We start from the raw sequence: 115,343 nt of genomic DNA on the forward strand, positions 1-115,343 counted from the left end.
TCGTCGTCGTGCGTGTTGCTGCTGTCGGTCATGGTCTGCTCCAGTGCAGTGGTCGAACCGAGGGCGACGCCCCCGGCAGGTGCTGACCTCGGACGCTACGTGCCGCTGCTCGGAATCAGGTGACACGGCGCCGCGCGCTCGGTAGATTGTTCAACAACCCGCGACGACAGGGAGTCCCCGTGACGACGATCGACCTGAACAGCGACCTCGGCGAGGGCTTCGGCGCCTGGACCATGGGCGACGACGCCGCGATGCTCGACGTCGTGTCGAGCGCCAACATCGCTTGCGGATTCCACGCCGGCGACCCGACGATCATGCTCGCCACCGCCCGCGCCGCCGCCGAGCGCGGGGTCGCCATCGGGGCGCACGTCGCCTACCGCGACCTCGCCGGCTTCGGTCGCCGACCGGTGCACGTCACCGCGGACGAACTCCACGCCGACGTCGTGCACCAGCTCGGCGCGATGGCCGCCACAGCACGGGTCGCCGGAACCGCCGTCACCTACGTCAAGCCCCACGGCGCCCTGTACAACACCGCGTGCGCCGACCCGGTCCAGGCCGAGGCCGTGGTCCGGGCGATCGCCGACGTCGACGGCTCGCTGGCGGTGCTCGCGCTGCCGGGTTCCGAACTCCTGCTCGCCGCCGAACGCCACGGGCTCCGCGCGGTGGCGGAGTCGTTCGCCGACCGCGCGTACGAACCCGACGGCTCCCTGGTGTCCCGCAGCAAGCCCGGCTCCGTGCTCCACGACCCGGACGAGGTCGCCGCCCGGGTCCTCCGCATGGTCACCGAGGGCGTCGCGACCGCCGTCGACGGCTCCGAGCTGCAGGTCCGTGCCGACTCCGTCTGCGTTCACGGCGACTCCCCCGGTGCCGTCGCGATGGCCCGCGCGATCCGAGCGACTCTGACCGAGCACGGCGTCACGATCGCGCCGTTCGCACCCGCCGCACCGTGACCGGCGTGGACTTCCGGCCCGCCGGCCGCGCCGCCCTGCTCGCCACCTTCGACTCCCTGCCGCAGGTCGTCGCGTTCCGCACGGGGCTGGCCGAGGCGCGGCTGCGCGGCCTGACCGAGGTCGTGTCCGGCGCACGGACGCTGCTGCTCCGCTTCGACCCGGCGACGACCGACGCCACACGGCTCCGCAGCGCACTCGAACGGGTCGCACCCGCCGCCGACGCCGATGCGGCGAGCGCCGCGGATCCCCTCGTCATCCCGGTGGTCTACGACGGCGAGGACCTCGACCAGGTGACCGCCCTGACGGGCATGGACCGCGACCGGTTGATCGCGTGGCACACCGGCCAGCTCTGGACGAGCGCGTTCTGCGGCTTCGCCCCGGGCTTCAGCTACCTCACCGGCACCGAACCGTCGCTCGACCTGCCACGCCGGAGCGCGTCGCGCACCGCCGTGCCGAGCGGTGCCGTGGCCCTCGCGGGCGAGTTCAGCGCCGTCTACCCACGCGTCTCCCCCGGCGGCTGGCAGCTCATCGGCCGCACCGACGTGCCGATGTGGTCGCTCGACCACGAACCGCCGGCACGGGCGCCGGCCGGCACACGGGTTCGGTTCGTCGACGCGGGTGCGGCATGAGTGCGCTGACCGTCCTGCAGGTCGGCTTCGGCGTGGCCACGCAGGACCTGGGACGGCCGGGCTTCAGCGACATGGGACTCGGTGCGGCGGGTGCCGCCGACCGCGGGTCCGCAGCGCTGGCCAACCGACTGGTCGGCAACCGTCCGGATGCGGCCGTCCTGGAGGCCCTGCTCGGCTCCGTCACGCTGCGCGCCGACGCGTACGTGGTCGCCGCCACCGCCGGGGCCGCCTGCCCGGTCGAGATCGAGCGGGCAGACGGCCGGGTCCGCGGAGCGGCCTCGCACGAGGTCCTGATGCTCGCCCCGGGCGACACCCTCCGGATCGGCATCGCCACCACCGGGCTACGCTCGTACGTCGCGGTGCTCGGCGGGTTCGCGGTCGAGCCCGTGCTCGGCAGCCGCTCGTGGGACGCACTCGCACGCCTCGGGCCGCCCCCGTTGTCGTCGGGCGACGTCCTGCCGATCGGCGATGCCCGCGCCTCGTGGCCGATCGTCGACGCCGTGCCGCAACCCGACGAGCGCTGGCCGGACGACCCCGTGGTGCTCGAAGCGACCGCCGGACCCCGCGACGACTGGTTCACGCCGGGGTGGCGCGACACGCTGACCGGCCAGGACTTCACCGTCGGGTCGGACAGCGACCGCGTGGGTGTCCGCACCACGGCTCCGCAGCCGCTCGTCCGCGCCGTGACGGTCGAGTTGCCGAGCGAAGGGGTCGAGACCGGATCCCTGCAGGTCCCGCCGGAGGGCTTCCCGGTGCTGTTCCTCGCCGACCACCCGGTGACGGGCGGCTACCCCGTCGTGGCGGTCCTCACGCCGGAGTCGGTCGACCGTGCGGCGCAGCTCCGTCCGGGCGACACCATCCGCTTCCGGCTCGTCGGCTGACGGCGGGCCTGCACACCGATCCGGAACAGGTCGGCACCGCCGCGGGTTGAGTCGGACACTGCCGACCAGTTGCGTCGGACTGCCGACGAAAGGTGCACCACATGTCGATCACCGTCCTGCTCGATGTCCAGTTCCGGAGCGACGTCCCCAACGACACCGTCGAGGCGGCGATCCGCGAGACGCTCGCGCAGACCCGCGCCTTCGACGGCTGCGAGTCCCTCGAGGTCCTGGTCGACGACGCCGACCCGACGCGCGTGGTCGTCGTGGAGTCCTGGACGAGCGGGGCCGCCCACGACGCCTACGAGGCGTGGCGGGCGACCCCGGACGGTGCCGCAGCGATCGGGCCGATCGTCGCCGCTCCGCCCGTCGCGCGGACGTTCGAGCGGACGATCGCGCTCGGCTGACCTGCTGTCGGTCAGCGCGCGGCGTGCTCCCGCGCTTCCATCGCGTCCCAGGCGAAGCTCGCGAGCCAGTGCGTGGAGTAGTACTCCTCGCCGACACTGGCGGCCAGACCCGAGGCCAGCAGCCGGTCGGCCGCCTCGTCGAGCAGGCTCGCGAGCCCGTCGTCGTCGAGCTCACCTGCGCGCAGGGCGTCCGCGATGCGCCGGGCCGATCCCGCTCGCGACAGGTCGAGCCCGAACAGGTGCACCTGCTGCGGGTCGGCCTCGTCGCGGACCACGGTCGACTGCAGGATCGCATCGCCCGCCCGCACCTGGGCGAAGAAGCCGTCCGACCACGTCGCGAACTCGGCCGGGGTCAGCACTGCCCGCATCAGGTCGGCCTCGGCCAGCCCGGCCGACAGGAAGTCGTGTCCGCTGCGCTCCCAGGCGAACGGCCAGCCAGCGTCCTCGCCGAACCACTCGCGCGCGGCACGCTCCACCGTCGCGGCGAGCTCGTCGCGCCCGAGCGACCGTGCGGCCTCGAGCACGAGCAGCAGCCCGAAGGCCGAGTTCGAGTGCACGCCGTGCCGGACGGGGTGGGCGGCACCGTCGACCCAGCGGGTGACGAGGTCCTCGAGCACGTCGACGACGGGCACGAACCCCGGGGCGAGCTCCCGGATCGCCGGGACGTCCGACGCGGAGACCTCGGCGGCGAGCTTCGCGAGCCAGGCCCACCCGTAGGGGCGCTCGTAGTGCGGCGTCGTGTGGAAGTAGGCGGCTTCCGTCGCCAGGTGATCAGCGCTCAGGTGGGCCCGCAGGATCGTGGTGAGTCGGGCCTCCAGGTCGGCCGACAGGCCGTGCGCGACCAGACGCGCTGCGAGCCAGTGCATGTGCACGGACGAGTGCCAGTCGTAGGACGTCGCGAAGGCGGGGTGCAGCTCGACCGGCAGCGCCCGGTCGTCCGGACCGGACGTCGTGTGGTGCGCCGCGTACGGGTACTCGCGCGTGGTGTTCTCGGCAGCGACGGCCGCGAAGCGGTCGGCCCACGCGGCCCGGGCCAGGTCGAGCGGGGCAGCATCAGAAAGCGACAAGGTACATGACTCCCATGTTGACGACGAGCAGGATGGCGGCGGTCGGGATCTGCGCCTTGATCGGGCCGTACTTGTCCCGCATCTCGAGCAGGGCAGCCGGAACCAGGTTGAAGTTCGCGGCCATCGGCGTGACCAGCGTGCCGCAGAAGCCGGCGAGCATGCCGATGGCGAAGATCGCGGCGGGGTTGCCGTCGAAGCCCTGCACCAGGACGGGCCATCCGATCGCGGCCGTCATGATCGGGAAGGCGGCGAACGCGTTGCCCATGATGATCGTGAAGAGCGCCATGCCGAGGCAGTAGACGACCACCGCGGCGATCAGCGAGCCGCCGGGCAGGATCGACTTGATGATGGTGCCGACGGCATCGCCGACCCCGGCCTGGGTGAAGACGATGCCGAGGGTGGAGAGCATCTGCGGCAGGAGCGCTGCCCACCCGATGGCCTGCAGCAGTCGACCGCCCTCACGGATGGGCGTCGCGATCCTCGGCGGACGCAGGACGAACACCGCGACGACGACGGCGAGCACCGAACCGATGCCCAGGCCGGTCAGCGTCGCACTGCCCTCGGCGAGCAGGGGCGCACCGCCGATCGAGACGAGCGGCCCGAGCGTCGCGACGAGGACGGCGACCACGGGCACGACCAGGGCCGGGATGAAGAGCTTGTTGCCGAACCGGGTGGCGAACGCCGCGCGTTCGTCGGGGCTGGTGGTGGCGAGGACGCTCGTGCTGGCGGACGGCTTCGTGGCGGCAGCGGTGGGTTCGGCCGGGCCGGTCTCCGCCCCCGTGCCGGCACCGGGGATGCTGGCGACCCGTGTGCGGCTGGTCGTCCCGGTGAACCCGAGTCCGGCGAGCGCGACCATCACCAGGACGGCGATGCCGAGCACCCACGACGGCGCGGTCTTCGCGGCCACGAACGTGCCGTAGAAGAACGAGACCCCGAGGATCCCCCAGAACGCCGCGTTGCCGAGCCGCTTGGCGTGCGACGTGTCCGTGACGATGAGGACGGCCACCGCGATGAAGAACGCGCCGATGAGCCAGTAGAGCCATTCGCTGGTGATCACGCTGCAGCTCCCTGCGTCGGGGCGTCGACGCGGGCGTCGGCGGCCATCTTGTCGAGCGTGCGGTCGAACAGCAGCAGTCGCGTGCCGTGGACCAGGAGCGCGGCGATGCCCGTCGGGATCGCCCACAGCGCCAGGTCGATGGGCTCGAGCGACAGACCGTAGGTGGCGTCGACGAAGGTGGTGATGAGCAGGATCGAGCCGACGGCGACGAACACGTCCTCGCCGAAGAAGACCCCGACGGTGTCGGACGACGCCGAGTAGCCCTTGATCTTCTCGCGCATCCGCTCGTCGATCCGGCCGTACTTCTTGATCGCCGCACCTTCGGCCATCGGGTGCACGAGGGGCCGCACGGTCTGCGCCGGCCCGCCGATGCTGGTCAGGCCGACCGCGGCCGTGACCTGCCGGATAGCCAGGTACCCCGCCAGCAGACGACCCGTCGTGAGCTTGTCGAGCTTCGCGATCAGGCGCTTGGCCTGGTCCTGCAGCCCGTAGCGCTCGATCAGGCCGATGACGGGCAGGACGAGCGCGAAGGTCGTGACGGACCGGCTCGACGCGAAACCGTCGCCGAACGCAGTGAGGATGCCGACGGGACCGATCCCGCCGATGGCCGCGGTGACGATGCCCGCGACGGTCACGACGAGCAGCGCGTTGATGCGCAACGCGAACCCGATGATGACGACGGCGACGCCGATGAGGACGAACATGCGGGACAGTCTGGCCCGCATTGTTCAACAATCGCAAGAGGCTGTTCTGCTCTGTAACACGACGGTCACACGGTGCGAGGTTCGCACCTGCGACGCCCGAGGCCGTGTCAGGATCGGGACATGACCCGAACCGTCAGTGGTGCCGACTCGACGGCCGATCGGCTGCGCACCAGGATCGCGTCGGGCGAGTTCTCCCCCGGGGCGCAGCTGTCCGAGGAGCGGCTGAGCGACCAGCTCGGGGTGTCGCGGAACACGCTGCGTGAGGCCTTCCGGCTGCTCGCGCGCGACCGGCTCGTCGAGCACGTCTTCAACCGCGGGGTCTTCGTGCGACGACTCTCCGCCGAGGACGTCACCGACCTCTACGCCGCCCGGCGGGTACTGGAGGAAGCCGCGGTGCGGGCGTGCACACCGACGTCACCGGCGCTCGACGCGGCGGCTGCCGCCGTCACGACTGCGCGGGACGCCGCCGCCGCGGGCGACTGGGGCACCGTCGGCACGGCGGACGTCCGGTTCCATGCCGAGCTCGTCCGAGCGGTTCCGAGCACACGGATCCACGGGCTGATGGACGGGCTGCTCGCCGAGATGCGGCTGGCCTTCCTGACGGCCGACGACCCGGCGTCGTTCCACGCCGAGTTCGTGGAGCGGAACGAGGCGATCGTCGTGGCGCTGCGCGCCGGTGACCAGACTGGGGCCTCAGCACTGCTGGCTGACTACCTCGCCGATGCGGAGCGGACGCTGCGGGTCGCCGCGGGCGCGGCAGGCTGACGGGAGGCCCGGTGCGGGTCGTTCCTGCGGGCTCGCGCCGCCGCGACTAGCGCTGGTACCGGCCGAGGCCGCGCTTCTTGTCGCGGAGCGCGACGGCGAGCATGCTGCCGCCGAGCACGAGCCACAGGACAGCCATGAACACGCGGAAGCCACTCGGTTCGATGACCGCCATGACACTCCACAGCACCCCGACCGCGATCCACACCGCGCCGACCCAGACCAACGGCCGACCGAAGGCTGCACGGAGTACGCGATTGTCGCTGCTCATGGGCCGGACCCTACGCCCGGTCGTGGGACACGTCAGCCCCCGACGAGCGACTTCACGGCGTCGACCACGATCTGCCGGCGCCGCGCAGGTGCGACCGCCGCGACCAACGAGCCGTACTCGGGAGAGGTCGAGCTCCAGAACGCGGCGAGGTGCAGCACCAGGCCCAGCAGCACCGCCGGCCGGTAGCTGCGCGGCAGGACCCCGGCGCGCTGGGCGTGCTCGACCGCGGCGACGGCCTCGGCGTTGCTGGCGATGACGGCTTCGAGCGCACCGTCACTCGTCCGCTCCAGGCGGTGCCACGTCGCGAGCCGCTCAGCCCACGGGCGTCGGACGTACGAATCGTGCAACCGTGCGGCCCACTCGGCGAGGTCGTCGGTGTCGACGGGGACCTCGTCGAACGTGTCAGCGACGGTCTGTGCGACGAGGGCGTCGAACAGCCCCTCCTTGCTGCCGAAGTAGTGGAAGATCTGCGCCTTGTTGCTCGACGCCGCCGCGGCGATCCGTTCGATCTTGGCGCCGACGAGCCCAGCCGCGGCGAACTCGTCGCGTGCTGCGAGCAGGAGTCGTGCGCGCATCGCGTCGGCGGCCGGGGGCGTGAAGCGTGCCATGCACACAACCGTATCGACCGAGTCGGCGCCGCGGGGCCCCGCCAGAGCGACGAAACGTTGCGCGCTGCCCTGGAGCACAGCAGCGAACACGACGCGCCGGTGACGTTGTACATTTCACCGGTTACCGGCAGGTTGGTGTCCATTCGGCGAGAGACGCCGATCAGGAGGGAAGACCCATGACGTCAACTACCGTCTCAGCGAGCAAGCTCGCAGTCGTTGGACTACTAGCCGCCGGACTGTGCGCACCGATGCTGGCCACCCCGCCAGCTCAGGCAGCGACAGGAGCTCCATCGTCATCGGTCGCCTCGATCGTCGAGGATCTCGACATTCAGGCCGTCGATGTCGAACGGGGACTAGCGCTCATCGAGAGTATTCCGGAAGCTGTACTGCTGAACGGCCAGACTGCGTACGAGAAATGGGTAGCTGGTAACCCGACGATGCAGCGAGCAGCTCGGGCGAGCATCCTCGAGTGCACGGGCGCGATCGCCGTCTTGATCGCATCGACGGCATTCCCAGTCGCCAAGATCTTGAAGATCAAACGTTTGATCAACTCACTCGGCGGTGTCACAAAGGCAGTCCGAATCATGTGGGGCGCTTCGTTCAGCTGGGAGAAGATCCGAGCCCTCGGCGGGGCCGCGGCCGCACTTGGTGCGGAGCTCCTCGGGGTCGCGGCCGTGAAGCGAGGGTGCTTCCGATGAGTCGCTGGACGCCAGCACTGATCGTCCTCGGTGGAATCGCGTTGACCGCCTGCGCATGGTTCACGCTCGACCTGCTCTACTCGTGCATGGCCGCGCTCGCGACGATCACGTACGCCACCTTCGCACCGGGCATCGTGGGAAACACGCCGATCCCGCGAGGGTCAGCGCCTGACCCCAGCCAGGTGAAGAGATGGCGCGAAACGCACCCGGGCTCGACCGTGAGCGAAGCAATCGCAGCCGTCACGAAGCGCTAAGGAGTCGGCTCGGAGGCCTGTCGGGACAGCGCCTCCGAGCCCCTCCCGGTGCCGCTGACTCCGCGCACCACGGCTACCGGCGCGCGACCAGTGATGCATTCGTGCGCGAGAGAGTCGGTTTGCCGCGCGGAGAACGGCGCCGCGCACGATTTCCCCACAAATGGGCAAGAATGCGTCTCCCGATCCTCCCTAGGCTCATGACAAGCGCACCACCACGCCGCAGATCCGCGGCCGGCCCAATGACGGGAGGTTCGACATGTCACAGTTCGTCCAGGAGTTCACGCAGGGCGCCATCGTCGGAGAACCCGAGGTCGTCGAGGACCGCACGTCGGTGCGCGAGGTCGCCGAGCACCCCGCGTGGACGCGGCTGAAAGCCGCTGTCGTGTCGTTCCGTGCGTTGCAGACGGCCGACGGCTCGATACCCGACCACGCGGACCACGCGACCGCTTCCGAGCACCTGGCCACGATCCTCCCGGCCGTTGCCGAACTGGCCCCCTTCTTCCCGCACGATGCGGCGTACCTCGCTGCACTGCAGCGCGACTTCGCACGCTGGGAACGCGACGGTTTCGGCGTTCCCGACTTCCTCGACGCACTGAACGAATTCCAGCCGCAACAGCACCGCGTCGACGGGCTCGGCCATCTCGTCGTCTTCCCGATGGTGACGCAGAACGGCAGTTCTTCGCGGCTCGTCGAAGCCGTCCTGGTCGAGGTCATCTGGCCGGAGTTCATCGCGGAACTCGAAGCGGGCGACTACAGCAACAAACTCTTCGTCGCACTGCGGTTCGTCGACTTCACGCCCGGGTACGACACGAACTCGGCGGTGCTGTTCCCCGAGACGGTCGCGATGCGCGAGATCCCGACGTTCACGTGGGGTGCGATCTTCCAGGACCGCGAAGCCGCTCGCTACCGCAGAGTCGTCCGTGCCGCTGCGGAGATCACCAAACTGGAACTGCCTGACGACGCTGCAGCGATGCTCGACGACCAGGAGCTGACGGAACAGGTGTTCGTGATGTGGGACCTCATCCACGACCGCTCGCACATGCGCGGGGACCTGCCGTTCGATCCGTTCATGATCAAGCAGCGGATGCCGTTCTTCCTCTACTCGCTGGAAGAACTGCGTTGCGACCTGACGGCGTTCCGGGAGTCCGTGCGACTCGAACGTGCACTTTCTGCATTGCCGGAAGCAGATCTCGATGATGCCCAACGCGCAATCCGCGACCACGCCCGCCTGGTGCAGTACGCCGTCGTCTTCGACCGCATCTTCCGGTTCGCGATCACCGGCAGCCGTGTCCGGAACTACGACGGACTCGGCGGGCAGTTGTTGTTCGCGTGGATGCACCAGCACGATGTCCTGCACTGGACGGACACGCAGCTCACCATCGACTGGGATGCGGTGCCGGACGTGATCATCGCGCTCAGCGATCAGATCAACGAGTTGTACCGGCGGTCGATCGACCGGCCGAAGTCGGCGCACTGGCTCGCTGCGTACGAGATGCTCACCCGGACGCTCACGCCGCACCCGGCGTCGAGATGGGCGCGGGGACTGCCGGAGGAAACGCTCGCCGGAATGCCGAAGGGCTACACCGACGCAGTGATGGACGATGAATTCCCGCTGTCGATGTTCTACGAAGCGCTGAACAAGAAGATGGCAGCGGTCATCGCCTCGACCGCCGGCATCACCGGTTCGTCGTCGGATGCTCCGTCCGCTGTTCCGTCCGTTCCGGACGTCGCCGCGTGAGCGCTCGGTCCTTGTCCGGTCGCACGGTGCTGATCGCAGGTGCGACCAGTGCCAGCGGCGCGGCGGTCGCGCGCGCACTCACCTCCGCCGGGGCGGCCGTCGTCGCGGTCGGCACCAGACCTGACGCACTGGAGGCCCTGCACGCCTCCGTCCCGGGCGTCACGACCCACACGTGCGACCTCGCAGACCTCGGTGCGGTCACCGCGCTCGCGGCTGCGGTCCGCAAGACGTCGGGACCGGTCGACGGGCTGGTCCACCTGGTCGGTGGATGGCGTGGGGGCGGCGGCATCGCCGGCCAGTCCGACGACGACTGGGACTTCTTCGACCGAGCGTTCCGCACCCTCAGGAACACCACGCGGGTGTTCTACGACGACCTGGTGGCGTCCCCGGCCGGACGGCTCGCGTTCGTCTCCTCCACCGCGGTCGACTCCCCCACCGCGGGCGCCGCCAACTACGCAGCTGCCAAGGCCGCTTCCGATGCTTGGGTCCGTGCCGTCGCCCAGGGCTTCCGGAAGGACGCACCGGAGTCGGCGGCAGCCACCGTGTTCGTCGTCGGCGCTCTGGCCGGTCTCGAAGCGCGGCTCGGCGACGAGGTCGTGCGGCTCTGGACGGCACCGCCCGCCGACGTGAACGGCGCCCGTCTCCCGCTCTCCCTTTCCTTAGGATGAACCAGTGACCCTTCGACTCCACGACCTGGACCTGCGGGGCTTCGCCTCGGACAACTACGCCGGCGTCCACCCCGAGGTCCTCGACGCGATCGCCGCGGCCAACGACGGCCACCAGATCGCGTACGGCGAGGACGTCTACACGGCCCGCCTCAACGAGGTGATCGCCGACCACTTCGGCTCGCAGGCGCAGGCGTTCCCGGTGTTCAACGGGACCGGCGCGAACGTCGTCGGGCTGCAGTCGATGCTGCCGCGGTGGGGTGCCGTCGTGTGCACCACGACCGCGCACATCCACACCGACGAAGCGGGTGCTCCCGAGCGCATCGGTGGGATCAAGCTGCTGCCGGTCGAGACCCCCGACGGCAAGCTCACCCCCGAGCTCATCGACAAGGAGGCCTGGGGCTGGGGTGACGAGCACCGCGCCCAGCCGCTCGTGGTGTCCATCACGCAGACCACCGAGCTCGGCACCGCCTACACGGTCGACGAGATCCGGGCGATCGCGGACCACGTCCACCCGCTCGGCATGACGCTGCACATGGACGGTGCTCGGATCTCCAACGCCGCCGCGACCCTCGGGCTCCCCCTGCGTGACTTCACGACCGACGCCGGTGTGGACGTGCTGAGCTTCGGCGGCACGAAGAACGGCATGCTCTACGGCGAAGCGATCGTGGTGCTCAACCCCGACGCGTCAGAGGGACTGCACTACCTGCGCAAGATGAACATGCAGCTGTCGTCGAAGATGCGGTTCGTCTCGGCGCAGCTCATCGCGCTGCTGTCCGACGACCTGTACCTGCGCTCCGCCGGGCACGCCAACGCCATGGCCGCTCGACTCCGCGGTGCGCTGGAGGCCCGGATCGCCGACGGCAGCATCCAGGGCGTCGGGTTCAGCCAGGAGACCCAGGCGAACGGGGTGTTCGCGACGCTGCCCGCCGGGGTGGCCGAGCGGCTCCGCAAGCACTTCCGGTTCTACGACTGGGACGCCAGCCGCAACGAGGTGCGGTGGATGTGCGCGTACGACACGTCGGAGCAGGACATCGACGACTTCGTGGCGGCGTTGACGCGGGAGCTCGACGCGGCCTGATCCAACGTAGAATCCCGTGTGATCTCCGAGCACCCCGAACCCAGCGGCATCCTCCCCGAGGACCTCGACGCCACGCTCCGGGTGCTCGAGCAGATGACCGAGATCGACGAGACGCACCCCGACTTCGTGCGGGTGCGTCAGGCCACGGCGAAGATGTTCAAGGCCGTGAAGCGGGCGCACCGGCTCGAGAAGCGCGCGGTCATCGCCGAGGCCGACCGCCTCGTGATCGCCGCCACCGCGACCGGAGCAGCCGACCGGATCGACGACGAGACCCGCGGCGTCCCGATCAGCACCTCGACCACGGCGCCCACCGCCGGCACCCTGCTGAAGTCACGCCCCTGCTACATGTGCAAGCAGCAGTACACGGTCGTCGACGCGTTCTACCACCAGCTGTGCCCCACGTGCGCGGCGATGAGCCACGCGAAGCGCGACGCCCGGACCGACCTGACGGGCAAGCGGGCCCTGCTGACCGGTGGCCGCGCGAAGATCGGCATGTACATCGCGCTCCGCCTGCTGCGTGACGGGGCCCACACCACCATCACGACGCGGTTCCCCCGCGACGCCGTCCGTCGGTTCACAAGCCTGCCCGACTCGGCCGACTGGATCTCGCGCCTCAAGGTCGTCGGCATCGATCTCCGCGACCCTGCCCAGGTCATCGGGCTCGCCGAGGACGTCGCCGCGGCCGGCCCCCTCGACATCCTGATCAACAACGCCACCCAGACCGTGCGCCGGTCGACCGGTGCGTACCAGCCCCTCGTCGACGCCGAACTCGCGCCGCTGCCGGACGGCCCGCTGCCCGAGCTCGTGACCTTCGGACACACGAACGACCAGCACCCGCAGGCGCTCGCCCGGTCGGTGACGGCGCACCCGATCCTCGCGGCCGCTGCAGCCCGGGCCGACGAACTGACCGAGCAGGCCATGGCTCCGGGATCGAGCTCGCTCGAGCGCCTGGCCATGGGCACCGCCATCGATGCCGGCGGCCTCGTGCCCGACCTGCACGACGTGAACTCGTGGACGCAAGCCGTCGACGAGGTCGACCCGCTCGAGATGCTCGAGGTCCAGCTCGCGAACACGACGGCTCCCTTCATCCTGATCTCGAAGCTCCGGTCCGCGATGGCGGCGAGCGATGCGCACCGCACCTACGTGGTGAACGTCAGCGCGATGGAGGGTGTGTTCGGCCGCGCCTACAAGGGGCCGGGGCACCCGCACACGAACATGGCGAAGGCCGCCGTGAACATGCTGACCCGCACGAGCGCACAGGAGATGTTCGAGACCGATCGCATCCTGATGACGAGCGTCGACACCGGGTGGATCACCGACGAACGGCCGCACCCGACGAAGGTCCGGCTGGCGGAGGAAGGCTTCCACGCGCCGCTCGACCTCGTCGACGGGGCTGCCCGCGTGTACGACCCCATCGTGCGGGGCGAGGCGGGCGAGGACGTGTTCGGTGTGTTCCTGAAGGACTACAAGCCGAGTTCCTGGTGACCTCCGTAGGGCAGTGACGCTGCGCAGCCCAGAGGAATGACCTGGTACGAAGAGACCGTGATCGATCAGATGCTGGGGCAACCGTGACGACGCGAAGACCGACGTCCAGTCGGTGAGCAAGCACTGGCAGGGCCTCGGCATCCAGGTCGAGGAGTACCAGAGCGGAGGCGCGAATCCAGTACCCGGCGTCCGCGGTCGAGGCGGTCCGGTGACCTCGGCAAGCTTCAACGCCTACCCCGGCAATTACCGGATCTCCGCTACCTCCGCATGCTCCGACGGTGTGCCCGACAAGCTCCGGTCGCCGCCAATCGCACGACGAGGGCATCGAGGCGTTCTCGGAGACGGACCAGACCGAGGACCTGCGCGCGATCACCGGGCCCGTCCGCGTCCTGCAGGGCGACGACGACCGGGTCGTGCCCGACGCGGATGCCGTTGCCCACCGTGCGCCGGTCAGGTCCAGGGGCCGTCCGCAGTGCCGAGGCGCTCGTGCCCGAGCGGCGTGATCGGCACGACGCCCAGACTGGTGAGACCGACCTGCAGGAGCGCGGCGCGGGACGTCCCGACGCGGCCGATCGCACCCATCCCCTCGATGACGGCGCAGAAGTAAGTACCGAGCGCCTCCGCGTCGGCGTCGGCCTCGATCTCGCCGGCCTCCTGCGCGTCGACGATGCACGCGGTGTAGTCGGCACGGATGGCGTCGAAGGCCTCGGTGACGGTCGCCGCGACCTCCGGATCACGAGCGGAGAGCTCGACCGCCGCGCGGAGCAGCAGTGATGGTGGACCTTGGGCTTCACCATGCTCGACCGCCGAGGACACGAGCTGCGTCCGGATCCGGGCGATCGGGTGCTCGGCCCCCTGCAGGACGGTCTTCACCGCGTCGACGGCCTCCGCGGTGTCGCTGAGGAAGGCCCGCATGAAGAGTTCCTTCTTGCCACCGAACGCGTTGTACAGGCTCTGACGCCCGAGTCCGGTCGCCTCGAGCAGGTCGTCGAGCGACGTCCCCTCGAACCCGCTCTCGGCGAAGGTGCGTCGGGCGCGTTCGATCACGTCGGCCTCGTCGAACTTGCGTGGTCGCGGCATCGGAACTCCTGCAGGTCGATTGTTGACTGATCCGTCCATTATGACGTACCGTTCTGGATCATTCAGTCAAGAACAAGGAGGACACCATGACCGGTGCACTGCAGGGCAAGACCGCGCTCGTCTCGGGCGGCACGTCGGGGATCGGCCTCGCCGTCGTCCACCGCTTCGTCGACGAAGGAGCGCACGTCTTCGTCACCGGACGACGCCAGGAAGCACTCGACACCATCCGCGAGGAACTGGGCGACGCCGTCACGCCGATCCGCGCGGACAGCACCGATCCGGACGGCATCGCGACCGTCTTCCGCGCCGTCGCCGAGCGAGGGTCCGGCCTCGACGCAGTACACGTCAACGCCGGGATCGGCGAGTTCAAGCCCCTCGCTGACGTCACCGCGGAGGACTTCGAGGCGACCTTCGGCACGAACGTCCGCGGCACCACCCTCACCGTGCAGGGCGCACTGCCGTTCCTGCGCGAAGGATCCGCGATCGTCGTCACCGGGTCGACGGCAGCCTCCGGCACGGAACCGTCGTTCGGGCTCTACGGCGCGTCGAAGGCCGCGATCGCGACCCTGACCCGCACCTGGGCCGCGGAGCTCGCACCGCGACGCATCCGGATCAACACGGTCGTCCCCGGGCCCACCGAGACGCCCGGGCTGAAGGGCCTCGCTCCGGACAACGGCGACGCACTGCTGGAACAGATGGCCGACGGGATGCCCCTCGGTCGGCTCCTGCGTCCGGAGGAGGTCGCCGCCGCAGTCCTCTTCCTCGTGTCCGACCAGAGCTCCGGCATGACCGGAAGCGAGCTCCTGGTCGACGGTGGCAGCACCATCGCCTGAACCGGGCCACACGGCGGACGGGAGGCGCGGTGCCAGCTGGCGCCGCGCCTCCCGTCCGCCCCGCCAAGCGAAGTCCAAGCCGCTTTCCAGACCGTTTTGAGGATCTCGCCTCGGCCCGGATCTACGATGATCGCGTCTCCGGTGAACAGCCGGATCGACGACAACTCGACACCAGGAAGGGGACTCTTCAAGATGGCTGTGACGTTTGATCCTTTCTCCGAGATGGACCGCCTCGCGGGCGCCCTGCTCGGCTCGCGACAGGGACCGAAGCCGATGCCGGTCGACCTGCACCGCGACGGGGACCGCTACGTGCTGAACGCCGATCTGCCCGGCATCGACCCGGGTTCCGTCGACATCGACGTGGACGGGCAGCTGCTCACCATCCGGGCCGAGCGCTCCGCCGCCCAGTCCGTCGGCTCGTGGATCATCCAGGAGCGCCCGCACGGGTCGTACCTACGCCAGTTCAGTCTCGGCGAGGGCATCGACTCGGCGAACATCTCCGCCCACTACGACAACGGCGTGCTCTCCCTCGTGATCCCGGTCAGCGAGCGCGCGAAGCCGCGCAAGATCGAGGTCGTGAGCGGCACCCCCGCCGGTCAGCAGACCGCGATCGCGAGCTGAACCCGGAGGCGGCGATGCAGCTGGTCGAGGAACTCGCCCTCTCGGACACCGACGCCGACGCGCTGGTCCGCGAAGCCGAGACGATCGTGCACGACGCGTTCGTCCGCGTCCGGGTCGGCACCAGGGTCGAGGTCTCGACCGCGGTCGGGCCGCACCACCGTCGACCGGGAGGAGCCGGGAACATCGAGGCTGCCAGACCGATGGCCGGGCGTGAGCGGTCGTCGGTCACCCCGTGGGCCCGATCGCCTCCGACGCGGCCGAGCCGAACACGCTGAACTGCAGGACGAGAGCCCCGCTGCCGATGGGCAGCGGGGCTCTCTGCACGCGTCAGGCGGTCACCGGACGGCGACCACCCGGACGTCCCACGGCCCGAGCTCGAGCACGGCACCGGCCGCCAGCGGGGTTCCGTCGAGCACGTCCTCCGCAGCCACCGGTACCGTGAACGTGCTCGGCATCCACGACCAGTTGTGGACGACGTGCACCGTCTCACCGCGGCCGTTGACCGAGCTCGCGACCGACTGTGTGTCGACCTGCGGCTGCCAGCTCGTCGACCCGCTGCCCTGCGCGACCGCCCACTCGGCGATGGCTGCGGCGAGCGCCGGGTCCGGAACCGTCCCGACGTAGGTGACACGACCGGCACCGTGCGACCGTGTGGTCACGGCGGAGAACCGTCCGTGGTGCGGGTGGTCGTACCCGACCAGCACGTCGGCGTCGTCGACGAGCAGTCCGTCCGCCCACCGCGTGGCCGTCGCTCCGGCCGGCACGTCGAACCCGTGCGCTGCGGCATCGGCTCCGGCGGACACCGGGATGCGCCGGCCGAGGTTGCTGAACTCGTCGTAGTGCACGCCCGCGGCGACGTCGAGGAAGGCGGGCTTCCGCTCGAGCCGAGCTCGGGCTTCCTCGTCCTCGTACCCGGTGCGGATGCCGACGACCAGGTGCCCGCCGGTCTCGGCGTAGGCGGCGAGCCACTGCAGTTGGGCGTCCGTCGCGATGGTGAACGCAGCGGCGACGAGCACGGAGCGCTCCGCGGCGAAGGACGCCGGGTCACGGTCGAAGACCTGCGACGGGTGCACCGTGTTCGCCTGCAGTCCGGCGTCGAACACCCCACGGGCGAAGGCGTCGTGGACGGTCTGCCACGAGCGCCGGTCGGGCTCCATGCCGTCGCCGAGCGCCGGGTGCTCGTTGAGCGCCCACTTCGACTCGTTCGAGAACAGCAGGGCGACGTCGGCGTGCGGGCGGAGTCCGGCGACCCGGTCCCCCGCGTGCGCGAACTCCGCGCCGATCCGGGCGATCTCCTCGTAGGTGCGACCGGGCTGCTGCGAGTGCGGCAGCACGCCACCCCAGTACGTCTCGACGCCGTAGTGCAGCGTGTGCCAGTGCCAGTACTCGATCATCGAGGCACCGCGGGACACGAGGGCCCAGGCGGCTTGGCGCCACTGCCCCTCGTAGGCCGGTTCGTTCATCCACGAGAAGCCGATGGCCTGCGCGTTCGTCTCGGTGACCAGGAACGGTGCTTGCTTCGACCCGTACATGCGATCGCCCGAGGCGACGATCGACCAGGCGCCGGACGAGGTCCAGAACTGTGCGGGCTCCTCGGTGCTGGGCAGCTCGAGGGCGTCCTGCATCCGGTAGTACGGGTTGCCGGCGGTGACGTCGAGGGTGCGGGTGAGCACCTCGTCCTCGACGGTCGGCCGCTCGTACGCGATGCACGTGGTCACGAACTGGTCCGGACGCGAGTACTCCCGCACGACCGACGCTTGCCAGGCGATGAAGTCCGTCGTGATCGAAGCCTGGAACCGCCGCCACGCCAGGTCGTACTGCGGCTGCGCGTTGCCGTCCGGCGTCCACAGGTCGGCCCAGGTGGAAAGTCGGTGGGACCAGTACGTCAGTCCCCACTCCTCGTTGAGCCGCTCGACGCTGCCGTAGGTGTGGCGCAGGTGGTCGACGAAGCGCTGGAACACCTCGGGGTTCGCGATGAGCTCGTTGCCCGGTTCGTTGTCGACCTGGTACCCGATCACGGCGGGGTGCTCGGCGTACCGGGCGACGATCTTCCGGATGACCCGCTCGGCGTGGAACAGGAACGCCGGGTGGGCGTAGTCGATCTCCTGCCGAGCACCCCAGCCCATCGCCTCGCCGTCGGTGCGGCGGCGGACGTTGATCTCCGGCACGATGCGGGCGAGCCACATGGGCACGGCGTACGTGGGCGTGCCGAGGATCACCCGGATGCCGTGTTCGTGGGCGGCGTCGAGCACGGGCGCGAGCCACTCGAGGTCGAAGCGGCCGTTCTCCGGTTCCCAGGTGCTCCACACGGATTCGCCGACGCGGATGACCGAGAACCCGGCCTCCTGCATCAGGCGCATGTCCTCGTCGAGCCGAGGGGTCGGCTGGTACTCGTGGTAGTAGGCGGCGCCGAAGAGGACGCGGTCGTGCTGCATGGTGCTGGGTGCTCCGTTCGAGAGGGTGTGGTGGTGGGCGGGCGCGCCGTTCATCCCTTGACCGCCCCCGCGGTCAGGCCGTCGAGCAGCTGCTTGCGGAGGAGCAGGAACACGAGGATCGTCGGCACGCTCGCCAGCACGGCGCCGGCGAGCACCAGGTCGTACGACCGGTTCTCCGACGCGAAGATCGCGTTGAGGCCGAGGGGCAGCGTGTACTGGCTCGAGTCGGACAGCAGGACCAGCGGCCACTGGAACGAGTTGTAGCTCTGCAGGAAGCTCCACACAGCGAGGGCGCCGAGCGAGGGCCGCAGCAGCGGGAGCACGACCCGGCGGAACGTGCCGAACTCGGAGTTGCCGTCGATGCGGGCCGCCTCGATGAGTTCGTCGGGGATCGCCTGCACGATGAACTGCTGCATCATGAAGATGCCGAACGCCGGCGCCACCCAGGGCACGACGAGTGAGAACCACGGGTTCGTGAGTCCCGACTTCACCACCAGGATGAAGAGCGGCACGAGGATCACCGCGAACGGCACCGAGAGCGACGAGAACATCACCGCGAACAGGATCCGCTTGCCCCGGAACCGGAACTTCGCGAACCCGTACCCGGCCATCGCGCAGACGAACACGGACACGACGGTCGCGATCAGGGCGGTGCCGACGCTGATGCCGAACCAGGCCCAGAACGGCTGCGTCGCGAGCAGGTTCGTGTAGTTCTCCCCCGTCGCCGGACTCGGGATGAGCGTGGGCGGCGTCGCGAAGATGTCGCCACGCTGCTTGAACGAGCCGGACAGCGCCCAGAGCAGCGGGAACACGAACACCAGCAGCAGGGCCACGAGTGTGGCGTAGAGGAGGCCACGGCGAGCGACCCACCCCTTGGTGCGTGGCGGGCCGGATCGCGGTGCCCGGCTGCCGGCGGTCGTGACGGCCCGGGTGTCCGGGCGGTCGGTGGTGGCGGTCATGCGTCCCTCCCGATGGCGAGTGCGCGGTTGAGGATCTGGCTGACGCCGAACACGATGACGAACAGCACGACACCGGCGGCTGCCGCGTACCCGAACTGCTGCCGTTCGAAGGCGGCGCGGTAGATGAACATGGCGACGGAGAGGGTGGCCTCGCCCGGTCCGCCCTTGGTGAGCAGGTAGGGCTCGTCGAACAGCTGCGCGGCACTGATGAAGCTCGTGACCACGACGAACGCCGTGACCGGACGGATCGCGGGGAGCGTCACGTTGGTGAACTTCCGGAACGTGCCGGCCCCGTCGAGCGACGCGGCCTCGTACTGCTCGGGCGACACGTTCTGCAGTGCCGCCAGGAAGAAGATCGTCAGGTACCCGACCGTCCGCCACAGGAGCACGAAGCCGATGGCGACCTTCGCAAGCGTCGGGTCACCGAGCCAGTCGGTGTTCGGCACCCCGAACAGCGCCTTGAGCGTGGCGTTGAGCAGGCCGTAGTTCGTGTCGAACACCAGGCTGTAGATGAGCGCGATGACGATCGGTGACAGCACCATCGGGATGAAGAACGTCACCCGGAACAGGTCGCGGGCGCGAAGCCCCTTGGCGTTGAGTGCCTGCGCGACCAGCAGCGAGCACGGCACGATGACGAACACGGCGATGAGCGTGTAGATCAGCGAGTTGACCAGAGCGGTACCGAAGCTGGTGTCCCGGAACAGGTTCGCGTAGTTGGACAGGCCGATCCAGTTCGGTGTGCCGAGGCCGACCCACTCGGTGAGTGACAGGTACACGGCGGCGAGCACCGGCACGATCATGAACAGCCCGTATAGCACGTAGAACGGTGCGATGAACAGGTAGGGCGCACTGCCCCCGTTCGTGTTCAGGCGTCGGCGCCGAACTGGCGGATCGGCCGTGGTGGTGGCGGACACCGGGATGCCGGTGGCGGTTGACGTGGACATCGAGGGTCCTCCTCAGGCGCGGGTCTGGCCGCGGAAGTCGGCCGCAGCGGCGTCGAGCGCCTGCTTCGGGGAGATCTGGCCCTTGTAGGCCTTGATGAGGTAGCCACTCAGGACCGTCTGCAGGATCGAGGCATCGGCGCTCTGGTGCTGCGAGGGCACGTCGTCGACAACCGACTTGTAGACGCCGAACAGCTGCTGGCCGCCGAAGTACGGGTCGCTCAGCGCCGCGAGCCGCGGGTCGTCGTAGACCGATCGCAGCGTCGGCAGGTAACCGAGGTCCTGGTAGCGCTTCACCTGCTGGTCCGGGTCGAGGTACGCGGCGAGCACCAGGTCGATGCCGGCCTTCGTGAGCGGCTTGTCACGGAGCACCGAGAACCCGGTGCCACCACCGACGCTCGTGGTGCTGCCACCGCCGGCGAACCGGGGCAGGTTCCGCACCTTCCACTTGCCCTGCTGCTCGGGCACGTTCGGCTTGATGCCGTAGCTGGCGTACCAGGACGGCATGTCGACGGCCAGGATGGTGCCGCCCTTCAGCCCGGACTGCAGGCTCGGTCCGTACATGTCGGCGACCGTCGCGATCGCACCGGACTGCACGCCGTCGACCAGGAACTGCAGGGTGCGCTCGGCCTCCGGCGTCTGGATGTCGATGCCGCCGTCCTCGTCGTAGAGGTCGCCGCCGCGCTGGAGCAGCAGGATCTGGTAGCTCTGCAGCGTCCCGCCCGGGTCGGTGACCGCCACGGCGTGCAGCGAGACGCCCTTGCGCTTGTTGAGCTTCGCGCCGACGTCCATGTACTCCTCCCACGTCGTCAGGTCGTCGGGGATGCCGAGGGCCGCGAACTGGTCGGCGCGGTGGTAGTAGACGCACAAGGGTGTGTCCGAGTCGAGCGCGTACAGGTGCCCGTCCTTCGAGAACGGCGTGAGTCGCGCGGCGATCAGGTCGTCCTTGCGCGACGCCACCGACGGCGACAGGTCACTCAGCAGCTCGGATGCGATGTCACCGCGGAGCATCCGGCAGAACGCCCCGATCTCGAGCCCGGCGACGTCCGGCGTGCCCGTGCCGGCGACGGCCTGCGCGATGAGCTTGGTCGGGATGTCGGCCGCGGCGATGGTGGTGATGTCGAGCGCGAAGTCGAAGTCCGACTTCCGGTCGGCGACCGGCAGCGCCTCGGTGAAGAACTTCTCGTAGCCGGGGTCGTGCGTCCAGAAGGACAGGTCGGCGCGTCCGGAACGCACGGCTGCGGTGGACTGTGGAGAGCAGCCCGCGAGCAGCGCGCCGAGGGCGATGCTGCCGCCCGCGGCGGCGCCCCACCGGAGCAGGTCGCGTCGGCTCGGTCCGCGGTCTCTGCCGGGAGGTACGGGTGGCGCAGGTACGGAGAATCGCCTGGGTACTGGGGTCACGTTCAGGTCTCCTGACGTCGTCGTCGAGGTGATCGGGGAATTGGCGGCGAGCGCATGTGAGCGCTCACTCACGGGACGGACGCAAGCCGCGCCTCCCGTCCGGGGGTTCAGTCGGCGGGGCGGAGGTGACGCCGCGCAGGCGACGGCGGCGCGCTGGTGGCGCGCGTGATCAGCTGGCCGGGCAGCATCCGGTGGCGCTCGGCGGGCGGGTGGCCGTCGAGTGTGCGGAAGAGGCGGTGCATCGCGAGGCGGGTGGCCTCGTCGAAGTCCTGGCGGATGGTCGTGAGTGGTGTCGGCAGGTAGGCGGAGATCGGCATGTCGTCGAAGCCGACGATGCTGACGTCAGCCGGCACGGACAACCCGTGCTGCTGGATGGCGGACATCGCGCCGATCGCCATCTGGTCGTTCGCGACGAAGACCGCCGTCAGGTCCGGGCGGCCGAGCAGTGAGCGCATGGCCTCGTAGCCGCTCTGCGGCGACCAGTCCCCCTCGACCGGCGCGTGCTCGGCGACGCCAGCGTCCTGCAGTGCAGCGCGCCAGCCCGCCAGACGGCGTGAGCTCGAGGTCCAGTCCGCGGGACCCGCTATGTGCCACACGGTCTCGTGCCCGAGGGCGAGCAGGTGATCAGTGGCCGCGAAGGCGGCACCGCTCTCGTCGAGGCCGACCGCCAGGGTGTTCTCGCGGTCGGCGACGTCCGGCGGCCCGAGCGTCAACACCGTCACGCCCTGCGGCAGGCGGAGCTGGTCCATCTGGTTCTCGACCGGCTCGGAGAAGACGATCGCCTCGACGTCCTGGCCGACGAGCGAGTCGACCGCCGGCTGGAGCTCGGACGCCGTCGCGGCCACGGTGCGGACGATCGCCAGGCTGTAGCCGTTCGTGCGACAGGCCTGCTCGACGCCGGTGAGCATGGCAGTCGGGCCGTACAGGTTCGTGCCGATCGTGATGAGGCCGACGCGGCGGGAGCGCTGGGACTTGAGGGAGCGGGCGGCGGCGTTCGGACGGAAGCCCAGCTCCGCGATCGCCGCTTCGACCTTGGCACGGACGGCCGCAGTGACGTGCGGTTCGTCGTTGACGACGCGGGAGACGGTCTTCTGGGACACCCCGGCGAGGGCCGCGACGTCGGTCATGGAGGCCGGACGGAGGCGGTGAACCGAGGCGTTGCCGCTCATCGTCAGCTCCTTCGCTGCTCCGTGGGACCGGCCGGGGCCGGGTGTGGGAGCAAGACAACCACGGGATTGTCTACGTAGTCAAGGCCGATTCCGCGGTGATCATCGCAGCTGCAAGGTTGTGGCGAGTATTGATGGGCGGTTCGCGACGGCCGGAGTCTTGCGCGTGCGGTGTGGGCGAGCGCGGAGGTTCGTTGATGAGTCCCTCTGCACGTCGCTGAACGGTGTGCGTTCGACGCGGTGCGGATACGATCGTTCGCGCATCCTGATCCAGCGAGGGCAACGGGGTGTTCGAGGGGGAGAACGTCGTGGTGCGTCAGCAGAGGAGCCCGGTCCCCGGACCGCTGGCCAGACGCACGCTTGCAGTTGGTCTGGCGATCGCCGTGTCGGCCGCAGCTCTGGTCGGCATCCGTGCAACGGCAGGATCAGCGGACACCGCAGCCTCGGCGGTGACGGTCACCAAGGTCACTGCAGCCACCGCCGGCGCCTCGACCGGCAGCGCCGTGCGCACCACCCTGAAGCTCAAGAACGCCGCCTCCGTGCGGAAGCCGGCTTCCTCCGCTTGGCTCTACCTGTCCGCCGGCACCAAGAAGTACACGCTCGGCCGGGTCGCGGTGAAGGCACTCGGCCCGGGATCGAGCACGACGGTCACCGCAGTCCGCGCGACGCCTTCCCGTGCCGCGGCCGGGAAGTACTCCGTCCTCGCCTGCGCGGGTGGGTACTCCGCGAAGCAGTGCCGCACGGCAGCCGCGACCGTCAGCACGAAGCCCACGAAGCGCGCGCGTCCTGAGACGGGCGTGATGCTCGACGTCGCTCGCGCCTACTACCCCGTGGCGCTGATCAAGCGGTACATCGACCTGCTCGACGACAACGGCGGGCGCTTCCTGCACCTGCACCTCACCGACGACCAGAACGTCGGGATCGAGAGTGCAGTCCTCGGCCAGACCCTGGCGAACGCGGATCTCGACCACGGTGTCTACACAAGCCGGGTGACCCATCGCCCGTTCCTGAGCGCCGCGCAGGCACGCACGATCACCGCCTATGCGTCGAAGCGGGGCATCGCGGTCGTGCCCGAGATCGACACCCCCGGGCACATGGCTGCTGCCTTCGCCCTGCTCGAGGCGCAGCACGGCACGAAGTGGGTCGATCGCATCCGCTCGGGTGAGAGCGAGCTCGACCCGTCGGCGCCCGGCAGCCTCGCGCTGGCGACCAAGCTCTACGCGGAGGTGCAGTCGACGTTCCCGTTCAGCCGCGCCGTGCACATCGGCGCCGACGAATGGGGCGACGACGTCACCGCCGCCCAACGCGTCGCGTGGATGAACGCGATGGCGGCCGCGCTCGGCGACCGCGAGGTGTGGGCCTGGAACGACGGGATCGATCGAGTTGCGGTCGGGCGACTCGATCCTCGCATCCACGTCACGTACTGGAGCTTCGACGGCGACACCGAGGACGCAGCGGAGCGCCGCGAACGACGAGCGCGGCGGGCGAGTGCGGTCGACCTGCAGCAGGCCGGGATCGACCTGCTCAACTACAACTCGTACTACCTGTACGAGGTGCCGACCGACCTCGACCCGGCCGACAGCGAGTACACGGTCGCCGACCTCCGCGAGAACTGGTCGCTCCGGACGTGGGACGGCGACTCCGGTTCGCTGCTCGCAGCTCCGATGTCGGGCGCCGCCGTCGCGATCTGGGGCGAGGACCTCGACAGTCCACCTGCTGACGCCCTCCTGCGGTGGAGCGCGCCGCACGTGACGGCGATGCTCGAGACCGCAGCCTCCTGACGGACGCGTGTCGCGCCTCCAGGCCGATCGCTGGAACCGCCTGAACCGCCGGATCCGCCGGATCCCCGCCTGTCTACCCGAGCGGCTCGACGCCGTAACCAGCGACCACCGCTCGCAACTCGTCCAGGTAGGCCTGCGCCTGCACGGTGAGGGGAACCGAGGCGTGCGCGATCCAGCCGATCTCGATGCGTTCGTCGACATCGAGGGGGATGGCGACGATCTCGGGGTCGAGGTCGTCGCTGATGAGCCCGGTGGAGATCGTGTACCCACCCAGGCCGATCATGAGGTTGAAGATCGTCGCGCGGTCCGAGACGCGGATCTCCCGCTTGCTCGACATCGTCGACAGGATCTCCTCCGCCAGGTAGAAGGAGTTGTTGGCGCCCTGGTCGAACGTGAGCCGCGGCAGGTCGGCGAGCTCCTCGAGAGTCGCGCGCTCCCGTGATGCGATCGGGTTCCGCCGGGCCACGAAGATGTGCGGCTCGGCGACGAACAGCGGAGTGAAGACTACGCCGGCGTCCCGCAGCAGTTTGCCGAGCACCTGCGTGTTGAAGTCGTTGCGGTAGAGGATGCCCACCTCGCTGCGCAGGGTGCGGACGTCCTCGATGATGTCCCACGTGCGCGTCTCTCGGAGCGAGAACTCGTACTCGTCCGCAGCGGCCGCCTCGACCATCCGGACGAAGGCCTCGACGGCGAACGAGTAGTGCTGGGCGGACACCCCGAGCAGTCGACGGGACCGCTGGCCGCCGACGTACCGCTGCTCGAGCAGGGAGACCTGCTCGACGACCTGTCGGGCGTACCCGAGGAACTCGACGCCGTCGACGGTGAGTACGACTCCCCGGGCCGATCGGGTGAAGAGCGGGCGTCCGATCCGCGTCTCGAGGTCCTTCATCGCGGCGGACATCGTCGGCTGCGACACGTAGAGCAGGTCGGCCGCGGCGCTGATCGAGCCCTCCGTCGCGACCTCGATGAAGTACCGGAGCTGCTGCAGGGTGATGTCGTTCGACACACGGGCCATAGGCCGAGGCTATACCGGTGCATAGCGTCTCGGTATTACCTGATGGCTCGTGGTTCCCGCCATCATCGAGGTACCCCTTCCCCAGTGCCCTCGGGCGCTCGACGAACAGATTGCCGACCATGGCGAACGACCTCACCTTCAGCATCACCCGGACCCGGTTCGACGAGGACTACTCCCCCGCCGACAGCTCCCGGCTGACCACGAACTTCGCCAACCTGGCGCGGGGCGAGCACCGTCAGCAGAACCTCCGTGCTGCGCTGGCGATGATCGACGGACGCGCGAACGACCTCTTGGCTGCCGGTGATCGCTACCGCTTGCAGCTCGACATCGTTTCGGCCTCGCTGCAGTTCTTCGACGATGGAGCGGACGCCGAGTTCCCGCTGCTCGAGATGCTCGACGTCACGATCGTCGACCAGCTCACCGGCGAGCGCCACCACGGCATCCTCGGCAACAACTTCTCGTCGTACCTGCGCGACTACGACTTCTCCGTGCTGCTGCCGTCATCGCCGGGCTTGCCGTCTGACTTCGGGGCGCTGCACGGGGCGCTCTTCCAGCGGTTCCTTTCGTCGCCGGCGTTCCACGACGGGTTCGGTGCCGAGCCCGTCGTCTGCATCAGCGTCTCGACGAGCCAGACCTACCGCCGGACCGGGTACGTCCACCCCGTCCTCGGCGCCGAGTACGAGCACGAGCACTCCTCGCTCACCGACGACTACTTCGGTCGGATGGGCATGCGGGTCCGGTACTTCCAGCCCGCCGGAGCGTCGGCCCCGCTCGCGTTCTACACGCGCGGCGACCTGACCGGGGACTACACGGACATCCAGCTCATCGGCACGATCGCCACCATGGAGACGTTCCAGAAGATCTACCGCCCGGAGATCTACGCCGCGAACACCCCGGCCGGCAACATCTACCGCCCCACGCTCGACCACACCGACTTCACGCCCACTCCGGTCACCTACGACCGCGAGGAGCGCAGCCGCCTCGGGATCACTCAGGGCCGGTGGACCGAGGAACACCTCGTGACGCCGCACGGTGCGCTCCTGTCCCGTTTCGCTGCCGAAGCCGCCATTCCTTCTCGTTGATCGTTAGGACTCGCAACCGCATGACCTCCCTTCTTCCCACCTCGATCGTCGGCAGCCTGCCGAAGCCGTCCTGGCTCGCCGAGCCCGAGCGGCTCTGGTCCCCCTGGTTGCTCGAAGGAGACGCCCTGACCGAGGGCAAGCAGGACGCCCTCCGCTCCGCCGTCCACGAGCAGGAGCGCCGCGGCATCGACATCGTCAGCGACGGCGAGCAGACCCGCCAGCACTTCGTCACGACGTTCATCGAGCACCTGGACGGCATCGACCAGGACCGCAAGGAGACCGTCCGGATCCGCGACCGCTACGACGCTGCCGTCCCCACGGTCGTGGGCGCCGTGAGTCGTCCCGCCCCGGTCTTCGTCGACGACGCCCGGTTCCTCCGCGCACAGACCGACCGACCGATCAAGTGGGCGCTCCCCGGCCCCATGACGATGATCGACACCCTCTCCGACCAGCACTACAAGAGCCGCGAGAAGCTGGCGTGGGAGTTCGCCACGATCCTCAACCAGGAGGCCCGCGAGCTCCAGGACGCCGGCGTCGACGTCATCCAGTTCGACGAGCCCGCCTTCACCGTCTTCCACGACGAGGTGCAGGACTGGGGCGTCGCCGCACTCGAACGAGCCGCCGAGGGCCTGCGCGCCGAGACCGCCGTGCACATCTGTTACGGGTACGGCATCGAGGCGAACAACAAGTGGAAGGAGACGCTCGGCGCCGAATGGCGGCAGTACGAGCAGTCGTTCCCGCTCCTGCAGCAGTCGTCGATCGACATCGTCTCGCTGGAGTGCATCCACTCCCATGTGCCGCTCGAGCTCGTCGAGCTCATCCGGGGGAAGAAGGTCATGCTCGGGGCGATCGACGTTGCGACCGAGACCGTGGAGACCCCGGAAGAGGTCGCGGAGGTGCTGCGGCGGGCGCTCGAGTTCGTCGACGCGGACAAGCTCATCCCCAGCTCCAACTGCGGGATGGCACCGCTGGCGCGTGGGGCCGCGCTCGACAAGCTCGGCGCGCTGTCCGCAGGGGCGGACATCGTGCGGGCCGAGCTCGCCAGCGTCGCCGTGCCGGTATAGCGCTAGCGGCCCGGATGCACAGGACGGCTCGCCTCGGCAACGGGGCGGGCCGTCTTCCATGTCGCGCCCGGCAGGGGCTCGCGTTCTCGGGCCGGTCTGGAGGCGCGGCTCGGTTCCGGTGGTCAGGTCGCGGTCGTCACTCCTGACTGTCGAGGCTCATCTTCTCGAAGTCCCCCGCGATGCACTGTGAGCTGCCGTCGATCGTGTACCCGCGGGGATCGGCACGGAAGTCGGAGGAGCTCACCGGGCCACCCCTGCCCCGGACGCCGAGGATCGGGTCCTCGCCGCCGGTCTGGTACCGCTCGGTCGTGACCCCGAGCTCCTTCCAGTGCTGTTCCACCGCCTCGACGTCGGCCTTCGGGTCAGGGCTCGCGGACCGGACTTTCGCGTAGACGTACTGGACGCCCCCGACCCCGACGCCGAGTCCGCACTTCCCCAGCCGTGGACCGTCGTTGGGTTCCCAACCGTCGCCGACAACGTCGGTCGACTCGTCGACGAACGTGACGATGGACTGCTTCGCTTCTTTCGTGTTCATGCCAGACCCTTCGCTGCAACCAGTGAGGACGGCGACAGCGAGCAGTACGGCTCCTGCCGACCGGAGGACGATGACGGCTTTCCGCCGAGGTTGTTTCATTTGGCAGCCCCACCCCGTTCGCTTTGCTTCTGCGATGTTCGCATGATCATCGCGTGAGTCGTTTGGGCTGGCCGGTTACGGCGTACCCGACGCTCTGCAGCGGCTGCGTGTCGTCGTCGAGGTAACCGCCGCGGGACCAGGAGCGAACTGACATCCCTGCTTGCCCACACCGCATCGGCGTGGATCTCGTCGACCCAATGAATACTGTCCGGGGTCCCCGCCACACGAAAGACGCGGGCGATCCAAGAGGCCTCATCGGCTTTCCCACAGCGGATGATGGTCGGCGTCCCGCGAGCTTGATCCCGGTAGGCTCGCTATTGCCGGGGGAAACATTGGGGGATCTCGTGGGTGCGATACCGTTCGACGACGCCGTGGCTGATCGCCTGGCCCAGGCTGCAAAGACTGCGGCAGATGTCATGCGGGCGCAAGCCTGCGCTAGGCGTGGAGCTGCTGAGGACGCAGCTCAGGACTTCAAAGGTGCCTACGCGGGCCTCTTCATCGAATCCGTGGGTATAGAAGCCGGGGACCGTCTGAAGCTCGCGTCTGCCTTGGATGGCCTCAGCGAAGCCGTGACCGCCGCCAAGGCTGACGCCGAGAAGGAGCGCACAGGTCTTCACGGCATCAGCAACCACCACGAATCCGCCGATCACGAGTAGCGACTTGGCTCGACGCATGATCCAACGGACTCCCCAGCTGCCGACGGTTCGTTTGTCGGCAACGATCGCCGTAGTCGCGGCAGCGGTATTTTCATTGACGGGATGCAACGGAGGAACCATCGTGGAGAACGAGCAGACCCCTACCCAGGCAAAAGAGGCCGTCATGGCGATCGTCGACGACACCGCGAACGCGGTCGGCGGCGCGTGGTCGGTGGCGAGCGGACCGGCAGTCCAGGGCTGCAATCGCGACAGCGGCGGACGCGGCGCTGCGTACTTCTACACGAAGATGCGGGAGCAGCGCAGCAGCGACCCCGCCGAAGACGTGGCGAACGTCGAACGGCTCTGGAAGGAGAAGGGGATAGAAACCGAGCGATACAAGAGCGGCGGCGCGGATCCGACGCTCGGCCTCCGAGGTGTCGGTGGCCCGATGAAAAGCATCGACTTCCTCGCCGACGAACGCGGCTACAGTCTCGACGCCGTCTCCTCCTGCACCGCTGGCGACGCGGAGGAGCTCCAGCGCAACGGGGAGTGATCCAAGAGGCGCGGGAGCTCGAAGCTGCGGCCGTCGACGTCATCCAGTTCGACGAGCCCGCCTTCACCGTCTTCCACGACGAGGTGCAGGACTGGGGCGTCGCCGCGCTCGAACTGCGGGATGGCACCGCTGGCGCGGGGCGCGGCGCTCGGGAAGCTCAGTGCACTGTCCGCGGGTGCGGACATCGTGCGGGCCGAGCTGGCGGACGTCGCGGTACCGGCAGCGCGGTAACGGCGCGGCTCCGGACCGACCTGGAGGCACTGCTCGGCTCCGGCAGGCGGGTCACGTCCGTCAGTCCTGGCTGTCCAGGCTCATCCGGTCGAAGTTTCCCACGAAGCACTGCGAGCTGCCGTCGATGGTGTACCCGCGGGGATCAGCGCGGAAGTCCGAAGACTTCGCTGGGCCACCGCGACCTCGGACGCCGAGGATCGGGTCCTCGCCGCCGGTCTGGTAGCGCTCGGTCGTGACCCCGAGGTCCTTCCAGTGCTGCTCCACCGCCTCGACGTCGGCCTTCGGGTCAACGCTCGCGGACCGGACCATGGCGTAGGAGTACTCGACGCCGCGGACGCCCGGGGCGAGGCCGCACTTCCCGAGCCCAGGGCCCTCACTGACCTCCCAGCCGTCCCCCACCACGTCGGTCGAGCCCTCGACGAACGTGACGATGGACTCCTTCGCCTGCTCGGGAGTCTTCCCGATGCCGGCGCTGCAGCCGGTGAGGACGACCACCATGAGCAGTGCGGCTGCGGTCGTTCGGAGGCCGGCGACAGCCCTCCACCGAGTGGGTGCCACGCGGGAGTTCCTCGCAGACCGGTCGGCATCTGCGAGGCGCACCCTCGTGCGGAGATCAGCGCTGCCGGACAGGATCGCTCCACTTCGGGAACGGCTCCGAGACACCCGGCTCGGATTCATCGGGGAAGTCGGCGGGGTCGCGCAGTGCGATCGCCTTGATGAGCTCCGGAGCATCGTGTGCCCAGAACGCCTCGCTGTACGCCCCGAGCGAGTACTGCCCGTTCGGCCGCACGTTCCAGGTCACCAACCATCCGTCACCGGTGTCGGCCCGGACCTCGTGATCCGTACCGACCTTCGCGCTGCTCCAGCGCCACCCTTCTTCATCGAAGTAGCGCTGCATCGGATCGAGGTCCTCCACCCCGCCGGTCGCACCCTCCGGTTCGATGATCCGTACGGCTCGGAACGCGTAGGAGTTCTCGTTGGTCGCACCCTCCGGCGCCTTGCCGAACGCGTCGTCGCCTGCGGGCAGAGGACGGACGTCTCCGCCGTTCCAGTACCACGTGCCGTCCGAGATCTGTCGTTGTGCGGCTGCGAGCACGGCCTGCCCGTGCTCGTACCGCTCGCCAGCCAGCTCGAACTCGTCCTGCAACGAGAGATCGGCTACCTGTGCCTGGGTCTTGCCTGCTGCGTCTTGCGCGTCCTGTCCGGTCACGTCGCCTCCTCTGCTTGCGCCGCCTGAGGCGCATCCGGTCGTCGTGAGCACCACGGCCGCGAGCATGGTCACGATCGCGCCGCGCAGTCGGCGACGAAGCTTGACTCTCATGGCCCCATCTTCCCGTCTGCGACGATCTGCGCCAGCGTGCGGAGCGTGGTCGAATCGTTCGAGAGGTACCCGACGTCGTCCGAATCGGAGTCGTGCCACATGTCGTGGCCCGTCACCCCTCTCGTACCCTCGGCTGCTTCCGAGGAGAACTCCTGCACGCCGTCGAACCCGAGCGGATCCGCTCCGGTCGCCATGCCCAGCCACTGACCGACCGGCGCGAGCGGATCGTCCTTCGCGTACACGTTCGCGGCGTGGACGTCGTCGATCTCGGTCCCGCGCGGGAAGGCGACGGACCCGTACGACACGAACGAGTCGACCTAGCAATGGCGTCCGCACTCGCCCTCGAGATCGGCGGAGCGGTCCTCGTGATGTGGTTGACGTGGAGAGCTGCGACCGGGCAGCTCGGCCGGAACTACCTCGCCGGCGTCCGGACGCGCGCCACGGATGTCCAGCGACGACGCCTGGCGGACCGGGCACCGAGCGGCGCTACCTCCGACGCCGATCTCGGGCGTGATCACCGTCCTCTGGTGCGCGGTGTGCATCCCTCGTACCCGCGCTCCGCACCCCGCCCCGCCCCGCCCCGCCCCGGCGATCGTCGCGTCGGTCATCCTCGTGGGCGGCGCAGCTCTCTCCGTTCCTGCTGCCCACCTCGCGGTACGCCGAGCGGCGCTCGAGGATCAGACCGGTCACGAGGACGCGCAGACTGACTCACCGGTGTCAGGCCGAGGGCGTTGACTGCACACATGATCACGAAGGACCAGATCCACGAAGTGGAGCACGCGACCGTCCGAGACCGCGACGGCGCATCGGTCGGCAAGGTCGCGCAGGTGTTCCCCTCCGACGAGGACGGCAGCGCTGCGTTCGTCAGCGTCGCGACCGGACTCCTCGGGGGTCACACCACGCTCGTCCCGGTCGAGGACGCCACCTTCGACGGCACGGACCTGCACGTCGGGTACACGAAGAGCGCGATCAAGGGCGCGCCGTCCGTCGGAGTCGGAGTCGGACAGACCTTGTCCCCTTCCGAGGCGAACGCCGTCCGCAAGCACTTCGGGCTGTCACCCGCAGGCAAGGCGACCGGCGACATGGGTGACCCGCACGAGAACCTCGACCAGGCCGGCACCGCTCCGGCTGGCGCAGACGACACCGAGGGCGCGGGAACGACGCCGCCTGCGTGAGGCTGAGCAGCCGTCGCTCGACGTCGTCTCGCTGGAGGCACGGCGGCGGTCGACCCTCAAGACCCGCCCTGGCCATGTGGTCAACGCTCCCGGACTGGATCGCTCCACTTCGGGAACGGCTCCGAGACAGCGGGCTCGGTCTCATCGGGGAAGTCGGCGGGGTCGCGCAGCGAGATCGCCTTGATGAACGCTGGAGCATCACGCGCCCAGAAGGCCTCGCTGTGCACGCCGAGCGAGTACTGCCCGTTCGGGCGGACGCTCCAGGTCACCCCGGCCCGGACCTCGTGGTCCGTCCCGAACTTCGCGCTGCGCGACCGCCATCCTTCTTCATCGAAGGAGCGCTGCGTCGGTTCGAGGTTCTGCTCCGCGCCGGTCGCGCCGTCGGGTCCGATGATGCGGACGCCTCGGAAGGAGTAGGAGTTCTCCTTGGTCGCGCTCGTACCGCTCGCCGGCCGAGTCGAACTCGTCCTTCAACGACAGATTCGCGACCTGTGCCTGCGTCTTGCCGGCCGCGTCTCGTGTGTCCTCTCCGGTCACGTCATCTCCTCTGCCGGCGCCGCCCGAGGCGCATCCGGTCGTCGCGAGCTCCACGGCCGCGAGCATGGTCACGACGGCGCCGCGCAGACGTGTGCGGGTCGGGACGGTCATGGCCCCATTTTCCCGTCTGCGACCATCTGCGCGAGCGAGTCGAGTGCTTCGGGACAGTGACCGGACGGGCTGCGTGAGAAGGCTTCCGGTCAGTCCGATGACGAACGGACGAAGAGGTAGTCGGGACGCGGCACATCGAGTGATCCGACGTAGAAACCGAGTCCGTCGTTGGTCGAGTAACCCTGGCGCACGAAGCGGTCATCGAAGTAGAACCGAATGCCGGTCGAGTCCCCGTCGGCCACCTTCCAGCGTCCGGAAAAGCTCGCCGAGTCCCCGCCGCCCGCGCAGCCCGGAGGGCTCGTCGCAGCGTTCCTGGTCCGGCACGCGAGGTCGATCGGGATGTTGCGCGCCGTGTACGTTCGATCCGCCGACACGGTGAACTCCGCCGCTCCGTCGCCGTCCGCACCCTTGAGGACCCAAGTGCCGGCGTAGTCCTGCGGCTCAGGCTGTGCCGTGACGGCGCAACCGGTCAACAACATCGCCAGCACCGCGATCGAGGTCGCGACGCCCGCCAGGTGTCTAGTCACAACTTCACCTTCTCCGTCCACGTGAACCGCTCCGTCACCCGCGAGAACGGACCGTGGTCTCCAGCGGCTCGGTTCAACGCGTCGTAGTCGAGCCCGGGAATCCGCAGGGCGGAGCCGAGCGTGGTCTCGTTCGTCGCCGTGTACTCGACCACGGTGGTTCCGTCGTCGCCCTTCGACACGACCTTCGCGTCAACGTCGTACGTCCCGAGGGCCAGGAGAGTGCGATCCCGTTCAGACGCCACCGGCCAGGTGACAACCGTGCGGATGTCCCGGAGGAGGTTCTGGTTCGTCAACGACGCGGGTCCCGCCTGGTAGCCGTACCCGGTCGCGACGCCCGTGTCCTTCAGATCGTCGAGGATGTCCCTGCGCTGGTCGCCCGGCAGCTCGTTCCTCACGACCTGCGTCATCTTGCTGTCCGATCCGTAGAGCAACGTCCGAGGTGACGTGCCCGTCGCCCACCCGAAGAGCATCTCACCCTGCCCACTCGTCAGGACGGTCCCGGCGTAGAAGTCCGCTGCCATGCCGACAGGGATACCGACCAGCGGGAGCGGACTGAGCGCGCCGAGGACGACGCCTGGGCCCGGCATGCGTGAGTCGAGGAGCGACATGCCGAGCAGCCATGACAAGGCGTGCGAGGCGTGCAGATCCCCGTCCATCGAGAAGGCGCCGTTGTTCGACAAGTGGTACGAGATCCCGAGCAAGCCCTGTCGGCCGGCTCCGTACGCCGCGAGTTCCGCGTCCGTGATCGGTCGGAGTCCGGTCGGGTCGGTCTGGTTGACCGGGTCGTTGCCAGCGAAGGCGTACGGGTTGTCGGCCCAGGCCGCACCCGCCACCGGGGGCAGGGGATCTGGGGACAGGAACGACCGTACCGACGGATCGTACGCTCGTGCTCCGCTCAGCTCGAGTCCACCGACCAGGACGGTGCCGGTCGGACTGACCTCGATGCCGTCCGGGAGGCGCGGTGACGTCGCGACGTCGGTCGAGAACCACGGGTCGTGTAGCTGCGCGGAGCGAGAACGACGCCACCCCGAGGTGATCCAGCTCCCGTCGACGCCGAGCATCCCGGGCGCGGTGACGATCGGAACGTCACCGATCGCCAGCAGGGTGGGCACGGGTGCCGTCGGATCCCAGCAAAGCGCCGTGCCGTTGACCTCGGCGAGTTCACCGAGAGCGTTGAACCACAGGTCGGAGCGCTTCACGCCCACCCCGTCTGCGCGCACGACTGTGCGGAGCTGACCGAGCTCGTCCCACACGTACGTGGTGGTGCCGTCGTCGGTTGCGGAGAGGACACGCCTGCCTGAGCTGTCGTACTCGAACCGGACGACCGCGGTCCCGTCGCCTCGGCTTTCGGTTTGCAGGAGCGCTCCGGTGGCGTCGTGCAGGTACGAGGTGTTCACGAATGCGTCTCGCTCCTCGACCATCCGGCCGGAGCGATCGTAGGTCCAAGTCGACGCGGTCGTCCCGGTCGCGGCAACCAACTGCGACGCCTCGTCGTACTCGTACGTCACGGTCATCCCGTCCGGATCGCGCACGGCAGCGACGCGCCCTCGGCTGTCGCGCTCGAGCGTGGTCTTCCGCCCGTCTGACACATGCCAGACGACGAAGCCATCGCGGTACTGCCACGACTGACCCACGGACCCGGCGACGACCTCGGTCAGCCGGCTGTCACCGTCGTACCGGAATGAGGCGTCGGGGAAGTCGGGCCGCCTAATGCCGGTCAGGATGCCTGCACGACCACGGTCGTACTCGGTCCTGACGCCGTCCGGCGTGGTCATCGCGCGCTGGTTGCCAGCGGCGTCGTACTCCCATCCGGTCGTCATGCTCCGCCCGGCACGAGTCGTCGTGCGCCGGAGCAGCTCGTGCCGGGCGCCGTACTCCAGCCGGTGCTCGGTCTGCTCGCCGTCGGGGTGAGTCCTGTCGGTGATCGTGATCAATCGGCCGGACTCGTCCCGCGCGACTGCCGCAACGAGTCGGCCGTCCTGACGGACCTCGGTCACCCGCCCTGCTGGGTCGTGGGTCCACGTGGTCGTGTGGCCATCGGGATTCGTGCGGGCCGTCGGTCGGCCGGCTGCGTCCCGCGTCCACGTCACGGCGCGGCTCATCGGGTCGGTCGTCGACGCCATGTCACCGAGCCCGGTCCAGGTGTTCAGCGTGCGCCCGCCGGAGGGCCCGACCATCTGCGTGACCCGCCCGAGGACGTCCCGGTGGAAGGTCGTGGAGTGCCCGAGCGCGTCGTCGACCGCGACCGCCTGCCCGGCAATGTCCCGGGTGATCGTCCGGCGACCGTTCGGTGAGTCGTCGACAGTGACCAGACGCCCGGCAGGGTCGTGACCGTACCGCGTCGTCCCGATGCCGGGCACTCGTTCCGCAACCAGCCGTGAACAGGCGTCGTATTCGAACGTGGTGACGGCACCCGAGGGCTCGATGCGTTCCACAATCCGCGAGTCCGCATCGTATCCGAGCATCGTCCTGCCACCGTCTGCATCGGTCCACGCCGAGAGCCGACCGCAGACATCGTACTCGATGGTCGTACGGTCACCGAGCGGAGACGTACCGGCGACTACGCGGCCCGCGAGGTCGAGGTCCAAGAACGGTACTGCCGCAGGACGATCTGTCTGCTCGACGACAGAGCGGACGCCTGCTGGATCGATCCGTGCCGTCGGGCGCCCGACGGCGTCATACTCCCGGAGCCATCGCCCACCTGCCGGATCCGTCACCTCGCGCAGTCGCGAGAGCGCGTCGTGGAGCATCTTCCAGTGAGTACCGTCCGGCAGGAGGATCTCGTGCAGGTTACCCAGATTGTCGTACCGAACGTCGCTCGCCCGTCCGAGCGGATCCGTGGCGCGCGTGACGCTGCCACCGGTTCCGTACTCGTATGTTGTCTGCCCGCCCACCGGATCGACGACCGAGATGACACGACCACCCGCGTCGCGTTCGAACGTCCACACGGAACCGTCTGGGGCTTCACAGGACGTCACGAGGCCGGCGGCGTCACGTTGGAAGCGCGTCCGGTGTCCCAGAGGAGTGGTGGTCGTGATCACTTGACCAACGTGGTCCCGCGTGTACAGGGTCGTCCCGCCGAGCGCGTCCGTGACAGCGACGAGGTCACCCGAAACGTCGTACTCGTACATCAGCACGACGCCCTCAGGGTCCTCGACGCGGACGAGCAGGTCGTCGACCCAGTTCATCGTGAAGCGAGCGCCTCGTTCGTCGACGACGAGCGAGGGGTACGTCGCCGAGGGGTCGGCGTACGTGAACGAGACGCTTCGCCCGTCGCGCTCGATGCGGTGCACGCGGTCGTGATCGTCGTGGGCGACGACCGTGTCGGTCCCGTCCGCTGCGACGGTGCGGGTGAGGCGCCCGCGGTCGTCGTACTTGTGCACCGCGACTGATCCGTCACGAGCGGTCGAGGCCACGAGGTTCCCGTGCTCGTCGTGGCTCAACGACTGTCGTCGACCATCCGCGTCGGTGATCGCGACCACGCGACCGTGGCGATCGGATGTCCACGTGTTCGACTGTGTGCCGTCCTCATCGGCGACGGACGTGACCCGTCCGGGAAGGTACGCGAACCGGACCGTGCGGCCTTGCGGAGTCGTCTGCAGGAGGACACGACCGTGCTGGTCGTAGATGTTCGCACACTCGACGACGCCGTCCGCCGCCGTCACCCGCTCGATGCGACCGCCATCCTCCCATGTGTACGTCCGCGTTCCGCCGGGACCCGTCACCGACCTGAGTGCACCGTCGTCGGCGTAGTCGTACGTGACCGTGCGTCCGTCGGAGGAGCGCGCCGAACGGACCAGCCCGTCGCGGTGAAGGAAGTCAATGAACCGCCCGCGTCGGTGCTGGAGCCGCACGAGCCTGTCGTCGCCGTCCCGCACGGCCTTGGTGGTCGCCGCGGTCCCGGTACCCGCGGCGATCCACACCCCTCGGGATGTGAACGACCACCAGGAGCCGGCGTTGTCACGGACGACGAGGACCACCTCACGGTCAACCGTCGAACCCGCCGTCGGGTCGGGTTCTGGTGCCAGCCACAGGTTCTCTCCGACGGCACGAACCGCGATGTCGCCCCGGGTCGGGAAAGTGCTCCGTCGGCCGTCATCGTGCACCAACTCAACATGGTCGGCGAGGACCTCGAGGCGCTTGTCGAGGACTGAGGACCACCCGCGACCGAAAGAACCAGTGACGAGGTCGAACGAGTTGTACAACCGCGTGAGCTCGAAGCCCTCAGCGCCTCCGGCGAAGGAGAGGTCACGCTCCAGCTCGACGAAGTTGCCGGTCGCCGTGTTCACGGGGTCGGCTGCGAAGCCACTGGTGGGGACCGCGCCGAGCAACGACGGGGCGCCGAAGTCGAGGTCGGTCCGCGTCCGGCCCACCCCCGCCGCCAGTAGCGCGGCCAGGAGCGAAGTGTCGTTCAGCGAGACGACGTCTCCGCTCGCCCCGGCTGCTTCGAAGGCAGCTGCGATCGTGTTCGCCCGGTCCACGTCGCCTTCATTGGCGGTCGACCAGGCCCGGAAGCCCGCGAGGAGCGTCGACAGGTCAACTCGGCCGAAGTCGCACCTTTGGGTGAAGGCCGCCAGGGCAGCCTCGATCCGCCCCGGGAGCGCCTGCAGGCTGCCGTTCAGGGAGGCGGATCCGGACGCGAACGCCCGGAGGCGGTCTGGTCGCGCGGACGAGACACTTCCCCCGGTTCCCGGACCGGCACCCGGCGTCGGTGTGCTCCTGGTACGCGCCGTGTAGCTCGTACTCGGGAAGGCCGGAACGTCGACCTTGCCACTGCTCGGCGGGGGTGCTTCACCGAAAATCTGGTCCCAAGTACTGTCGACGAGGTCAGTCCGGCGGGCCATCACGCGGTCGCGCCAGGCCCGGGCCTCTCGCCGGCGGGTGTTCTCCGCCCGCGCGGCATCGCTGAGCGCACGGATGCCGCTCGCGACCTCGCCGAGCTTCGTGGTGAGCTCGCGCGCGTCCTCCTGGGCGATCTGCGCGTTCGACCGGAAGGTCTCCGCGAAACCGCCTGCGAAGTCGGTGCCGGCCAGCGTGACGAGCGCCGCGCGCGACGGCGATTGGAGCTCCACCGTTGTCTTCGCCAGGTCGCACTGTCGTGCGAGGTCGTCGGCCGCGGAGAAGTCGTACGTCAGGTCCGGCAGTGCGTACGCGGTCAGGTCTGTCGTTCCAGTCACCGTTGTGTCCCCCCATGGAAAGCGGTGTTGTCTCAGTCGAACCTAACGCAGGCTCGTCGCCCGTGTCGCTGGTCCCCCACGTAGCCAGCCCGAGCGAGCGAGCGGACCAAGCATCTCTCTGGCCTGCTACCGCACACACGAATCGGCCCGCTCCGACATCGAATCACCAGAACAGGGCCTGCTCCGCCCAGGCACATCAGATCTGCGGGCGCAGTCAACGTCGCCTGCGGGCGGGCCCCGGATGACAGCGCCGTCCAATCGCCCCGAGGGGAACTCGGACTCGACCGAGGGCGCATTCGATGGACGACCAGAACGCACGGCCCAAGGAGGTCGCCGCCCTCGTCGAGTCCGCGCCGACCACCGCCACCCGCTGACCGGACACGTCAGTGCGGTCCGGCGAACGACGACGCCCCGCCGGCAGAAGCCAACGGGGCGTCCCTCGAGTCAGACCAGGCTCAGAAGTCCCAGTCCTCGTCCTCGGTCTTCTCCGCCTTGCCGATGACGTACGACGACCCGGACCCCGAGAAGAAGTCGTGGTTCTCGTCCGCGTTCGGCGAGAGCGCCGACAGGATCGCCGGGTTCACGTCCGTCGTCTCCTTGGGGAACATCGGCTCGTAGCCCAGGTTCATCAGCGCCTTGTTGGCGTTGTAGTGCAGGAACTTCTTGACGTCCTCGGTCAGCCCGACGCCGTCGTAGAGGTCCTGCGTGTACTGGACCTCGTTCTCGTAGAGCTCGAACAGCAGGTTGAACGTGTAGTCCTTGATCTCCTGCTTGCGCTCTTCGGAAGCGCCTTCGAGGCCCTTCTGGAACTTGTACCCGATGTAGTACCCGTGGACGGCTTCGTCACGGATGATCAGGCGGATCAGGTCGGCAGTGTTGGTGAGCTTGGCGCGCGAGGACCAGTACATCGGCAGGTAGAAGCCGGAGTAGAACAGGAACGACTCGAGCAGCGTCGAGGCGACCTTGCGCTTCAGGGGGTCGTCACCGGTGTAGTAGTCGAGGACGATCTGGGCCTTCTTCTGCAGGTTCACGTTCTCGGTGGACCAGCGGAAGGCGTCGTCGATCTCGGGCGTCGAGGCCAGCGTCGAGAAGATCGACGAGTAGCTCTTCGCGTGCACCGACTCCATGAACGCGATGTTCGTGTAGACGGCTTCTTCGTGCGGGGTGATCGCGTCGGGGATCAGGCTGATCGCGCCGACGGTGCCCTGGATGGTGTCGAGCAACGTCAGGCCGGTGAAGACCCGCATGGTGAGCTGCTGCTCGGCCGGCGTGAGCGTGTTCCACGACTGCACGTCGTTGGACAGCGGCACCTTCTCGGGCAGCCAGAAGTTGTTGACCAGCCGGTTCCAGACCTCGACGTCCTTGTCGTCCTGGATGCGGTTCCAGTTGATGGCACTGACCGCACTGATCAGCGGGATGGACTTGCCCGTGGCGTGGACCGGGTCGGTGAGGGTCATGGGATTGTCTTCCGGATTCGGGATGGTGATCTGATGACGGACTGGAGGCGCGGGGCGGGGCCCGCCCCGCGCCTCCAGGAAGAGAGCAGCAGCTCTACAGCATGCAGCTGACGCAGCCCTCGACCTCGGTGCCCTCGAGGGCGAGCTGGCGCAGACGGATGTAGTAGATCGTCTTGATGCCCTTGCGCCATGCGTAGATCTGCGCCTTGTTGATGTCGCGCGTGGTGGCGGTGTCCTTGAAGAACAGCGTCAGGGACAGGCCCTGGTCCACGTGCTGCGTCGCCGCGGCGTACGTGTCGATGATCTTCTCCGGGCCGATCTCGTACGCGTCCTGGTAGTAGTCCAGGTTGTCGTTCGTCATGAACGGCGCCGGGTAGTAGACGCGGCCGAGCTTGCCTTCCTTGCGGATCTCGATCTTCGACGCGATCGGGTGGATCGACGACGTCGAGTGGTTGATGTACGAGATCGAACCGGTCGGCGGGACGGCCTGCAGGTTCTGGTTGTAGATGCCGTGCTCCTGGACGGACGCCTTCAGCGCCTTCCAGTCGTCCTGCGTCGGGATCGTGATGTTCGCGTTGTCGAACAGCGATGCCACGCGGGGGGTCGCCGGCGTCCAGGCCTGGTCGGTGTACTTGTCGAAGAACTCACCCGACGCGTACTTCGAGTCGCGGAAGCCGTCGAAGGTCTCGCCGGTCTCGATCGCGATCTTGTTCGACGCACGAAGGGCGTGGAACAGCACCGTGTAGAAGTAGATGTTCGTGAAGTCGATGCCCTCTTCGGAGCCGTAGTAGACGCGCTCACGAGCGAGGTAGCCGTGCAGGTTCATCTGGCCGAGGCCGATGGCGTGCGACTTGTCGTTGCCGTCCTCGACGCTCCGGACCGACGTGATGTGCGACATCTGCGAGACCGAGGTCAGGCCGCGGATGGCCGTCTCGATGGTCTTGCCGAAGTCGGGCGAGTCCATCGTCAGCGCGATGTTCAGCGAGCCGAGGTTGCAGGAGATGTCCTTGCCGATCTCCTTGTAGGACAGGTCCTCGTTGAAGGTCGTCGGGGTGTTGACCTGCAGGATCTCGGAGCACAGGTTGGACATGTTGATCCGACCCTTGATCGGGTTGGCCTTGTTCACCGTGTCCTCGAACACGATGTACGGGTAGCCCGACTCGAACTGGATCTCGGCGATGGTCGTGAAGAAGTCACGCGCCTTGATCTTCGTCTTCTTGATGCGCGAGTCGTCGACCATCGCGCGGTAGTTCTCGGAGATCGGGACGTCACCGAAGGGGACGCCGTAGACCTTCTCGACGTCGTACGGCGAGAACAGGTACATGTCCTCGTTGTTCTTCGCGAGTTCGAACGTGATGTCCGGCACGACGACGCCGAGGGACAGCGTCTTGATGCGGATCTTCTCGTCGGCGTTCTCGCGCTTGGTGTCGAGGAACTTCATGATGTCCGGGTGGTGGGCGCTGAGGTACACCGCACCGGCACCCTGACGCGCACCGAGCTGGTTCGCGTAGGAGAAGGAGTCTTCCAGCAGCTTCATCACGGGGATGATGCCCGAGGACTGGTTCTCGATCTGCTTGATCGGGGCGCCGGCCTCGCGGATGTTGGAGAGGAGCAGGGCCACGCCGCCGCCGCGCTTCGAGAGCTGCAGCGACGAGTTGATCCCGCGCGAGATCGACTCCATGTTGTCCTCGATGCGGAGCAGGAAGCAGGAGACGAGCTCGCCGCGCTGTGCCTTCGCCGTGTTGAGGAACGTGGGGGTCGCGGGCTGGAAGCGGCCGGCGACGATCTCTTCGACCAGGTCGATGGCGAGCTGCTCGTTGCCCTGGGCCAGGCCGAGGGCGGTCATGACGACGCGGTCCTCGAAGCGCTCGAGGTAGCGCTTGCCGTCGAACGTCTTGAGCGTGTAGCTCGTGTAGTACTTGAACGCGCCGAGGAACGTCTGGAACCGGAACTTCTTCGAGTACGCCAGGTCGTTGAGTCGCTGGATGAAGTCCAGCGAGTACATGTCGATCGTGGCTTTTTCGTAGTACTCGTTCTCGACCAGGTAGTCGAGCCGCTCCTTCAGGTTGTGGAAGAAGACGGTGTTCTGGTTGACGTGCTGCAGGAAGAACTGCTTGGCGGCCTCACGATCCTTGTCGAACTGGATGTTCCCGTCCGCGTCGTAGAGGTTGAGCATCGCGTTGAGGGAGTGGTAGTCCATCCCCGTCTGCGGCGACGTCAGATCGACGTCTGCAACTGCTGCGTCCAAAATGCATCCAATCCTGAGTTGACCGCCGACACGTCGTCAGGGGTCCCGAAGAGTTCGAATCTGTAGAGAAGGGGGACGTTGCACTTCCGCGCGATGACGTCCCCTGCCAGGCCGTAGGCCTCGCCGAAGTTCGTGTTGCCGCCGACGACCACACCGCGGATGAGCGAGCGGTTGTGCACGTCGTTGAGGAACTTGATGACCTGCTTGGGGACCGCACCCTCGCCGTTGCCGCCACCGTAGGTGGGCAGGAACAGGACGTAGGGCTCGTCCACGTGGAGGAAGGGTTCGCTCGGGTAGAGCGGGATCCGGTCCGCGTCGCGGCCGAGCTTCTCGACGAAGCGTGCGGTGTACCCGGACACGCTCGAGAAGTAGACCAATCGGCTCATGGTGCGCTCCTGTGGTGAAGGTGCGGAACAGGCGGACCGGAGGGTGTCCTGCGGGCGGTGATCCGGGCCTCCTGAGCGGGTCCGGGTGACCGCCCACAGGACGGGAGGCGACTACGCCAGTTCGGCGCTGAGCGTCGCGATCTTGTCGGGGCGGAAGCCCGACCAGTGGTCGTCGTCCGTGACGACGACGGGGGCCTGCATGTAGCCGAGGCTCTTGACGTGCTCGAGCGCTGCTTCGTCCGTGGAGACGTCGTGCACTTCGTACTCGATGCCCTTGTTGTCGAGGGCCCGGTACGTCGCGGTGCACTGGACGCAGGACGGCTTGGTGTAGACGGTGACGGCCATGTTCTCCCCTGGTTTCTACTGATCTCTCACGTGCTGTGGAGGTGGTGCTGATGTCTGTCCGCAGTCGTGTCCGGGAGGGGCCGCTGCGATGTCTCCACACTACATCTAGTGGCTAGCCGCGGCACCGACCACAAGAGGAAGTGTTACAGCCATGTAGTTCTCCACAACGCCCTCCACAGTCTGTGGATTCCCGGGAGGCCCGAGTTTCCGCCAGTCTCCGCCCGACCACCGACACTTCCCCACACCGGTGGACAGCCACGATCCACATGTGTGGAATCAGCGTGTCGGCGTGTCGCGATCCACACCTCCCCCGGACGGGTGACACCCCGTTCCGTCCGGTCCGTACACTCGTCTCGTGAGCACGTACGGCCCCCTCCTGAAGACCCCCGGCGTGGGTCGTGTCATCGCTGCACAGCTCACCGCACGCTTCCCGTTCGGGATGCTCTCGCTGGCCTACCTGCTGCACGTCGAGCACGTCTTCCACTCCTACGGCGCCGCCGGTCTGGTGCTCGCGACGACGAGTGTCGGGCAGGCGCTCGCGGGCCCGCTCACCAGCCGTTGGATGGGCAGCTGGGGCATGCGCCCCGTCCTCATCCTGACGAGCCTCGTCGCGCTCGTGAGCATGGGCGTCATCGGGTTCGTCCTCATGCCGCTCTGGGGCTACGTGGTGGTCGGGTTCCTCGGCGGCCTCGCGGTCCCGCCCGTGCAGCCGGCGGTGCGCACCATCTACCCCAAGATGGTGACCTCGTCGCAGCTCACCCCGTTGTTCTCCCTCGACGCCAGCGCCCAGGAACTCATCTGGGTCGCCGGCCCGGTCATCACCACGTTCGTCGCGACCCAGATCGGGACGGTCGAGGCGATCGTCGTCGCCATGGTCTTCCTCGTCGTCGGCGGCATCTGGTTCATCGCCTCGCCCGAGCTCGGCCGCGTCCGCATCCCCCGCTCGAAGCGCGCGTTCGGCGTGGTCCTGAAGCGCCCGTCGGTCGTCGTCGCCACCCTGACCGGTCTGCTGCTCATCGGGGCGTGCGCCGCGGTCGAGGCCAGCGTCACCAGCGTCTTCGGCGAGGGCAGCCCGAACGCCGGGATCGTCCTGGCCGTCTTCGCGGTCGGGTCGCTGTTCGGTGGCCTGGCGTTCGGCCACCGTCCGATCTCCCCCAACACCCTGTGGACGCGCATGGCGATCGTCTTCGTCGGTCTCGCACTCGCCCTGGGCGGCACGAACTTCTGGTGGCTCTGCCTCGCCCTCGTCATCGCGGGCATCGGCATCGCGCCGGCCCTCGCGGTGATGTTCGGGTCAGTGTCCGCCACGGTGAAGTTCTCCGACACGGCCGAGGCCTACGGCTGGATGGGCACCGGCCAGCTGATCGGTGCGGCCGGCGGTTCCGCCGTCGCCGGCTTCCTGATCGACAGCAGCGGCCCGGTGGGCGGCTTCACGGTCGGTGCGGTCATGGCCGGGGTGGGCGTGCTGGTCGCGCTCGGGGCCAAGCGCTGGCTGCCCGACCTGCGCGGCCGTGACGCGAGCCCCATCCCCGACACCGAGCCGGTGGTCCTGCCGACCTGACCGGCGGGAAACGGGCGTCCGGCCGCGCGGGTCGCGTTCTCCACAGGCGACCGGGAGGCCCGGCGCGCGCCCGCCACGCACCGGCAGGATGGGTGCATGGTCAGTTCACTTCCCCTCCGCGACGGCGCCGCGATCCCCGCGATCGGGTTCGGCGTCTACAAGGTCGACGACACCGAGGCCGAGACGGCGGTCGGTCTCGCGCTCGACGCCGGCTACCGCCATGTCGACACCGCCGAGATGTACGGCAACGAGACCGGCGTCGGGAAGGCGATCCGGGCCTCCCGGCTGGACCGTGACGACGTCTTCGTGACGACCAAGGTGTGGAACGACCACCAGGGGCACGACGCAACCCTGCGGGCGTTCGACGGCAGCCTCGAGCGGCTGGGGCTCGACGCGGTCGACCTGTACCTGATCCACTGGCCGGCCGCGGCGAACGACCGCTACGTCGAGACCTGGCGCGCGCTCGTCGAACTGCGCGACTCCGGGCGGGCGCGGAGCATCGGGGTCTCGAACTTCCAGGTGCCGCACCTGCAGCGACTCATCGACGAGACGGGCGAGGTCCCGGTGCTGAACCAGGTCGAACGGCACCCCTGGCTGCCCCAGCACGAGCTCGTCGCGTTCCACCAGCAGCACGACATCGTCACCGGTGCCTGGTCGCCACTCGGACGCGGTCGGCTGATCGACGAACCGGTCCTCACCGGGATCGCGGACGCCCACGGGGTGAGCGTGGCGCAGGTCCTCGTCCGGTGGAACGTGCAGCAGGGTGTCGTGGTGCTGCCGAAGTCGGTGACGCCGTCGCGGATCCGGTCGAACCTCGATGTCGACGGCTTCGTGCTCAGCGACGACGAGCTCGCGGCGATCGCCACGCTCGAGTCCGGTCAGCGAACGGGCTCGCACCCCGACTCGGTGTCGTAGCCGATCTAGCCCCGGCGGTCCTCCTCGGACTGCCACGGCAGGTGCAGGTCTCCGGGCTCGGGTTCGACGTCACCGGCATCGTCCGCGCCACCGGTGCCCGGTGCGGCGATGACCTTCGACGGATCGATGCCGTCCGCACGCAGGTCGGCGTCGTCGCGCTGCTTCGTCTGCGACGCGTCCATCTCGCGCTCGCTCGACGGGCTGTACGCGGTGTCGGCCGCCCGCTGCTCGCGCTCACTGACCCCGTCGACGTCGTCGCTGTGTGCGGCGTCACGCAGTGCGTCGGTACGTGCACGATCGTCGGACGGCTCGGGGCCGGGGACCTGGGGGATGCTGTCGCTCATGCCCCCGGACGGTAGTCCGTGTGCCCCGAGTGACAGTTCGGTCACGACGGTCGGTCGTGCTCGACCCCGGCGGTACGCTCACCGACGTGGGGGGGGGGAACGATGACACGGAAGCGAGCCGCGGCGAGCGCGGTCGTCGGCACGGCTCTGGTGGGGCTGCTCCTCACGGGGTGCACGGCATTCGGCGGGGACGACTCCCTGCCGAAGCCGACCCGACAGGCGGCCGAGCGCACGGCGGTGCCGATCCCCGATCCGACGCTCACGACCGAACAGGTCGACGACGACCCGGACGAGGTCGAGCAGGTCCTGCCCACGGGCGCGGTCGCTGCGGAGACCGACGTCACGTCCCCGAGCGGTGACACGAGCATCCACGTCCGCATCGTTGCGAACGACAGCGGCACGTTCACCGCGCAGCTCTCCGGCTACCGCACGACCAACCCGCAGCAGATGAGCCTGCAGTTCCGCCACCGGCACGCGAGCCCGCTCGACGGCGGTGACGCCTCGGCGCGGGACACGACCGAGTGGACCGCCGCCTCCGGCCCGCCGAAGACCGTGGTGATGAAGGAAGCCGGTGCACGACCGGACTACCTGCGCAGTGTCGTCCTCGTCCCCGCGTCGGTGCCGGACGAAGACCCGTCGAAGCGCCCGTGGGTCGGATCGGTGCTCGCCGCCGCTGACCTCACGTGGACGATCCCGAACCCCTACCCGGACCTGCGGCTCACCGTGGGCACGGACCGACCGGGGGCGTACGGCATCGTCACGGAGGCCGACGGCAGCCCGGCCGGCTACCTGGTGGCGCACGGTGACGAGCTCTCGACCGTCGCCGAGCGGTTCGGCATCACACCGGCCGAGGTGCAGTGGCTCAACCCGTACATGGAGACCCGCGCCGACGACTGGTTGCTCGAGGGCAGCACGCTGAACCTCGATCCCGCGCGCCGCTGACCTCGGCGCGGACGGCACTCGACCGTCCGTTACGCTCGACGGGCACCAGCCCCGACCAGGAGGTCCCCTCGTGACGATCGTCGCCGCAGCAGACGGCTCAGCCCTCGGCAACCCCGGCCCCGCCGGCTGGGCCTGGTACGTCGACGACGACCGCTGGGCCGCCGGTGGCTGGCCCCGGGCGACGAACAACATCGGCGAGCTCACGGCCGTCCTGCAGTTGCTCCGCGCGACGAAGGACACCGGCGAGCCGCTGCACATCCTGTGCGACAGCCAGTACGCCATCAAGGCCTGCACCGAGTGGCTCGCTGGGTGGAAGCGGAAGAACTGGCGCAAGGCAGACGGCAAGCCGGTCATGAACGTCGAGATCATCAAGGAACTCGACGCCGAACTGCAGGGCCGCAAGGTCACGTTCGAGTGGGTCCGCGGGCACGTCGGCCACGAGATGAACGAGGCCGCCGACGTCCGCGCCCGTGGTGCCGCCACCGCGTACCAGAACCACACCGACGTGCCGCACGGTCCGGGCTGGCCCGGCGCCGAGGTCCCGGAACCGTCCGCACTGCCCGAGGCGACCCCGCCCGCCACGCTCTTCTGACGCGGCCGTCCGAACGGACGACCCAGGCACCGAGCGGGTCAGACGGCCCGCTCCCACAGCGCCACGGTGCTCTCGAGCCCGTCGTACCGGTACGGCTTCCGCTCCCCCGTCGGTGCGTACCCGAGTGCCCGCCAGAACGGCTCGGCACCGGCGGCGTTCGTCGCCACGATGCCCAGCCGCAGTCGGTCGGCGCCGGCGTCGGCTGCCATGGACACGACGGCCTCGTGCAGCCTGCGTCCGAGACCCTCGCCGTGCCGATCACCACGGGTGATGAGCAGACCGATGTACGCCGTGGTCGGTGCCGGGTACCCGAGCAGGACGTCTGCGAACGCCACGAGCGCGTCGCCGTCCCACAGCCCGATGCCGTGCTTGCCCGCCGGGTCGAAGCCGTCCGGCACCGACACCAGCGCGCTCAGTCCGTCGGACGGCCCAGGCGGGTACCCGGTGATCCGCTCCGCGTAGTCCGGCACGGTCTCGAGCAGCGCCTGCAACGCGTCGACGTCGTTCGCGCCGAGTGCGCGCCAGACCGTCGTCGCGGACACCTGCGGGCTCCTAGTAGGTGCCGTCGCGCCGATCCTGCTGGGTGATCTGCTCACCGGAGGCCGGGTCGACGGCCGAGCGGGTGGTCGTGGTGGTGCGGCGACCACCGAAGGCGACGGCGAGGCTGATGATGAGCAGCACGACGCCGGCTGCCATCAGGATGTAGCCGATCAGGCGGAGGTCGACGCCGGCGAGCTGGATGTCCAGCGCGAAGGCGACGATCGCGCCGATGACGATCAGGGCGATGCTGGATCCGATGCGCATGACGCAGTCCTCTCGGGTGGGGTGGTGCCGGAGACGGTACACGTCCGGCACCACCCCCGCCGGTCAGTCCACGTCCACGTCGGTCCACCCGTCGAACCGTCCGATCTCGGTGACCCGGACGACGGCCTCGCCGGCTTCGTCCGAGGCGTCGAGGTCGATCGTCGCCGAGAACCCGAAGTCCTTGTCGCCCGACGGGTCCGCGAAGATCTGCCGTGCACGCCACACGCGCGATGCACCCGCAGCCGCCGTCGCCCCGGCACCCGTCGCTCCCGTCTGGTCGAGCACCAGGTACGACATCGACCGGGCGTCGGCGTCGGTGCGGATCTCGTCGTGCGACTCGTAGTACTCCTCGAGCACCGCGTCCCACGCGTCCCCGTCGAACCCGGCAGCCGCGTCGAGCGCTCCGAGGCCGTCGACGTCGTCCCGCGCGGCGAGCAGCACCCGCTGGAACAGCGCGTTCCGCACGAGCACCGTGAAGGCGCGCACGTTGCCGGTGAGCCGTGCGGGCTGCGGCGGCGCGATCTCCTGCTCCTCGGCCAGGGCGAGGAGGACGTCACCGTTGAGCAGTGCCTCCCACTCGTCGACGAGCGAGGAGTCGGTCTGCCGGACGACCTCGCCGAGCCACTCGATCAGGTCGTCGAGCTCCGGGTTCCGCTGCTCCTCGGTGATGGTCTGCCGCATGGTGCGGTAGGCGTCGGACAGGTACCGGAGCACGAGCCCCTCGGAGCGGGTGAGCTGGTAGAACCGCACGAAGTCGCCGAAGGTCATCGCGCGCTCGTACATGTCGCGGACGACGGCCTTCGGCGAGAGCTGGAAGTCGAGGACCCAGGGCTGTTCAGCCGCGTACGCCTCGTACGCCGCCTCCAACAGCTCGGACAGCGGGCGAGGCCAGGTGACCTCCTCGAGCAGCTCCATCCGCTCCTCGTACTCGATGCCCTCCCGCTTCATGCGGGCGACCTCTTCACCGCGCTCCTTGAACTGCTGCTGCGACAGGATCGCGCGCGGGTCGTCGAGGGTGGCTTCGACGACCGAGACCATGTCCAGCGCGTAGGTGGGAGACGAAGGATCGAGCAGTTCGAACGCGGCGAGCGCGAACGGCGACAGCGGCTGGTTGAGGGCGAAGTTCGACTGCAGGTCGACGGTGAGACGGTACGTGACCGGAGGCCCCGGCACCCGCTCGATGACCTGCGCGTTGATCAGCGTCCGGGCGATGACGAGTGCGCGCCGGGCCATCGCGAGCTGACGGGAGCGGGGTTCGTGGTTGTCGAACACCAGCGATCGGACCTCGTCGAACGCGGAACCCCCGCGGGCCACCACCGACAGCACCATCGCGTGCGTGATCCGCATCCGCGACACCATCGGTTCCGGTTCGGCGCCGATGAGCCGGTCGAACGACGCCTGCCCCCACGAAACGAACCCCTCCGGTGCCTTCTTCCGCTTGATCTTGCTCTTCTTCTTCTGGTCGTCCCCGGCCTTGGCGACGGCGCGGGCGTTCTCGATGTCGTGCTCGGGGGCTTCGGCGACGACGTCGCCCTCGGTGTCGTACCCGGCGCGTCCGGCACGGCCCGCGATCTGGTGGAACTCGCGCGCGGACAGCTGGCGCATCTTCGTGCCGTCGAACTTCGTCAGTCCGGTGAACAGCACGGAGCGGATCGGCACGTTGATCCCGACGCCCAGGGTGTCGGTGCCGCAGATGACGGGCAGCAGCCCGCGTTGTGCGAGCTGCTCGACGAGCCGTCGGTACTTCGGCAGCATGCCGGCGTGGTGCACGCCGATGCCGGCGCGGATCAGGCGGGACAGGGTCTGTCCGAACCCGGCGCTGAAACGGAAGCCCGCGATCGCTTGCGCGATCTGGTCTCGACGCGCCCGATCAGCGACCTTCGCCGACATCAGTGACTGCGCCCGTTCGAGCGCTGCGGCCTGGGCGAAGTGCACGATGTAGATCGGTGCCTTGCCCTCCTCCAGCAGTCGTTCGACGGTCTCCTGCACGGGCGTCATCACGTACTCGTACTCGAGCGGCACCGGTCGGCTGACACCGGTCACGCGGGCGGTGGGTCTGCCGGTGCGTCGGGACAGGTCGTCGGCGATGGTGGTGACGTCACCGAGGGTGGCCGACATGAGCAGGAACTGCGCGCGCTCGAGCACGAGCAGCGGCACCTGCCAGGCCCAGCCGCGGTCGGGGTCGCCGTAGAAGTGGAACTCGTCCATCACCACGACGTCGACGTCGGCGTCCGGGCCTTCGCGCAGGGCCAGGTTCGCCAGGATCTCGGCGGTGCAGCAGACGATGGGTGCGTCGCCGTTCACGCTGGAGTCGCCGGTGACCATGCCGACGTTCTGCGCACCGAACAGTTCGACGAGCTGGAAGAACTTCTCGGAGACGAGCGCCTTGATCGGTGCCGTGTAGTAGCTCCGCTTGCCCTCGGCGAGCGCGGCGAAGTGCGCGCCGGCCGCGACGAGCGACTTGCCGGTGCCGGTGGGCGTGCTGAGCACGACGTTCGCGCCGGAGACGAGCTCGATGACCGCTTCGTCCTGCGCCGGGTACAGCGGCCGTCCGCCCGCTTCCGCCCATGCCGCGAAGGCCTCGTAGACCGCGTCGGGGTCGACGACGCCGTCCACCGCCGCCGGGATCGCGGCGACGAGCGGGGGCACGGTGGTGGCGTCGGTCATGCGCCCATCCTCCCAGGCTGCGGTGACGAGGTGGTCGGGACGGACGACCGGGAGGCCCGGCTCCATACGCGCGCATAGACTCGCGTCATGCGCGAACTCGGCTTCCTCACCTTCGTCCCGAACCACGGCGGCACGGAGGGTGCGGCGAGCGCCCTCGAGGACGGCCTCCGGCTGTTCGAGACGGCCGAGTCCCTGGGCTACGGCACGGGCTGGGTCCGTGGTCGCCACTTCGAGCCGTTCCTGACGAGCCCGATGACCTTCTTCGCCGCCGCAGCCCAGCGCACGAGCACCATCGCCTTCGGCACCGCGGTGCTCGGCATGCGGTACGAGGACCCGGTGCGGCTCGCCGAGGACGCCAGCACCGTCGACCTGCTGAGCGGTGGGCGTGTGCAGCTCGGCATCAGCACGGGCATCGCCGGGTACGGGCCGATCCTCGACCCGGTGTTCGGCGCCGTCGACCGTCCGTTCCGCGACGAGGCCGAGGCCCGCGCGGCCCGCCTGCTCGAGGTCCTGCAGGGCGAGCCCCTCGGCAGCGCGGGCAAGGGGTACGAGAGCATCCCGGCGGGCGCCGACCTCACCCTGCAGCCGCTCAGCCCCGGTCTGCGCGATCGTGTCTGGTGGGGCGGCGGCAGCATGGGCACGGCGGTGCGCACGGCCGAGAAGGGGCTGCTCCTGCACTGCTCGACCCTGAACACCGAGGACACCGGCGCTCCCTTCGCCCAGGCGCAGGCGGACCAGATCGCCGCCTACCGCGAGCGGTTCACCGAGTTGCACGGCGAGACCGGCCGCACGTCGAAGGTCGCGGTGGGCCGCATCGTGGTCCCGCTGCTCGACGACCACGACCGCGCGGTGCACGAGGAGTTCCTGACCGGGTACGCCGCCGGTATGGACGACGAGGGCCGGCCGCTCTCCGGTCCCCCGTTCCGGTTCAGCAAGGTCCTGTCCGGCGAGCCGTCCGCCATCGTCGACGCACTGCTCGCCGATCCCGCTGTCACCGCGACGGACGAGCTGGTGATCACCCTGCCGGCGAACGGGGACCTGGTCGCCCACGAGCGGATCCTGCGCATCGTCGCCGAGGAGATCGCACCGGCACTGCGGGCCTGAGGACGGATCAGGACATCCGGCGGGCTCAGATCGGATCGGTGAGTCCCGAGAGCCCTGCCGGATGACCATCTCGTCCCTGATCCGCACGGGATGGTGGGACCATCGTTCCACCTACCGAGCGGTTTGTCACACCGAGACGGACCCTCGGGCGAAGAAAGTTGATCATCCTTCATCCGTTTTGCCCGGATCGCACGAAGTCCGTCAACCGGTTCGCCGAACCGACGACCGACCGGGCGTGGATCCGGGCCGGAACGGACGAATGCGCCCCCGCGCGGACGCGGGGACGCATTCTGGACGCACCGGGGAAGCTGGGGCATCGTCAGCCGGATCAGGAGGCTGAGTCGCACAACCAGCGACCCCGTAGTCGGTGCGTGCGCCGACGGTAACCAGCCGACTGGCGCACATCGATGGTACTCAACAGGCGTCGTCGATGCGCGGAAACCGGACGAACTCACTCACTCCAGTTCGAGGGCCGCGGTTCCGGACTCGTCGCTGACCGACGCCCCGACGTGCAGCGTGAAGGCGCCGGACTCGTACTGCCAGGCCCCGTCCCAGTGCGCGAACGCCCGGGCCGGTACCTCGATCGAGACCTCGGTCGACTCTCCCGCTCCGAGGCGGACCGGGGCGAACCCGACGAGCCACCGCACCGGGCGGTCCACGGCAGAGGACTCCCTCGAGGCGTAGACCTGCACGACGTGCTTGCCGGCGCGAGCACCGGTGTTCGCGACCGTCGCGGTGACGATGACCGCATCCCCCTCGGACACGGTCGGGGTCGCGGCCACCCCGTCGATCGTCCACGAGGTGTAGCCGAGGCCGTGCCCGAACGGGTACGCGGGCTCGGTACCGGCACGCAGCCAGGCACGGTACCCGATGTGGACACCCTCGTCGTACGACACCTCGCCGTCGACGGGGGTCACGTCCAGCACGGGCACGTCGGCCATCGCGACCGGCCACGTGGTGGGCAGTCGGCCGCCGGGCTCCTGGGCGCCGGTGAGCACGTCGGCGAGTGCGTTGCCGTACTCCTGACCGCCGAACCAGGTGAGCAGGACCGCGGCGACGTCGTTCCGCCACGGCATCTCGACGGGCGAGCCGGCGTTCACGACGACGACCGTGTTCGGGTTCGCCGCGGCGACGGCGCGGACCAGGTCGTCCTGGTGGCCGGGCAGCGCGAGCGACGAGCGGTCGTACCCCTCGGACTCGACCTTCGAGTTCGTGCCGACGACCACCACGGCGACGTCGGCGGACCGGGCCACGGACACCGCCGCATCGATCAGCACGGACGGGTCCTCGTCGCTGGGCTCGGTGCCGAACTGGTACGCGAGCACCCCGCCGAGTGTCTCGTCCTGGATGACGTCGTGCTCGATGCGGATCGCGACGTCCTGCCCGGCGGTCACCTCGACGGGCACCGACCTCGCCGGCGGGTTGAGGAACGCCGCGCCGAGCTGGTCGCCCTCGAACGGCACGTCCTCGTCGAGCAGCAGCTCGCCGTCGATCCACATGCGCGACCGGCCGGCCGCGCCGATGCCGATCCGCACGGTGCCGGTGGACGGCGCGGTGTAGGTCGTGGTGATGTCGAGCCGGTCGGCTTCACGCGTGGGGGCGTCGCCGCCGAACCAGAACAGCGCGGTGGCGCGGCGGTCCTCGACGTACAGTTCCTCGCCGTCCTTGACGAAGGCGACGCGGGCGCCGGGCTCGCCGGTGCCGGGGTTCGTGATGGTGGACAGCGGGAACTCCGCGATGCCCTCCTGCACGACGGCGCCGATCGCGTACTCGATGGTGGCACCCGGGAACGCCGAGCGGATCCCGTCGAGCGGCGAGACGACCTGCGACGGCACGACCGTGGCCGAGCCACCGCCCTGCGTGCGGGCCTGGTCGGCGTTGTGGCCGATGACGGCGATGCGGGAGACGGCCGGCGCGTCGAGCGGCAGCACGCCGGTGTTGCGGACGAGGACGGTGCCCTCGGCCTCGGCTTCGCGGACGAACGCGACGCCGTCCTCGACGTGCACGGGCTGCTCGGCGACGGGCTCGAAGCCCTCGAGCGCGCCGACTCGGGCGGCGAGGGTCAGGATGCGGCGGACCTTGCGGTCGACGGCCTCGATCGGCACGTCGCCGGACTGCACCGCGGCGAGGAGCGGCCCCTCGCTCCACCACTGGTTCGGTCCGGGCATCGCGACGTCCTGCGACGCCTTCGCCGAGTCGACCGAGCGCACGCCGGTCCAGTCGGACACGACGATGCCGTCGAAGCCCCATTCCGAGTTCAAGGGGGTCTCGAGCAGGTCGTGCTCCGACGCGGTGACGCCGTTGATCGAGTTGTACGACGACATGATCGCCCAGGCGTGCGCCTCGGTCACGGCCTTCTCGAACGCGAGCAGGTACAGCTCGCGCAGGGCTCGGTCGGACACCTCGGTCGACGCCGTGAAGCGGTCGGTCTCGTAGTCGTTCGCGATGTAGTGCTTCGGGGTGGCGGCGACACCGTTCTCCTGCACGCCGTCGACGTAGGACGCAGCCAGGTCGCCGGTCAGGACGGGGTCCTCGCTGAACGCCTCGAAGTGACGACCGCCGAGCGGTGAGCGGTGCAGGTTGATGGTCGGGCCGAGCACGACGTCGACGCCCTTGCGGCGGGCCTCGACGGCTGCTGCGGCGCCGTAGCGCTTGGCGATCGCGCGGTCCCACGACGCCGACAACGCGGTCGCCGAGGGCAGGTTCAGGGACGGGTCGCGCTCGTCCCAGACCTCGCCCCGGACACCGGAGGGGCCGTCCGACATCAGGATGCGGCGCAGCCCGATCTTCTCGATCGGCCAGGTGGTCCAGAAGTCGCGCCCGGTCAGGAGCTGCACCTTCTCGTCGGTCGTCAGCTGGTCGACGAGCGCGCCGATGCGCTCAGCGAGGGGCGAGGACGTACTGGAGGGGATGGTCACGTCGTCGACGGTAGTCACGGTGATCGGTCCTTTCGTTCAGAGCCGGAACAGGTGGTCAGCGCACGCCGCGGATGCGGGACACCGAGGCGATCCCGAGCAGACCGACGACGGCACCGGTGATGAAGAATCCGCTGTACCCGCCGGTCAGGGCGATGACGCCCGGAGCCGCCGCGGGCACGATCGACTGGGGCAGGGCCTGCGCGATGTTGACGACGCCGAGGTCCTTCGCGTTGTCCTCGTCGGACGGCAGCACGTCGGTGATGAGCGCCAGGTCGACGGCGTAGAAGACGCCCATGCCGGCACCCATCACGAACTCGCCCACCAGGACCATGCCCAGGGACGGCGCGAGCGCGATGATGACGAGCCCGACGACGCCGACGATGCCGGCGACCGCGACGAACAGCTTGCGGCGGCCGAGCTTGTCCGACAGCCAGCCGGCGATGAGCGAGGTGAGCACGATGCCGACGACGTTCCACAGCGTGCCCTGGAACACCGCGTTCGCGACGTGGTCACTGTCCACACCGATGTCGTCCCGCAGGAAGTACGTCAGGTAGCTCACCGCGGTGTACTGCGCGGCGACCATCAGGAAGCGGGTGAGCCAGGCCCATCCGAGGTCCGGGTGCTTCACGGGGTTGAAGACGAACGATCCGAAGAGCTGCCCGATGCCGAGCTTCGACGTCGGCCGGTTGGTGAGCACGCGGTCGCGGAACACCAGCGCGTAGAGCACGACGACGATCGACCCGATCGCGCCGGGGATGATCATCTGCGTCGCCGAGGTCGAGAAGAGCTGCACGAGGAAGGTGCCGCCGACCAGCGCGAGGTTCTGGGCGAGCCCGAGCAGCGCCGCGACCCGGCCACGCTGCGACCGCGTGACGTGGTCCGGCAGGACGGCCGTCAGGGCGGCGATCGTGGCGTTGTAGGCGATCTGCGTGACGCCCCACGCGATGACCAGCACGACGGTGGAGGTGGTCGTCGCGACGACCACGAGGCCCGCGAAGCCGACCACGGTGCCACCGATGATCCACGGACGACGCATGCCGAGCCTCCCGTACGTCCGGTCGCTGAAGCGACCGGCCAGGGGGTTGGCGACCATCGCGGCGAACGCGCCGACGCCGAGTGCCAGACCGAGGACGCCCGCTTGGTTGTCCGGCGCGATCTCGGCGACCTTGAGCGCCATGGCGACCAGCACCGGTGGCAACAGGGCGATGTACAGGCCGAGCATCGCGATCGGCATGCCGAGCGTGTACATGAGCGGGGCCCCTCGGCCGTGCGTGGGGGCGACGGCGGTCGGGGTGTCGCTGACTGTCAGGGCGTCTTTGGCCACTGCAACCTCTTCTCGGGTGCGCCACCTACGTCGGTGACTCGCACGCCTTCGTCGGCGGCTCGTGCCACCGTAACACCAAAACCAAGCCTGGCTAGGTTTTAGGGGTGCACTCCGAGCGGTACAGTCCTGCCATGGCACGACGGGGTTCGTACGCGAAGGGCATCGCGAAGCGCGAGGAGATCCTCACGGTCGCGCTCGACCTCGTCGCCTCGCAGGGCTTCCGCCGCACCAGCATCAAGGACATCGCCGATGCCGTCGGACTGACCCAGGCCGGCCTGCTGCACTACTTCGACTCGAAGGACGAGCTCTGGGTCGAGATCCTGCGGCGACGCGACGAGCTCGACCTGCAGTACGACTGGCAGGCGTCGGACCCGGCCGCGCTGCTCGCCGCGATCGTCCGGCACAACGCCGAGGTCCCCGGCCTGGTGCAGATGTTCGTCAACCTGTCGGCCGCCGCTGCGACCGACTCCGAGCACCCGGCGCACGCGTACTTCCAGGAGCGCTACGAGCGCAGCCGTCGCGACCTGTCCGCCGACTTCCGCGCCATGCAGCAGGACGGACGGCTCCGCGCCGACGTCGACGCCGAGGAACTGACGAGCGTGCTGCTCGCGGTGTCCGACGGCATGCAGATCCAGTGGCTGTTCGACCCCTCGCGGGACATGGCGCAGCACGTCGAGCTCGTCGCCCGGCTCGCGATCGCCCAGGTCGCCCCCACCGCCTGACCCCGGGCAACGGGGTACGGACAGGGCCTGGTCGGGTCAGGCAGCGCCGGGCAGGATGGGGCGTGCCCGTCAGGGCGACCCGACAAGGATGTGGAGTGACGCGATGACGCGTGTAGTGGTGACCGGCGGCAGCGGCAAGCTCGGACGAGCGGTGGTGCGCGACCTCGATGCGCACGGGTACGACGTGGTGCTGCTCGACCGCGTGCCCTCCCCCGACCAGCCGGAGGGCGTGCAGTTCGTCCGGATCGACCTGACCGACTACGGCCAGGTACTGAACGCCCTGCTCGGCGTCGACGACCGCTACGACCACGTGGACGCCGTCGTGCACCTCGCGGCCGTCCCCGCCCCGGGGCAGGTCCCCGACGTGGCGCTCATCACGAACAACGTCACGGCGTCGATCAACGTCTTCCACGCCGCTCGCGCCGCGAAGATCAAGAACCTGGTGTGGGCGTCGAGCGAGACCCTGCTCGGCATCCCGATGGGCGAGCACCACCCGCCCTACCTGCCCGTCGACGAGGAGTTCGCGGTCCGCCCGCAGTCGTCGTACTCCCTCGGCAAGGCCGTGGAGGAGGAGATGGCACGCCACTTCACTCGCTGGGACCCGGAGCTGAAGATGATCGGCCTGCGGTTCTCGAACGTGATGGACGAGACCGACTACCCCGCGTTCCCGTGGGACGCCACCCCCGAGGCGAAGACCTTCAACCTGTGGTCGTACATCGACTCGCGCGACGGTGCCCAGGCGGTCCGCAAGGCCGTCGAGGCCGAGCTCACCGGGTTCGAGGCGTTCGTCATCGCGAGCCCCGACACCGTCATGGACACCCCGACGATCGAACTCGTCGAGCGCTACGTGCCCGACATCGAGCGTCGCGCGGACATCGACGGCGTCAGCTCGCTGCTGTCGTCGGAGAAGGCCCGCGAGCTGCTCGGCTACGCACCCGAGCACAGCTGGCGCGACGGGCGCTGACAGCGCCCGCGACCGCGGCTACGCCGGCAGCAACAGCCCGTCGAGCACCAGGTCGCGCGCCGCTGGCAGCAGGTCGGCGGCGAGCACCTGCTCGTCGACACCCGTGATCTGCGCGAGCGCGCCGACGATCGCGGCGACGGACAGGTCGCCGTCGCACGCTCCGACGAACGCGGCGAGCGCCGTGTCCGCATCGACCCGACGTCCGAGTCCGCCGCCCTGCACGAGCGTCATCACCGTCGGGTCGTCGTTGCCCGGCCAGTAGTAGCGCTCCTCGGTGACGTCGCCCGCCACCGTCAGGTGCGCCACGGCGAGCGCGGCGTCGTCGTGGTCGGCGAGCCAGGCGGCCGCGTCGAGGACGCGAGCGACCGTGGCACCGAGCCCTGCGGGGTTGGAGCCGAGCGTCTCGGGGACGCGCTCGAACCGGCGGAGGCTCGCCGTTCCTCCTGGCTGGGCTCGACGCGCCACGACGTAGCCGAAGCCGACGCCGGTGACGCGGCGGTCCGCGAAGTCGTCGAGCCAGGCGCCCACCAGCGTGTCGAACTCGGGCGTTCCGGGCTTCGTGCCGCCGTCGCGGATCCAGGTCTCGGCGTACGACGTCGGGTCCTGACGCTCGCGCTCGATGACCCATGCGTCGAGGTCGGTGTCCGCGAACCAGCCGCGCACGCGGTCGAGGCCGTCGACGCCCCAGTGGTACTCCCAGTTGCCGAGCAGCTGCGCGGTCCCACCGGGCTCGAGGTGGTCGGACAGCCCACGGAGCACGGTCTCGACGAGGGCGTCGCCGACCATGCCGCCGTCGCGGTACTCGTACGAGGGGACGCCCGGCCGCCGGGGCGTGATGACGAACGGCGGGTTCGAGACGATGCGGTCGAACCGCTCTCCCGCGACGGGCTCGAAGAGCGAGCCGTACCGGAAGTCGATCCCGTCGATGCCGTTCAGCTGCGCGTTGAAGCGGGCGATGTCGAGGGCGCGGCGCGAGATGTCGGTGGCGACGACGTGCTCGGCGAAGCGCCGGGCGTGCATGGCCTGGATCCCGCAGCCGGTACCGAGGTCGAGCACCGTGCGGACGGGCACCGGCACCTGGAGGCCGCTCAAGGTGGTGGTGGCGCCGCCGATGCCGAGGACGTGCTCCTCGCTGATCGCGTGCCCGAGGGCGAGTTCCCCGAGGTCGGAGACGATCCACCAGCTGCCGGCCCCGAGGTCGTCGACGAAGGCGTAGGGGCGCAGGTCGACCGTCGGGCGGACGTCGTCTCCGTCTCCGTCTCCCGTCAGCAGCCCCGCCGTGATCACGGCGTCGAGCCCGGCGGTCGGGAACGCCGCGGCGGCGTCCGCTCGGGACGTCGGCAGCCCGAGCACGAACAGGGTGGCGAGTGTGCCGAGCGGGGTCGTCTCGCGCGCTGCGAGTGCACGGAGGGCCGCGACTCGTGACCCACGGTGCAGCGATGCGGCCGCTTCGGTCCCCCAGAGTGCGTCGACCCGGTCGACGGTGAAGCCGGCGGCGTCGAGGTCCGCGGCGAGCGCCGTCGTCACGGCGGGCTCGGCCCCGATGTCGGGGAGTGTGTGCACGTCGGCACCCGCGCCGGGCACCGTGCTCACGACTCGATCCCGTCGCGGAGCAGGGCCGCGGGCACCTGCCAGTCGAGCACCAGGTCGAGCAGCCCCGGGAACCGCTGCTGCACGTCCTCGATCCGGACGCGGCTGATGCGGGTCAGACCCTCGAGGTGTTGTTCGAGCAGTCCGGCCTCGCGCAGGACCCGGAAGTGGTGGGTGAGCGTGGACTTCGGTCGGTCGATGCCGACCCAGCCGCAGCTCCGCTCACCACCGGCCGCGTCGACGAGGTAGCGGTGCAGGATCGCCAGCCGGATCGGGTCGCTCAGGGCGTCCAGGACGATGGGGAGGTCCATCTCGGCCACGGACGGCTGGGGCAGCCGCTCGGGGGCATCGACGTGCGCGGGCATGGACGGGACGCTACCACCGTTCGGCTTGCTGTACGACTTGCGTCGTACAGCGGACTGCGGTACGAATGCACTCGTACAACGGACCATCGGAAGGATGCTCATGCAGCAGTCAGCTCGCTCGGTCGTCGGGTTCTGGATCCTCGCGGCGATGCTCCTGGTGTCGGTCGCGTCATCCGCGGTCCCCTCGCCGATCTACCCGGTCTACGCCGCCGAGTGGCACCTCACGCCGCTCATGCTGACCGGCGTCTTCGCCATCTACGTCGCCGGACTGCTCGCGAGCCTGCTCGTCGCCGGACGCCTGTCGGACCACGTCGGCCGCAAGCCCGTGCTCGTCGCCGGCGGTCTCGGCGTGGCCCTGTCGCTCGGACTGTTCGCGATCGCGGACGGCGTCGGCGCGCTCATCGTCGACCGCATCGTGCAGGGTGTCTCCGTCGGGCTGCTCATCGGGGCGCTCGGCGCGGCCCTCATCGACAACTCGCTCGAGCGGCACCCGACCCTGGCCGGCGTGCTGAACGGCGTCATCCCGCCGATCGCCCTGGCCACCGGTGCGATGTCGAGCGGCGCGCTCGTCCAGTGGGGTCCGGCGCCGGAGCAGCTCGTCTACCTGGTGTTCGGCGCACTGCTCGTCCTCCTCGTCCTCGCGCTGTTCGTGGTGCCCGAGCAGGTCCAGCGGCGCCCCGGAGCCCTCCGCTCCCTGCGTCCGACGATCAGCGTGCCGCGGAGCTCCCGCCGGTTGTTCCGCGGGGTCGTCGGTTCCCTCGTCGCAAGTTGGGCGCTCGGCGGCATGTTCCTCTCGCTCGTCCCCTCGGCCCTCGGTGCCGTGTTCGGCATCACGAACCACTTCGCGGCCGGAGCACTCATCGCCGTCGTCACCGGCGTCGGCGCACTGACCGGGCTCGCGACGCAGCGCATGGACGCACGTCGTGCGGTGCTCGTCGGACTCGTCGCCCTGGTGCTCGGTCCGATCGTGACCGTGGCGTTCGTGATGGCGCACTCCCTGCCCGGCCTCGTGGTCGGCAGCGCGATCGCCGGCATCGGCTTCGGTGCCGGGTTCCAGGCACCGCTGCGGATGCTGCTCGCGACCGCCGCACCAACGCACCGCGCCGGGCTGCTCTCCACGATCTACGTCGTCAGCTACCTGGCGTTCGGGGTCCCCGCGGTCATCGGCGGGCTGCTCGAACCGTCGATCGGCCTGGTCCCGGTGATCGCGGGGTACGGCGGGTTCATCGTCCTCGCCGCCGTCGTCGCACTCGTGCTGCAGCTGGTGTCGAAGGACGCGGCCGCCGTCGAGGAGCAGGCCGCCGAGGTCATCGAGCGCACCGCCACGGGGTCGGTCCGCGTCGCGGCGGAGTAGACGCGCTCGACGCGCCCGCACGGTGACGGCCGCGACGACGCGACCTAGTGACCCGGGTGCGCCGAGTTCGCGCCGCGCGCCCGTCCACGAGCACGCACCCCCACCGTCCGAGCAGCACCCGTGTGGGCGGCGTCGACATCGGCCTTGCCACGGTCGGCTGCGTCACGCAGTCGCTTGGGTCCGTGTCGCTTGGCCCAGTCCCAGAAGCGGTGCAGCTGCGCCTTGAGCCACACGATGATCTTGTGGAAGAAGTGGAACTCGCTCGCCAGCACCGTGAGGCCGATGAACACCACGAGCCAACCGGGCCCGGGCAGCGGCACCAGGATGAGTCCGATGATGACGACCAGCCCGCCGACGATCCCGACGAGCACCTTGTAGAACAGGTGCAGGTGCGGTCGGGCGTGGATCCAGGTCCGCACGTCGTGGAACCACTGGAAGCGCTGACGGGGCGCACCCTCGGCCAGGCTCTCGCCGGGTCCGTCGTTCGGGTCACCGTCCATGCCGAAAACGTAGGGCGTGCGGCTGGGAATCCGCGGCGCACGCGGTGGACGCGCGGTGCGCGTGAGGGGCGCGACGTGGCGGGCCCGCACCGTGCCTCCAGGCCGTCAGTGGGTGTCTGCCGGGAGGCCCGTCATGCGTGCGCGACGCACGTCGCGGCCCACGGGACGGCGGCCAATCGGGCCGCTGGGATCGGTTCTCCTCCGACCGTGCACGTTCCGTAGGTGCCCGCGTCGAGCCGCGCGAGCGCGGCGTCCACCTGCTCGATCCGTTGCCGTGCCGCGTCGCGGACGGCACCGAGCGAGCCGCGCTCCCACGCGAGGGTCGCGCCCTCGGGATCGTGTTCGTCGTCGGAGTTGGCGTCCTGCCGGGCGTCGCTGACGTCGCGCATGCTCCGCTCGACGTCAGCGAGCAGCCGTTCGTTGCGGGCGCGTTCGGTGTCGAGTGCGGCGCGGGGGTGGTCCATGGCGGACACCGTAGTCGTGACGGAATGCGCGGTTCTCCGGATGCGTTTGCATCGACATGACGAAGATCGGGTTCCTGTCGTTCGGACACTGGCGCGACGTGCCGGGGTCGAAGGTGCGCAGCGGGCGTGAGTCCCTGGTGCAGGCGATCGACCTCGCGGTCGCTGCTGAAGAGGCCGGCGTCGACGGCGCCTACTTCCGCGTGCACCACTTCGCTCCGCAGCAGGCTGCTCCGTTCCCCCTGCTGTCTGCGATCGCCGCGAAGACGAGCCGCATCGAGATCGGGACCGGCGTGATCGACATGCGCTACGAGAACCCGCTGTACATGGCGGAAGAGGCAGCGGCGACCGACCTCATCTCCGGCGGACGACTGCAGCTCGGCGTCTCCCGTGGATCACCCGAGACCGCCCTCGCTGGTTACCAGCAGTTCGGCTACGTGCCGGACGCGTCCGACGAGAACGGCGGCGACATGGCAAGGGCGCACACCTCGGTGTTCCGTCGCGCCATCGCCGGCGAGCCGATGGCGAACGCCAACCCGCAGATGACCGGCTCGGTCGGGTCGCTGCCGATCTCCCCGCTCTCCGACTCGCTCGGCGACCGCATCTGGTGGGGTGCCGGCACCCGGGCCACCGCCGAGTGGACCGCCGAACAGGGCATGAACCTGATGTCGTCGACGCTGCTCACCGAGGACACCGGTGTGCCGTTCGACGAGCTCCAGGCTGAGCAGATCGAACGCTTCCGCCGAGTGTGGGCGGAGTCGGGCTGGGAGCGGACCCCTCGGGTGTCGGTCTCGCGGAGCATCATCCCGATCATCGACGATGAGTCGCGGCACTACTTCGGCGTCCGCGCACAGGTCGAGGGGCAGGACCAGGTCGGACACCTCGACGGTGGGCTCGCCCGGTTCGGCCGGTCCTACATCGGCTCGCCCGAGGACCTCGTCGCGGAACTGGCAGCCGACCAGGCCGTCCGCGCTGCCGACACCGTGCTCGTCACTGTGCCGAACCAGCTCGGCGTCGACTTCAACGCGCGGCTGCTCGCCGCCGTGAAGGACGTGTTCACCGAGGTCGACGCGGCGCCCGTCCCGGCCTGACCTGTTCGGTCAGGCGCTGACGGTCGGCGGCAAGTTCGACGTCGGCGTCGACGTCGGCGTCGGCATTGGCCAGAGCAGCCGGAAGCGCTCGCAGACCACCGGCATGTCCGGTTCGAAGCCGCGCGGGTTCTCGGAGTGCGCGCGCCAGTACGCCTCGTGCACCCTGCGCCAGTGCTCGAGGGTCCGGTCGCCTTCGCCTTCGGCACGCGCGTGCTCGGCTCCGACGGCATCGAACGGGACGATCCGGACGTCCGTCGTCTCGATGACGGCCCGCGGAACGCCGGCACCGTCGGTCACGATGCTGCGCTCCCCGGTCACGGGGAGCGGGTCACCCGTCGCCTCGTAGTCCCAGAGCGACGACGCCGTTCCGTCCTTGACGCCACGGAGCACGAGGCCGAGGAGGTCGTCGGCCTGCTCCGGTGTGGCACCGAATGACCACGCCTCCGGCGCCTCGATGGGCAGTTCCGGAGCCTCGCTGCGCCGCGCGTTCCAGAAGCCGTCGAGGGTCGTGGTCACCAGCCGACCGTAGCGCACCGCCGGGTGTCCGCACTTGTGCCGACACCCGCCTTGGGACTGTGGCAGGACCGTCCCGACTCGTACCGTCGAGGAGCACCATCCCCCGCACCTCGAGGAGTCCCCGTGACGCTGCCGGCCGCAGGCTGGTTCCCGGACCCGCAGGACGCCAGCCGTCTGCGCTGGTGGGACGGTCACGCCTGGGGCGCTGCGACCCGTGTCCTGCCGAGTGCTCCGGAACCGGTCATGCCGATCGTCGTCGCACCCGTCGGCCCCGCGTTCTCCGTGCACACGGCATCGATCCGGACCCGCGCGTGGGCGTCCGGCGGCGGTCGCTACCGGCGGCTGTGCGCGTTCACGCTGCTCGCGGTGCTGCTGGCCCTGACGTCGATCATCATCAACCCGCTGGGTGTCTGCAGCGCGCTCGCCCTCGTGTGCGGGTTCGTCGGTGTCGTCCGCCCCGGTGCGACCGGCGGGTGGCGTGTGCTCGCGAGGAGCGCTTCGGCGAGCGCCATCGTCGTGGCCGTCGCGACCGCCGCGGTCGCGGCCTCGACCCAGTTCCACCTCTTCTGACGCGCTCGCGTCCGCTACCGCCGCGCCCGCGGATGCGCCGTCTGGTACACGTCCCGCAGCATGTCCGCCGTGACCATCGTGTAGATCTGGGTCGTCGCGACGCTCGCGTGCCCGAGCAACTCCTGCACCACACGGACGTCGGCTCCGCCCTCGAGCAGGTGCGTCGCGAACGAGTGCCGGAAGGTGTGCGGCGACACGTGCGCCTCGAGGCCTGCAGCCGCTGCCGCCGACTGGATCACGAGCCACGCGCTCTGCCGTGAGAGCCGAGCACCCCGGGCACCGAGGAACAGCGCCGGCGTCGAGGGCCCGCGTGCCGCGAACACCGGCCGCGCACGCACCACGTAGGCGTCGATCGCCGCCCGGGCGAAGCTGCCGAGCGGTACGACCCGCTGCTTGTTCCCCTTTCCGGTGACCTTCACGACGGCGAGGCCGTCGGCGTCCGGAGCCGAGTCGTCGGACAACGTGGTCACATCGTCCACCGACAACCCCACCGCCTCGGAGATCCGCGCGCCGGTGGCGTAGAGCAGCTCGAGCAGGGCCTTGTCCCGCAGCTGAACGGGGTCGTCGGCGTCGACGGACACCGCGCCGAGCAGCCGCTCCATGTCCTCCACCGAGATCGCCTTCGGCAGCCGCATCGGGGCCTTCGGCGGCCGGACGGCGGTACCGGGGTCGAGCGGCAGCCAGCCCTCCCCCGCCGCGAAGGCCGTGAACGACCGCACCGAGCTGAGCATCCGGGCGATCGATCTCGGTGCCAGCGGACCGTCCGGCTTCGTCGCCAGGTGGGTCACGAACTCCGAGACGTCCGCACGCGCCAGCCGCCCGACGTCGTCGATCGCAGACGCCCCGCCGGCCCGGTCGGCTCCGTCGGAATCGACCACCGGAGCGGTCGCCAACCACGACGTGAACACCGCGAGGTCACGCCGGTAGGCCGACAGGGTGTGCTGCGACAGCCCGCGCTCGATCGCGACGTGCCGTAGGTACGTCTCCGTGGCACGGTCGAGTGGGATCACGACAGCAGGCGCACGGTCAGTGCAGCGCCTCGTCAGGCGCCCCGACCCGGTACCCGGTGAAGCTCACGGTCAGGCCGGCACGCGTCGGAGCAGCGCACAGCAGTCCGGCCGACACGGCAGCATCGGGATCGAGGTACGCGACCCGCACGAGGCGCGGCTGCTCGTCGTCGGCCCACGCCCGCACGGTCACCGCATCGCCGTCGCGGCTGACCCGGACCGTCACGACGCGTCCCACCCACTCCGGCACGGGCGCCACCGACCAGTCCGAGAAGTCACGGGTCACCACGGCGCCGAGCTGCGGCGTCCCGTCGGATACCTCGACACCGGCCTTGATCCAGTTCCGCTCGTCGACGCGCAGGAAGACGCCGGCCTGGTCGAACTGTTCCGTGTAGTCGAGCACGAACGAGACCTCGACCGAGAACGACCCGTCGATGCGCTCCACCAGCGCGTGCTCGGAGTCGTGGACGAACCCGTACGAGGTGGTCCGCCAGGCGTCGCTGCCCTCGACCGCGGTCACGCGCAGCACGTCGCCGTCGAGCACTGCCGCCTCGGGCTCGTGCGTCCAGCTGGCCGTGTCGACCAGTTCGCGCAGACTCATGCGCGGCGACGCTCGAGCGCATCGACGGCGAGCACGGCCACGACGAGCCCGGAGTTGTGCAGCCGTCCGTCGAGGATCGCCTCCACCAGCTCCGCCCGCGGCACCCACCGCTTGACGATGTCGGCTTCCTCGGCCTCACGCTCGAACGCGGTCGCCGTGGGCCGGACACCCCGCGCGCGGTAGACCTGCAGGAACTCGTCGCTCCCACCGGACGAGGTGTTGTACCGGACCAGCGGCTCCCACGTGTCCGCTTCGAGGTCGGCCTCTTCCGCGAGTTCTCGCGCGGCGGCGACCTGGAGGTCCTCGCCCTCCACGTCGAGCAGGCCGGCCGGAAGCTCCCAGTCGCGCACCCGCACCGGGTGCCGGTACTGCTGGATCACGAGCACCCGGCCGTCGTCGTCCTCGGCGTACACCGCGACGGCACCGGTGTGGTCGATGTACTCGCGGACCATCGTCTCGTCGTTGTAGGCGATCGTGTCCCGCCGGACGTCCCAGACGGCGCCCTCGTACACGACGGTCGACTCGGTGACCTCGAACGAGGCGGGTTCGTCAGCGATGGGTGCGTCAGTCACGGAACCATCCAAGCACGCGCCCCTCGCGGAACCAGGTTCCGGACACAGCACCACGCCGTTCCGCGGTTCCGTGTCCGGAACCAGGTGCCGTGGGCGCGACAGACGACGGACGGGAGGCGCGGTGCCCGCTGGCACCGCGCCTCCCGTCAGAGACCACTCGCGTTACGCGACCTGCTCCTCGTTCTGCGGGTCGAACAGGCTGGACGCCTCGTGGCGCTCGATCGCGGCCGCGACGAGCCCCGCGAACAGCGGGTGCGCGTTCGTCGGACGCGAGCGCAGCTCCGGGTGCGCCTGCGTGGCGATGTAGAACGGGTGCACGTCGCGCGGCAGCTCGACGTACTCGACCAGGGTGCCGTCGGGCGAGGTACCCGAGAACACCAGGCCGGCGTCCGCGATCTGCTGCCGGTACGTGTTGTTGACCTCGTAGCGGTGACGGTGGCGCTCGGACGCCTCGGGCGCACCGTAGAGCGACTCGGCCAACGACCCCGGCGTGAACGTCGCCGGGTACAGGCCGAGGCGCATGGTGCCGCCCATGTCGCCGCCGGCGATGATGTCCACCTGCTCCGCCATGGTCGCGATGACCGGCGTCGAGGTCTCCGGGTCGAACTCCGTGCTCGACGCGTCGGTGAGACCGGCCTCGTGGCGGGCGTACTCGATCACCATGCACTGCAGGCCGAGGCACAGGCCGAGCGTCGGGATGCCCTGCTCGCGGGCGAAGCGCAGCGCACCGAGCTTGCCCTCGATGCCACGGACGCCGAACCCGCCGGGGATGCAGATGCCGTCCACGTCGCCGAGCTGCTTCGCAGCACCCTCGGGCGTGGTGCAGTCGTCGGAGACGACCCACTTCAGTGTGACCTTCGCGTCGTGCGCGAAGCCACCGGCGCGCAGCGCCTCGGTGACCGACAGGTAGGCGTCCGGCAGGTCGATGTACTTGCCGACCAGGGCGATCGTGACGTCCTTCTTCGGCTCGTGCACCGCACGGAGCACCGGGGTCCACGCGGTCCAGTCGACCGGGCCGGCCTCGAGCTTGAGCGCATCGACGATGACCTGGTCGAGGCCCTGGTTGTTCAGCAGCGTCGGCAGGTCGTAGATCGACGGGACGTCCACGGCGTTCACCACGGCGTCCTCGTCCACGTCGCACATCAGCGCGATCTTCTTCTTGTTCGAGTCCGACACCGGACGGTCCGACCGCAGCACGAGCGCGTCGGGCTGGATGCCGATCGAGCGGAGCGCAGCCACGGAGTGCTGCGTCGGCTTCGTCTTCTGCTCGCCCGAGGCATTCATGAACGGCACGAGCGACACGTGCACGAAGAACACGTTGTTGCGGCCGAGCTCGTGGCGGACCTGGCGTGCCGACTCGATGAAGGGCTGCGACTCGATGTCGCCGACGGTGCCGCCGACCTCGGTGATGATGACGTCGGGCTGCGGGTCGTTCTCCGCCTGCTCACGCATCCGGCGCTTGATCTCGTCGGTGATGTGCGGGATGACCTGCACGGTGTCACCGAGGTACTCGCCACGGCGCTCCTTGGCGATGACCGTGGAGTACACCTGGCCGGTCGTGACGTTCGCCGACTGCGCCAGGTTGATGTCGAGGAAGCGCTCGTAGTGCCCGATGTCGAGGTCCGTCTCCGCACCGTCGTCGGTCACGAAGACCTCGCCGTGCTGGAACGGGTTCATGGTGCCCGGGTCCACGTTGAGGTAGGGGTCGAGCTTCTGCATGACGACCTTGAGGCCGCGAGCCGTGAGGAGGTTGCCGAGGCTTGCTGCCGTCAGGCCCTTGCCGAGAGACGAGACGACCCCGCCGGTCACGAAGATCTGCTTCGTCACCTTCGGGGTCGGGGTGTTTGCCTGGGTACCGCTGCTGAGAGTGTCCGCCACGGGATTCCATCGTACGTCAGAACTGCCGGGAGGCGCGACCCCGGTTCGCCGTGGGCGTTGCGCGGGTGGGTCGCCGGGTGCTCGGGCCGCGCTCACGCTCGGCCGCCGGCCGGCGGTCGGTTGATCGGGGCGCGCTCGCGTCCGCCCGCCGGCCGGCGGTCGGCCGGTCAGGCCGTCTGGCCGGCCACGTCGAGGAGCTCGCGGGCGTGCTCCACGCCGCTGGCGCTGTCGCCGAGGCCGGAGAGCAGCCGCGCCATCTCCTGCAGGCGGTCCTCGCCCTCGAGTCGTCGCACGCTCGACGAGGTCACGGCGCCACTGGCGTCCTTCACCACGTTGAGGTGGTTGTTCGCGAACGCCGCGACCTGCGCCAGGTGCGTGACGACGATGACCTGCGTGCGCTCGGCGAGCTTCGCCAGCCGACGACCGATCTCGATCGCCGCCGCACCGCCCACGCCGGCGTCGACCTCGTCGAAGACGAACGTCGGCACCGTCGTGCTGCCGGCCATCACGACCTCGATCGCGAGCATGACGCGTGAGAGCTCGCCACCCGACGCGCCCTTGCCGATCGGCCGGGGGTCGGTGCCGGAGTGCGGCTGCAGCAGGATCGAGACCTGGTCGCGTCCGTGCCGGCGGTACTCGCCTGCGTCGCTGACCTCGACCACCAGCGTGGCGCCGGCCATCGCGAGGGTCTTCAGTTCAGTCGTGACGCGCTTCGCGAGGTCCGCTGCCGCCTTCGTGCGCGCAGCGGTCAACGCCGCCGCTGCCGCCCCGAGTGCCTGCTCGTCCTGTTCGACGGACTGCTGGAGCGCCGCGATGCGGTCGTCGTCGCCGTCCAGCTCGAGCAGGCGGTCGCTGGCACGCTGCCCGTAGGCGATGACGTCGTCGACGGTTTCGCCGTACTTGCGGGTGAGGCCGGCGAGCAGCGCGCGTCGTTCGTTGATGAGCTCGAGGTCGTGCCCGGCCTCGGGCTCGAGCGAGCCGAGGTAGCTGGAGATGCTCGCAGAGGCCTCAGCCGCCTGGATCCCGAGTTCCGTGAGCTGCTCGAGCACCGGCTGCAGGGCGGCGTCGGAGTCGGCGACGCGCTCGACGGCACGGCGGGCGGACTCGACCAGGCCGACGACGTCCGAGACACCGTCGAGGGACTCGCTGGACAGGGCCTCGTGCGCCAGGGCGGCGGACAGTCGGAGTTCCTCGAGGTTGCCGAGCCGGTCGGCGCGCTCGGCGAGCTCGACGTCCTCGCCGGGCTGCGGGTCGGCCGCTTCGATCTCGTCCGATGCGGCGCGGATCCGGTCGGCCTCGGCCACCCGCTCGTCATGGTCCCGCGTCAGCGTCTCGAGCTCCCCCGTGTGCTGCTGCCACGCGTCGTACGCCGTGACGTACCGGTTCAGGACCTTCTCGAGGGCCGCTCCACCGAAGCCGTCGAGCGCCGCACGCTGCGCGGTCGACGAGGTCAGTCGGATCTGGTCGGACTGACCGTGCACCGTCACGAGCTGGTCGGCGAGTTCACCGAGGACCGCCACGGGGGCACTCCGCCCGCCGACGGTGGCGCGGCTGCGGCCCTCGGCCGAGACCGTGCGCGTGAGGATCAGTTCGCCGTCCTCGACGGCGCCGCCGGCGTCCTCGACGCGTTCTGCGACCGCGGCGTGCTCGGGGACGTTCCAGCGGCCCTCGACCACGGCGCTCGACGCACCGCGGCGGACCGAACCGGCGTCCGCCCGGGCACCGAGCAGCAACCCGAGGGCGGTGACGATCATGGTCTTGCCCGCACCGGTCTCGCCGGTGACGACGGTGAACCCCGGACCGAGTTCGAGTGTGGTCTCGCCGATGACCCCGAGGTCACGGATCGCGATCTCCTCGATCATCGGTGGTCCTCCTGTCGGCCGGTCACAGGTCGTCCTCGTCGGTCTGCGGCCCGCGCCACCCGGTGACCGGGAGCCGGAACTTCGCGACCAGCCGATCGGTGAAGGGGGCGTCCTTGAGGCGCGCGACCCGCACCGGGTCCGGCGACCGTCGGACCTCGACCCGAGCGCCGGGCGGCAGGTCGTGCGTCCGGCGACCGTCGCACCACAGGACGCCGACGCCGCTCGTGCGCCGGAGGACCTCGATCGCGAGGACGCGGTCCGGACCCACCACGATCGGGCGGGAGAACAGGGCGTGCGCGCTGAGCGGCACCATCAGCAGGGCGTCGACGTCGGGCCAGACGATCGGACCACCGCCGGAGAACGAGTACGCCGTGGACCCGGTGGGGGTCGACACGACGACGCCGTCGCACCCGAACGAGGACAGCGGACGACCGTCGACCTCCGTCACCACCTCGAGCATGCGCTCGCGCGAGGCCTTCTCGATGGTGGCCTCGTTGAGCGCCCAGCTCGAGTAGACGATCTGGTTGCCGACGACGACGTCGACCTGCAGGGTGACGCGTTCCTCGACGTGGTACTCCCCCGACAGGGCGCGCTCGACGGTCTCGGCGAGGGCGTCCCGCTCGCTCTCCGCCAGGAAGCCGACGTGTCCGAGGTTCACACCGACGATCGGGGCACGCGTCTCGCGCACGAGTTCGGCCGCGCGCAGGATGGTGCCGTCGCCACCGAGCACGATGACGATCTCGAGCTGGTCCGCCTGGACGTCGACGCCGAGGATGTCGACCTGGCCCACCGAGGCCTCGGCCCGGCGGATGTCGGCGTACTCGTCGAACGGCATCACCGGGACCAGACCGGCGGCGTGCAGCAGGTCGCAGACCTCCACCGCAGCATCGATCGAGTCACGGCGACCCGTGTGGGAGACGAGCAGGATGTGCCGGTCGTCGCTCATGCGGTCCCCTCTGTGAGTTCGGTTGCCCGGACTCTCCATTCTGTCGGATTGCCACCGACACCACGCTGGAAGCGCGCGAGGTACTCGTGGTTGCCGTGCGTCCCGATGATCGGCGACGCCGCGAGCCCGGTGGTCCCGAAGCCGAGGTCCCACGCCGCCCACAGGACGTTCATCAGGGCGTCGTCACGGAGGGCCGGGTCGTGCACGATGCCCTCGCGCACCCCACCACGGCCGACCTCGAACTGCGGCTTCACGAGCAGGACGAAGTCGTCGGCGGGCACGGCCTCGGCCAGGGCGGGCAGCACCAGCCGCAGCGAGATGAACGACAGGTCGCCGACGACCAGGGTCGTCTCGGCTGCGGCGCCGTCGAGCGCGAGGTAGTCGGACCGAGTCAGACTGCGGGCGTTGGTGCCCTCGACCACGGCGACACGCTCGTCGACCGCGATCGACGGGTGCAGTTGGCCGTGCCCGACGTCGAGCGCGATGACACGACGAGCACCACGGGCCAGGAGCACCTGGGTGAAGCCGCCCGTGCTGGCGCCGACGTCCAGCACCACACGACCGGACGGGTCGACCGCGAAGGCGTCGAGCGCTCCGACGAGCTTCCGGGCAGCGCGGGAGACCCACTCGTCGGCCGCGTCGACCACGATGTCGGCACCCGGGGCGGTCGGGGCAGCGGGCTTCACGACGGGACGGCCGTCGACCGTCACCCGGCCGTCCTGGATGAGCCTGGAAGCAGCGGTCCGCGACCGCGCGAGTCCGCGCGTCGCGAGGAGGGCGTCGAGGCGGACCGGGGTCGCGTCGGGCACGGCTCCGTCCGGTTCAGGCACTCGCGGAGCCGCCGCCCTCGAGCCGCGTGCGCAGCTCGTCGTGCAGTGCGGAGAACGCGTCGGCGCGCTCGACGAGCGGCAGGGCTTCGGCCGCCGAGGTGCGCGCGGCGAACTCGTCCTGCGGTTCCAGGTCGGCGGACGGCTGCTCGGGGGTCGGCACGTCCGACACGCTACTCGCCCCCGTACAGCTGCGGGTCCACGTCGAGGCCGTAGATGGCCAGACCGGACTCCCAGATCAGGGCCGCACCGGCGCGGAGGCGATCGATGTCGCTCCCCGCGTCGAGCACCCGCACGACGTGCCCGCGCATCGCCACGGTGGCGCTGCCGACGGTGACGTACCGCGTGCCGTCGTCGTCCTGTCGCCGGACGGTCACCGGGTAGGGCTCGGACAGGCCGCGGAGGTCCTCGAGCACGAACACCGGACGCGAGCGTTGGTCGGCGGCGAGCACCTGCTTCGCCTGGTCGATGCCCGTCAGCACGAGGACGCTCGGGATCCCGACGTCGTTCGCCCCCTTGATGTCGGTGTCGAGACGGTCACCGATGAACAGTGTTCGCCCGCCGCCGAAGCGCTCGACCGCTGCATCGAAGATCGGACGCTCCGGCTTGCCGGCGACCACGGGCATGCGTCCCACGGCCTGGTGGACGGCGGACACGAGCGTGCCGTTGCCCGGCGCGATGCCGCGCTCGACCGGGATCGACCAGTCCATGTTCGTCGCGACCCACGGGATCGCCGGATCGGCCAGCGCGAAGGACGCCTCGGCCAGCTCCTTCCACCCGAGGTCCGGGGAGAAGCCCTGGATGACCGCGGCCGGGGAGTCCTCGGCGCTGCTCGTCACCGTGAAGCCGGCGGCCTCGACGATGCTCGAGAGTCCGAGTCCACCGGTGACGAGCACGGTCGAGCCGGCGGGCACCAGCGTCGAGAGGAGCTGGACACCCGCCTGCGATGACGTGACGACGTCGTCCTCGGACACCTCCAGCCCGTAGCGCTCGAGGTGCTCGGCCACGTCGATCGGTCGCCGGGAGGCGTTGTTCGTGATGTACCCGACGCGGGCGCTCAGCGATGCCCGTGTGAGCGCCTCGACCGCGTGCGGGATCGCGTTCCGGCCCCGGTAGACGACGCCGTCGAGGTCCGTCAGGACGACGTCGACGCCGTCCGTCGGCGCGGTCGGGACGTCAGTCGGCTGCGGAGCCGTCGACGTCGCGGGGGTTGTCGTCGTCGACTTCGCCGGGCTGGTCGGCTTCGCCGGGCTCCCCGACGACGTCGGGCTCAGCGAAGACTGGTTCATCGGCGAGGTAGGCGTCTTCGGAGTCGGCGTCGTCGAGCTGCTCGGCGTCGTCGAGCTGCTCGGCGTCTCCGTGTTCTTCGACCTCGAGCGTTTCCTCGACCACATCAACTGTCTCCCAAGCGTTCTCGTCGGCGGCTTCGGCCAGGGCCGCTGCCGCACGGTCGACACGGGCCCACCACTCGTCGGCCTCGTCCTGCCGGCCAAGCTCCTCGAGCGTGGCCGCGTAAGCACTGTAGAGCGCCGGCGACCACGTGTAGGCCGTGGACGGGTCGAGCTGTGGAATCTCCAGCTCACCGAGCGCGGCTGTGGGGTTCCCGAGGTCGAGACGAGCGCCGGACATCGCGATCGCGAGCTCGACCTGCACCGCGGTGTCGAGCGCGGCACGCTCCACCGAACGTCCGAGCTCGAGTGCTCGCTCCGGACGGCCGAGGCCTCGCTCGCAGTCCACCATCATCGGGAGCTGGTCGTTGCGACCGGAGATGCGCCGGTAGGTACGGAGCTCGCGGAGTGCCGTCGCGAAGTCACCCAGGCGGTACGCCGTGATCGCAGCGGTCTCGCGGACGACACCGACGCGACCCGCACGACGAGCGGCGCTGAGGGCGTGCTCGTTGGCCAGGGCGGGGTCCTCGTCGACGAACAGCGCCGCAGCCACGAGGTGCCGGGCGACCCAGTCAGCGTTGTCCTTGCTGAGCGTCTTCAGCTCCATGCGCGCTGCGGGGTCGAGGTCACGCGCATCGATCTCGTCGGGAATGTCCGGGTCGTCGTGACGCGGACGGATCGACTTCGTGCCGTACGGGTCGCGGTCTTCCCAGTCGTCACGGGCCGCTTCGCCGAAGCGTGCGCCGGCGTGACGCGTCCCGTCCCCGAAGCGGCGTCGGTCGTCGCCACCATCACGGCGCGGACGGTCGCCGTCGCGGGCGGGACGGTCGGAGCCGCCGCGGAAGGCCGGGCGGTCGCCATCACGACGCGGACGATCCGACGATCCACCGCGGAACGACGGGCGGTCGTCGTCACGACGCGGACGGTCACCGTCGCGGGCGGGACGATCGGAACCGCCGCGGTACGCGGGACGGTCGCCATCACGACGAGGACGATCCGAGGGACCACCGCGGAACGGACGATCGCCGTCACGAGCCGGGCGGTCCGAGCCGCCACGGTACGGACGGTCTCCATCGCGAGCGGGGCGATCGGAACCGCCGCGGTACGCGGGCCGGTCACCATCGCGACGCGGACGATCCGAGGAACCCCCGCGGAACGGACGATCGCCGTCACGAGCCGGGCGGTCCGAGCCGCCACGGTACGGACGGTCACCGTCGCGTGCGGGACGATCGGAACCGCCGCGGTACGCGGGCCGGTCGCCATCGCGACGCGGACGATCCGAACCGCCCTGGTACGGACGGTCGCCGTCACGACGCGGTCGGTCCGAGCCACCGCGGTAGGCGGGACGGTCGCCATCTCGGGCGGGACGGTCCGACCGGAACGGCCGATCACCATCACGACGCGGGCGGTCAGAACCGCCCTGGTACGGACGATCGCCGTCGCGGCGCGCGCGGTCCGCACCCCGAGGGCCATCGCCGCGAGGCGGACGCCCGGAGTCACCGCGATCGCTCCGCCACGATGGACGATCGTCTCGGTCACCGGAACGGAACGACCGGTCACCCCCGCTCCGAGGAGCGCTGTCACGACGCGCAGCACCGTCGCGGAACGGACGGTCGGAGCGCTCCGGGCGGTCGCGACGCTCGCCCTCGCGTCGTTCGAAGTCACGAGGGCCGGACGACCAACGGCCTCCGCTCGCACCCTCACCCCGCGGGGCTCCGTCGCGGCGAGGAGCCCGATCGTCTCGTCGGGGTCGATCTCCCCGGTCGCCGTCGTTCCGTCGCTCGTCGTCGTTCGCCACCGTTGCTCCTCATCGCGTGCCCGAGCCTGAGGTCGGGCGTTCGTCCGCTGTGTCGTTGTGTTGGGTGCCGCGTCGGTCGGACCGACGTTCAGGCTCCAGTCCATCACGAACCGGAGCCGGCGTCGAGCGTCGAGCGGCGAAACAGAAATGGCCACCGGCCGCCACCGTGAACGAGGGTCTCCCCTACGAGTTCACGATGGAGGGCCGATGGCCACATCTTCTTACGTTAAGTCCGGCGGCGTCCTACTCTCCCACAAGGTCCCCCTTGCAGTACCATCGGCGCTGAGAGGCTTAGCTTCCGGGTTCGGAATGTGACCGGGCGTTTCCCTCTCGCTATGACCACCGGAACACTGTCGACCATGATCTGGTCTCAAACATGTCCCAGCTGTAGCTGAGTTATTCAGTTTGATTCCCGATCGTCTGTCGGGAACCACAAAGTGGACGCGAGCCCGTGCAACAAGTGCACGGAAATCAGTGTGTTATCAAGTCTTCGGCTTATTAGTACCGGTCAGCTCCACGGGTCGTTAGTCCCCGCTTCCACATCCGGCCTATCAACCCAGTAGTCTGCTGGGAGCCTCTCACACTCAAGGTGCATGGAAATCTCATCTCGAAGACGGCTTCCCGCTTAGATGCTTTCAGCGGTTATCCGGTCCGAACGTAGCTAATCAGCGGTGCCCTTGGCAGAACAACTGACACACCAGAGGTTCGTCCATCCCGGTCCTCTCGTACTAGGGATAGATCTTCTCAAATTTCCAACGCGCGCAGCGGATAGGGACCGAACTGTCTCACGACGTTCTAAACCCAGCTCGCGTACCGCTTTAATGGGCGAACAGCCCAACCCTTGGGACCTACTCCAGCCCCAGGATGCGACGAGCCGACATCGAGGTGCCAAACCATGCCGTCGATATGGACTCTTGGGCAAGATCAGCCTGTTATCCCCGAGGTACCTTTTATCCGTTGAGCGACAGCGCTTCCACAAGCCACTGCCGGATCACTAGTCCCGACTTTCGTCCCTGCTCGACCTGTCAGTCTCACAGTCAAGCTCCCTTGTGCACTTACACTCGCCACCTGATTGCCAACCAGGTTGAGGGAACCTTTGGGCGCCTCCGTTACTCTTTGGGAGGCAACCGCCCCAGTTAAACTACCCATCAGGCACTGTCCATGAACCCGATCAGGGTCCTACGTTAGACATCCAGAGTGACCAGAGTGGTATTTCAACAATGACTCCACGAACACTAGCGTGCCCGCTTCACAGTCTCCCACCTATCCTACACAAGCCACACCGAACACCAATACCAAACTGTAGTAAAGGTCACGGGGTCTTTCCGTCCTGCTGCGCGTAACGAGCATCTTTACTCGTAGTGCAATTTCGCCGAGTTCGCGGTTGAGACAGCTGGGAAGTCGTTACGCCATTCGTGCAGGTCGGAACTTACCCGACAAGGAATTTCGCTACCTTAGGATGGTTATAGTTACCACCGCCGTTTACTGGGGCTTAAATTCAGAGCTTCGCCCAAAGGCTAACCCTTCCTCTTAACCTTCCAGCACCGGGCAGGCGTCAGTCCGTATACATCGTCTTGCGACTTCGCACGGACCTGTGTTTTTAGTAAACAGTCGCTTCCCACTGGTCTCTGCGGCCTTCAACGCTCACGGAGTAAATCCGGTCACGTGTCCGGCCCCCCTTCTCCCGAAGTTACGGGGGCATTTTGCCGAGTTCCTTAACCACGATTCTCTCGATCTCCTTGGTATTCTCTACCTGACCACCTGAGTCGGTTTCGGGTACGGGCGGCTGCAACCTCGCGTCGATGCTTTTCTCGGCAGCATAGGATCACTGATTTCCCCTTACGGGTACGCGTCGGATCTCAGGCACACAGACGACGGATTTGCCTATCGTCAGCCCTACATCCTTACACCAGGTTCACCTTACGGATACCATCGCCTGGCTCAGCTACCTTCCTGCGTCACACCTGTTCATACGCTAACCGCACCAGCATGGGGTCGAGCGTTAGACCGGCCACCATCACCCCGAAGGGATCCGGTCGTCCGGGTTAGGACTCTTAGCACCACTGGATTAGCTTGGGCGGTTGTTCGCCGGTACGGGAATATCAACCCGTTGTCCATCGACTACGCCTGTCGGCCTCGCCTTAGGTCCCGACTTACCCAGGGCGGATTAACCTGGCCCTGGAACCCTTGGTCTTTCGGAGGACGGGTTTCTCACCCGTCTTTCGCTACTCATGCCTGCATTCTCACTCGTGTAGCGTCCACGGCTGGATCACTCCGCCGCTTCACTCGCCACACGACGCTCTCCTACCACTCCGCACGACTGAACCACGAAGGCTTGTCAATGTGCGAAATCTACAACTTCGGTGGTGTGCTTGAGCCCCGTTACATTGTCGGCGCGGAATCACTTGACCAGTGAGCTATTACGCACTCTTTCAAGGGTGGCTGCTTCTAAGCCAACCTCCTGGTTGTCTATGCAACTCCACATCCTTTCCCACTTAGCACACGCTTAGGGACCTTAGTTGGTAGTCTGGGTTGTTTCCCTCTCGACGATGAAGCTTATCCCCCACCGTCTCACTGCTGCGCTCTCACTCACCGGCATTCGGAGTTTGGCTGACGTCAGTAACCTGTTGAGGCCCATCGGCCATCCAGTAGCTCTACCTCCGGCGAGAAACACGCAACGCTGCACCTAAATGCATTTCGGAGAGAACCAGCTATCACGAAGTTTGATTGGCCTTTCACCCCTATCCACAGCTCATCCCCTCCATTTTCAACTGAAGTGGGTTCGGTCCTCCACGACGTCTTACCGTCGCTTCAACCTGGCCATGGATAGATCACTTCGCTTCGGGTCTAGAACATGCGACTCAAACGCCCTATTCAGACTCGCTTTCGCTACGGCTGCCCCACACGGGTTAACCTCGCCACATATCACTAACTCGCAGGCTCATTCTTCAAAAGGCACGCCGTCACCCCTACTAAGGAGGCTCCGACGGTTTGTAAGCAAACGGTTTCAGGTACTATTTCACTCCCCTCCCGGGGTACTTTTCACCTTTCCCTCACGGTACTTGTCCGCTATCGGTCATCTGGGAGTATTTAGGCTTATCAGGTGGTCCTGACAGATTCACACGGGATTTCTCGGGCCCCGTGCTACTTGGGATACACATCCGGCCATAACACCATTTCGTCTACGGGGCTGGCACCCACTACGGCCCGGCTTTCAAACCGGTTCGACTATGATGCGCTGTAACCGCCCCAGTCCGGCAGAACTGAGTGACGTGTCCCACAACCCCGACCATGCAACGCCCGCCGGCTATCACACATGATCGGTTTAGCCTCATCCGCTTTCGCTCGCCACTACTCACGGAATCACATGTTGTTTTCTCTTCCTGTGGGTACTGAGATGTTTCACTTCCCCACGTTCCCTCTACCCGCCCTATATATTCAGGCGGGAGTCACCAGGTCACAAAAGCGCCCAGCGGGGTTTCCCCATTCGGAAATCCTCGGATCAGGGCTCGATTATCAGCTCCCCGAGGCTTATCGCAGATTTCTACGTCCTTCTTCGGCTCCAGATGCCAAGGCATCCACCGTTTGCTCTTAGAAACTTGACCACAAAGATTAAAATTGCGATCCGTCATCACCCACAACCATCAGCCCGAAGACCTCAGATCGATTGGATGACGCGAATCAAAGATGCTCGCGTCCACTGTGTAGTTCTCAACATACGATCGGCACCACACTCCCCACCGTCCAGTGACAGTGCTTCATGCGGCCCAACGAAGGACACACCACGGATCACTCCATGCGGCCCAACCCCCAACCCGCCTCACAGCAGATCAGGAAGCCTGGTCCCTCAGGACCCAACAACGTGCACCAGCCAGCCCGTGCGACACCAACCCGTTCCAACCCCGCAAGCGGAGCGTACTGAGGCCAGCACCATCGGTACCAGCTGCACTGTCAATGTTCCACCCATGAGCTACCCGTCGGACACGTTCGGTCCGAATCAGGCGCCTGGACCATGCGTGCCCCAATGAAGGGACACCACGAGGCCAGATGCTCCTTAGAAAGGAGGTGATCCAGCCGCACCTTCCGGTACGGCTACCTTGTTACGACTTAGTCCTAATCACCGATCCCACCTTCGACGGCTCCTTCCACAAGGGTTAGGCCACCGGCTTCGGGTGTTACCGACTTTCATGACTTGACGGGCGGTGTGTACAAGGCCCGGGAACGTATTCACCGCAGCGTTGCTGATCTGCGATTACTAGCGACTCCGACTTCATGAGGTCGAGTTGCAGACCTCAATCCGAACTGAGACCGGCTTTTTGGGATTCGCTCCACCTTACGGTATCGCAGCCCTTTGTACCGGCCATTGTAGCATGCGTGAAGCCCAAGACATAAGGGGCATGATGATTTGACGTCATCCCCACCTTCCTCCGAGTTGACCCCGGCAGTCTCCTATGAGTCCCCGGCATAACCCGCTGGCAACATAGAACGAGGGTTGCGCTCGTTGCGGGACTTAACCCAACATCTCACGACACGAGCTGACGACAACCATGCACCACCTGTACACCGACCACAAGGGGGCGACCATCTCTGGCCGTTTCCGGTGTATGTCAAGCCTTGGTAAGGTTCTTCGCGTTGCATCGAATTAATCCGCATGCTCCGCCGCTTGTGCGGGCCCCCGTCAATTCCTTTGAGTTTTAGCCTTGCGGCCGTACTCCCCAGGCGGGGCGCTTAATGCGTTAGCTACGACACAGAAACCGTGGAAAGGTCCCTACATCTAGCGCCCAACGTTTACGGCATGGACTACCAGGGTATCTAATCCTGTTCGCTCCCCATGCTTTCGCTCCTCAGCGTCAGTTACGGCCCAGAGATCTGCCTTCGCCATCGGTGTTCCTCCTGATATCTGCGCATTCCACCGCTACACCAGGAATTCCAATCTCCCCTACCGCACTCTAGTCTGCCCGTACCCACTGCAAGCCCGAGGTTGAGCCTCGGGATTTCACAGCAGACGCGACAAACCGCCTACGAGCTCTTTACGCCCAATAATTCCGGACAACGCTTGCACCCTACGTATTACCGCGGCTGCTGGCACGTAGTTAGCCGGTGCTTTTTCTGCAGGTACCGTCACTTTCGCTTCTTCCCTACTAAAAGAGGTTTACAACCCGAAGGCCGTCATCCCTCACGCGGCGTTGCTGCATCAGGCTTTCGCCCATTGTGCAATATTCCCCACTGCTGCCTCCCGTAGGAGTCTGGGCCGTGTCTCAGTCCCAGTGTGGCCGGTCACCCTCTCAGGCCGGCTACCCGTCGTCGCCTTGGTGAGCCATTACCTCACCAACAAGCTGATAGGCCGCGAGTCCATCCCCAACCAAAAAATCTTTCCACCACCAGACCATGCGGCCAGTGATCATATCCAGTATTAGACGTCGTTTCCAACGCTTATCCCAGAGTCAGGGGCAGGTTACTCACGTGTTACTCACCCGTTCGCCACTAATCCACCCAGCAAGCTGGGCATCATCGTTCGACTTGCATGTGTTAAGCACGCCGCCAGCGTTCGTCCTGAGCCAGGATCAAACTCTCCGTAAAAAAATACAGACCCAACACTCGAAAGTGTCAGACCGAGTTGATTCTGACTGTTGACTGTCTACTGACAATCTTCAATCCAAAAGGAATTGTCTCAAACCCAACCAACCCGAAGGAAGGCCAGGCACGAGGTCAATCAATAAATTGGCATTGACAATGTGCACGCTGTTGAGTTCTCAAGGACCAGACGCACTCCCCATTCGGTACCATCAGGCACTTCGTCAGAGAGGCATTCGTCTCGCGACACTGCAGGTCACCTCGGTCGAGACCGTGGTTTTCATGGGTGTCGGTTGCCTGAGCGGGACCCCGTCCGGACTGCATCTCCAGGTGGTTCCACCTGGTGACCGTCTCGGCCGTTCCGTTCTCCGCCTCAGCGGCAACGAGTGACAACATTACGGGGAGGTGAACGGGAGCGCCAGCCGGGCCACATCCCGGGCGTGTCGCAGGGTGGGCCCGCCCGAACCAGGTCCGTTACCGGTCGGACTGTCCCGATGGGTCCGCCCGCGGGACACCGGGACACCGGGACACCGGGACACCGGGACACCGGGACACCGGGACACCGGGACACCGGGACACCGGGACACCGGGACACCGGGACACCGGGACACCGGGACACCGGGACACCGGGACACCGGGACACCGGGACACCGGGACACCGGGACACCGGGACACCGGGACACCGGGACCAGCATCTCCCCCCAGGCAGCCTCATGACCAGCTTCGGCGGCGTACTCGGCTGGTCCGCTCAGACCGGGAACCAACACGCGCTCAGCTCGGACGACCGCCATCGGCCCACAGCGCAGCCGCTCATCACGGCGACCCCACCGCGCTCAGTCATGGATCGAGATCCCGTCGCGATCCACTGCGACGGCTCAGCACGGTTCAGAGCCAGCTCGAGGCACAGGCGTGCTCGCGCGAACCTCCCCGCTACAAGTCGGCCCGACGACTGAAGCCACTCACGGCTGCCAACGACCACCAGAACACACTGGCGGCGATGCCGCCCGTAACCTCGCTGCTCGCTCGTCACTGAGCCCCGCCGGCCCCGACGTACGCCGGAGCAGCAAACGACCGAGGCGGCACCCGCGCGCGACGCCTCGTCAGCAGAGAGGGCGGGTTGGCTGCCGTCGACGCAACTCGACCTTCGCTGCTCGTGAAGCACCAGCGCCGGCCACGAAGGGGGCAAACCAATTCGGAGGCAGGAATGGACGGACGGCATCCGCTGACAGCAGCCCCTTCTCCCCACGAAGAGCCGCCCCTGCAAAAGCACCGGAAACGCAGAAAACCCCTGACCAGTGCTGGTCAGGGGTTCCCTGGTGTTACTACGTTAAGTCCGGCGGCGTCCTACTCTCCCACAAGGTCCCCCTTGCAGTACCATCGGCGCTGAGAGGCTTAGCTTCCGGGTTCGGAATGTGACCGGGCGTTTCCCTCTCGCTATGACCACCGGAACACTGTCGACCATGATCTGGTCTCAAACATGTCCCAGCTGTAGCTGAGTTATTCAGTTTGATTCCCGATCGTCTGTCGGGAACCACAAAGTGGACGCGAGCCCGTGCAACAAGTGCACGGAAATCAGTGTGTTATCAAGTCTTCGGCTTATTAGTACCGGTCAGCTCCACGGGTCGTTAGTCCCCGCTTCCACATCCGGCCTATCAACCCAGTAGTCTGCTGGGAGCCTCTCACACTCAAGGTGCATGGAAATCTCATCTCGAAGACGGCTTCCCGCTTAGATGCTTTCAGCGGTTATCCGGTCCGAACGTAGCTAATCAGCGGTGCCCTTGGCAGAACAACTGACACACCAGAGGTTCGTCCATCCCGGTCCTCTCGTACTAGGGATAGATCTTCTCAAATTTCCAACGCGCGCAGCGGATAGGGACCGAACTGTCTCACGACGTTCTAAACCCAGCTCGCGTACCGCTTTAATGGGCGAACAGCCCAACCCTTGGGACCTACTCCAGCCCCAGGATGCGACGAGCCGACATCGAGGTGCCAAACCATGCCGTCGATATGGACTCTTGGGCAAGATCAGCCTGTTATCCCCGAGGTACCTTTTATCCGTTGAGCGACAGCGCTTCCACAAGCCACTGCCGGATCACTAGTCCCGACTTTCGTCCCTGCTCGACCTGTCAGTCTCACAGTCAAGCTCCCTTGTGCACTTACACTCGCCACCTGATTGCCAACCAGGTTGAGGGAACCTTTGGGCGCCTCCGTTACTCTTTGGGAGGCAACCGCCCCAGTTAAACTACCCATCAGGCACTGTCCATGAACCCGATCAGGGTCCTACGTTAGACATCCAGAGTGACCAGAGTGGTATTTCAACAATGACTCCACGAACACTAGCGTGCCCGCTTCACAGTCTCCCACCTATCCTACACAAGCCACACCGAACACCAATACCAAACTGTAGTAAAGGTCACGGGGTCTTTCCGTCCTGCTGCGCGTAACGAGCATCTTTACTCGTAGTGCAATTTCGCCGAGTTCGCGGTTGAGACAGCTGGGAAGTCGTTACGCCATTCGTGCAGGTCGGAACTTACCCGACAAGGAATTTCGCTACCTTAGGATGGTTATAGTTACCACCGCCGTTTACTGGGGCTTAAATTCAGAGCTTCGCCCAAAGGCTAACCCTTCCTCTTAACCTTCCAGCACCGGGCAGGCGTCAGTCCGTATACATCGTCTTGCGACTTCGCACGGACCTGTGTTTTTAGTAAACAGTCGCTTCCCACTGGTCTCTGCGGCCTTCAACGCTCACGGAGTAAATCCGGTCACGTGTCCGGCCCCCCTTCTCCCGAAGTTACGGGGGCATTTTGCCGAGTTCCTTAACCACGATTCTCTCGATCTCCTTGGTATTCTCTACCTGACCACCTGAGTCGGTTTCGGGTACGGGCGGCTGCAACCTCGCGTCGATGCTTTTCTCGGCAGCATAGGATCACTGATTTCCCCTTACGGGTACGCGTCGGATCTCAGGCACACAGACGACGGATTTGCCTATCGTCAGCCCTACATCCTTACACCAGGTTCACCTTACGGATACCATCGCCTGGCTCAGCTACCTTCCTGCGTCACACCTGTTCATACGCTAACCGCACCAGCATGGGGTCGAGCGTTAGACCGGCCACCATCACCCCGAAGGGATCCGGTCGTCCGGGTTAGGACTCTTAGCACCACTGGATTAGCTTGGGCGGTTGTTCGCCGGTACGGGAATATCAACCCGTTGTCCATCGACTACGCCTGTCGGCCTCGCCTTAGGTCCCGACTTACCCAGGGCGGATTAACCTGGCCCTGGAACCCTTGGTCTTTCGGAGGACGGGTTTCTCACCCGTCTTTCGCTACTCATGCCTGCATTCTCACTCGTGTAGCGTCCACGGCTGGATCACTCCGCCGCTTCACTCGCCACACGACGCTCTCCTACCACTCCGCACGACTGAACCACGAAGGCTTGTCAATGTGCGAAATCTACAACTTCGGTGGTGTGCTTGAGCCCCGTTACATTGTCGGCGCGGAATCACTTGACCAGTGAGCTATTACGCACTCTTTCAAGGGTGGCTGCTTCTAAGCCAACCTCCTGGTTGTCTATGCAACTCCACATCCTTTCCCACTTAGCACACGCTTAGGGACCTTAGTTGGTAGTCTGGGTTGTTTCCCTCTCGACGATGAAGCTTATCCCCCACCGTCTCACTGCTGCGCTCTCACTCACCGGCATTCGGAGTTTGGCTGACGTCAGTAACCTGTTGAGGCCCATCGGCCATCCAGTAGCTCTACCTCCGGCGAGAAACACGCAACGCTGCACCTAAATGCATTTCGGAGAGAACCAGCTATCACGAAGTTTGATTGGCCTTTCACCCCTATCCACAGCTCATCCCCTCCATTTTCAACTGAAGTGGGTTCGGTCCTCCACGACGTCTTACCGTCGCTTCAACCTGGCCATGGATAGATCACTTCGCTTCGGGTCTAGAACATGCGACTCAAACGCCCTATTCAGACTCGCTTTCGCTACGGCTGCCCCACACGGGTTAACCTCGCCACATATCACTAACTCGCAGGCTCATTCTTCAAAAGGCACGCCGTCACCCCTACTAAGGAGGCTCCGACGGTTTGTAAGCAAACGGTTTCAGGTACTATTTCACTCCCCTCCCGGGGTACTTTTCACCTTTCCCTCACGGTACTTGTCCGCTATCGGTCATCTGGGAGTATTTAGGCTTATCAGGTGGTCCTGACAGATTCACACGGGATTTCTCGGGCCCCGTGCTACTTGGGATACACATCCGGCCATAACACCATTTCGTCTACGGGGCTGGCACCCACTACGGCCCGGCTTTCAAACCGGTTCGACTATGATGCGCTGTAACCGCCCCAGTCCGGCAGAACTGAGTGACGTGTCCCACAACCCCGACCATGCAACGCCCGCCGGCTATCACACATGATCGGTTTAGCCTCATCCGCTTTCGCTCGCCACTACTCACGGAATCACATGTTGTTTTCTCTTCCTGTGGGTACTGAGATGTTTCACTTCCCCACGTTCCCTCTACCCGCCCTATATATTCAGGCGGGAGTCACCAGGTCACAAAAGCGCCCAGCGGGGTTTCCCCATTCGGAAATCCTCGGATCAGGGCTCGATTATCAGCTCCCCGAGGCTTATCGCAGATTTCTACGTCCTTCTTCGGCTCCAGATGCCAAGGCATCCACCGTTTGCTCTTAGAAACTTGACCACAAAGATTAAAATTGCGATCCGTCATCACCCACAACCATCAGCCCGAAGACCTCAGATCGATTGGATGACGCGAATCAAAGATGCTCGCGTCCACTGTGTAGTTCTCAACATACGATCGGCACCACACTCCCCACCGTCCAGTGACAGTGCTTCATGCGGCCCAACGAAGGACACACCACGGATCACTCCATGCGGCCCAACCCCCAACCCGCCTCACAGCAGATCAGGAAGCCTGGTCCCTCAGGACCCAACAACGTGCACCAGCCAGCCCGTGCGACACCAACCCGTTCCAACCCCGCAAGCGGAGCGTACTGAGGCCAGCACCATCGGTACCAGCTGCACTGTCAATGTTCCACCCATGAGCTACCCGTCGGACACGTTCGGTCCGAATCAGGCGCCTGGACCATGCGTGCCCCAATGAAGGGACACCACGAGGCCAGATGCTCCTTAGAAAGGAGGTGATCCAGCCGCACCTTCCGGTACGGCTACCTTGTTACGACTTAGTCCTAATCACCGATCCCACCTTCGACGGCTCCTTCCACAAGGGTTAGGCCACCGGCTTCGGGTGTTACCGACTTTCATGACTTGACGGGCGGTGTGTACAAGGCCCGGGAACGTATTCACCGCAGCGTTGCTGATCTGCGATTACTAGCGACTCCGACTTCATGAGGTCGAGTTGCAGACCTCAATCCGAACTGAGACCGGCTTTTTGGGATTCGCTCCACCTTACGGTATCGCAGCCCTTTGTACCGGCCATTGTAGCATGCGTGAAGCCCAAGACATAAGGGGCATGATGATTTGACGTCATCCCCACCTTCCTCCGAGTTGACCCCGGCAGTCTCCTATGAGTCCCCGGCATAACCCGCTGGCAACATAGAACGAGGGTTGCGCTCGTTGCGGGACTTAACCCAACATCTCACGACACGAGCTGACGACAACCATGCACCACCTGTACACCGACCACAAGGGGGCGACCATCTCTGGCCGTTTCCGGTGTATGTCAAGCCTTGGTAAGGTTCTTCGCGTTGCATCGAATTAATCCGCATGCTCCGCCGCTTGTGCGGGCCCCCGTCAATTCCTTTGAGTTTTAGCCTTGCGGCCGTACTCCCCAGGCGGGGCGCTTAATGCGTTAGCTACGACACAGAAACCGTGGAAAGGTCCCTACATCTAGCGCCCAACGTTTACGGCATGGACTACCAGGGTATCTAATCCTGTTCGCTCCCCATGCTTTCGCTCCTCAGCGTCAGTTACGGCCCAGAGATCTGCCTTCGCCATCGGTGTTCCTCCTGATATCTGCGCATTCCACCGCTACACCAGGAATTCCAATCTCCCCTACCGCACTCTAGTCTGCCCGTACCCACTGCAAGCCCGAGGTTGAGCCTCGGGATTTCACAGCAGACGCGACAAACCGCCTACGAGCTCTTTACGCCCAATAATTCCGGACAACGCTTGCACCCTACGTATTACCGCGGCTGCTGGCACGTAGTTAGCCGGTGCTTTTTCTGCAGGTACCGTCACTTTCGCTTCTTCCCTACTAAAAGAGGTTTACAACCCGAAGGCCGTCATCCCTCACGCGGCGTTGCTGCATCAGGCTTTCGCCCATTGTGCAATATTCCCCACTGCTGCCTCCCGTAGGAGTCTGGGCCGTGTCTCAGTCCCAGTGTGGCCGGTCACCCTCTCAGGCCGGCTACCCGTCGTCGCCTTGGTGAGCCATTACCTCACCAACAAGCTGATAGGCCGCGAGTCCATCCCCAACCAAAAAATCTTTCCACCACCAGACCATGCGGCCAGTGATCATATCCAGTATTAGACGTCGTTTCCAACGCTTATCCCAGAGTCAGGGGCAGGTTACTCACGTGTTACTCACCCGTTCGCCACTAATCCACCCAGCAAGCTGGGCATCATCGTTCGACTTGCATGTGTTAAGCACGCCGCCAGCGTTCGTCCTGAGCCAGGATCAAACTCTCCGTAAAAAAATACAGACCCGACACCCGAAAGTGTCAGACCGAGTTGATTCTGACTGTTGACTGTCTACTGACAATCTTCAATCCAAAAGGAATTGTCTCAAACCCAACCAACCCGAAGGAAGGCCAGGCACGAGGTCAATCAATAAATTGGCATTGACAATGTGCACGCTGTTGAGTTCTCAAGGACCAGACGCACTCCCCCGCTCGACACCCGAAGATGCTCCGCCAGAGAGGCTTGTGTACTTGGCTTGCCACCGGTGTGTCGTCGGACGCGGAGGTCCTGTGGCTCATCCCGAGGGGAGAGAACCGGTGGGCTTGTCATCCTAGGCGTCGAAGCGATCGAGCACAAGGCCAGATCTGAACTTCAGTGGAGGACGGTCCCGCTTGAGGGCCGGCGTGCTCTGGGCTTTCGCTCCAGCCGCTCCGCCGCACCTTTGGGGTGACGAGTAGGAACTTTACGCAGGCCTGGGCAGGTGTGCCAAGCCAGGCCCGATCCCGGGCGTGTCGCGTTGTGCAACACGCGTCGTCCGGGTGTCCGCGGGGTCAGGCCAGCGTCACACCGGCGAGGGTCTTCTTGCCGCGGCGGAGCACGAGGACTCCCCCGGGCAGGGCGAGGTCCGACAACGGTGCGGCGGGGTCCTCGGCACGGACATTGTTCACGTACACGCCGCCCTGGTCGATCGCACGCCGGGCTTCGCCGAGGGACTTCACGAGCTCGGTCTCGACGAGGGCCCGTGCCACGTCGGCTCCGGGCTCGAGGGTCACCGATCCCGGCAGCTCCGCGATCGCCGACCGCAGCGTGGCCGGGTCGAGCGCGCCGAGGTCACCGTTGCCGAAGAGCGCGGCCGCAGCGTCGATCGCGGCCTGGGTGGCATGGACCCCGTGCACCAGCGCGGTGACCTCGAACGCCAGGGTCCGCTGCGCTTCGCGTCGGAACGGTTCGTCGGCGACCGCCTGCTCGAGCCGCTCGATCTCGGCGCGGGACAGGAACGTGAACTCCCGCAGGCGGGCGATCACGTCGGCATCCGCCGTGTTGAGCCAGAACTGGTACAGCGCGTACGGCGAGGTCATCTCGGCGTCGAGCCAGATGGCGTTGCCCTCGCTCTTGCCGAACTTCGTGCCGTCCGAGTTCGTGATCAAGGGCGTCCCGAGCGCGTGCACGGTCGCACCCTCGGCACGACGGATGAGCTCCGTCCCCGAGGTCAGGTTGCCCCACTGGTCCGAGCCACCCGTCTGCAGCGTGCAGCCGTACTGCCGGAAGAGCTCCCGGTAGTCGAGGCCCTGCAGGATCTGGTAGCTGAACTCGGTGTAGCTGATGCCCGCGTCGGAGTTCAGCCGCGCGGCGACGGCGTCCTTCTTGAGCATCGAGTTCACCCGGAAGTACTTGCCGACGTCGCGCAGGAAGTCGATGGCGGACATCGGTGACGTCCAGTCCAGGTTGTTCACCAGCCGGACGCCGTTGTCACCGTCCGCACTGAGGAACCGTGACACCTGCGACTGCAGTCGCGCCACCCACTCGGCGACGGTCTCGCGGGTGTTGAGCGTGCGCTCCGCCGTCGGACGGGGGTCGCCGATGAGTCCCGTCGATCCCCCGACGAGCGCGAGCGGCTTGTGCCCGGCGAGCTGCAACCGACGCATGGTCAGGAGCTGCAGGAGGTTGCCGCAGTGCAGCGACGGTGCCGTGGGGTCGAACCCGCAGTAGTACGTGATCGGATCACCGTCGAGGGCCTCTTGGAGTGCGGTCTCGTCGGTCGAGACCTGCACCAGACCACGCCAGCGCAGTTCGTCCCACACCGAGGCGAAGGTGGGGTCGTTCTGCTGGCGCGTCAGGACGTCTTGAGCGGTATCACTGGACACCCCGCCATCGTAGCGGCGGCGCACCACCGACAGGCGCCGTCGAGCGGGAGGCCCGTGGTGCGTCCGTTAGTCGAGGGCACCCTTGTGCCGTCGGTACGTCGAGACCGTCGGGTCGCCCGTCAGCCAGAAACGCCAGGGGTACTGCGCACCGCCGGCGATGCCGCCGACGCCGGTGCGCGGTCCGCGCGAGATGCGTGGGACCGTTCCGGCCCCGCCGGGGCCGGGTGCGGTCTCGGTCAGGAGTTCCTCGACGACCCGGGCCGGCGGGGCGGAGGCGAGCCGGGCCTCCAGGCCGGGTGCCAACGTGAGCACGAACGGACCGGACCCGTCGAGCAGCGAGGTGCCGTCGTCCTGCCCGAGCACCGCGCCGAGTGCGCCACCGAGGTTGCCGGGGCCGCGCGCCAACGCGACGTCGGCGACCGACGGGCCACGTCGTCCACGTGCTGTCTCGACACCCTCGATCACCTGCGCCCCGCGGAGCAGGGAGCCGGAGGAGGTGCCCGCCGGCGCGCTCACGACGTTGACGCAGGTGTGGATGCCGTACGAGCGGTACGCGTACAGGGTCCCCGGAGCGCCGAACAGGTGACGGTTGCGCTCGGTCGGCCCGCGGTGGCCGTGCGAACCGGGGTCGGTGGGCCCGGAGTAGGCCTCGACCTCGGTGATGCGCAGCGTCACACCCCGGCCCGTGATCGTCGCACCGAGCAGTGCGGGTGCGACGATCGGCGCAGGCTCGGCGAGCATCGCGAGCAGCCCCTCGGTCATCGCGAGAAGGGTGCGCCCTCGGCGAGGTCGTGGACGCGGCGCGTGACGGAGGCCAGCTGCTCGGCGACGCGGTCCGGAGCGGTGCCGCCGACACCAGAGCGGGACGCGACGCTGCCCTCGATCGTGAGCACGGCACGGACACCGGGGGTGAGGTGCTCGGAGACGGAGCGGTACTCGTCGTCGGTCGGGTCGTCGAGTTCGATGCCGCGCTCTTCGCAGTACCGGACCAGCGCACCGGACACCTCGTGCGCGTCACGGAACGGCACGCCCTGGCGGACCAGCCACTCGGCCACGTCGGTCGCCAGCGAGAACCCCTGCGGTGCGAGCTCGGCCATCCGGTCCGTGTCGAACGTGAGCGTCGCGATCATGCCGGTGAAGGCGGGCAGCAGGACCTCGAGCGTGGCCACCGAGTCGAAGACCGGCTCCTTGTCCTCCTGCAGGTCGCGGTTGTAGGCGAGCGGCAGGCCCTTCAGGGTCGCGAGCAGCCCCGTCAGGTTGCCGATGAGACGACCGGACTTGCCGCGTGCGAGCTCGGCGATGTCGGGGTTCTTCTTCTGCGGCATGATGCTCGACCCGGTCGAGAACGCGTCGTGGAGCCGGACGAAGCCGAACTCCTTCGTGTTCCAGAGGATGACCTCCTCCGACAGGCGCGAGACGTCGATGCCGATCTGCGCGAGCACGAACGCGAACTCGGCGACGACGTCGCGGGCGGCCGTGGCGTCGATCGAGTTGTCGGCCGGTCGGTCGAACCCGAGCTCCGCGGCGATCACGGCGGGGTCGAGGCCGAGCGAACTGCCGGCGAGCGCACCCGCACCGTACGGGCTGACGCTCGCACGCCCCGCCCAGTCGCGGAGGCGCTCGAGGTCCCGCACGAGCGGCCAGGCGTGCGCCAGCAGGTGGTGCGCGAGGAGGACGGGCTGCGCGTGCTGCAGGTGCGTGCGACCCGGCATGATCGCCGCCGGGTGCTCGTTCGCCTGCTGGGTGATCGCGTCGACCAGGTCGATCACGAGCCGTCCGATGCGCCGCCCGTGGTCGAGCATGTGCATGCGGCCGAGTGTCGCGATCTGGTCGTTGCGGCTGCGGCCGGCGCGGAGCTTGCCGCCGAGTTCCGGACCGAGGTCGGCGATCAGCAGTCGTTCGAGGGCTCCGTGGACGTCCTCGTCGGACTCGTCCGGCTGCAGTGTGCCGTCCGCGTGCGCGGCCTCGAGCCGGTCGAGCCCGGCGAGCATGCGCTCGAGCTCGTCCGCCGTCAGGTACCCGGCCGTGTGCAGGGCCCGGGCGTGCGCGCGGGAGCCGGCGATGTCGTACGGCGCGAGCTGCCAGTCGAAGTGCGTCGACTTCGACAGCGCGGCGAGGGCCGCACTCGGGCCGTCGGCGAAGCGGGCGCCCCAGAGGGCTCCGGTGTTGGTGGCGTCGGTCTTCTCGTCGGTCATGTCGTCCTGCGTCGTTGTCGTCGGGCCGGGTGGCGGCGGGGTGTCGTCCCGCCGGGTGGCGGCGGTTGTCAGTTCGCCGCGTCGCGGCGGGCGGAGATCTTGCTGGGGAGCGACCAGAGCTCGATGAACCCCTTGGAGAGGGACTGGTCGAACGTGTCGCCGGTGTCGTACGTCGCGAGGTCGAAGTCGTACAGACTCTGCTCCGACCGACGGCCGGTCACCGTCGCCCGGCCGCCGAGCAGCTGCAGGCGGACGTCGCCGGAGACGTGCTGCTGGGTGTGGTCGACGAAGGCGTCCAGGCTGCGCTTCAGCCCGCCGAACCACAGGCCGTCGTAGACCAGGTCGGCCCACTCCGACTCGACACCGCGCTTGTAGCGGTTCACGTCGCGCTCGAGGGTGAGGCGCTCGAGTTCCTCGTGCGCCGTGATGAGCGCGATCGCCGCGGGGGCTTCGTACACCTCGCGCGACTTGATACCGACGAGGCGGTCCTCGACGACGTCGATCCGGCCGACGCCGTGCTTGCCGGCCACGGCGTTCAGCTCCTGGACGATCCGCAGCACGCTGAACCGCTGCCCGTCGAGCGCCACCGGGACGCCGCGCTCGAACGTGATCGTCACCTCGTCCGCGTCACGCTGCACGGCGGGGTCCTGCGTGTAGGCGTAGAGGTCCTCGGTCGGGGCGTTCCACGGGTCCTCGAGGAAACCCGTCTCGACCGCACGACCCCACACGTTCTGGTCGATCGAGTACGGCGACCGCTGCGACTGCTGGATCGGCAGCGCGTGCTGTTCGGCGTACGCGATCGCCTTGTCGCGGGTCAGGGCGAGGTCGCGGACCGGTGCCACGCTCCGCAGATCCGGGGCGATCGCCGCGACCGCTGCCTCGAACCGGACCTGGTCGTTGCCCTTGCCGGTGCAGCCGTGCGCGACGCTGTCGGCGCCGAGCTGCTTCGCCGTCAGCGCGAGGTGCTTCGCGATGAGCGGGCGGCTCAGCGCCGACACCAGCGGGTAGCGCTTCTGGTACAGCGCGTTGGCCTTGAGGGCAGGCACGATGTACTCGTCGGCGTACTCGTCCTTCGCGTCGACCACGATCGACTCCACGGCCCCGCAGTCGAGCGCGCGCTGCCGGATCGCGTCGAGGTCCTCGCCGCCCTGGCCGACGTCGACCGCCAGCGCCACCACCTCTTTGCCGGTGGCGTCACGCAGCCAGCCGATCCCGACGGAGGTGTCGAGGCCGCCGGAGTACGCGAGGACGACGCGGTCTGCCATGCGGTGCGCCTACGCGGTTGCCGCGGCGGTCGCCGTCGCGGTCGCGGACGCGCCGTTCGCGGCGAGGAGCCAGGCCAGCAGCGCCTTCTGGGCGTGCAAACGGTTCTCCGCCTCGTCCCAGATGATGCTGCGTGGACCGTCGATGACGTCGGCGGTCACCTCGTAGCCGCGGTCGGCGGGCAGGCAGTGCATGAACACCGCGTCGTCGGCGGCGTGCGCCATGAGGGCGTCGTCCACGCGGTACCCGGAGAAGGTGTCCAGACGCGACTGCTTCTCGGACTCCTTGCCCATCGACACCCACGTGTCGGTGACCACGACGTCGGCGCCAGCGACCGCGGCCACCGGGTCGGTCACGACCAGCACGGACCCACCGGTCTCGGCCGAACGGTGCTCGGCATCGGTGACGACCTGCGGGGACGGCGAGAACTCGGCCGGGGCAGCGACGCGGACGTGCATGCCCGCCGTCGCGCCGGCGAGCAGGTAGGACTGGGCCATGTTGCTCGCACCGTCGCCGACGAACGCCACCGTCTGGCCCGCCAGCGTGCCGCGGTGCTCGCGGATGGTGAGCAGGTCGGCGAGCAGCTGGCACGGGTGGAAGTCGTCGGACAGCGCGTTGACGACGGGGACGGTCGTGTCGGCAGCCATCTCCTCGAGACCGGCCTGGCCGTAGGTGCGCCAGACGATCGCCGACACCATGCGCTCCAGCACGCGGGCGGTGTCGGACGGGGTCTCCTTGCCGCCGAGCTGGCTGTTCGCCGTCGAGATGATCAGCGGGCTGCCGCCCAGGTCGGAGATGCCGACGTGGAACGACACCCGGGTGCGCGTCGACGACTTGTCGAAGATGACCGCGACGCTCTGCGGGCCAGCGAGGGGCTTCGCTCCCCAGCGGTCGGCCTTCATCTGGTCGGCGATGTCGAGGATCGCGGACTGCTCGGCCTGGCTGAGGTCGTCGTCCCGGAGGAAGTGGCGGGTCATGCGGAGGTCTCCTGGGCGGCAGCGACGGCCGCGAGGCTCTGGGCGAGGATCGACACGAACTCGTCGATCTCGGCGTCGGACACGATGAGCGGCGGCGCGAGGCGCAGGCTCGACTCGTTCGGGGCGTTGATGATGAGGCCACGCTCGAGCGCGGCGGCGTTGACCGCAGCCGCGACCGGACCGGTGAGCCCGACGCCGATGAGCAGGCCGGTGCCGCGGACCTCCTCGACGAGCGGTGAACCGATGCCGGCGATGCCGGCCCGGATCCGCTCGCCCTTGACCACGGCGGCCGCGACGAGGTCGGCGCGCTCGATCTCGGCGAGGACCGCGTTCGCCACCCGGGTGCCGAGCGGGTTGCCACCGAAGGTCGAACCGTGCTGGCCGGCCGAGAACAGGTCGGACGCCCACCCGAAGGTCACGAGCGCACCGATCGGGAAGCCGCCGGCGATGCCCTTGGCCACCGTGATGGCATCGGGCGTGAAGCCGTGCCCCTGGTAGGTGAACCAGTTGCCCGTCCGTCCGACGCCGGTCTGGATCTCGTCGAGGATCAGCAGCGCACCGTGCTCCTCGGTCAGTCGGCGTGCCGCGAGCAGGAAGCCCTCCGGCAGGTCGACGACGCCGGCCTCGCCCTTGATCGGCTCGATGATGATCGCCGCGACGGTGTCGTCGATGGACGCTTCGAGCGCTGCGACGGTGGAGTCGATGTGCTCGACCCCCGGGATCATCGGCAGGAAGTCCTGCTGCAGCGCGGGCTTGCCGGTGAGCGCGAGCGCACCCATCGTGCGGCCGTGGAACCCCTGCTTGAGCGCGAGGATGCGGGTCTTCTGCCCGTCCGCGCCCTTGTTCAGGCGCGCGAGCTTGAAGGCGGCCTCGTTCGCCTCGGCACCGGAGTTGCCGAAGTACACGCGCCCGGCGTCGCCCGCACCGGTGATGCGCTTGAGGCGTTCCGCGAGCTCGAGCTGCGGCGGGGTCGCGAAGTAGTTCGACACGTGCACGAGCTTCGCGGCCTGGTCGGCGATCGCCTCGACCAGGACGGGGTGCGCGTGGCCGAGCGAGTTGACGGCGATGCCCGCCAGGAAGTCGAGGTACTCGTTGCCCTCGACGTCCCAGACACGGCAGCCCTGTCCGCGCTCGAGCATGATCTTCGGCGGCGTCAGGGATCGCATGAGCGACGCCCCGAACCGGTCGTTCCAGGTCTCGGTCTGCGTCTCGCTGCTCACTGCTGCTGCCCCTTCTCGGTCGTGCTGGCCACGTGTTGGCCGGTGCTGGTGCTCGTCGACGGTGCTGCCACGCGTCGGCCGATCTCGGCGTGGGTCATCTGGTTCTCGGTTCGTCGGCTCGGGTCCGGGATCACCTCGGTGCCCGCACCGCGCAGGGTGAAGACCTCGAGCAGGATCGAGTGCGGGATCCGGCCGTCGATGATCGTCGCCCCGCCGACCCCGCCGACCACGGCGTCGAGGCACGCGGTCATCTTCGGGATCATGCCCGACTCGAGGGACGGCAGGAGCTCGCGGAGCTCCTCGACCGCGATGAGGTCGACGAGCGAGTCGCGGTCCGGCCAGTTGCGGTACAGGCCGGGGACGTCGGTGAGCATGATGAGCTTCGACGCACGCAGCGCGATCGCCAGGGCACCGGCCGCCGCGTCGGCGTTGACGTTGAGCGCCTGGTCCGGGTGGGCGTCGTCGATCGCGATGCTCGAGACCACCGGGATCCGGCCGGCCTCGATCGCGGCGAGCACCCCGGAGGGGTCGACGTGGGTGATGTCACCGACGTGGCCGAGGTCGTACTCCTGCCCGTCGACGACCACGCCCTTCTGCTCACCGGTGAACAAGGACCCGCCGTCGCCGAACACGCCGACGGCCAGGCCCTCGCCGTGCTCGTTCATCAGGTCGACGATCTCGCGGTTGACCTCGCCCGCCAGGACGTCGCGGACGACCGTGATCGCCTCGGTCGTGGTGACGCGGTAGCCACCCCGGAACTCGGACTCGATGCCCTGTTCCTTGAGCGCGGCCGAGATCTGCGGACCCCCACCGTGCACCACGACGGGGTGCAGGCCGGCGTAGCGGAGGTAGACCATGTCCTCGGCGAACGCCCGCTTGAGGTCGTCGTTCACCATGGCGTTGCCGCCGAACTTGACGACGACGACCTTGCCGGAGAAGCGCTTGAGCCACGGCAGGGACTCGATCAGGGTCGCGGCCTTGACGGCCGCGAACTCGTGTTCTTCTTCCTTCGTGAGGGGCGTCCCGGCCCCTTCGGTGTCGTTCGCCATCAGCTGGAGTACGCGCTGTTCTCGTGCACGTAGTCGTGCGTGAGGTCGTTGGTCAGGATCGTCGCCGCGTGCGTCCCGACACCGAGGTCGATGCGCACGTGGGTGTCGCGCGGCGTCAGGTCGACGGTGTCGCTCGGCTGGTCCGGCGCACCGGCGTGGCAGACCCGGACACCGTTCATGCTGACGTCGACCGCGTACGGGTCGAAGTCGGCGTCCGTCGTGCCGATCGCCGCGAGCACCCGACCCCAGTTCGGGTCGTTGCCGAAGACCGCCGCCTTGAACAGGTTGTTGCGGGCGACGCTCCGGCCGACGGTCACGGCGTCGTCCTCGGTCGCGGCGTGCACGACCTCGATCGTGATGTCGTGGCTCGCGCCCTCGGCGTCCTGCTGCAGCTGGCGGGCCAGGTCCGCGCAGACCGCGGTCAGGGCTTCCTGGAAGTCGCCGACCGCGGGCGTCACCCCGCTCGCGCCCGACGACAGCAGCACGACGGTGTCGTTCGTCGACATGCAGCCGTCCGAGTCGACGCGGTCGAAGGTGATGCGGGTGGCCGCGCGGAGCGCCTGGTCGAGTTGGTCCGGCGTCTGCACGGCGTCGGTGGTGATCACGACGAGCATCGTCGCGAGCCCTGGTGCGAGCATGCCCGCGCCCTTCGCCATGCCGCCGACGGTCCAGCCGTCCTCGGTCACCACGGACTGCTTCGCCTTGGTGTCGGTCGTCATGATCGCCGTGGCCGCATCCGGGCCGCCGTCGGCGCTGAGTGCGGCGCTCGCCAGGTCGACCCCGCGCAGCACGCCGTCACGGAAGGTCTGGTCGCCGACCCCGATCAGGCCGGTGGAGCAGACGACGACGTCGCCTGCGCCGATGCCGAGGGCGTCGCCCACTGCTTCGGCGGTCATGTGCGTGGTCTGGAAGCCGAACGGGCCCGTGAAGCAGTTGGCACCGCCGGAGTTCAGGACGACGGCACGCGCAGCGCCGTCACCGACGACCTGTCGGGACCAGATCACCGGGTGCGCCTGCGCACGGTTGCTGGTGAACACCGCGGCCACGGCCGCGTCGGGGCCGTCGTTGACGACGAGCGCCACGTCCGGCTTGCCGCTGGTCTTGAGGCCGGCGGTCACGCCGGCCGCGCGGAAGCCCGCTGCTGCGGTCACACCCTGCAGGGCCGGGAGGCCCGTGGCCGCGTCCGTCCCGCCGGTGGCGGTCGGTTCGTTGCTTGCGTCGGTCACGGTGCGACTCCGTCCACGCTCAGGCCCAGGGTCTCCGGCAGACCGAGGGCGATGTTGGTCGACTGGACGGCGGCGCCCGCCGTGCCCTTCGCGAGGTTGTCGAGTGCCGTCACGGCGACGACGCGGCCCGCGGCCTCGTCGACGGCGATGCCGACGAGTGCGGTGTTCGCACCGATCGTGTCCGCGACACGGGGGAACTCGCCCTCGGGCAGCAGGTGCACGAACGGCTCGTCGGCGTAGGCCTGTTCCCAGGCGAGTCGCACGTCGCGCTCGCTCACCCCGGGGGTGATCTTGGCGGTCGTCGTCGCGAGGATGCCGCGCGACATCGGGACGAGCACGGGCGTGAACGAGATGGTCACGTCGGCAGCACCCGCCACGACCAGGTTCTGCTGGATCTCCGGGACGTGCCGGTGCGTGCCGCCGACCGCGTAGGCGCTGGCGGAGCCCATGATCTCGGACGCCAGGTAGGTGTTCGCGAGCTTCTTGCCGGCACCGCTCGGGCCGACGCTCAGCACCGCGACGATGTCGTCCGACTCGACGAGTCCGGCCTGGATGCCCGGCTGGATGCCGAGCGTCACCGCGGTGACGTTGCACCCGGGGACGGCGATCCGCTTGGTGCCGACCAGGGCCGAGCGCTGCTTGCCCTGCGATGCGATGTCCTCGACCTCGCGCCACTCGTCGGCCGAGCCGGGGGCCGGGGCGGCGAGCAGGAGCTCGGGCAGGCCGTAGGTCCAGGCGCCGTGGTACTCGCCGCCGTAGAACTGCTCCCAGGCCGCGGGGTCCGTCAGGCGGTGGTCCGCGCCGCAGTCCACGACGAGGGCTTCGTCACCGAGCTCCTCGGTGATCGCGCCGGACTGACCGTGCGGCAGCGCCAGGAACACGACGTCGTGCCCCCGGAGCGTCTCGGCCGTCGTCTTCTCGAGGGTCAGGTGCGACAGCGAGCGGAGGTGCGGCTGCGTCGCGATCAGCGGCTGTCCGGCGTTCGAGAACGCCGTCACCGTCCTGACGTCGAACTCGGGATGGGCGGAGAGCACGCGCAGGAGCTCGCCACCCGCGTAGCCGGAGGCTCCCGCCACGGCGACGGATACGGACATGGGATTCCACCTTTGGTCGGACTGGTCGTCGAGAGAGTCGGAGGCGGCGACCCCGGGCGGTGCTGATCCCGTCGTGGGTCAGTCGCGCAGGGTCGCCCCGAATCGCTCGCCGGCACGTCGGACTGCGCCGTCGCGGGCCTCGGTGGCCTCGGCAGCGGTCAGCGTGCGGTCCGTGGCACGGAAGCGCAGGGCGAACGTCAGGGACTTCTGTCCCTCGTCCACGCCGGAGCCCCGGTAGTCATCCACGAGCCGAGCATACTCCAACAGGTCTCCGGCACCAGAGCGGACCGCATCCAACACGTCACCGGCCGGGACCCCGGCGTCGACGACCAGGGAGAGGTCCTGCGTCGCAGCGGGGTACGACACGATCGGCGCGACCGCGACGAGGTCGGGGGCCGCGGCCACCATGGCGTCGAGGTCGAGCTCGACCACGGCCACCACGCGGGGCAGCACCGCAGCAGCGGACAGCTCCGGCAGGAGTTCGCCGGCGACGCCCACGACGGTGTCGCCCACGAGCAGCGACGCCGCGCGGCCCGGGTGCAGCGACGGGTGGGTGGTCTGCGCGACGCGGAGTTCGATGCCGACGGCCCACGCGACCTGTCGCGCCGCGTCGATCGCGTCGGCGATGCCGTACGGTTCGGCGGCGACGCCCGCCTGCTTGACGACTCGGTTGCCGGTGAGCAGTGCGGACACGTGGAACGGCTGTGCGGGCAGGGACGCGTCGAGTGCCTGGAGGGTCGCGCGGTCGGGCAGCGCGGCACCGGCCGGGACCTCGTCGGTACCGAGCGTCACGCCCGTCGCCGGCAGGAACACCCGCGAGGTCTCGTAGAGCGCGACGTCGAGCAGGCCGCGCGCCACGTTGCGGCGGGCGGCGTCGACGAGGGCCGGTACACCGCTGCGGCGGAGCAGGTTCTGCTCACTGTCGAGGGCGTTCGCGAGCACGACGCTCGGGCCACCGTCCGGGTCGATCCCCGGGTAGGCGTCCTGGGTCGCCGCGGAGACGAACGGTGCCGTCACCGCTTCGACCAGGCCCGCCGCCGCGAGGGCTGCGGAGACCCGACGTCGCGCCTGCTGGTGCGGGGTGAGTCCGCGTCCGGGCGGGGCGACGGGCAGCACGCTCGGGATGCGGTCGTACCCGACGATCCGCGCGACCTCCTCGACCAACGTGGTGTCGTCGGTGAGGTCGGGGCGCCAGGTCGGCGGCGTGACGGCGAGCTGCTCGCCGTCGGCCTGCACCGTGGCGCCGATCGCGCGGAGGGTGTCGACGACCTCGGCGTCGGTGTAGTCCACACCGATGAGCTCGGCCGGACGAGTGGTCCGCATGGTGACCGTCGCGCGGGGCTCGGTGTCGACGAGGGTCGATCCGAGGGCGTCGGCCGTCCCACCCGCCAGCTCGACGAGGAGCTCGACGGCGCGGTTCGCAGCGGCCTCGGCCACGAGCGGGTCGACGCCGCGCTCGAAGCGACGGGAGGCTTCGCTCGGCAGCTTGTGCCGGCGCGCGGTCCGCGCGATCGAGACCTGGTCGAACCCGGCGGCCTCGATCAGGACGTCGGTCGTGCTCGCCGAGATCTCGGTCCGCGCACCGCCCATCACGCCGGCGAGTCCGACGGGACCGTCGTCGTCGGTGATGACGAGGTCCTCGGGGTCGAGCTTCCGCACGGCACCGTCGAGGGTCTCGAGCGTCTCGCCCGCAGTCGCACGACGGACACCCAGGCCGCCGCGCACGGTCGACAGGTCGTACCCGTGCAGCGGCTGGCCGAGTTCGAACATGACGTAGTTCGTGATGTCGACGGGCAGTGAGATCGAGCGGACACCTGCCAGGGCGAGGCGGGACACCATCCAGGCGGGTGTCTTCGCCGTGGGGTCGATGCCGCGGACGACCCGGGTGACGAAGGTGCTCGCGCCGACGCGACCCCGGATCGGGGCCCGGTCGTCGATCGTCACCGAGAAGCCCTCGGCCGTGCGGGGGGCGACGCGGTCGGCGGGGTCGTGGAAGCTCGCCCCGGTGGCGTGGGCGTACTCGCGCGCGACACCGCGCATGCTGAGCACGTACCCGCGGTCCGGCGTGACGTTGATCTCGACCGCGGCGTCGTCGAGGCCGAGGAGCGCGATGGCGTCCTCGCCCACGGTCGGCTCCATGCCGAGGTCCGCGAAGCGCAGGATGCCCTCGTGCTCGTCGCCGAGACCGAGCTCACGTGCCGAGGCGATCATGCCGTCGGAGACGTGGCCGTAGGTCTTGCGGGCCGCGATCGGGAACGGGCCGGGCAGCACGGCGCCGGGCAGCGTGACGACGACGAGGTCGCCCACGTCGAAGTTGTGCGCGCCGCAGACGATGCCGCGGGGCTCGGGCTCGCCGACGTCCACCTGGCACCAGTTGATGGTCTTGCCGTTCTTCTGCGGCTCGGGGACGCGTTCGAGCACCCGGCCGACCACGACCGGGCCGGTCAGGTCGAAGGTGTGGACGTCCTCTTCCTCGAAGCCAACCGACACGAGCGCCGCGTGGACGTGCTCGAGGGTGACGTCCTCGGGGAGGTCGACGGACTCGCCGAGCCAACGGAGTGGGACGCGCATCAGACCACCGTTCCGAACTGCTGCGAGAAGCGGATGTCGCCCTCGAGGAAGTCACGCATGTCGTTCAGGCCGTTGCGGAACTGCAGCGTCCGCTCGATGCCCATGCCGAAGGCGAAGCCCTGGTACTCGTCCGGGTCGATCCCGGCGGCACGCAGGACGTTGGGGTTGACCATGCCGCAGCCACCCCACTCGACCCACCGGGCACCGCCCTTGGCGTTCGGCTGCCAGACGTCCATCTCGGCGCTGGGCTCGGTGAACGGGAAGTAGTTCGGGCGCAGGCGGATCTGGGCCTCGGCGCCGAAGACCTGGCGGGCGAAGTGCTCGAGCGTGCCGCGCAGGTGCGCCATCGTCAGGCCCTTGTCGATCGCGATGCCCTCGACCTGGGTGAAGACCGGCAGGTGCGTGGCGTCGAGCTCGTCGGCGCGGTACACACGGCCCGGGGCGATGACGTAGAGCGGGAGGTCGCGGGACAGCAGCGACCGCACCTGCACCGGCGACGTGTGGGTGCGCATGACGAGGTGCCGGTCGACGGGCTCGACGAAGATCGTGTCCGCCATGGCCCGGGCCGGGTGGTCCTGGTCGAAGTTCAGCGCGTCGAAGTTGAACCACTCGTGCTCGAGCTCGGGGCCTTCTGCCACTTCCCACCCCATGCCGACGAAGATGTCCGCGACGGCTTCGTTGAGGAGCGAGAGCGGGTGGCGCGAGCCGGTCGGGCGGTGCGTCGGCAACGCGGTGACGTCGACGCGCTCGGCCTCCAGCCGCGCGCGCTCCTCCGCCACGGCGAGGATCGACTCCTGCTCCGCGATCGCCGCGTTCAACCGGCCGCGGGCCTGGCCGACGAGCTTGCCGGCGGCGGCCTTCTGCTCCGGCGGCACACTGCGCATCGACGCGTTCATCCGAGCCAGCGGCGACTGCTCACCGGTGTGCTCGGCCCTGGCCTGCTTCAGTTCGGCGACCGTCGTCGTGGCGCGGACGGCGGCGAGTGCTGCGTCCACGGCGTCGGCGACGGCCGATTCGCTGATCTCGAGAGGTTCTGACACGAGACCCAAGCCTACCGGCCGACGGGATACCACCCGCCTGCACCGGTCGGACTGTGGAGAGGAGGGGTCAGCTCCGGAGCGCGAACGCCGACTCGTACAGGCAGACCGAGGCAGCCGTCGCCAGGTTCATCGACTCCGCCTGGCCGTAGATCGGCACCTTGACCGCACGGTCGACGAGCGCGAGGTCCTCGGTGGTGAGCCCGCGGGCCTCGTTGCCGAACACCCACGCGGTCGGGCCGTCGAGCATGCCCTCGGCCCGGACCACCGGCAGGTCGTCGCCCGACACGTCGGCCGCGAGCACCGTGTACCCGAGCGCCTTCGCCCGCGCGATCGTGTCGGCCAGGGTCACGCCCACCGACACCGGCACGTGGAACAGCGAGCCCGTGGTCGAACGGACGACCTTCGGGTTGTACGGGTCCACCGACCGCCCGGTGAGGACCACCGCGTCGGCGCCGGCGGAGTCGGCGGCGCGGATGATCGTGCCGGCGTTCCCCGGGTCCCGCACCTCCTCGAGGATGGCGACCAGCCCCGGCAACGTGGCCGGCTCGTCGGCGTCCCCACGGGCCTCCAGGTCGACGGCAGCAGCTGCGTCACCGACGCGACGGTCGGGGAAGACGTCCTTCACCGACGTCGGGAACTGCTGGCAGACGGCGACGACGCCCTGCGGCGTCACGGTGTCCGCCATCGCGTCGAGCACCTGCTCCGTCACGAACCAGGTGTCGACCGGCGCGTCGTCGAGCCCGTAGCGGGCTGCGGCCGTCGGCGTCACGTAGAGCTCGCGCAGGAGCTCCGGGGCGTACTCGAGTGCTTCACGCACCGCCTGCGGCCCTTCCAGCAGGAACAAGCCCGTTTCGGCACGGACGTCCTTCTTCGACAGGGCCGCGACGGCCTTCACGCGTCCGGCACGGGGGTTCTCGAGGAGATCGCTCACGACCCAAGTCTAGGAACGACGAAACCCCCGCCGTGCGGCGGGGGTTTCGCGAGCAGAAGAACTGACTACGCAGCCTTCGGGGCCGAGGTGTCGGCCGGGAGGGCCTTCTTCGCGGTCTCGACGAGCGCGGTGAAGGTCTCGGGGTTGTTCACCGCGAGGTCGGCGAGGATGCGACGGTCGACCTCGACACCGGCCAGACCCAGACCCTGGATCAGACGGTTGTAGGTGAGGCCGTTCGCGCGGGACGCAGCGTTGATGCGCTGGATCCACAGGCGACGGAACTCGCCCTTCTTCGCGTGACGGTCGCGGTACGCGTAGACGAGGGAGTGGGTGACCTGCTCCTTGGCCTTGCGGTACAGACGCGAACGCTGGCCGCGGTAGCCCTCGGCGCGCTCGAGGATGACGCGGCGCTTCTTGGCGGCGTTGACCGCTCTCTTTACTCGTGCCATTGCACTATTCCTTTACGATCCGGGGGCTCAGTGGCCGAGGAGCTTCTTGACGTTCTTCGCGTCTGCCTTGGAGAGGACCTGGTCCTCGTTCAGGCGGGCCTTGCGCTTGGAGCTCTTGACCTCGAGGTTGTGACGCATACCGGCCTGCTGCTTCATGACCTTGCCGGTACCGGTGATCTTGAAGCGCTTCTTCGACCCGGAGTGGGTCTTCTGCTTGGGCATGGTGGTGCCTTTCCGTGGGATGGATGGGGGCCGCGTCGTTGCGGGGTCGGTCGGGGTGACCTACTCGGCGGGGCTGTCGCTGTCGGCAGGCACGGAGGCCTGCTCGGGTGCGGCGGCCGCCGCCGGCGCCTCGGCCGGCTGGTCCTTCGCTGCGTGCTCGGACGCACGACGCTCGGCCTTCTGCGCAGCGCGCTTCGCGTTCTGCTCGCCCTTGACGTCGGACTTGTTCTTGAGGGGGGCGATGATCATCGTCATGTTGCGGCCGTCCTGGGTCGGACGGGACTCGACGACGCCGAACTCGGCGATCTCCTCCGCGAACTTGTGGAGGAGACGGACACCCTGCTCCGGACGCGACTGCTCGCGGCCACGGAAGAGGATCATCGCCTTCACCTTGTCGCCACCGAGGAGGAACCCCTCGGCGCGCTTGCGCTTCGTCTCGTAGTCGTGCACGTCGATCTTCAGGCGGAAACGGACCTCTTTCAGGTCCGTGTTCACCTGGTTGCGACGGGCTTCCTTGGCCTTCTGAGCGGCCTCGTACTTGAACTTGCCGTAGTCCATGATCTTGGCCACGGGCGGCTTCGAGTTCGGCGCGACCTCGACCAGATCCAGTTCGGCTTCCTGCGCGAGGCGCAGTGCCATGGCGATCGGGACAACGCCGACCTGCTCACCCTGCGGGCCGACGAGTCGGACTTCGGGAACGCGGATTCGGTCGTTGGTACGGGGATCGGTGATGCGGAGCTCCTTCAATCAGGTGGTGGTCGTCCGGGACGTATGCCCTGGACGACAGCACGAGAGAGGAGATCTGACGCACGGATCGGAACCCGTTCGGCAGCCGCCCTGCATCGGATCCGTGGACCCGACCGACGTGTGCACCCAGTTGCGGTGCACTCGCGGAGCGGTGGTGACCCGGTAGCCTGGTGGAACGCGGCCGCGGGTGGGAGAGACTCCTCTTTCGTGACACCGTCCGAGCGATCCAGGAGAACCTGGTGGCACACGGACAGCGTCTGCCGCGAGCGAGTCTAGCAGAGGAGCACCGTGACCGACACCCCGATCGACGACGACGGCAGCGGCATCGACGCCGCCAGGGACATCTCGGAGGTGCCGGCCGTCGAACTCATCAACACCGTGGCCGTGCACCTGCTCAGCGCGGCGGCCGTGAAGGTCGGCCTGGCAGACGACCCGCAGGAGCAGACCGACCTCGACGAGGCGCGCAAGCTCATCACCGCGCTGGCCGGCCTGGTCACCGCTGCGGCGACCGAGATCGGCGACCACCACGCCCGTCCGCTGCGCGACGGCCTGCGTTCGGTGCAGCTCGCGTTCCGCGAGGCGTCGGCGATCCCGGACGCGCCGGGCGCCGGCCCGGGCGAGAAGTACACCGGCCCCGTCAACTGACGGCTGGCAGCTGACGCGCGACGGGCCCTGTCCGTCATGGCGTCGGACGGGAGGCCCGTGGCGGGATCGCCACGGGCCTCCCGTCCGTCTCGGGGGTGCGTGGGTCAGGACGCGCTGCGGCCGACCAGGCGCGTGACGGCCGCGAGCGGGATGCCGACCCAGTCGGGTCGGTTCCGGGTCTCGTAGACGACCTCGTAGACGGCCTTGTCGAGCTCGAACGCGTCGAGCAGCTCGCGGTGGGCGCCGAGGTCCGCGCCGGTCCCCCGCTGGTAACCGTCGAGGAACCGCACACGGGCCTCGTCCGCCCACGCTGCGGCGTCGACCGGATCCGCGTCGTGCGCCAACGCTCCGGCGACGTAGTCGAACGACCGGAGCATGCCGGCGACGTCACGGAGGGTGACGTCCGGCAACGAACGTTCGGCCAGGGGACGGAGCGGCTCCCCCTCGAAGTCGAGGAAGACCCAGCCGCGCGGCTCGGGGGCGGCGAGCACCTGGCCGAGGTGCAGGTCGCCGTGGATGCGCTGCAGGTCCGGCCAGGGCGTCGCCGTGGCACGGGCGTAGACCGCTCGGATCGCGTCCGCATGCTCGGCGACGGCCGGGGCCTCGCGCGCGGCCGTGTCGAGCCGCTCGTGCATCGTCGCGACCGCTGCGTCTCGTTGGGCCTCGTCGGCGGGTTCGGACGGCAGCGCCTCGGCGAGGGTGCGGTGGACGTCCGCCAGCGCCGCACCGAGCTGCTCGGCCCGGTCACCGAAGGGTGTGCCCGCGTGTGCTTCCTCGAGCGCCACGCGCCAGGCGTCCTCGAGGCCGGGGAGGAACTCCTGCGCGAACGCGAGGTGGCCGGTCGCCGTGCCGTCGCCCTGCCCGACATCGGGCCAGCTGCCCCGCAACGCGCCGTAGACCAGGGGGACGCGTGCGCTGCCGGCGGCGGACAACGCGAGCTGCGTCGTGACGTCGGGGTTGTCGCCGTGGTGCAGGACGCGGAACACCTTGATGATGACCCGGGCGCCGGACTCGGTGTCGCAGATGACCGAGGTGTTGGACTGCTCACCCGTCAGGACGCGCGCGCCGGTGACCCGGCCGATGGGGCGCAGGCTCTGCGGGTCGGCGTCGATGCGTGCGGCGAGCGACGTGATCCACGCGTGGTCGGTGGTGGCGTCGGCGATGGTGCCGTCGGGGCCGCTGACCACGGGTGACTGGTAGAGGACCGGAGCCGCGGGTGCTGCGGGGGCTTCGTCGAGGACGAGTCGGGTGCCGTCGGCGGTGGAGAGAGTGCGGAGGCGCGGCACGGACCCCTTCGACGCGTACCACCGGCGGTCGGCGATCCAGGACTCGAGGTCGTGGTCGCTGGGGGCGGTGTCGCTCGGGGGTGCTGCGGTGTGGCTCGGGGGTGCGGTGTCGCGGGTGTCGGGTGCGGTGTCGCTGGGGTGGCGGGCTCCGTCGCTCATGCAGCGGACCGTACGCGCCGAGTGCTGGCGAGGTGCCGAGTCCGTGCGTCATCCCTGCACAGCTCGCGGTTCTGGGCCACCCGTCCACAGAACGCGCCCGCGCTCGGACCGCACGGGCGCCGGCGGACGACACTTGCGGACATGCCGAGCCAGCACCCCGCCCCCGACACCGCCCGCACCGACCCCCGCCGGAGCTGGCGGATCCCCGACGACCGCCGACTGCCCGCGCTCGAGCCCCTCGCGTCGGCCGTCGAACGGCACGAGGCGGTGACGCTCCGCGAGACCCTCTGGGACAGCGAGGAGCGCGTGCTCGCGGGCGAAGGGGTGACGCTCAGCCGTGCCCACGACGGTTCGTGGAGCCTCGACCGCGGCGAAGGTCCGGAGCCGCTGGGCCCGGACCTCGACTTCCCCGACGACGAGCAGCCCCCGCGCGATGCGGTCGAGGTGTTCCTGCGCGGGCGGGCGGTGGCGACGGTCCGCCTCCGGGACACCACGACGACCCTCGTCACCCTGCGCGGGAAGGACGGTCGGGTCCGGGCCGAGATCGCCGACGTCCGGGTGGACGAAGGGGACCCGGACACCACCACGCTGCGGTCCGCGCGGTGGTGGGCGCTGTCGGACGACGGGCGGGACGGCGCCACCGCACGGGCGGCGGAGCGGGCCCTGGACGACGCGGCCACGGAGCCACCGTCGACCTCGGCGGTCGCGGTCCCGCCGACTCCCGTGCTCGCTCCGGAGCGGCGCGGCAGCCGGGCGAAGCGACCACGTTCGGGCACCGCTGCGGCGTTCGTGCTGCGGGTCCTCGAGTCGCTGCGCGCCGACCTCGTCGCGGTCGACCCGCGGGTCCGTGCGGACGAGCACGAGTCCGTGCACGACTTCCGGAAGGTGGTCCGTCGGCTGCGGAGCGTGCTCGCGGCGTACCGCGGAGCGCTCGACCGCGACGCGACCGAAGCGCTGCGGGCCGCCCTCGCCCAGGTCGGACGGGTCGCCGGTGCCGCCCGCGACGCCGAGGTCCTGCACGGCGGGCTGTTCCGGTCGGCAGCGCGGGCTCCCGACGGCTTCGTCGACGCGCCGACGCTGGACCGGATCGGCGAGCGTGCGGCGGCACTCCGGAGCGCGGCCGCAGCGGAACTCCGCCAGGTCTTGCGTTCCGACGACTGGTTCCGCGCCCTCGATGCGCTGGACCAGATCCTGCTCCGCGCCCCGGCCGGACCGCACGCCCAGGACGACGCCGCCTCCTTCGTTGCGAAGCGCGTCGACCGCGAGCGCGCCCGGGTCCGGCGGCTGGTCGACGGCGGATCGGACGACCTCGACGCCCTGCACGAGATCCGGAAGGCGGCACGGCGCCTGCGGTACGCGCTGCAGGCAGCCGGTGACGTCGCCGATCTGGGGAAGCGGCGGCTCGGTCGGCTGCGGCGGGTGCAGGAGACGCTCGGCGAGGCCCTCGACGCCGCCCACGCGGCAGCCGCCTACCGTCGGCTGTCCGGTCCCGCTGCTCAGGACGGCGCCGACACCTTCGGGTACGGGGCGCTGGCGACGGCCGAGCACGCGGTGCTCGAGCTGGGGCTGCGACGCTCGAGGAAGGTGCTCGCCTGGCTGTGAGCGAAGCCGGGCGTGATGTTCGGCGCGCTGCTCGTCGGGCCGCTCGTCGGGCTGCTCTGCGGGCTGCTCTGCGAGAATCGCAGGCGTGCCCCACTACCTCGAGGACCTCGCCGCCGGACAGACCTTCACGACCCCGGGTCGCACGATCACCGAGGCGGACGTCGTGTCCTTCGCCTCGTGGACGAACGACAACAACCAGGTGCACACCGACGTGGAGTTCGCCGGCAAGACCCGGTACGGGCAGCGGATCGTGCACGGGCTGCTCGGCACCTCGCTCTGCCTGGGGCTGATCGCACGGACCGGGGTGTTCGAGGGGTCGGCCGTGGCACTGCTCGGGATCGACCAGTGGCGGTTCACCGAACCGGTGTTCATCGGGGACACCGTGACCTGCGAGGTCGAGATCCTGTCGACACGCCTCACGAGCTCCGGGACGACCGGCATCGTCGAGCGGACGGTCTCGCTGCGGAACCAGCGCGGCGACGTCGTGCAGCAGGGACGCATGGACGTGATGGTCCTGACGCGCGACGCCGCGATCGCCTGACGCCGCCCCGGGCACCCACCGGTTCCTCCGGGCGGCAATCGTTGCGACGCTCTTTACAACGATGTACCGGAGCGGGAGCATGGAGCCATGAGCACGCTCGACGGCACCGTGGCCGCACCTGACACCGCATCCGCTCCCGCACTCCCCCTCGCCTCGCGGCAGGACGGCACGTACCCACGGCCGCAGATGCTCCGCGCCGCCTGGGCCGACCTCGACGGCACGTGGTCCTTCCGGAACGACGGCGACGACTCCGCCTGGAGCACCGGGTTCCCCGACGCCCGCGAAATCGTCGTGCCGTTCCCGCCCGAGTCCGCGGCCTCGGGCATCGACGAGCCCGGCTTCCACCCGGTGGTCTGGTACTCCCGCGCGATCACCCGCGCCGCCCTCGAGGCAGCCGGACACGGCACCGCCGCGCCCCGGCTCGTCCTGCACTTCGGCGCCGTCGACTACCGTGCCCGGGTCTGGATCGACGGCCAGTTCATCGGCGAGCACGAGGGCGGCCACACGCCGTTCTCGTTCGACGTGACCGACGCCCTCGCCACCGACCCCGACGCCGTCCACACCCTGGTCGTCCGCGCCGAGGACGACCCGCACGACCTGACCCAGCCCCGCGGCAAGCAGGACTGGCACGAGGACCCGCACGCCATCTGGTACCGCCGCACCACGGGCATCTGGCAGACCGTCTGGATCGAGGCCGTGCCGACCGCCTCGATCGAGTCCCTGCGCTGGACCAACGTCGACCACGCCACCGTGCGCCTGACCGTCCGGATCGCGGGCGACCGCACCGGCGGCGAGCGCCTGCGCGTCGTCGCCCGGTGGGACGAGCGCGACGAGCACCTCGCCACCGTCGAGTCCACGCTCGGCGACACCTCGGACGAGTTCGACGTGGTCGTGCCGATCTCGCGGCAGACGAACGGGCAGGCCGAGGACGAACTGCACTGGACCCCGGACGCCCCGCGCCTGGTCGACGCCACGGTCTCGCTGCTCCCCCGTGCCGGTACGACGCCGATCGACTCGGTCGCGTCCTACTTCGGGCTCCGCACCGTCGGGATCGACGGCTGCACCTTCCTGCTGAACGGCCGCAGCCACGACGTCCGCAGCGTGCTCAACCAGGGCTACTGGCCGGACTCGCACATCGCCGCACCGTCCCGCGAGGCACTGCGCCGCGAGGTCGAGCTCATCAAGGAGCTCGGCTTCAACGCCGCCCGCAACCACCAGAAGATCGAGGACCCCCGGTTCCTGTACTGGGCGGACCGGCTCGGCATCCTGGTCTGGGGCGAGGCCCCCGGTGCCTACGCCTTCTCGCCGCGGGCCGTCCAGCGCCTGATGCGCGAGTGGATGGACGCCGTCGAGCGCGACGCCTCACACCCGTCGATCGTCACCTGGGTGCCGGCGAACGAGAGCTGGGGCGTGCAGCACATCGCCACCGACCCCGCACAGCAGGCCTACGCCCGGGCACTCGCCGACGTCACGCGGGCGATCGACCCGACGCGTCCGGTGATCTCGAACGACGGGTGGGAGCACACCAACTCCGACATCGTCACGGTCCACGACTACGAGGGCGACGGGCCGCGGCTGGCGGCGACCTACGCGGACGACACCGCACGGACCCGGCTCCTCGGTGGCATCGGCCCGGCGGATCGCCGCATCCTCGTCGGGGGTGCCGAGGACCAGGGCCAGCCCGTCATGCTCACCGAGTTCGGCGGCGTGAACTACCAGCCGGGCGTCCAGCGCGAGGACGGCTGGGGCTACACGTCGGCCAGCGACGGCGACGACTGGGTCTCCCGCATCACGGCGCTGTACGACGCGATCCGGGCGAGCTCGTTCCTGGCCGGCTCCTGCTACACGCAGTTGACCGACACCATGCAGGAGACCAACGGTCTGCTCAACGCCGACCGCTCCCCGAAGGTGCCGATCGAGCAGATCCGTCGCGCGGTCACCGGTCACTAGCCGGGAGGCCCGCACTTCGTGAGCAGGAATGATCGGGTCCGGCAGACGGACCCGACCATTGCTGCTCACGATGCACGCAGATCGGCGCGCGGCCCGGCGCGCGGCCACCCGCCGGAGCGGGCACGGGCCCTGGTCTGGGAGGATCGGGCGGGTGACGAGCGTGGCGGAGACGACCCGGGCCTCCCGGTCGGGGGTGCGCAGCCTGCTGACCGGGCCCCGCAGTGCGTGGACCGCGCCCCTGCTCATCTGGGCGGCATCACGGGTGGTGAGCACGCTGCTGCTCGCCACGGCGTTCGTGCTGGCGACCGCGAACGACTGGACGTTCGCGTCGTACCGGAAGGACCCGTCGTTCTTCACGTTCTCCGGATCGTGGGACGCCTCGTTCTACCGGACCATCGCGGAGCACGGGTACCCGGCCGTGCTCCCCCTCGACGACGCCGGCCACGTCCTGCAGAACGCCTGGGCGTTCCTGCCCGTGTTCCCCGCGATCGTCCGGGTCGTGATGACCATCACCGGAGCCTCGTTCTGGGTCGCCGGCGTGCTCGTGGCGACCATCGCCGGCGCCGGCGCCTGCGTGCTGCTGTACCGGCTCGTGCTCGCGGTGGGCTGCTCGCACCGTGCCCGCTGGGCCACCGCGCTCTTCGCGTTCGCGCCGACCGGGTTCCTGCTGCAGGTCGCGTACGCCGAGAGCCTGCTGCTCGTGCTGCTGTTCGGGGCGCTGCTGGCCCTGGTGCGGCGGCGGTACTGGCTGATCGCGCCGCTCGGGGTGGTCGCGGCGTTCACCAAGCCCGGAGTCCTCGCGCTCGCGGTGGCGCTGGCCGTGCACCTCGTCGTGCGGTGGGTGGAGTCCCGGCGGTCCGCGCGACCCGCCGAGGTGTTCCCCTGGCGTGACCGCATCGCGATCGTGGTCTCCGGACTCGTCGTCGCGGCGGCGGGCCTGGCGTGGCCGGTGATCGCCTCGGCGGTGACCGGGCGGCCGAACGCCTACCTGGACACCGAACTGTCGTGGTGGGTGGGGTTCGTCGGGCGACGACACTTCGCGCCGCTGACGCCGTGGTTCACGATGGCCTCGACGTGGCTCGGGCCGCTCGGCATCGTGCTGGTCGTCGCGCTGCTCGCCGGCGCGGTGTGGTTCTTCTCACGCAGGAGTACCCGGGCCCTGGGCACCGACGTGCTCGCGTTCACGGCGTCGTACGGGTTGTACCTGGTCGCGGTGTTCCTGCCGCAGCAGTCGTTGCCGCGGCTGCTCATGCCGATGGCGCCGTTGCTCGGGTCGGACGTGTTCGTGCGGACGCGGAGACGAGCGGTGACGTGGCTCGTGGTCGGCGTATGCCTGCAGCCGATCGCCATCGTGCTGCTCTGGTTCCTCGGGTACCCCTGAGCTGCTCGGGGTGTTCCTGAGCTGCTCGGGGTGTTCGTGAACGCGGCGCGGGGCCCTCGGGCTACGCGTCGAACGTGTGGAACCAGGCGGTCCCGCCCGGGTGCTGCACCGTGATCATCTCGTCGAGGTCGCGGTAGGGGCCGTCCTGGTTGTGGCTCGCCGACTTGATGCGGATGGTGCCGTCGGACTCGGTGAAGACCTCGGACACGATGGTGGTGTGGTCCGGCGACCCGTTCGCGTTCCAGTCGTAGAAGACGATGTCGCCGACCTTGACCTTGTCGCGCTCGTCCGAGGAGCGCCGGGTCAGCCCGAACTCCGCGGCGTTCGTCTCGAGCCACGGGTCCATCGTCGGGCAGTACGTCCACGTGGCGCTGTGCTCGGCACCGGCGGCCCGGTTGTACCAGTCGGACCGCTGCTCCCAGCCGCGAGCGATGAGCGTCTGGCTGACGTAGTTCGCGCAGTCGCCGCCGATCGGGTTCATGGTGCCGTACTCGGACAGGTTGTAGTCCTTCCAGTGCGCCATCGCGTACTGGAGCTGCCGGTCGACGTCGGTCAGCGCGGCGTAGGCCACCGACGACGTCGCGACAGCCGTGGACGCGTCGGGTACCGGGGCTGCCGTGGGTGCGGGCGTCGCCGTGGCCGAGTCCTGCGTCGCACCGGTCTGCCCGTCGTTCGCGGCACTGCCGTTGCCGTCCGACGACTGGTTGGCCGACGGGCTCGGCTCGATCGACTCGGTGAAGAGCGCGACGTCGGCGTCACCGGCGGTGTACATCGCCTGGTGCGGGGCCGTGAAGGTGACCTTCGACGCCGTGGCCGTGACGTCACGAGCGGCGACCCCACCGACGGTGACGCCCTTGACAGCAGCGAGCCCGGTTCCCACGACGGTGACGGTGACGCCGCCGGCGAGCGGGACCTGCGCGGGGCTGAGGGACTTCGCCACCGGCTTCGCGGACGGGGTGGACGACGTCTCGCCGCCGGCCGAGCCCTTGCTGCCGTTCTTCTTGCTGCCGTTCTCGTCACTGCCGGACGAGCACGCGGCGACCGCGAACCCGATCCCGGCGACGCCGGCGAGGGACAGGAGGGCGCGACGGTTCATCGAGGCAGTCATGACACAGCCAGCGTAAGCGACACACCTGACGTTCCGGCACGGCATGATCGTCGTCGGGGGGCGAGCGTCCTCCGTGTCCGCACGGACGCCTTCGAGAGGATCAGCAGACAATGCCCGAGAGTCACGACTTCTTCGTCGCCACCGACCCCGAGACCGCTCGCGGCCAGGTCCGCTCGGCACTCGCCAACGAGGGCTACACGGTGGAGGACGCCGAGCAGGGCGCGCTCCGAGCCACCCGCGGCAGCCTGGGCCTCACGCTGCTCATCGGTGGCCTGGCGAACGACCGCACCTTCCACACCCGCCTGGACGTGCAGATCATGGTCACGCCGGACGGCCGCACCGTCGCACGGCTGCTGCGCGGCTCCGGCAAGTCCGCGATCAAGGGCGGTGCGCTCGGGATCTCGCGCGGCAACCGTGCCTTCGAACAGGCCGCGAACGCGATCCACACGTCCTTCGCGCGGACGGGTGTCCTGACGGACAGCTTCGCGAGCTGACGCGGACGCGTCGCTGACCCGCGGCACGCGGTGGCCGCGGGTCCTTGCACGTGTTCTCCGACACGACACGCGGTGATCGACTCGTGGATCGTCGCGGACCGCGTGCGGGGTCGTCAGGAGCAGGACCAGTTGCGGTCGATCTCCGTCGAGCCGAACGGCGTCTTGTACTGGGTCATCGCGATCGGGCCGCCGAGGAGCCGCGCACCGGAGCATGCTGCCTGCGTCTGGTCGAGACGGCCGTCACCGATCGCGATCCAGCTCGGCAGGGGCCGGAGCGGGCTCGTGGTCGGGACGGTGCCCATGATCGTGCGGAACTGGTACGAGGTCGAGTAGACGCCGATCTGCGTGACACCGCTGCGCTTCAGGGCCGCGACCATGCCCTCGAGCGCCACCCGGTTCTGACCGGTGTCGCTCAGGTGGGACAGGCCGGTCTCGACGTCGAGCCACCAGCGGTACTGCCCCGGGTTCGCGACGCCCCGGGTGTTCGCTGCTTCGTAGGCCCTGGCGTAGCCGTACATGTACGAGCACGCCGACGTCGTCTTCCAGGTCGGCTTCGCGCCAGACTGTGCCGTGCACGTGCCGTACGGGTTCGTCACGGGCTGCCCGTTCGGCGCGGCGTTGGACGTCGGCCAGACCGATGCCGCAGCCGCCCCGGGATTGGCGAACAGCGCGTAGACCTGCGTCTTCGGCTGTGCGGTACCGCCGGCGGACGATGCAGCCCAGGACAGCTGCTGCTGCAGGCACGGGTTCGTGGTGTTGCCGAGGCTCGAGTTCACCCCGACGATGCCGAAGGACTGGTCGGTCGGCACGCTCTTGCCGCACTGCGGGTACGAGACGTCGACCCCCGTCCCCGACCCACTGTTGCCGTTGAGGAAGTACCCCACGACGTCGACGTACACGGTGGCCCTGCCCGCAGACACCTTCGCCTGCACCTGCCCACCGGACGCCAGCGGTGCGATGAGGGCGTTGCCGATGGTCTGCCCCTTGGCGTAGACCTGCGTGGGCACACTCGAGGCGAGCCCGGCGCCGACGACGCGGAGCGATCCCCCGACGCTGCCGCCGCCGACCTTGGCGTTGATGACGGCCGCGGTGGCGTTGCGCGGGACGCCCGCGGTCCCGGCGACGGTCACCCTCGTGGCGGTGGTCCCCGCGGCGACGGTCGCGGCGCGGACCGGGTGCGCCGACACGAACACCGACCCGTCGGCGTTCGGCGCGTAGAACCCGACGACGTCGGCGAGCACGCGCGCGGACCCGGAGGAGACCCTGGCCTGGACGGCACCGCCGGACAGCCGGACCGTCGTCGTGTTCGCGACGGTGGTGCCCTTGGAGTACATGAGCGAGACGACGCCCGCGTTGTTGCCGGACGGGGTGAGGCGCAGCCGGCCGCTCGTCGCCGGACGGGACACGTCGGCCTGCAGCACGACGGCGGTGGCGTTCGACGGCACGCCCGCCTTGCCCGCGACGACGATGCGCTTCGCGCCCGTGTTCACGGTGCCGTTCAGCACGTTCGTCGGCGCGAGCGGCGTGTACGTCGATCCGGTGGCGCTGGTGCCGTACCAGCCGGCGACGTCGAGCGCGACGGTCGCCTTGCCGGCCGAGACCTTCACCTGGGCCTTGCCGCCGGTGAGTCCGACCGTGGTCGTGCCCGAGATCGGTTGCGCCCTGGCGAAGTTCTGGATGGCAGGGCTCGCGGTGCTGCCGAACGGGGCGACGCTCACGTACGCGGCCGCACTCGGCGAGGTCACGGTCGCGGTCAGCACGACGGCCGTCGCGTTCGACGGGATGCCGTTCCGGCCGCCGAGCGTGACGGTCGTCAGCTTGCTCGTCGCGGTACCGGACCAGGCTCGCGCGGGTGCCACGGGCGTGAACCGACCGGTGGTCGGCGCTGCGGCCGATGCCGGCGCCACCGGGGCGACCACGAGCAGCCCGGCAGTG

Annotated in this window: 101 protein-coding genes, 6 rRNA genes and 1 pseudogene (2 of these 108 only partly in view); 38 read left to right on the top strand and 70 right to left on the bottom strand. The window is 68.7% G+C overall.

Features of this window, described 5'->3' with window-relative positions:
* Positions 1–32, bottom strand: partial view of a hypothetical protein gene (locus ACXKZB_RS15940; protein ID WP_123314305.1) — the 5' end (the start) only. 151 nt of this gene lie to the left of the window's left edge; 32 of the gene's 183 nt are visible here — the first part of the coding sequence; it begins with the start codon at positions 30–32; its stop codon lies beyond the left edge, outside the window.
* Positions 33–179: 147 nt separating this feature from the next.
* On the opposite strand from ACXKZB_RS15940, the gene ACXKZB_RS15945 reads away from it, so the two are divergent.
* From ACXKZB_RS15945 to ACXKZB_RS15960, 4 genes are all read left to right on the top strand, one after another.
* A complete protein-coding gene (locus tag ACXKZB_RS15945) occupies positions 180–950 on the top strand; it encodes a LamB/YcsF family protein (protein WP_488823803.1) in 771 nt (256 codons plus the stop codon).
* Positions 951–955: 5 nt separating this feature from the next.
* A complete protein-coding gene (locus ACXKZB_RS15950; protein WP_488823804.1) occupies positions 956–1,579 on the top strand; it encodes a 5-oxoprolinase subunit B family protein in 624 nt (207 codons plus the stop codon).
* Positions 1,576–2,460, top strand: a complete 885-nt coding sequence (locus tag ACXKZB_RS15955) for a 5-oxoprolinase subunit C family protein (RefSeq protein WP_488823805.1) — start codon at positions 1,576–1,578, stop codon at positions 2,458–2,460. Before ACXKZB_RS15950 ends, ACXKZB_RS15955 begins: the two co-directional genes overlap by 4 nt.
* Positions 2,461–2,561: 101 nt before the next feature.
* Positions 2,562–2,864 (top strand): putative quinol monooxygenase, encoded by a 303-nt coding sequence (locus ACXKZB_RS15960; protein WP_488823806.1) that lies wholly within the window; start codon positions 2,562–2,564, stop codon positions 2,862–2,864.
* 11 nt (positions 2,865–2,875) lie between these two features.
* Here ACXKZB_RS15960 and ACXKZB_RS15965 read toward each other — a convergent pair whose 3' ends face one another.
* Genes ACXKZB_RS15965 through ACXKZB_RS15975 form a run of 3 tightly spaced genes read right to left on the bottom strand, consistent with a single transcriptional unit; the run spans position 2,876 to position 5,692 of the window.
* Complete coding sequence (locus ACXKZB_RS15965; RefSeq protein WP_488823807.1) at positions 2,876–3,931, bottom strand: DUF2891 family protein; 1,056 nt, start codon at positions 3,929–3,931, stop codon at positions 2,876–2,878.
* Positions 3,918–4,988: a DUF979 domain-containing protein gene (locus ACXKZB_RS15970; protein ID WP_123291729.1), complete on the bottom strand. Its 1,071-nt coding sequence runs from the start codon at positions 4,986–4,988 to the stop codon at positions 3,918–3,920. Before ACXKZB_RS15970 ends, ACXKZB_RS15965 begins: the two co-directional genes overlap by 14 nt.
* Positions 4,985–5,692, bottom strand: a complete 708-nt coding sequence (locus ACXKZB_RS15975; RefSeq protein ID WP_123291728.1) for a DUF969 domain-containing protein — start codon at positions 5,690–5,692, stop codon at positions 4,985–4,987. Before ACXKZB_RS15975 ends, ACXKZB_RS15970 begins: the two co-directional genes overlap by 4 nt.
* A 120-nt stretch (positions 5,693–5,812) precedes the next feature.
* Here ACXKZB_RS15975 and ACXKZB_RS15980 point away from each other — a divergent pair, with 120 nt between their 5' ends.
* Positions 5,813–6,457 (top strand): GntR family transcriptional regulator, encoded by a 645-nt coding sequence (locus ACXKZB_RS15980; RefSeq protein WP_488823808.1) that lies wholly within the window; start codon positions 5,813–5,815, stop codon positions 6,455–6,457.
* Positions 6,458–6,503: 46 nt separating this feature from the next.
* Here the strand turns inward: ACXKZB_RS15980 and ACXKZB_RS15985 are convergent, their stop codons facing one another.
* Together ACXKZB_RS15985 and ACXKZB_RS15990 are read right to left on the bottom strand one after the other, a co-directional pair.
* Entirely contained in the window at positions 6,504–6,725 is a 222-nt protein-coding gene (locus tag ACXKZB_RS15985; protein ID WP_488823809.1) for a hypothetical protein, read from the bottom strand.
* Positions 6,726–6,757: 32 nt separating this feature from the next.
* Complete coding sequence (locus ACXKZB_RS15990) at positions 6,758–7,333, bottom strand: TetR/AcrR family transcriptional regulator (RefSeq protein ID WP_488823810.1); 576 nt, start codon at positions 7,331–7,333, stop codon at positions 6,758–6,760.
* 176 nt (positions 7,334–7,509) lie between these two features.
* On the opposite strand from ACXKZB_RS15990, the gene ACXKZB_RS15995 reads away from it, so the two are divergent.
* The 6 genes from ACXKZB_RS15995 to ACXKZB_RS16020 all read left to right on the top strand — a co-directional run bounded on the left by ACXKZB_RS15995 (position 7,510) and on the right by ACXKZB_RS16020 (position 13,254).
* The gene (locus tag ACXKZB_RS15995) at positions 7,510–8,031 is read left to right on the top strand and encodes a hypothetical protein (RefSeq protein WP_488823811.1); all 522 of its coding nucleotides are present in this window, start codon (positions 7,510–7,512) and stop codon (positions 8,029–8,031) included.
* The gene (locus tag ACXKZB_RS16000) at positions 8,028–8,285 is read left to right on the top strand and encodes a hypothetical protein (protein WP_488823812.1); all 258 of its coding nucleotides are present in this window, start codon (positions 8,028–8,030) and stop codon (positions 8,283–8,285) included. The genes ACXKZB_RS15995 and ACXKZB_RS16000 overlap by 4 nt, the downstream gene beginning before the upstream one ends.
* A gap of 256 nt (positions 8,286–8,541) precedes the next feature.
* Positions 8,542–10,023: a DUF6421 family protein gene (locus tag ACXKZB_RS16005; protein WP_488823813.1), complete on the top strand. Its 1,482-nt coding sequence runs from the start codon at positions 8,542–8,544 to the stop codon at positions 10,021–10,023.
* 26 nt (positions 10,024–10,049) lie between these two features.
* Entirely contained in the window at positions 10,050–10,691 is a 642-nt protein-coding gene (locus ACXKZB_RS16010) for an SDR family NAD(P)-dependent oxidoreductase (RefSeq protein ID WP_488823814.1), read from the top strand.
* A gap of 4 nt (positions 10,692–10,695) precedes the next feature.
* Positions 10,696–11,769, top strand: coding sequence for a threonine aldolase family protein (locus tag ACXKZB_RS16015; RefSeq protein ID WP_488823815.1), 1,074 nt, complete (start codon positions 10,696–10,698; stop codon positions 11,767–11,769).
* Between the two features lie 18 nt (positions 11,770–11,787).
* Positions 11,788–13,254, top strand: a complete 1,467-nt coding sequence (locus ACXKZB_RS16020) for an SDR family NAD(P)-dependent oxidoreductase (RefSeq protein ID WP_488823816.1) — start codon at positions 11,788–11,790, stop codon at positions 13,252–13,254.
* 450 nt (positions 13,255–13,704) lie between these two features.
* On the opposite strand, the gene ACXKZB_RS16025 is transcribed toward ACXKZB_RS16020, so the two are convergent.
* A complete protein-coding gene (locus ACXKZB_RS16025; protein WP_488823817.1) occupies positions 13,705–14,334 on the bottom strand; it encodes a TetR/AcrR family transcriptional regulator in 630 nt (209 codons plus the stop codon).
* Between the two features lie 86 nt (positions 14,335–14,420).
* Here ACXKZB_RS16025 and ACXKZB_RS16030 point away from each other — a divergent pair, with 86 nt between their 5' ends.
* The 3 genes from ACXKZB_RS16030 to ACXKZB_RS16040 all read left to right on the top strand — a co-directional run bounded on the left by ACXKZB_RS16030 (position 14,421) and on the right by ACXKZB_RS16040 (position 16,063).
* Entirely contained in the window at positions 14,421–15,167 is a 747-nt protein-coding gene (locus tag ACXKZB_RS16030) for an SDR family NAD(P)-dependent oxidoreductase (protein WP_488823818.1), read from the top strand.
* A gap of 192 nt (positions 15,168–15,359) precedes the next feature.
* The gene (locus ACXKZB_RS16035; protein WP_222661462.1) at positions 15,360–15,788 is read left to right on the top strand and encodes an Hsp20/alpha crystallin family protein; all 429 of its coding nucleotides are present in this window, start codon (positions 15,360–15,362) and stop codon (positions 15,786–15,788) included.
* A 14-nt stretch (positions 15,789–15,802) separates the two neighbouring features.
* On the top strand, positions 15,803–16,063 hold the full coding sequence (locus ACXKZB_RS16040) for a hypothetical protein (RefSeq protein WP_488823819.1): 261 nt from the start codon (positions 15,803–15,805) through the stop codon (positions 16,061–16,063).
* 60 nt (positions 16,064–16,123) lie between these two features.
* Here the strand turns inward: ACXKZB_RS16040 and ACXKZB_RS16045 are convergent, their stop codons facing one another.
* From ACXKZB_RS16045 to ACXKZB_RS16065, 5 genes are all read right to left on the bottom strand, one after another.
* The gene (locus tag ACXKZB_RS16045) at positions 16,124–18,223 is read right to left on the bottom strand and encodes a beta-galactosidase (protein ID WP_488823820.1); all 2,100 of its coding nucleotides are present in this window, start codon (positions 18,221–18,223) and stop codon (positions 16,124–16,126) included.
* A 50-nt stretch (positions 18,224–18,273) separates the two neighbouring features.
* Entirely contained in the window at positions 18,274–19,182 is a 909-nt protein-coding gene (locus ACXKZB_RS16050; protein ID WP_222658550.1) for a carbohydrate ABC transporter permease, read from the bottom strand.
* Entirely contained in the window at positions 19,179–20,126 is a 948-nt protein-coding gene (locus ACXKZB_RS16055; protein ID WP_110892195.1) for a carbohydrate ABC transporter permease, read from the bottom strand. The genes ACXKZB_RS16050 and ACXKZB_RS16055 overlap by 4 nt, the downstream gene beginning before the upstream one ends.
* A gap of 12 nt (positions 20,127–20,138) precedes the next feature.
* Positions 20,139–21,359, bottom strand: coding sequence for an ABC transporter substrate-binding protein (locus ACXKZB_RS16060; RefSeq protein ID WP_488823821.1), 1,221 nt, complete (start codon positions 21,357–21,359; stop codon positions 20,139–20,141).
* A gap of 272 nt (positions 21,360–21,631) precedes the next feature.
* The gene (locus ACXKZB_RS16065; protein WP_222658552.1) at positions 21,632–22,693 is read right to left on the bottom strand and encodes a LacI family DNA-binding transcriptional regulator; all 1,062 of its coding nucleotides are present in this window, start codon (positions 22,691–22,693) and stop codon (positions 21,632–21,634) included.
* Between the two features lie 380 nt (positions 22,694–23,073).
* Here ACXKZB_RS16065 and ACXKZB_RS16070 point away from each other — a divergent pair, with 380 nt between their 5' ends.
* Entirely contained in the window at positions 23,074–24,471 is a 1,398-nt protein-coding gene (locus ACXKZB_RS16070) for a family 20 glycosylhydrolase (protein ID WP_488823822.1), read from the top strand.
* Positions 24,472–24,544: 73 nt separating this feature from the next.
* Here ACXKZB_RS16070 and ACXKZB_RS16075 read toward each other — a convergent pair whose 3' ends face one another.
* The gene (locus tag ACXKZB_RS16075) at positions 24,545–25,486 is read right to left on the bottom strand and encodes a LysR family transcriptional regulator (protein WP_488823823.1); all 942 of its coding nucleotides are present in this window, start codon (positions 25,484–25,486) and stop codon (positions 24,545–24,547) included.
* Positions 25,487–25,605: 119 nt separating this feature from the next.
* Between ACXKZB_RS16075 and ACXKZB_RS16080 the strand changes: the two genes are divergently transcribed.
* Positions 25,606–26,568: a putative oxygenase MesX gene (locus ACXKZB_RS16080; RefSeq protein WP_488823824.1), complete on the top strand. Its 963-nt coding sequence runs from the start codon at positions 25,606–25,608 to the stop codon at positions 26,566–26,568.
* Positions 26,569–26,588: 20 nt separating this feature from the next.
* Positions 26,589–27,632, top strand: coding sequence for a methionine synthase (locus tag ACXKZB_RS16085; protein ID WP_488823825.1), 1,044 nt, complete (start codon positions 26,589–26,591; stop codon positions 27,630–27,632).
* Positions 27,633–27,768: 136 nt separating this feature from the next.
* On the opposite strand, the gene ACXKZB_RS16090 is transcribed toward ACXKZB_RS16085, so the two are convergent.
* The gene (locus tag ACXKZB_RS16090) at positions 27,769–28,167 is read right to left on the bottom strand and encodes a hypothetical protein (protein ID WP_488823826.1); all 399 of its coding nucleotides are present in this window, start codon (positions 28,165–28,167) and stop codon (positions 27,769–27,771) included.
* 278 nt (positions 28,168–28,445) lie between these two features.
* On the opposite strand from ACXKZB_RS16090, the gene ACXKZB_RS16095 reads away from it, so the two are divergent.
* The 3 genes and pseudogenes from ACXKZB_RS16095 to ACXKZB_RS16105 all read left to right on the top strand — a co-directional run.
* Positions 28,446–28,922, top strand: a complete 477-nt coding sequence (locus ACXKZB_RS16095) for a hypothetical protein (protein WP_488823827.1) — start codon at positions 28,446–28,448, stop codon at positions 28,920–28,922.
* Between the two features lie 163 nt (positions 28,923–29,085).
* Positions 29,086–29,454: a hypothetical protein gene (locus ACXKZB_RS16100; protein ID WP_456796160.1), complete on the top strand. Its 369-nt coding sequence runs from the start codon at positions 29,086–29,088 to the stop codon at positions 29,452–29,454.
* A 2-nt stretch (positions 29,455–29,456) separates the two neighbouring features.
* Positions 29,457–29,567 (top strand): annotated as a pseudogene (locus ACXKZB_RS16105) (methionine synthase); the annotation flags it as partial.
* A gap of 178 nt (positions 29,568–29,745) precedes the next feature.
* Here the strand turns inward: ACXKZB_RS16105 and ACXKZB_RS16110 are convergent.
* The 3 genes from ACXKZB_RS16110 to ACXKZB_RS16120 all read right to left on the bottom strand — a co-directional run bounded on the left by ACXKZB_RS16110 (position 29,746) and on the right by ACXKZB_RS16120 (position 31,311).
* Positions 29,746–30,243 carry a hypothetical protein gene (locus ACXKZB_RS16110; RefSeq protein WP_488825953.1) on the bottom strand — a complete coding sequence of 166 codons (498 nt, stop codon included), beginning with the start codon at positions 30,241–30,243 and terminating at the stop codon, positions 29,746–29,748.
* Positions 30,244–30,298: 55 nt separating this feature from the next.
* The gene (locus ACXKZB_RS16115; protein WP_488823828.1) at positions 30,299–30,895 is read right to left on the bottom strand and encodes a hypothetical protein; all 597 of its coding nucleotides are present in this window, start codon (positions 30,893–30,895) and stop codon (positions 30,299–30,301) included.
* 107 nt (positions 30,896–31,002) lie between these two features.
* On the bottom strand, positions 31,003–31,311 hold the full coding sequence (locus ACXKZB_RS16120) for a hypothetical protein (protein WP_488823829.1): 309 nt from the start codon (positions 31,309–31,311) through the stop codon (positions 31,003–31,005).
* A gap of 438 nt (positions 31,312–31,749) precedes the next feature.
* Here ACXKZB_RS16120 and ACXKZB_RS16125 point away from each other — a divergent pair, with 438 nt between their 5' ends.
* Positions 31,750–32,181, top strand: coding sequence for a hypothetical protein (locus tag ACXKZB_RS16125; RefSeq protein ID WP_488823830.1), 432 nt, complete (start codon positions 31,750–31,752; stop codon positions 32,179–32,181).
* 80 nt (positions 32,182–32,261) lie between these two features.
* Here ACXKZB_RS16125 and ACXKZB_RS16130 read toward each other — a convergent pair whose 3' ends face one another.
* The 8 genes from ACXKZB_RS16130 to nrdH all read right to left on the bottom strand — a co-directional run bounded on the left by ACXKZB_RS16130 (position 32,262) and on the right by nrdH (position 42,969).
* The gene (locus ACXKZB_RS16130) at positions 32,262–32,450 is read right to left on the bottom strand and encodes a hypothetical protein (RefSeq protein ID WP_488823831.1); all 189 of its coding nucleotides are present in this window, start codon (positions 32,448–32,450) and stop codon (positions 32,262–32,264) included.
* Positions 32,451–32,508: 58 nt separating this feature from the next.
* Complete coding sequence (locus tag ACXKZB_RS16135; RefSeq protein ID WP_488823832.1) at positions 32,509–32,829, bottom strand: hypothetical protein; 321 nt, start codon at positions 32,827–32,829, stop codon at positions 32,509–32,511.
* An 89-nt stretch (positions 32,830–32,918) separates the two neighbouring features.
* Positions 32,919–33,356 carry a hypothetical protein gene (locus tag ACXKZB_RS16140; RefSeq protein WP_488823833.1) on the bottom strand — a complete coding sequence of 146 codons (438 nt, stop codon included), beginning with the start codon at positions 33,354–33,356 and terminating at the stop codon, positions 32,919–32,921.
* Complete coding sequence (locus ACXKZB_RS16145) at positions 33,353–38,533, bottom strand: DUF6531 domain-containing protein (RefSeq protein WP_488823834.1); 5,181 nt, start codon at positions 38,531–38,533, stop codon at positions 33,353–33,355. The genes ACXKZB_RS16140 and ACXKZB_RS16145 overlap by 4 nt, the downstream gene beginning before the upstream one ends.
* A gap of 455 nt (positions 38,534–38,988) precedes the next feature.
* Positions 38,989–39,990, bottom strand: coding sequence for a class 1b ribonucleoside-diphosphate reductase subunit beta (gene nrdF, locus ACXKZB_RS16150; RefSeq protein WP_071295675.1), 1,002 nt, complete (start codon positions 39,988–39,990; stop codon positions 38,989–38,991).
* 94 nt (positions 39,991–40,084) lie between these two features.
* A complete protein-coding gene (gene nrdE, locus ACXKZB_RS16155) occupies positions 40,085–42,190 on the bottom strand; it encodes a class 1b ribonucleoside-diphosphate reductase subunit alpha (protein ID WP_488823835.1) in 2,106 nt (701 codons plus the stop codon).
* A gap of 17 nt (positions 42,191–42,207) precedes the next feature.
* Complete coding sequence (gene nrdI / locus ACXKZB_RS16160) at positions 42,208–42,624, bottom strand: class Ib ribonucleoside-diphosphate reductase assembly flavoprotein NrdI (protein WP_488823836.1); 417 nt, start codon at positions 42,622–42,624, stop codon at positions 42,208–42,210.
* A gap of 111 nt (positions 42,625–42,735) precedes the next feature.
* Entirely contained in the window at positions 42,736–42,969 is a 234-nt protein-coding gene (gene nrdH, locus ACXKZB_RS16165) for a glutaredoxin-like protein NrdH (protein ID WP_017886897.1), read from the bottom strand.
* 355 nt (positions 42,970–43,324) lie between these two features.
* On the opposite strand from nrdH, the gene ACXKZB_RS16170 reads away from it, so the two are divergent.
* Positions 43,325–44,530, top strand: coding sequence for an MFS transporter (locus tag ACXKZB_RS16170; protein ID WP_488823837.1), 1,206 nt, complete (start codon positions 43,325–43,327; stop codon positions 44,528–44,530).
* Positions 44,531–44,626: 96 nt separating this feature from the next.
* Complete coding sequence (locus ACXKZB_RS16175; protein WP_488823838.1) at positions 44,627–45,445, top strand: aldo/keto reductase; 819 nt, start codon at positions 44,627–44,629, stop codon at positions 45,443–45,445.
* A 5-nt stretch (positions 45,446–45,450) separates the two neighbouring features.
* Here the strand turns inward: ACXKZB_RS16175 and ACXKZB_RS16180 are convergent, their stop codons facing one another.
* Entirely contained in the window at positions 45,451–45,789 is a 339-nt protein-coding gene (locus ACXKZB_RS16180; protein ID WP_340195636.1) for a hypothetical protein, read from the bottom strand.
* 102 nt (positions 45,790–45,891) lie between these two features.
* Here ACXKZB_RS16180 and ACXKZB_RS16185 point away from each other — a divergent pair, with 102 nt between their 5' ends.
* On the top strand, positions 45,892–46,731 hold the full coding sequence (locus tag ACXKZB_RS16185) for a hypothetical protein (RefSeq protein ID WP_488823839.1): 840 nt from the start codon (positions 45,892–45,894) through the stop codon (positions 46,729–46,731).
* A gap of 70 nt (positions 46,732–46,801) precedes the next feature.
* Positions 46,802–47,323 carry a ribonuclease H family protein gene (locus tag ACXKZB_RS16190; RefSeq protein ID WP_222658576.1) on the top strand — a complete coding sequence of 174 codons (522 nt, stop codon included), beginning with the start codon at positions 46,802–46,804 and terminating at the stop codon, positions 47,321–47,323.
* Positions 47,324–47,361: 38 nt separating this feature from the next.
* Here the strand turns inward: ACXKZB_RS16190 and ACXKZB_RS16195 are convergent, their stop codons facing one another.
* The 3 genes from ACXKZB_RS16195 to ACXKZB_RS16205 form a co-directional block, all read right to left on the bottom strand.
* On the bottom strand, positions 47,362–47,865 hold the full coding sequence (locus ACXKZB_RS16195) for a GNAT family N-acetyltransferase (protein ID WP_488823840.1): 504 nt from the start codon (positions 47,863–47,865) through the stop codon (positions 47,362–47,364).
* A gap of 10 nt (positions 47,866–47,875) precedes the next feature.
* Positions 47,876–48,127 (bottom strand): DUF6458 family protein, encoded by a 252-nt coding sequence (locus ACXKZB_RS16200; protein ID WP_488823841.1) that lies wholly within the window; start codon positions 48,125–48,127, stop codon positions 47,876–47,878.
* Positions 48,128–48,190: 63 nt separating this feature from the next.
* Entirely contained in the window at positions 48,191–50,794 is a 2,604-nt protein-coding gene (locus ACXKZB_RS16205; protein ID WP_488823842.1) for a DEAD/DEAH box helicase, read from the bottom strand.
* An 87-nt stretch (positions 50,795–50,881) separates the two neighbouring features.
* On the opposite strand from ACXKZB_RS16205, the gene ACXKZB_RS16210 reads away from it, so the two are divergent.
* A complete protein-coding gene (locus ACXKZB_RS16210) occupies positions 50,882–51,898 on the top strand; it encodes an LLM class flavin-dependent oxidoreductase (protein WP_488823843.1) in 1,017 nt (338 codons plus the stop codon).
* A gap of 455 nt (positions 51,899–52,353) precedes the next feature.
* Here the strand turns inward: ACXKZB_RS16210 and ACXKZB_RS16215 are convergent, their stop codons facing one another.
* The gene (locus ACXKZB_RS16215; protein WP_488823844.1) at positions 52,354–54,816 is read right to left on the bottom strand and encodes a glycoside hydrolase family 3 protein; all 2,463 of its coding nucleotides are present in this window, start codon (positions 54,814–54,816) and stop codon (positions 52,354–52,356) included.
* A gap of 55 nt (positions 54,817–54,871) precedes the next feature.
* Positions 54,872–56,140, bottom strand: a complete 1,269-nt coding sequence (locus ACXKZB_RS16220) for an MFS transporter (RefSeq protein WP_488823845.1) — start codon at positions 56,138–56,140, stop codon at positions 54,872–54,874.
* Positions 56,141–56,271: 131 nt separating this feature from the next.
* On the opposite strand from ACXKZB_RS16220, the gene ACXKZB_RS16225 reads away from it, so the two are divergent.
* Complete coding sequence (locus tag ACXKZB_RS16225; RefSeq protein ID WP_488823846.1) at positions 56,272–56,862, top strand: TetR/AcrR family transcriptional regulator; 591 nt, start codon at positions 56,272–56,274, stop codon at positions 56,860–56,862.
* 103 nt (positions 56,863–56,965) lie between these two features.
* Positions 56,966–57,826 carry an NAD-dependent epimerase/dehydratase family protein gene (locus tag ACXKZB_RS16230; RefSeq protein ID WP_123314392.1) on the top strand — a complete coding sequence of 287 codons (861 nt, stop codon included), beginning with the start codon at positions 56,966–56,968 and terminating at the stop codon, positions 57,824–57,826.
* Between the two features lie 18 nt (positions 57,827–57,844).
* Here ACXKZB_RS16230 and ACXKZB_RS16235 read toward each other — a convergent pair whose 3' ends face one another.
* Positions 57,845–59,419 carry a DUF7059 domain-containing protein gene (locus tag ACXKZB_RS16235; RefSeq protein ID WP_488823847.1) on the bottom strand — a complete coding sequence of 525 codons (1,575 nt, stop codon included), beginning with the start codon at positions 59,417–59,419 and terminating at the stop codon, positions 57,845–57,847.
* Complete coding sequence (locus ACXKZB_RS16240) at positions 59,416–59,781, bottom strand: ArsR/SmtB family transcription factor (protein WP_488823848.1); 366 nt, start codon at positions 59,779–59,781, stop codon at positions 59,416–59,418. Before ACXKZB_RS16240 ends, ACXKZB_RS16235 begins: the two co-directional genes overlap by 4 nt.
* Before the next feature lie 100 nt (positions 59,782–59,881).
* Between ACXKZB_RS16240 and ACXKZB_RS16245 the strand changes: the two genes are divergently transcribed.
* Positions 59,882–61,135 carry an MFS transporter gene (locus ACXKZB_RS16245; protein ID WP_222658586.1) on the top strand — a complete coding sequence of 418 codons (1,254 nt, stop codon included), beginning with the start codon at positions 59,882–59,884 and terminating at the stop codon, positions 61,133–61,135.
* Between the two features lie 44 nt (positions 61,136–61,179).
* Here ACXKZB_RS16245 and ACXKZB_RS16250 read toward each other — a convergent pair whose 3' ends face one another.
* Positions 61,180–61,635, bottom strand: a complete 456-nt coding sequence (locus ACXKZB_RS16250) for a TIGR02611 family protein (RefSeq protein WP_488823849.1) — start codon at positions 61,633–61,635, stop codon at positions 61,180–61,182.
* A 131-nt stretch (positions 61,636–61,766) separates the two neighbouring features.
* Positions 61,767–62,099, bottom strand: coding sequence for a TraR/DksA family transcriptional regulator (locus tag ACXKZB_RS16255; RefSeq protein WP_488823850.1), 333 nt, complete (start codon positions 62,097–62,099; stop codon positions 61,767–61,769).
* A 56-nt stretch (positions 62,100–62,155) separates the two neighbouring features.
* Between ACXKZB_RS16255 and ACXKZB_RS16260 the strand changes: the two genes are divergently transcribed.
* On the top strand, positions 62,156–63,187 hold the full coding sequence (locus tag ACXKZB_RS16260) for an LLM class flavin-dependent oxidoreductase (protein WP_396289308.1): 1,032 nt from the start codon (positions 62,156–62,158) through the stop codon (positions 63,185–63,187).
* A 9-nt stretch (positions 63,188–63,196) separates the two neighbouring features.
* Here ACXKZB_RS16260 and ACXKZB_RS16265 read toward each other — a convergent pair whose 3' ends face one another.
* Positions 63,197–63,703, bottom strand: coding sequence for an ASCH domain-containing protein (locus ACXKZB_RS16265; RefSeq protein WP_488823851.1), 507 nt, complete (start codon positions 63,701–63,703; stop codon positions 63,197–63,199).
* A gap of 123 nt (positions 63,704–63,826) precedes the next feature.
* Between ACXKZB_RS16265 and ACXKZB_RS16270 the strand changes: the two genes are divergently transcribed.
* A complete protein-coding gene (locus ACXKZB_RS16270; RefSeq protein WP_488823852.1) occupies positions 63,827–64,273 on the top strand; it encodes a DUF2510 domain-containing protein in 447 nt (148 codons plus the stop codon).
* Positions 64,274–64,287: 14 nt separating this feature from the next.
* On the opposite strand, the gene ACXKZB_RS16275 is transcribed toward ACXKZB_RS16270, so the two are convergent.
* The 10 genes from ACXKZB_RS16275 to ACXKZB_RS16320 form a co-directional block, all read right to left on the bottom strand.
* On the bottom strand, positions 64,288–65,280 hold the full coding sequence (locus ACXKZB_RS16275; protein WP_488825923.1) for a site-specific tyrosine recombinase XerD: 993 nt from the start codon (positions 65,278–65,280) through the stop codon (positions 64,288–64,290).
* A 19-nt stretch (positions 65,281–65,299) separates the two neighbouring features.
* Positions 65,300–65,881: a DUF1349 domain-containing protein gene (locus tag ACXKZB_RS16280; protein WP_488823853.1), complete on the bottom strand. Its 582-nt coding sequence runs from the start codon at positions 65,879–65,881 to the stop codon at positions 65,300–65,302.
* On the bottom strand, positions 65,878–66,453 hold the full coding sequence (locus ACXKZB_RS16285) for an NUDIX domain-containing protein (protein ID WP_488823854.1): 576 nt from the start codon (positions 66,451–66,453) through the stop codon (positions 65,878–65,880). Before ACXKZB_RS16285 ends, ACXKZB_RS16280 begins: the two co-directional genes overlap by 4 nt.
* A 162-nt stretch (positions 66,454–66,615) precedes the next feature.
* Complete coding sequence (gene pyrG / locus ACXKZB_RS16290) at positions 66,616–68,331, bottom strand: CTP synthase (protein WP_488823855.1); 1,716 nt, start codon at positions 68,329–68,331, stop codon at positions 66,616–66,618.
* 167 nt (positions 68,332–68,498) lie between these two features.
* On the bottom strand, positions 68,499–70,193 hold the full coding sequence (gene recN / locus ACXKZB_RS16295) for a DNA repair protein RecN (protein ID WP_488823856.1): 1,695 nt from the start codon (positions 70,191–70,193) through the stop codon (positions 68,499–68,501).
* A 22-nt stretch (positions 70,194–70,215) separates the two neighbouring features.
* Positions 70,216–71,139 carry an NAD kinase gene (locus ACXKZB_RS16300; RefSeq protein ID WP_123314358.1) on the bottom strand — a complete coding sequence of 308 codons (924 nt, stop codon included), beginning with the start codon at positions 71,137–71,139 and terminating at the stop codon, positions 70,216–70,218.
* Positions 71,136–71,948, bottom strand: coding sequence for a TlyA family RNA methyltransferase (locus ACXKZB_RS16305; protein WP_488823857.1), 813 nt, complete (start codon positions 71,946–71,948; stop codon positions 71,136–71,138). The genes ACXKZB_RS16300 and ACXKZB_RS16305 overlap by 4 nt, the downstream gene beginning before the upstream one ends.
* 13 nt (positions 71,949–71,961) lie before the next feature.
* A complete protein-coding gene (locus ACXKZB_RS16310; RefSeq protein ID WP_222658596.1) occupies positions 71,962–72,129 on the bottom strand; it encodes a hypothetical protein in 168 nt (55 codons plus the stop codon).
* Between the two features lie 10 nt (positions 72,130–72,139).
* Positions 72,140–73,255 (bottom strand): HAD-IIA family hydrolase, encoded by a 1,116-nt coding sequence (locus ACXKZB_RS16315; RefSeq protein WP_488823858.1) that lies wholly within the window; start codon positions 73,253–73,255, stop codon positions 72,140–72,142.
* Positions 73,143–73,961 (bottom strand): hypothetical protein, encoded by an 819-nt coding sequence (locus tag ACXKZB_RS16320; RefSeq protein WP_488823859.1) that lies wholly within the window; start codon positions 73,959–73,961, stop codon positions 73,143–73,145. The genes ACXKZB_RS16315 and ACXKZB_RS16320 overlap by 113 nt, the downstream gene beginning before the upstream one ends.
* A 141-nt stretch (positions 73,962–74,102) precedes the next feature.
* On the opposite strand from ACXKZB_RS16320, the gene ACXKZB_RS16325 reads away from it, so the two are divergent.
* Positions 74,103–75,182 (top strand): hypothetical protein, encoded by a 1,080-nt coding sequence (locus tag ACXKZB_RS16325; protein WP_488823860.1) that lies wholly within the window; start codon positions 74,103–74,105, stop codon positions 75,180–75,182.
* Positions 75,183–75,382: 200 nt separating this feature from the next.
* Here ACXKZB_RS16325 and rrf (ACXKZB_RS16330) read toward each other — a convergent pair.
* The 21 genes from rrf (ACXKZB_RS16330) to infC form a co-directional block, all read right to left on the bottom strand.
* Positions 75,383–75,499 (bottom strand): 5S ribosomal RNA (gene rrf, locus ACXKZB_RS16330).
* Positions 75,500–75,630: 131 nt separating this feature from the next.
* Positions 75,631–78,757 (bottom strand): 23S ribosomal RNA (locus ACXKZB_RS16335).
* A 453-nt stretch (positions 78,758–79,210) separates the two neighbouring features.
* Positions 79,211–80,732 (bottom strand): 16S ribosomal RNA (locus ACXKZB_RS16340).
* Positions 80,733–82,057: 1,325 nt separating this feature from the next.
* Positions 82,058–82,174, bottom strand: a 5S ribosomal RNA gene (gene rrf, locus ACXKZB_RS16345).
* Between the two features lie 131 nt (positions 82,175–82,305).
* A 23S ribosomal RNA gene (locus ACXKZB_RS16350) occupies positions 82,306–85,432 on the bottom strand.
* Between the two features lie 453 nt (positions 85,433–85,885).
* Positions 85,886–87,407: ribosomal RNA gene (locus tag ACXKZB_RS16355) — 16S ribosomal RNA — on the bottom strand.
* The 16S, 23S and 5S rRNA genes sit together here, the layout of an rRNA operon.
* Before the next feature lie 537 nt (positions 87,408–87,944).
* Positions 87,945–89,258, bottom strand: coding sequence for a tyrosine--tRNA ligase (gene tyrS, locus ACXKZB_RS16360; protein ID WP_488823861.1), 1,314 nt, complete (start codon positions 89,256–89,258; stop codon positions 87,945–87,947).
* A 66-nt stretch (positions 89,259–89,324) separates the two neighbouring features.
* The gene (locus ACXKZB_RS16365) at positions 89,325–90,020 is read right to left on the bottom strand and encodes a DNA-3-methyladenine glycosylase (protein WP_488823862.1); all 696 of its coding nucleotides are present in this window, start codon (positions 90,018–90,020) and stop codon (positions 89,325–89,327) included.
* Entirely contained in the window at positions 90,017–91,453 is a 1,437-nt protein-coding gene (gene argH, locus ACXKZB_RS16370) for an argininosuccinate lyase (protein WP_488823863.1), read from the bottom strand. The genes ACXKZB_RS16365 and argH overlap by 4 nt, the downstream gene beginning before the upstream one ends.
* Before the next feature lie 68 nt (positions 91,454–91,521).
* Entirely contained in the window at positions 91,522–92,718 is a 1,197-nt protein-coding gene (locus ACXKZB_RS16375; protein ID WP_340195534.1) for an argininosuccinate synthase, read from the bottom strand.
* A 9-nt stretch (positions 92,719–92,727) separates the two neighbouring features.
* Positions 92,728–93,693: an ornithine carbamoyltransferase gene (gene argF / locus ACXKZB_RS16380; protein WP_488823864.1), complete on the bottom strand. Its 966-nt coding sequence runs from the start codon at positions 93,691–93,693 to the stop codon at positions 92,728–92,730.
* Positions 93,690–94,859, bottom strand: a complete 1,170-nt coding sequence (locus ACXKZB_RS16385) for an acetylornithine transaminase (RefSeq protein WP_395871515.1) — start codon at positions 94,857–94,859, stop codon at positions 93,690–93,692. The genes argF and ACXKZB_RS16385 overlap by 4 nt, the downstream gene beginning before the upstream one ends.
* Before the next feature lie 50 nt (positions 94,860–94,909).
* Positions 94,910–95,962 (bottom strand): acetylglutamate kinase, encoded by a 1,053-nt coding sequence (gene argB, locus ACXKZB_RS16390; RefSeq protein ID WP_123312128.1) that lies wholly within the window; start codon positions 95,960–95,962, stop codon positions 94,910–94,912.
* Positions 95,962–97,122 (bottom strand): bifunctional glutamate N-acetyltransferase/amino-acid acetyltransferase ArgJ, encoded by a 1,161-nt coding sequence (gene argJ / locus ACXKZB_RS16395; protein WP_488825925.1) that lies wholly within the window; start codon positions 97,120–97,122, stop codon positions 95,962–95,964. Before argJ ends, argB begins: the two co-directional genes overlap by 1 nt.
* Positions 97,123–97,184: 62 nt before the next feature.
* Positions 97,185–98,282 (bottom strand): N-acetyl-gamma-glutamyl-phosphate reductase, encoded by a 1,098-nt coding sequence (locus tag ACXKZB_RS16400; protein ID WP_488823865.1) that lies wholly within the window; start codon positions 98,280–98,282, stop codon positions 97,185–97,187.
* A gap of 78 nt (positions 98,283–98,360) precedes the next feature.
* A complete protein-coding gene (pheT, locus tag ACXKZB_RS16405) occupies positions 98,361–100,853 on the bottom strand; it encodes a phenylalanine--tRNA ligase subunit beta (RefSeq protein ID WP_488823866.1) in 2,493 nt (830 codons plus the stop codon).
* A complete protein-coding gene (gene pheS, locus ACXKZB_RS16410; protein ID WP_488823867.1) occupies positions 100,853–101,893 on the bottom strand; it encodes a phenylalanine--tRNA ligase subunit alpha in 1,041 nt (346 codons plus the stop codon). The genes pheT and pheS overlap by 1 nt, the downstream gene beginning before the upstream one ends.
* A 67-nt stretch (positions 101,894–101,960) precedes the next feature.
* Positions 101,961–102,824 carry a TrmH family RNA methyltransferase gene (locus tag ACXKZB_RS16415; RefSeq protein ID WP_123312124.1) on the bottom strand — a complete coding sequence of 288 codons (864 nt, stop codon included), beginning with the start codon at positions 102,822–102,824 and terminating at the stop codon, positions 101,961–101,963.
* Between the two features lie 65 nt (positions 102,825–102,889).
* The gene (gene rplT / locus ACXKZB_RS16420) at positions 102,890–103,273 is read right to left on the bottom strand and encodes a 50S ribosomal protein L20 (protein ID WP_111086285.1); all 384 of its coding nucleotides are present in this window, start codon (positions 103,271–103,273) and stop codon (positions 102,890–102,892) included.
* Between the two features lie 27 nt (positions 103,274–103,300).
* Positions 103,301–103,495 (bottom strand): 50S ribosomal protein L35, encoded by a 195-nt coding sequence (rpmI, locus tag ACXKZB_RS16425; RefSeq protein WP_111086286.1) that lies wholly within the window; start codon positions 103,493–103,495, stop codon positions 103,301–103,303.
* Positions 103,496–103,555: 60 nt separating this feature from the next.
* Positions 103,556–104,242 (bottom strand): translation initiation factor IF-3, encoded by a 687-nt coding sequence (gene infC / locus ACXKZB_RS16430; RefSeq protein WP_340195538.1) that lies wholly within the window; start codon positions 104,240–104,242, stop codon positions 103,556–103,558.
* Positions 104,243–104,530: 288 nt separating this feature from the next.
* Here infC and ACXKZB_RS16435 point away from each other — a divergent pair, with 288 nt between their 5' ends.
* Positions 104,531–104,887 (top strand): DUF1844 domain-containing protein, encoded by a 357-nt coding sequence (locus tag ACXKZB_RS16435; RefSeq protein ID WP_173170823.1) that lies wholly within the window; start codon positions 104,531–104,533, stop codon positions 104,885–104,887.
* 104 nt (positions 104,888–104,991) lie between these two features.
* Here the strand turns inward: ACXKZB_RS16435 and ACXKZB_RS16440 are convergent, their stop codons facing one another.
* Positions 104,992–106,332 carry a phosphotransferase gene (locus ACXKZB_RS16440; protein ID WP_488823868.1) on the bottom strand — a complete coding sequence of 447 codons (1,341 nt, stop codon included), beginning with the start codon at positions 106,330–106,332 and terminating at the stop codon, positions 104,992–104,994.
* Positions 106,333–106,473: 141 nt separating this feature from the next.
* On the opposite strand from ACXKZB_RS16440, the gene ACXKZB_RS16445 reads away from it, so the two are divergent.
* The 4 genes from ACXKZB_RS16445 (at position 106,474) to ACXKZB_RS16460 (ending at position 111,806) form a co-directional block, all read left to right on the top strand.
* Positions 106,474–107,934: a CHAD domain-containing protein gene (locus tag ACXKZB_RS16445; protein WP_488823869.1), complete on the top strand. Its 1,461-nt coding sequence runs from the start codon at positions 106,474–106,476 to the stop codon at positions 107,932–107,934.
* 85 nt (positions 107,935–108,019) lie between these two features.
* Positions 108,020–108,475, top strand: a complete 456-nt coding sequence (locus ACXKZB_RS16450) for a MaoC/PaaZ C-terminal domain-containing protein (RefSeq protein WP_222658610.1) — start codon at positions 108,020–108,022, stop codon at positions 108,473–108,475.
* Between the two features lie 87 nt (positions 108,476–108,562).
* Positions 108,563–110,425 (top strand): glycoside hydrolase family 2 TIM barrel-domain containing protein, encoded by a 1,863-nt coding sequence (locus ACXKZB_RS16455; RefSeq protein ID WP_488823870.1) that lies wholly within the window; start codon positions 108,563–108,565, stop codon positions 110,423–110,425.
* Between the two features lie 151 nt (positions 110,426–110,576).
* Positions 110,577–111,806: a hypothetical protein gene (locus ACXKZB_RS16460; RefSeq protein ID WP_488823871.1), complete on the top strand. Its 1,230-nt coding sequence runs from the start codon at positions 110,577–110,579 to the stop codon at positions 111,804–111,806.
* A 61-nt stretch (positions 111,807–111,867) separates the two neighbouring features.
* Here ACXKZB_RS16460 and ACXKZB_RS16465 read toward each other — a convergent pair whose 3' ends face one another.
* The gene (locus ACXKZB_RS16465) at positions 111,868–112,914 is read right to left on the bottom strand and encodes an amidase domain-containing protein (RefSeq protein WP_488823872.1); all 1,047 of its coding nucleotides are present in this window, start codon (positions 112,912–112,914) and stop codon (positions 111,868–111,870) included.
* 110 nt (positions 112,915–113,024) lie between these two features.
* Here ACXKZB_RS16465 and ACXKZB_RS16470 point away from each other — a divergent pair, with 110 nt between their 5' ends.
* Positions 113,025–113,408, top strand: a complete 384-nt coding sequence (locus ACXKZB_RS16470) for a hypothetical protein (RefSeq protein ID WP_488823873.1) — start codon at positions 113,025–113,027, stop codon at positions 113,406–113,408.
* A gap of 113 nt (positions 113,409–113,521) precedes the next feature.
* Here the strand turns inward: ACXKZB_RS16470 and ACXKZB_RS16475 are convergent, their stop codons facing one another.
* Positions 113,522–115,343, bottom strand: the 3' portion of a protein-coding gene (locus tag ACXKZB_RS16475; RefSeq protein ID WP_488823874.1) for a hypothetical protein. The gene runs 47 nt beyond the window's last position; the window shows 1,822 of its 1,869 coding nt (coding positions 48–1,869); the start codon falls outside the window, past its right edge; it ends in the stop codon at positions 113,522–113,524.

The sequence above is a fragment of the Curtobacterium sp. ABR8 genome (assembly GCF_057812125.1).

What these genes read in the sequence shown, in the direction of transcription:
- ACXKZB_RS16300 (WP_123314358.1), bottom strand. Translation starts at nt 71,139, where the DNA reads ATGAGCGACGACCGGCACATCCTGCTCGTCTCCCACACGGGTCGCCGT.
- ACXKZB_RS15960 (WP_488823806.1), top strand. Translation starts at nt 2,562, where the DNA reads ATGTCGATCACCGTCCTGCTCGATGTCCAGTTCCGGAGCGACGTCCCC.
- ACXKZB_RS16175 (WP_488823838.1), top strand. Translation starts at nt 44,627, where the DNA reads ATGGTCAGTTCACTTCCCCTCCGCGACGGCGCCGCGATCCCCGCGATC.
- ACXKZB_RS16245 (WP_222658586.1), top strand. Translation starts at nt 59,882, where the DNA reads ATGCAGCAGTCAGCTCGCTCGGTCGTCGGGTTCTGGATCCTCGCGGCG.
- ACXKZB_RS16250 (WP_488823849.1), bottom strand. Translation starts at nt 61,635, where the DNA reads ATGGACGGTGACCCGAACGACGGACCCGGCGAGAGCCTGGCCGAGGGT.
- ACXKZB_RS16030 (WP_488823818.1), top strand. Translation starts at nt 14,421, where the DNA reads ATGACCGGTGCACTGCAGGGCAAGACCGCGCTCGTCTCGGGCGGCACG.
- argF (WP_488823864.1), bottom strand. Translation starts at nt 93,693, where the DNA reads ATGACCCGCCACTTCCTCCGGGACGACGACCTCAGCCAGGCCGAGCAG.
- ACXKZB_RS16185 (WP_488823839.1), top strand. Translation starts at nt 45,892, where the DNA reads ATGACACGGAAGCGAGCCGCGGCGAGCGCGGTCGTCGGCACGGCTCTG.
- ACXKZB_RS16375 (WP_340195534.1), bottom strand. Translation starts at nt 92,718, where the DNA reads ATGGCAGACCGCGTCGTCCTCGCGTACTCCGGCGGCCTCGACACCTCC.
- ACXKZB_RS16085 (WP_488823825.1), top strand. Translation starts at nt 26,589, where the DNA reads ATGACCTCCCTTCTTCCCACCTCGATCGTCGGCAGCCTGCCGAAGCCG.
- ACXKZB_RS16100 (WP_456796160.1), top strand. Translation starts at nt 29,086, where the DNA reads ATGGCGATCGTCGACGACACCGCGAACGCGGTCGGCGGCGCGTGGTCG.
- ACXKZB_RS16205 (WP_488823842.1), bottom strand. Translation starts at nt 50,794, where the DNA reads ATGACCGACGCCACCACCGTGCCCCCGCTCGTCGCCGCGATCCCGGCG.
- nrdE (WP_488823835.1), bottom strand. Translation starts at nt 42,190, where the DNA reads ATGGACTACCACTCCCTCAACGCGATGCTCAACCTCTACGACGCGGAC.
- ACXKZB_RS15990 (WP_488823810.1), bottom strand. Translation starts at nt 7,333, where the DNA reads ATGGCACGCTTCACGCCCCCGGCCGCCGACGCGATGCGCGCACGACTC.
- ACXKZB_RS16465 (WP_488823872.1), bottom strand. Translation starts at nt 112,914, where the DNA reads ATGACTGCCTCGATGAACCGTCGCGCCCTCCTGTCCCTCGCCGGCGTC.
- ACXKZB_RS15975 (WP_123291728.1), bottom strand. Translation starts at nt 5,692, where the DNA reads ATGTTCGTCCTCATCGGCGTCGCCGTCGTCATCATCGGGTTCGCGTTG.
- nrdF (WP_071295675.1), bottom strand. Translation starts at nt 39,990, where the DNA reads ATGACCCTCACCGACCCGGTCCACGCCACGGGCAAGTCCATCCCGCTG.
- ACXKZB_RS16320 (WP_488823859.1), bottom strand. Translation starts at nt 73,961, where the DNA reads ATGGAGCTGAAGACGCTCAGCAAGGACAACGCTGACTGGGTCGCCCGG.
- ACXKZB_RS16090 (WP_488823826.1), bottom strand. Translation starts at nt 28,167, where the DNA reads ATGAACACGAAAGAAGCGAAGCAGTCCATCGTCACGTTCGTCGACGAG.
- ACXKZB_RS16055 (WP_110892195.1), bottom strand. Translation starts at nt 20,126, where the DNA reads ATGTCCACGTCAACCGCCACCGGCATCCCGGTGTCCGCCACCACCACG.
- ACXKZB_RS16455 (WP_488823870.1), top strand. Translation starts at nt 108,563, where the DNA reads ATGAGCACGCTCGACGGCACCGTGGCCGCACCTGACACCGCATCCGCT.
- nrdH (WP_017886897.1), bottom strand. Translation starts at nt 42,969, where the DNA reads ATGGCCGTCACCGTCTACACCAAGCCGTCCTGCGTCCAGTGCACCGCG.
- ACXKZB_RS16075 (WP_488823823.1), bottom strand. Translation starts at nt 25,486, where the DNA reads ATGGCCCGTGTGTCGAACGACATCACCCTGCAGCAGCTCCGGTACTTC.
- ACXKZB_RS16445 (WP_488823869.1), top strand. Translation starts at nt 106,474, where the DNA reads ATGCCGAGCCAGCACCCCGCCCCCGACACCGCCCGCACCGACCCCCGC.
- rpmI (WP_111086286.1), bottom strand. Translation starts at nt 103,495, where the DNA reads ATGCCCAAGCAGAAGACCCACTCCGGGTCGAAGAAGCGCTTCAAGATC.
- ACXKZB_RS15955 (WP_488823805.1), top strand. Translation starts at nt 1,576, where the DNA reads ATGAGTGCGCTGACCGTCCTGCAGGTCGGCTTCGGCGTGGCCACGCAG.
- ACXKZB_RS16470 (WP_488823873.1), top strand. Translation starts at nt 113,025, where the DNA reads ATGCCCGAGAGTCACGACTTCTTCGTCGCCACCGACCCCGAGACCGCT.
- ACXKZB_RS16065 (WP_222658552.1), bottom strand. Translation starts at nt 22,693, where the DNA reads ATGAGCGGCAACGCCTCGGTTCACCGCCTCCGTCCGGCCTCCATGACC.
- ACXKZB_RS16040 (WP_488823819.1), top strand. Translation starts at nt 15,803, where the DNA reads ATGCAGCTGGTCGAGGAACTCGCCCTCTCGGACACCGACGCCGACGCG.
- ACXKZB_RS16000 (WP_488823812.1), top strand. Translation starts at nt 8,028, where the DNA reads ATGAGTCGCTGGACGCCAGCACTGATCGTCCTCGGTGGAATCGCGTTG.
- ACXKZB_RS16225 (WP_488823846.1), top strand. Translation starts at nt 56,272, where the DNA reads ATGGCACGACGGGGTTCGTACGCGAAGGGCATCGCGAAGCGCGAGGAG.
- ACXKZB_RS16280 (WP_488823853.1), bottom strand. Translation starts at nt 65,881, where the DNA reads ATGAGTCTGCGCGAACTGGTCGACACGGCCAGCTGGACGCACGAGCCC.
- ACXKZB_RS16230 (WP_123314392.1), top strand. Translation starts at nt 56,966, where the DNA reads ATGACGCGTGTAGTGGTGACCGGCGGCAGCGGCAAGCTCGGACGAGCG.
- ACXKZB_RS16045 (WP_488823820.1), bottom strand. Translation starts at nt 18,223, where the DNA reads ATGCAGCACGACCGCGTCCTCTTCGGCGCCGCCTACTACCACGAGTAC.
- ACXKZB_RS16200 (WP_488823841.1), bottom strand. Translation starts at nt 48,127, where the DNA reads ATGCGCATCGGATCCAGCATCGCCCTGATCGTCATCGGCGCGATCGTC.
- recN (WP_488823856.1), bottom strand. Translation starts at nt 70,193, where the DNA reads ATGATCGAGGAGATCGCGATCCGTGACCTCGGGGTCATCGGCGAGACC.
- ACXKZB_RS16255 (WP_488823850.1), bottom strand. Translation starts at nt 62,099, where the DNA reads ATGGACCACCCCCGCGCCGCACTCGACACCGAACGCGCCCGCAACGAA.
- ACXKZB_RS16440 (WP_488823868.1), bottom strand. Translation starts at nt 106,332, where the DNA reads ATGAGCGACGGAGCCCGCCACCCCAGCGACACCGCACCCGACACCCGC.
- ACXKZB_RS16180 (WP_340195636.1), bottom strand. Translation starts at nt 45,789, where the DNA reads ATGAGCGACAGCATCCCCCAGGTCCCCGGCCCCGAGCCGTCCGACGAT.
- ACXKZB_RS16135 (WP_488823832.1), bottom strand. Translation starts at nt 32,829, where the DNA reads ATGACCGTCCCGACCCGCACACGTCTGCGCGGCGCCGTCGTGACCATG.
- argH (WP_488823863.1), bottom strand. Translation starts at nt 91,453, where the DNA reads ATGACCGACGAGAAGACCGACGCCACCAACACCGGAGCCCTCTGGGGC.
- ACXKZB_RS16210 (WP_488823843.1), top strand. Translation starts at nt 50,882, where the DNA reads ATGCGCGAACTCGGCTTCCTCACCTTCGTCCCGAACCACGGCGGCACG.
- ACXKZB_RS16385 (WP_395871515.1), bottom strand. Translation starts at nt 94,859, where the DNA reads ATGCGATCCCTGACGCCGCCGAAGATCATGCTCGAGCGCGGACAGGGC.
- ACXKZB_RS15980 (WP_488823808.1), top strand. Translation starts at nt 5,813, where the DNA reads ATGACCCGAACCGTCAGTGGTGCCGACTCGACGGCCGATCGGCTGCGC.
- ACXKZB_RS16125 (WP_488823830.1), top strand. Translation starts at nt 31,750, where the DNA reads ATGATCACGAAGGACCAGATCCACGAAGTGGAGCACGCGACCGTCCGA.
- ACXKZB_RS15995 (WP_488823811.1), top strand. Translation starts at nt 7,510, where the DNA reads ATGACGTCAACTACCGTCTCAGCGAGCAAGCTCGCAGTCGTTGGACTA.
- pheT (WP_488823866.1), bottom strand. Translation starts at nt 100,853, where the DNA reads ATGCGCGTCCCACTCCGTTGGCTCGGCGAGTCCGTCGACCTCCCCGAG.
- ACXKZB_RS16025 (WP_488823817.1), bottom strand. Translation starts at nt 14,334, where the DNA reads ATGCCGCGACCACGCAAGTTCGACGAGGCCGACGTGATCGAACGCGCC.
- ACXKZB_RS15985 (WP_488823809.1), bottom strand. Translation starts at nt 6,725, where the DNA reads ATGAGCAGCGACAATCGCGTACTCCGTGCAGCCTTCGGTCGGCCGTTG.
- rplT (WP_111086285.1), bottom strand. Translation starts at nt 103,273, where the DNA reads ATGGCACGAGTAAAGAGAGCGGTCAACGCCGCCAAGAAGCGCCGCGTC.
- nrdI (WP_488823836.1), bottom strand. Translation starts at nt 42,624, where the DNA reads ATGAGCCGATTGGTCTACTTCTCGAGCGTGTCCGGGTACACCGCACGC.
- ACXKZB_RS16365 (WP_488823862.1), bottom strand. Translation starts at nt 90,020, where the DNA reads ATGACCGAGGGGCTGCTCGCGATGCTCGCCGAGCCTGCGCCGATCGTC.
- argB (WP_123312128.1), bottom strand. Translation starts at nt 95,962, where the DNA reads ATGGCGAACGACACCGAAGGGGCCGGGACGCCCCTCACGAAGGAAGAA.
- ACXKZB_RS16080 (WP_488823824.1), top strand. Translation starts at nt 25,606, where the DNA reads ATGGCGAACGACCTCACCTTCAGCATCACCCGGACCCGGTTCGACGAG.
- ACXKZB_RS16005 (WP_488823813.1), top strand. Translation starts at nt 8,542, where the DNA reads ATGTCACAGTTCGTCCAGGAGTTCACGCAGGGCGCCATCGTCGGAGAA.
- ACXKZB_RS16315 (WP_488823858.1), bottom strand. Translation starts at nt 73,255, where the DNA reads ATGAACCAGTCTTCGCTGAGCCCGACGTCGTCGGGGAGCCCGGCGAAG.
- ACXKZB_RS16050 (WP_222658550.1), bottom strand. Translation starts at nt 19,182, where the DNA reads ATGACCGCCACCACCGACCGCCCGGACACCCGGGCCGTCACGACCGCC.
- ACXKZB_RS16400 (WP_488823865.1), bottom strand. Translation starts at nt 98,282, where the DNA reads ATGTCCGTATCCGTCGCCGTGGCGGGAGCCTCCGGCTACGCGGGTGGC.
- ACXKZB_RS16035 (WP_222661462.1), top strand. Translation starts at nt 15,360, where the DNA reads ATGGCTGTGACGTTTGATCCTTTCTCCGAGATGGACCGCCTCGCGGGC.
- ACXKZB_RS16240 (WP_488823848.1), bottom strand. Translation starts at nt 59,781, where the DNA reads ATGCCCGCGCACGTCGATGCCCCCGAGCGGCTGCCCCAGCCGTCCGTG.
- ACXKZB_RS16260 (WP_396289308.1), top strand. Translation starts at nt 62,156, where the DNA reads ATGACGAAGATCGGGTTCCTGTCGTTCGGACACTGGCGCGACGTGCCG.